This is a genomic window from Paenibacillus sp. CB74, from assembly GCF_055687625.1.
Map to the genome: position 1 here is coordinate 3,113,001 of NZ_CM146009.1, position 115,343 is coordinate 3,228,343.

94 protein-coding genes and 1 tRNA gene (2 of these 95 cut by a window edge) are annotated in these 115,343 nt (G+C 45.9%); 26 read left to right on the forward strand and 69 right to left on the reverse strand.

The window, feature by feature from the left end; translation table 11 throughout:
• Nucleotides 1–146, forward strand: partial view of a G1 family glutamic endopeptidase gene (locus ACX9NY_RS13750; protein ID WP_472478906.1) — the 3' portion only. Its footprint begins 538 nt before the window's first position; only the last 146 of its 684 coding nucleotides appear in the window; its start codon lies off the left edge, out of view; it ends in the stop codon at nucleotides 144–146.
• 119 nt (nucleotides 147–265) lie between these two features.
• Here the strand turns inward: ACX9NY_RS13750 and ACX9NY_RS13755 are convergent, their stop codons facing one another.
• The 9 genes from ACX9NY_RS13755 to ACX9NY_RS13795 form a co-directional block, all read right to left on the reverse strand.
• Nucleotides 266–757, reverse strand: a complete 492-nt coding sequence (locus tag ACX9NY_RS13755; RefSeq protein ID WP_339241055.1) for a hypothetical protein — start codon at nucleotides 755–757, stop codon at nucleotides 266–268.
• Between the two features lie 135 nt (nucleotides 758–892).
• Nucleotides 893–2,323, reverse strand: coding sequence for an NAD(P)-binding domain-containing protein (locus tag ACX9NY_RS13760; protein ID WP_472478909.1), 1,431 nt, complete (start codon nucleotides 2,321–2,323; stop codon nucleotides 893–895).
• A gap of 334 nt (nucleotides 2,324–2,657) precedes the next feature.
• The gene (locus ACX9NY_RS13765) at nucleotides 2,658–2,894 is read right to left on the reverse strand and encodes a DUF896 domain-containing protein (protein WP_339241052.1); all 237 of its coding nucleotides are present in this window, start codon (nucleotides 2,892–2,894) and stop codon (nucleotides 2,658–2,660) included.
• A gap of 111 nt (nucleotides 2,895–3,005) precedes the next feature.
• Nucleotides 3,006–8,111, reverse strand: coding sequence for a beta strand repeat-containing protein (locus ACX9NY_RS13770; protein ID WP_472478911.1), 5,106 nt, complete (start codon nucleotides 8,109–8,111; stop codon nucleotides 3,006–3,008).
• 348 nt (nucleotides 8,112–8,459) lie between these two features.
• Complete coding sequence (locus tag ACX9NY_RS13775; protein ID WP_339242993.1) at nucleotides 8,460–9,413, reverse strand: SDR family NAD(P)-dependent oxidoreductase; 954 nt, start codon at nucleotides 9,411–9,413, stop codon at nucleotides 8,460–8,462.
• Nucleotides 9,414–9,530: 117 nt separating this feature from the next.
• The gene (locus ACX9NY_RS13780) at nucleotides 9,531–10,052 is read right to left on the reverse strand and encodes a TetR/AcrR family transcriptional regulator (RefSeq protein ID WP_339261365.1); all 522 of its coding nucleotides are present in this window, start codon (nucleotides 10,050–10,052) and stop codon (nucleotides 9,531–9,533) included.
• A 336-nt stretch (nucleotides 10,053–10,388) separates the two neighbouring features.
• Entirely contained in the window at nucleotides 10,389–11,168 is a 780-nt protein-coding gene (locus ACX9NY_RS13785) for a hypothetical protein (RefSeq protein ID WP_339260206.1), read from the reverse strand.
• A 33-nt stretch (nucleotides 11,169–11,201) separates the two neighbouring features.
• Complete coding sequence (locus tag ACX9NY_RS13790; protein ID WP_339260204.1) at nucleotides 11,202–12,182, reverse strand: ABC transporter substrate-binding protein; 981 nt, start codon at nucleotides 12,180–12,182, stop codon at nucleotides 11,202–11,204.
• A 108-nt stretch (nucleotides 12,183–12,290) separates the two neighbouring features.
• Nucleotides 12,291–13,892 (reverse strand): AraC family transcriptional regulator, encoded by a 1,602-nt coding sequence (locus tag ACX9NY_RS13795; protein ID WP_472478913.1) that lies wholly within the window; start codon nucleotides 13,890–13,892, stop codon nucleotides 12,291–12,293.
• A 549-nt stretch (nucleotides 13,893–14,441) separates the two neighbouring features.
• On the opposite strand from ACX9NY_RS13795, the gene ACX9NY_RS13800 reads away from it, so the two are divergent.
• The 3 genes from ACX9NY_RS13800 to ACX9NY_RS13810 all read left to right on the forward strand — a co-directional run bounded on the left by ACX9NY_RS13800 (nucleotide 14,442) and on the right by ACX9NY_RS13810 (nucleotide 15,930).
• Nucleotides 14,442–14,861 (forward strand): MarR family winged helix-turn-helix transcriptional regulator, encoded by a 420-nt coding sequence (locus tag ACX9NY_RS13800; RefSeq protein WP_253433129.1) that lies wholly within the window; start codon nucleotides 14,442–14,444, stop codon nucleotides 14,859–14,861.
• 26 nt (nucleotides 14,862–14,887) lie between these two features.
• Complete coding sequence (locus tag ACX9NY_RS13805) at nucleotides 14,888–15,538, forward strand: nitroreductase family protein (RefSeq protein ID WP_339241043.1); 651 nt, start codon at nucleotides 14,888–14,890, stop codon at nucleotides 15,536–15,538.
• Between the two features lie 95 nt (nucleotides 15,539–15,633).
• On the forward strand, nucleotides 15,634–15,930 hold the full coding sequence (locus ACX9NY_RS13810) for a putative quinol monooxygenase (RefSeq protein ID WP_339241040.1): 297 nt from the start codon (nucleotides 15,634–15,636) through the stop codon (nucleotides 15,928–15,930).
• Between the two features lie 279 nt (nucleotides 15,931–16,209).
• Here the strand turns inward: ACX9NY_RS13810 and ACX9NY_RS13815 are convergent, their stop codons facing one another.
• The 4 genes from ACX9NY_RS13815 to ACX9NY_RS13830 form a co-directional block, all read right to left on the reverse strand.
• Nucleotides 16,210–17,559 (reverse strand): FAD-binding oxidoreductase, encoded by a 1,350-nt coding sequence (locus tag ACX9NY_RS13815; RefSeq protein ID WP_472478916.1) that lies wholly within the window; start codon nucleotides 17,557–17,559, stop codon nucleotides 16,210–16,212.
• Between the two features lie 189 nt (nucleotides 17,560–17,748).
• Entirely contained in the window at nucleotides 17,749–18,276 is a 528-nt protein-coding gene (locus ACX9NY_RS13820; RefSeq protein WP_472478918.1) for a MarR family winged helix-turn-helix transcriptional regulator, read from the reverse strand.
• A 47-nt stretch (nucleotides 18,277–18,323) separates the two neighbouring features.
• Nucleotides 18,324–19,136, reverse strand: a complete 813-nt coding sequence (locus ACX9NY_RS13825) for an alpha/beta hydrolase (RefSeq protein WP_472478920.1) — start codon at nucleotides 19,134–19,136, stop codon at nucleotides 18,324–18,326.
• Between the two features lie 349 nt (nucleotides 19,137–19,485).
• Entirely contained in the window at nucleotides 19,486–27,528 is an 8,043-nt protein-coding gene (locus ACX9NY_RS13830; protein WP_472478922.1) for an immunoglobulin-like domain-containing protein, read from the reverse strand.
• Between the two features lie 449 nt (nucleotides 27,529–27,977).
• On the opposite strand from ACX9NY_RS13830, the gene ACX9NY_RS13835 reads away from it, so the two are divergent.
• The gene (locus ACX9NY_RS13835; RefSeq protein WP_472478924.1) at nucleotides 27,978–31,604 is read left to right on the forward strand and encodes an S-layer homology domain-containing protein; all 3,627 of its coding nucleotides are present in this window, start codon (nucleotides 27,978–27,980) and stop codon (nucleotides 31,602–31,604) included.
• A 230-nt stretch (nucleotides 31,605–31,834) separates the two neighbouring features.
• Here ACX9NY_RS13835 and ACX9NY_RS13840 read toward each other — a convergent pair.
• Both ACX9NY_RS13840 and nrdR read right to left on the reverse strand, forming a co-directional pair.
• Nucleotides 31,835–31,907 (reverse strand) — tRNA-Ala (locus ACX9NY_RS13840).
• Between the two features lie 185 nt (nucleotides 31,908–32,092).
• Nucleotides 32,093–32,560: a transcriptional regulator NrdR gene (gene nrdR / locus ACX9NY_RS13845; RefSeq protein WP_036609807.1), complete on the reverse strand. Its 468-nt coding sequence runs from the start codon at nucleotides 32,558–32,560 to the stop codon at nucleotides 32,093–32,095.
• A 116-nt stretch (nucleotides 32,561–32,676) separates the two neighbouring features.
• On the opposite strand from nrdR, the gene ACX9NY_RS13850 reads away from it, so the two are divergent.
• Nucleotides 32,677–32,898 carry an alpha/beta-type small acid-soluble spore protein gene (locus ACX9NY_RS13850; protein WP_017689472.1) on the forward strand — a complete coding sequence of 74 codons (222 nt, stop codon included), beginning with the start codon at nucleotides 32,677–32,679 and terminating at the stop codon, nucleotides 32,896–32,898.
• A gap of 82 nt (nucleotides 32,899–32,980) precedes the next feature.
• On the opposite strand, the gene ACX9NY_RS13855 is transcribed toward ACX9NY_RS13850, so the two are convergent.
• From ACX9NY_RS13855 to ACX9NY_RS13910, 12 genes are all read right to left on the reverse strand, one after another.
• A complete protein-coding gene (locus ACX9NY_RS13855) occupies nucleotides 32,981–33,544 on the reverse strand; it encodes a lytic transglycosylase domain-containing protein (RefSeq protein WP_315936545.1) in 564 nt (187 codons plus the stop codon).
• On the reverse strand, nucleotides 33,541–34,137 hold the full coding sequence (gene coaE / locus ACX9NY_RS13860) for a dephospho-CoA kinase (protein ID WP_472478926.1): 597 nt from the start codon (nucleotides 34,135–34,137) through the stop codon (nucleotides 33,541–33,543). The genes ACX9NY_RS13855 and coaE overlap by 4 nt, the downstream gene beginning before the upstream one ends.
• Before the next feature lie 9 nt (nucleotides 34,138–34,146).
• On the reverse strand, nucleotides 34,147–34,923 hold the full coding sequence (locus ACX9NY_RS13865) for a manganese efflux pump (protein ID WP_472478928.1): 777 nt from the start codon (nucleotides 34,921–34,923) through the stop codon (nucleotides 34,147–34,149).
• A gap of 132 nt (nucleotides 34,924–35,055) precedes the next feature.
• On the reverse strand, nucleotides 35,056–35,892 hold the full coding sequence (mutM, locus tag ACX9NY_RS13870) for a DNA-formamidopyrimidine glycosylase (protein ID WP_339303171.1): 837 nt from the start codon (nucleotides 35,890–35,892) through the stop codon (nucleotides 35,056–35,058).
• 117 nt (nucleotides 35,893–36,009) lie between these two features.
• Entirely contained in the window at nucleotides 36,010–38,664 is a 2,655-nt protein-coding gene (gene polA / locus ACX9NY_RS13875) for a DNA polymerase I (protein WP_472478930.1), read from the reverse strand.
• Nucleotides 38,665–38,902: 238 nt separating this feature from the next.
• Complete coding sequence (gene phoU / locus ACX9NY_RS13880) at nucleotides 38,903–39,562, reverse strand: phosphate signaling complex protein PhoU (RefSeq protein WP_017689478.1); 660 nt, start codon at nucleotides 39,560–39,562, stop codon at nucleotides 38,903–38,905.
• 63 nt (nucleotides 39,563–39,625) lie between these two features.
• On the reverse strand, nucleotides 39,626–40,381 hold the full coding sequence (gene pstB / locus ACX9NY_RS13885) for a phosphate ABC transporter ATP-binding protein PstB (RefSeq protein WP_339260134.1): 756 nt from the start codon (nucleotides 40,379–40,381) through the stop codon (nucleotides 39,626–39,628).
• A gap of 234 nt (nucleotides 40,382–40,615) precedes the next feature.
• The gene (locus ACX9NY_RS13890; protein ID WP_472478933.1) at nucleotides 40,616–41,797 is read right to left on the reverse strand and encodes a methyl-accepting chemotaxis protein; all 1,182 of its coding nucleotides are present in this window, start codon (nucleotides 41,795–41,797) and stop codon (nucleotides 40,616–40,618) included.
• Nucleotides 41,798–41,949: 152 nt separating this feature from the next.
• Complete coding sequence (locus ACX9NY_RS13895) at nucleotides 41,950–42,678, reverse strand: response regulator transcription factor (RefSeq protein WP_339241021.1); 729 nt, start codon at nucleotides 42,676–42,678, stop codon at nucleotides 41,950–41,952.
• Nucleotides 42,679–42,794: 116 nt separating this feature from the next.
• The gene (gene pnpS / locus ACX9NY_RS13900) at nucleotides 42,795–44,615 is read right to left on the reverse strand and encodes a two-component system histidine kinase PnpS (RefSeq protein WP_339260130.1); all 1,821 of its coding nucleotides are present in this window, start codon (nucleotides 44,613–44,615) and stop codon (nucleotides 42,795–42,797) included.
• A gap of 43 nt (nucleotides 44,616–44,658) precedes the next feature.
• Nucleotides 44,659–45,006 (reverse strand): cupin domain-containing protein, encoded by a 348-nt coding sequence (locus tag ACX9NY_RS13905; protein ID WP_339241017.1) that lies wholly within the window; start codon nucleotides 45,004–45,006, stop codon nucleotides 44,659–44,661.
• A gap of 254 nt (nucleotides 45,007–45,260) precedes the next feature.
• A complete protein-coding gene (locus ACX9NY_RS13910; RefSeq protein WP_339241014.1) occupies nucleotides 45,261–46,130 on the reverse strand; it encodes an SDR family oxidoreductase in 870 nt (289 codons plus the stop codon).
• 406 nt (nucleotides 46,131–46,536) lie between these two features.
• On the opposite strand from ACX9NY_RS13910, the gene ACX9NY_RS13915 reads away from it, so the two are divergent.
• Nucleotides 46,537–48,096 carry a histidine kinase N-terminal 7TM domain-containing diguanylate cyclase gene (locus tag ACX9NY_RS13915; protein WP_472478936.1) on the forward strand — a complete coding sequence of 520 codons (1,560 nt, stop codon included), beginning with the start codon at nucleotides 46,537–46,539 and terminating at the stop codon, nucleotides 48,094–48,096.
• Nucleotides 48,097–48,356: 260 nt separating this feature from the next.
• Here the strand turns inward: ACX9NY_RS13915 and ACX9NY_RS13920 are convergent, their stop codons facing one another.
• From ACX9NY_RS13920 to citZ, 4 genes are all read right to left on the reverse strand, one after another.
• On the reverse strand, nucleotides 48,357–48,782 hold the full coding sequence (locus ACX9NY_RS13920) for a hypothetical protein (RefSeq protein ID WP_124113831.1): 426 nt from the start codon (nucleotides 48,780–48,782) through the stop codon (nucleotides 48,357–48,359).
• Nucleotides 48,783–48,916: 134 nt separating this feature from the next.
• Entirely contained in the window at nucleotides 48,917–49,858 is a 942-nt protein-coding gene (gene mdh / locus ACX9NY_RS13925; RefSeq protein WP_472478939.1) for a malate dehydrogenase, read from the reverse strand.
• A gap of 15 nt (nucleotides 49,859–49,873) precedes the next feature.
• Entirely contained in the window at nucleotides 49,874–51,166 is a 1,293-nt protein-coding gene (gene icd / locus ACX9NY_RS13930) for an NADP-dependent isocitrate dehydrogenase (protein ID WP_076330335.1), read from the reverse strand.
• A 147-nt stretch (nucleotides 51,167–51,313) separates the two neighbouring features.
• A complete protein-coding gene (citZ, locus tag ACX9NY_RS13935) occupies nucleotides 51,314–52,426 on the reverse strand; it encodes a citrate synthase (protein WP_339241009.1) in 1,113 nt (370 codons plus the stop codon).
• 531 nt (nucleotides 52,427–52,957) lie between these two features.
• On the opposite strand from citZ, the gene ytvI reads away from it, so the two are divergent.
• A complete protein-coding gene (ytvI, locus tag ACX9NY_RS13940; protein WP_339303181.1) occupies nucleotides 52,958–54,076 on the forward strand; it encodes a sporulation integral membrane protein YtvI in 1,119 nt (372 codons plus the stop codon).
• Between the two features lie 106 nt (nucleotides 54,077–54,182).
• Here ytvI and ACX9NY_RS13945 read toward each other — a convergent pair whose 3' ends face one another.
• The 8 genes from ACX9NY_RS13945 to ACX9NY_RS13980 form a co-directional block, all read right to left on the reverse strand.
• Nucleotides 54,183–54,581: an FxsA family protein gene (locus ACX9NY_RS13945; RefSeq protein ID WP_076209101.1), complete on the reverse strand. Its 399-nt coding sequence runs from the start codon at nucleotides 54,579–54,581 to the stop codon at nucleotides 54,183–54,185.
• Between the two features lie 7 nt (nucleotides 54,582–54,588).
• Complete coding sequence (locus tag ACX9NY_RS13950; protein WP_339241003.1) at nucleotides 54,589–55,095, reverse strand: acyl-CoA thioesterase; 507 nt, start codon at nucleotides 55,093–55,095, stop codon at nucleotides 54,589–54,591.
• Between the two features lie 132 nt (nucleotides 55,096–55,227).
• Nucleotides 55,228–56,655 carry a pyruvate kinase gene (gene pyk, locus ACX9NY_RS13955; protein ID WP_062833547.1) on the reverse strand — a complete coding sequence of 476 codons (1,428 nt, stop codon included), beginning with the start codon at nucleotides 56,653–56,655 and terminating at the stop codon, nucleotides 55,228–55,230.
• A gap of 105 nt (nucleotides 56,656–56,760) precedes the next feature.
• Nucleotides 56,761–57,792 (reverse strand): acetyl-CoA carboxylase carboxyltransferase subunit alpha, encoded by a 1,032-nt coding sequence (locus ACX9NY_RS13960; RefSeq protein WP_339241000.1) that lies wholly within the window; start codon nucleotides 57,790–57,792, stop codon nucleotides 56,761–56,763.
• Nucleotides 57,793–58,686 (reverse strand): acetyl-CoA carboxylase, carboxyltransferase subunit beta, encoded by an 894-nt coding sequence (accD, locus tag ACX9NY_RS13965; protein WP_339240998.1) that lies wholly within the window; start codon nucleotides 58,684–58,686, stop codon nucleotides 57,793–57,795.
• Nucleotides 58,687–59,092: 406 nt separating this feature from the next.
• Nucleotides 59,093–59,281, reverse strand: a complete 189-nt coding sequence (locus tag ACX9NY_RS13970) for a glutamate decarboxylase (RefSeq protein WP_339240996.1) — start codon at nucleotides 59,279–59,281, stop codon at nucleotides 59,093–59,095.
• A gap of 284 nt (nucleotides 59,282–59,565) precedes the next feature.
• Nucleotides 59,566–60,057: a phosphatidylglycerophosphatase A family protein gene (locus ACX9NY_RS13975; RefSeq protein ID WP_339240994.1), complete on the reverse strand. Its 492-nt coding sequence runs from the start codon at nucleotides 60,055–60,057 to the stop codon at nucleotides 59,566–59,568.
• Nucleotides 60,058–60,262: 205 nt separating this feature from the next.
• A complete protein-coding gene (locus ACX9NY_RS13980; protein ID WP_472478944.1) occupies nucleotides 60,263–64,282 on the reverse strand; it encodes a DNA polymerase III subunit alpha in 4,020 nt (1,339 codons plus the stop codon).
• Between the two features lie 265 nt (nucleotides 64,283–64,547).
• On the opposite strand from ACX9NY_RS13980, the gene ACX9NY_RS13985 reads away from it, so the two are divergent.
• The 3 genes from ACX9NY_RS13985 to ACX9NY_RS13995 all read left to right on the forward strand — a co-directional run bounded on the left by ACX9NY_RS13985 (nucleotide 64,548) and on the right by ACX9NY_RS13995 (nucleotide 65,811).
• Nucleotides 64,548–64,877, forward strand: coding sequence for a YtrH family sporulation protein (locus ACX9NY_RS13985; protein ID WP_026081169.1), 330 nt, complete (start codon nucleotides 64,548–64,550; stop codon nucleotides 64,875–64,877).
• A 21-nt stretch (nucleotides 64,878–64,898) separates the two neighbouring features.
• Entirely contained in the window at nucleotides 64,899–65,387 is a 489-nt protein-coding gene (locus tag ACX9NY_RS13990; RefSeq protein WP_036609856.1) for a sporulation membrane protein YtrI, read from the forward strand.
• A gap of 82 nt (nucleotides 65,388–65,469) precedes the next feature.
• Complete coding sequence (locus ACX9NY_RS13995; RefSeq protein WP_342572449.1) at nucleotides 65,470–65,811, forward strand: YtpI family protein; 342 nt, start codon at nucleotides 65,470–65,472, stop codon at nucleotides 65,809–65,811.
• Between the two features lie 144 nt (nucleotides 65,812–65,955).
• Here ACX9NY_RS13995 and ACX9NY_RS14000 read toward each other — a convergent pair whose 3' ends face one another.
• The 3 genes from ACX9NY_RS14000 to ACX9NY_RS14010 form a co-directional block, all read right to left on the reverse strand.
• Nucleotides 65,956–67,290: a DRTGG domain-containing protein gene (locus ACX9NY_RS14000; protein ID WP_253433039.1), complete on the reverse strand. Its 1,335-nt coding sequence runs from the start codon at nucleotides 67,288–67,290 to the stop codon at nucleotides 65,956–65,958.
• 212 nt (nucleotides 67,291–67,502) lie between these two features.
• Complete coding sequence (locus ACX9NY_RS14005) at nucleotides 67,503–67,787, reverse strand: hypothetical protein (RefSeq protein WP_085981456.1); 285 nt, start codon at nucleotides 67,785–67,787, stop codon at nucleotides 67,503–67,505.
• A 150-nt stretch (nucleotides 67,788–67,937) separates the two neighbouring features.
• Nucleotides 67,938–68,285, reverse strand: coding sequence for a YlbF/YmcA family competence regulator (locus tag ACX9NY_RS14010; RefSeq protein ID WP_036609862.1), 348 nt, complete (start codon nucleotides 68,283–68,285; stop codon nucleotides 67,938–67,940).
• 237 nt (nucleotides 68,286–68,522) lie between these two features.
• Here ACX9NY_RS14010 and ACX9NY_RS14015 point away from each other — a divergent pair, with 237 nt between their 5' ends.
• From ACX9NY_RS14015 to ACX9NY_RS14035, 5 genes are read left to right on the forward strand one after another with little or no spacing between them, the layout of a single operon-like run.
• Nucleotides 68,523–69,890, forward strand: a complete 1,368-nt coding sequence (locus tag ACX9NY_RS14015) for a YheC/YheD family endospore coat-associated protein (protein ID WP_472478947.1) — start codon at nucleotides 68,523–68,525, stop codon at nucleotides 69,888–69,890.
• Nucleotides 69,891–69,923: 33 nt separating this feature from the next.
• A complete protein-coding gene (locus ACX9NY_RS14020; RefSeq protein ID WP_472478949.1) occupies nucleotides 69,924–71,114 on the forward strand; it encodes a YheC/YheD family endospore coat-associated protein in 1,191 nt (396 codons plus the stop codon).
• Between the two features lie 60 nt (nucleotides 71,115–71,174).
• Nucleotides 71,175–72,548: a YheC/YheD family endospore coat-associated protein gene (locus ACX9NY_RS14025; RefSeq protein ID WP_339240983.1), complete on the forward strand. Its 1,374-nt coding sequence runs from the start codon at nucleotides 71,175–71,177 to the stop codon at nucleotides 72,546–72,548.
• The gene (locus ACX9NY_RS14030; RefSeq protein ID WP_339240982.1) at nucleotides 72,548–73,654 is read left to right on the forward strand and encodes a YheC/YheD family endospore coat-associated protein; all 1,107 of its coding nucleotides are present in this window, start codon (nucleotides 72,548–72,550) and stop codon (nucleotides 73,652–73,654) included. Before ACX9NY_RS14025 ends, ACX9NY_RS14030 begins: the two co-directional genes overlap by 1 nt.
• A 35-nt stretch (nucleotides 73,655–73,689) precedes the next feature.
• Entirely contained in the window at nucleotides 73,690–74,868 is a 1,179-nt protein-coding gene (locus tag ACX9NY_RS14035; RefSeq protein WP_339240980.1) for a YheC/YheD family endospore coat-associated protein, read from the forward strand.
• Between the two features lie 92 nt (nucleotides 74,869–74,960).
• On the opposite strand, the gene ACX9NY_RS14040 is transcribed toward ACX9NY_RS14035, so the two are convergent.
• On the reverse strand, nucleotides 74,961–75,647 hold the full coding sequence (locus tag ACX9NY_RS14040) for an HAD family hydrolase (RefSeq protein WP_339260119.1): 687 nt from the start codon (nucleotides 75,645–75,647) through the stop codon (nucleotides 74,961–74,963).
• Nucleotides 75,648–75,941: 294 nt separating this feature from the next.
• Here ACX9NY_RS14040 and ACX9NY_RS14045 point away from each other — a divergent pair, with 294 nt between their 5' ends.
• Nucleotides 75,942–77,660 carry a methyl-accepting chemotaxis protein gene (locus tag ACX9NY_RS14045; protein ID WP_472478953.1) on the forward strand — a complete coding sequence of 573 codons (1,719 nt, stop codon included), beginning with the start codon at nucleotides 75,942–75,944 and terminating at the stop codon, nucleotides 77,658–77,660.
• A gap of 165 nt (nucleotides 77,661–77,825) precedes the next feature.
• Here the strand turns inward: ACX9NY_RS14045 and ACX9NY_RS14050 are convergent, their stop codons facing one another.
• A complete protein-coding gene (locus tag ACX9NY_RS14050) occupies nucleotides 77,826–78,794 on the reverse strand; it encodes a Gfo/Idh/MocA family protein (protein ID WP_472478955.1) in 969 nt (322 codons plus the stop codon).
• Between the two features lie 413 nt (nucleotides 78,795–79,207).
• On the opposite strand from ACX9NY_RS14050, the gene ACX9NY_RS14055 reads away from it, so the two are divergent.
• From ACX9NY_RS14055 to ACX9NY_RS14075, 5 genes are all read left to right on the forward strand, one after another.
• Entirely contained in the window at nucleotides 79,208–80,839 is a 1,632-nt protein-coding gene (locus tag ACX9NY_RS14055) for a thiamine pyrophosphate-binding protein (protein ID WP_472478957.1), read from the forward strand.
• A 12-nt stretch (nucleotides 80,840–80,851) separates the two neighbouring features.
• Entirely contained in the window at nucleotides 80,852–81,220 is a 369-nt protein-coding gene (locus ACX9NY_RS14060; protein WP_342572441.1) for a carboxymuconolactone decarboxylase family protein, read from the forward strand.
• A 187-nt stretch (nucleotides 81,221–81,407) separates the two neighbouring features.
• Entirely contained in the window at nucleotides 81,408–81,758 is a 351-nt protein-coding gene (locus ACX9NY_RS14065) for a hypothetical protein (protein ID WP_339240969.1), read from the forward strand.
• Nucleotides 81,759–81,812: 54 nt separating this feature from the next.
• The gene (locus ACX9NY_RS14070; RefSeq protein WP_339240968.1) at nucleotides 81,813–82,805 is read left to right on the forward strand and encodes a 3-oxoacyl-[acyl-carrier-protein] synthase III C-terminal domain-containing protein; all 993 of its coding nucleotides are present in this window, start codon (nucleotides 81,813–81,815) and stop codon (nucleotides 82,803–82,805) included.
• A gap of 303 nt (nucleotides 82,806–83,108) precedes the next feature.
• The gene (locus ACX9NY_RS14075; protein ID WP_472478960.1) at nucleotides 83,109–84,170 is read left to right on the forward strand and encodes a hypothetical protein; all 1,062 of its coding nucleotides are present in this window, start codon (nucleotides 83,109–83,111) and stop codon (nucleotides 84,168–84,170) included.
• A gap of 139 nt (nucleotides 84,171–84,309) precedes the next feature.
• On the opposite strand, the gene ACX9NY_RS14080 is transcribed toward ACX9NY_RS14075, so the two are convergent.
• The 8 genes from ACX9NY_RS14080 to ACX9NY_RS14115 form a co-directional block, all read right to left on the reverse strand.
• Nucleotides 84,310–84,618, reverse strand: coding sequence for a hypothetical protein (locus tag ACX9NY_RS14080; RefSeq protein ID WP_339240964.1), 309 nt, complete (start codon nucleotides 84,616–84,618; stop codon nucleotides 84,310–84,312).
• Between the two features lie 194 nt (nucleotides 84,619–84,812).
• Nucleotides 84,813–85,382: a manganese catalase family protein gene (locus ACX9NY_RS14085; protein WP_472478962.1), complete on the reverse strand. Its 570-nt coding sequence runs from the start codon at nucleotides 85,380–85,382 to the stop codon at nucleotides 84,813–84,815.
• 94 nt (nucleotides 85,383–85,476) lie between these two features.
• Nucleotides 85,477–85,752 (reverse strand): spore coat protein CotJB, encoded by a 276-nt coding sequence (locus ACX9NY_RS14090; RefSeq protein ID WP_091014607.1) that lies wholly within the window; start codon nucleotides 85,750–85,752, stop codon nucleotides 85,477–85,479.
• Nucleotides 85,742–85,981, reverse strand: coding sequence for a spore coat associated protein CotJA (locus ACX9NY_RS14095; RefSeq protein WP_091014608.1), 240 nt, complete (start codon nucleotides 85,979–85,981; stop codon nucleotides 85,742–85,744). Before ACX9NY_RS14095 ends, ACX9NY_RS14090 begins: the two co-directional genes overlap by 11 nt.
• A gap of 167 nt (nucleotides 85,982–86,148) precedes the next feature.
• Complete coding sequence (locus tag ACX9NY_RS14100; protein WP_339240960.1) at nucleotides 86,149–87,504, reverse strand: hemolysin family protein; 1,356 nt, start codon at nucleotides 87,502–87,504, stop codon at nucleotides 86,149–86,151.
• A 46-nt stretch (nucleotides 87,505–87,550) separates the two neighbouring features.
• Nucleotides 87,551–88,687 (reverse strand): radical SAM/CxCxxxxC motif protein YfkAB, encoded by a 1,137-nt coding sequence (yfkAB, locus tag ACX9NY_RS14105; RefSeq protein WP_091014610.1) that lies wholly within the window; start codon nucleotides 88,685–88,687, stop codon nucleotides 87,551–87,553.
• 219 nt (nucleotides 88,688–88,906) lie between these two features.
• The gene (locus tag ACX9NY_RS14110; RefSeq protein ID WP_339240959.1) at nucleotides 88,907–90,028 is read right to left on the reverse strand and encodes an HD-GYP domain-containing protein; all 1,122 of its coding nucleotides are present in this window, start codon (nucleotides 90,026–90,028) and stop codon (nucleotides 88,907–88,909) included.
• Nucleotides 90,029–90,100: 72 nt separating this feature from the next.
• The gene (locus tag ACX9NY_RS14115) at nucleotides 90,101–91,531 is read right to left on the reverse strand and encodes a bifunctional metallophosphatase/5'-nucleotidase (RefSeq protein WP_339240958.1); all 1,431 of its coding nucleotides are present in this window, start codon (nucleotides 91,529–91,531) and stop codon (nucleotides 90,101–90,103) included.
• Nucleotides 91,532–91,651: 120 nt separating this feature from the next.
• Here ACX9NY_RS14115 and ACX9NY_RS14120 point away from each other — a divergent pair, with 120 nt between their 5' ends.
• Together ACX9NY_RS14120 and ACX9NY_RS14125 are read left to right on the forward strand one after the other, a co-directional pair.
• A complete protein-coding gene (locus tag ACX9NY_RS14120) occupies nucleotides 91,652–92,395 on the forward strand; it encodes a molybdenum cofactor biosynthesis protein (protein ID WP_339240957.1) in 744 nt (247 codons plus the stop codon).
• Nucleotides 92,396–92,520: 125 nt separating this feature from the next.
• Nucleotides 92,521–93,570, forward strand: coding sequence for an HD-GYP domain-containing protein (locus ACX9NY_RS14125; RefSeq protein WP_339240956.1), 1,050 nt, complete (start codon nucleotides 92,521–92,523; stop codon nucleotides 93,568–93,570).
• Nucleotides 93,571–93,706: 136 nt separating this feature from the next.
• On the opposite strand, the gene ACX9NY_RS14130 is transcribed toward ACX9NY_RS14125, so the two are convergent.
• The 9 genes from ACX9NY_RS14130 to ACX9NY_RS14170 all read right to left on the reverse strand — a co-directional run bounded on the left by ACX9NY_RS14130 (nucleotide 93,707) and on the right by ACX9NY_RS14170 (nucleotide 101,740).
• Nucleotides 93,707–93,847 carry a hypothetical protein gene (locus ACX9NY_RS14130; protein ID WP_017689533.1) on the reverse strand — a complete coding sequence of 47 codons (141 nt, stop codon included), beginning with the start codon at nucleotides 93,845–93,847 and terminating at the stop codon, nucleotides 93,707–93,709.
• Between the two features lie 166 nt (nucleotides 93,848–94,013).
• Nucleotides 94,014–94,724, reverse strand: a complete 711-nt coding sequence (locus ACX9NY_RS14135) for a M23 family metallopeptidase (RefSeq protein ID WP_472478967.1) — start codon at nucleotides 94,722–94,724, stop codon at nucleotides 94,014–94,016.
• Nucleotides 94,725–95,039: 315 nt separating this feature from the next.
• Entirely contained in the window at nucleotides 95,040–96,437 is a 1,398-nt protein-coding gene (sufB, locus tag ACX9NY_RS14140; RefSeq protein ID WP_339240954.1) for a Fe-S cluster assembly protein SufB, read from the reverse strand.
• Nucleotides 96,438–96,457: 20 nt separating this feature from the next.
• Complete coding sequence (gene sufU / locus ACX9NY_RS14145) at nucleotides 96,458–96,889, reverse strand: Fe-S cluster assembly sulfur transfer protein SufU (RefSeq protein WP_017689537.1); 432 nt, start codon at nucleotides 96,887–96,889, stop codon at nucleotides 96,458–96,460.
• A complete protein-coding gene (locus ACX9NY_RS14150; RefSeq protein ID WP_472478970.1) occupies nucleotides 96,879–98,099 on the reverse strand; it encodes a cysteine desulfurase in 1,221 nt (406 codons plus the stop codon). The genes sufU and ACX9NY_RS14150 overlap by 11 nt, the downstream gene beginning before the upstream one ends.
• A complete protein-coding gene (sufD, locus tag ACX9NY_RS14155) occupies nucleotides 98,096–99,400 on the reverse strand; it encodes a Fe-S cluster assembly protein SufD (RefSeq protein ID WP_339260096.1) in 1,305 nt (434 codons plus the stop codon). Before sufD ends, ACX9NY_RS14150 begins: the two co-directional genes overlap by 4 nt.
• A 25-nt stretch (nucleotides 99,401–99,425) precedes the next feature.
• Nucleotides 99,426–100,208 (reverse strand): Fe-S cluster assembly ATPase SufC, encoded by a 783-nt coding sequence (gene sufC / locus ACX9NY_RS14160; protein ID WP_062833524.1) that lies wholly within the window; start codon nucleotides 100,206–100,208, stop codon nucleotides 99,426–99,428.
• Nucleotides 100,209–100,578: 370 nt separating this feature from the next.
• A complete protein-coding gene (locus tag ACX9NY_RS14165; protein WP_339240951.1) occupies nucleotides 100,579–101,154 on the reverse strand; it encodes a DUF1802 family protein in 576 nt (191 codons plus the stop codon).
• Between the two features lie 124 nt (nucleotides 101,155–101,278).
• The gene (locus ACX9NY_RS14170; RefSeq protein ID WP_095359041.1) at nucleotides 101,279–101,740 is read right to left on the reverse strand and encodes a Dps family protein; all 462 of its coding nucleotides are present in this window, start codon (nucleotides 101,738–101,740) and stop codon (nucleotides 101,279–101,281) included.
• A 298-nt stretch (nucleotides 101,741–102,038) separates the two neighbouring features.
• Here ACX9NY_RS14170 and mtnK point away from each other — a divergent pair, with 298 nt between their 5' ends.
• Both mtnK and mtnA read left to right on the forward strand, forming a co-directional pair.
• Nucleotides 102,039–103,256 carry an S-methyl-5-thioribose kinase gene (gene mtnK, locus ACX9NY_RS14175; protein ID WP_472478973.1) on the forward strand — a complete coding sequence of 406 codons (1,218 nt, stop codon included), beginning with the start codon at nucleotides 102,039–102,041 and terminating at the stop codon, nucleotides 103,254–103,256.
• Nucleotides 103,257–103,279: 23 nt separating this feature from the next.
• Nucleotides 103,280–104,353: an S-methyl-5-thioribose-1-phosphate isomerase gene (gene mtnA / locus ACX9NY_RS14180; protein ID WP_339240946.1), complete on the forward strand. Its 1,074-nt coding sequence runs from the start codon at nucleotides 103,280–103,282 to the stop codon at nucleotides 104,351–104,353.
• 118 nt (nucleotides 104,354–104,471) lie between these two features.
• On the opposite strand, the gene ACX9NY_RS14185 is transcribed toward mtnA, so the two are convergent.
• The 8 genes from ACX9NY_RS14185 to ACX9NY_RS14220 form a co-directional block, all read right to left on the reverse strand.
• Nucleotides 104,472–104,774, reverse strand: coding sequence for a YunC family protein (locus tag ACX9NY_RS14185; RefSeq protein ID WP_017689545.1), 303 nt, complete (start codon nucleotides 104,772–104,774; stop codon nucleotides 104,472–104,474).
• 317 nt (nucleotides 104,775–105,091) lie between these two features.
• On the reverse strand, nucleotides 105,092–105,352 hold the full coding sequence (locus tag ACX9NY_RS14190; protein WP_339260091.1) for a hypothetical protein: 261 nt from the start codon (nucleotides 105,350–105,352) through the stop codon (nucleotides 105,092–105,094).
• 146 nt (nucleotides 105,353–105,498) lie between these two features.
• Nucleotides 105,499–107,445, reverse strand: coding sequence for a CBM96 family carbohydrate-binding protein (locus ACX9NY_RS14195; RefSeq protein ID WP_472478976.1), 1,947 nt, complete (start codon nucleotides 107,443–107,445; stop codon nucleotides 105,499–105,501).
• 23 nt (nucleotides 107,446–107,468) lie between these two features.
• Nucleotides 107,469–109,556 carry a hypothetical protein gene (locus ACX9NY_RS14200; protein WP_472478978.1) on the reverse strand — a complete coding sequence of 696 codons (2,088 nt, stop codon included), beginning with the start codon at nucleotides 109,554–109,556 and terminating at the stop codon, nucleotides 107,469–107,471.
• Between the two features lie 49 nt (nucleotides 109,557–109,605).
• On the reverse strand, nucleotides 109,606–110,844 hold the full coding sequence (locus ACX9NY_RS14205; RefSeq protein ID WP_472478980.1) for an SPRY domain-containing protein: 1,239 nt from the start codon (nucleotides 110,842–110,844) through the stop codon (nucleotides 109,606–109,608).
• 61 nt (nucleotides 110,845–110,905) lie between these two features.
• Nucleotides 110,906–112,129, reverse strand: a complete 1,224-nt coding sequence (locus ACX9NY_RS14210) for a discoidin domain-containing protein (RefSeq protein WP_472478982.1) — start codon at nucleotides 112,127–112,129, stop codon at nucleotides 110,906–110,908.
• Nucleotides 112,130–112,188: 59 nt separating this feature from the next.
• Complete coding sequence (locus ACX9NY_RS14215) at nucleotides 112,189–113,430, reverse strand: SPRY domain-containing protein (RefSeq protein WP_472478984.1); 1,242 nt, start codon at nucleotides 113,428–113,430, stop codon at nucleotides 112,189–112,191.
• Between the two features lie 54 nt (nucleotides 113,431–113,484).
• Nucleotides 113,485–115,343, reverse strand: the 3' portion of a protein-coding gene (locus tag ACX9NY_RS14220; RefSeq protein WP_472478986.1) for a discoidin domain-containing protein. 778 nt of this gene lie beyond the right edge of the window; the window shows 1,859 of its 2,637 coding nt (coding positions 779–2,637); the start codon falls outside the window, past its right edge — the gene reads right to left on this strand; it ends in the stop codon at nucleotides 113,485–113,487.

Below are 115,343 nucleotides of genomic sequence, written 5' to 3' on the forward strand. Positions count from 1 at the left end.
CCTTCAACAAATGTCGCCTGAACGGAAAGTCTCCTGCTTTTCGTACCTGTCAAAAGGGAATTATGATTCAAGGGCGGAGGATGGTCTCCATCCCTGGCAATCCTAATCGTTGCAAAGACGGATTCACGGTACGTCGCGACACTTGAGTATCTAATTCTAATGATCGAACGATGTTTTTTCGTATCTCCATCAAAAATCCTGCAGCCTCCAGCGCTTTATGCGCGGCGTTTGCAGGATTTTGCTGTGCATGGGAATCTCATGATGTTCAAGACTCTACAAGCATGGCATCCGGTTTGGGTTTAAGCCATTTGCCATCCTCATTAATAAACGCCCCCTTGAAGCGTCCCATCTCTAATTGTTCAATCAGCTTCTCCTCGTCCATGACCAGAATCTCAGCAAGCTGTCCCGAGGTGTAATAATCAGCGGGATTGTAATCGAGCAGCACAGGAACAGACGTATCATATAGTTCTTTGATCAGATTCTCAAAGGAATGCCGACCCAGGTTCTTCATATCTCTATAGAACTGCAAATGTTGGGACACCATATTACGGAAAGATTTATTCTCCAGATGCAACCACAACGTATTGCAGGCCTGAACACTCATATGATTTTGTTCCACATCGTAAAATTGCACTTCTTCAATCTTCATGTATTTCTCTTGAAATGCAACTATTTTAATCAAAGGTACATTCCGTTTGCGCGACGCTTTTTTCAAATGGGCTCTAAACTGTTCATAGTTCATTTTTATTTCATTCATCTATTATCCCTGCCTTTAACATGTTCCAACCGACATTTTACAACAATTTAAAGGCAAGTGTAACCTTCATCATGTGAAAAACCAAAAAACGTGCAGCATCAGATGCCACACGTTCGCTATCTTATGGAGGTGCGTTTACTCAGCGAGTGCACCCGTTTTCACCCATGTAGCCGTAAATTCCTGTTCTTCATAAGCATAGAATTGTTGCAAAATAACCTCCCGATCATCGAGGAACAATTGATCCGCTATGGCAGAGACCAGTTTCGGCACGGCACTCTTGGTCCCCGATATGGCCGATGCCGACAGACCACAGCTGGCAAGTGCAGAGTAATTGAATACAAACAGTCCATGTAACTGCTTCTCACCTTGTTCACTCCTGCTAGTCATCGCAAACCCCGAACTCAAGTAAGGATGTGCATCCAGTAATTCATTGCGATGCTCTGACGGAGCCTCATAACGGTCTTTCCAGCGCGCAATGTATGGCTCCACGAGCCTCAGTTCAGGACGAAGTGCCGGATCACTTAGCAGACCTGTGCTAATAATTAGAAAATCAAACGTATATGCTCCTTGTGCCGTATGCACAACCGCCCCCTGCTCCGTCGCTTCGACATTCAGCCAAGGCGAGTTCAAATGCAGTTCGAATCCAGGCCAGGCTGCCGCGCGATTAAACGTATCGTTGGTGGGTGGTTGATTGAATTTGAAGAAATGAGAGATCACTTCATATTTATCGGCAACCGGAAGAGCATGGTATCGCTCGATCATCCCGGATTGCTCCATCTGACGAATGGGATTAACACTAGGCAGCTTTTCCCGTCGTACAAATACATGAGCTTCCGCCACACCCGTGGCAAGAGCATAGCTCGCATTATCAAAAGCAGAAGCGCCGCCACCAAGCACAGCAACCCTTTTACCTTTTAACCGATCAAAATTAATCGCTTCAGACGTATGGGCATACAGCTCCCGAGGTAATCTATCCGCAATCATGGATGGCACATGCCACTCTCCGCCACCTTGTATCCCCGTAGCAAACACGACTTTACGAGCAAGTATGACATCCATCTGAGTTCCTGCTTTATTCACATGAAGTCGATGTATTCCGTTCTCTATCGGCTCAACAAGTGTCAATTTCACCTCATTAAGCACAGGCAGATTCAGCACTTCCCGATACCAGCGCAAATAATTCATCCATTCTCCACGCGGGATCTTGTCTACCTCTTCCCAACCTTCGCGTCCAACCTGTGCTTCCCACCATGAACGAAAGGTTAACGAGGGGATACCCAGATCGATGGAAGTCAGATGCTTGGGAGTACGCAAAGTTACCATACGCGCATAAGTCTCCCAAGGTCCTTCAAGCCCTGATGGATTCTCATCAATGATGACAATATTGGAGATCCGTTCTCGAAGAAGTCCAAATGCCGCCCCTAATCCACTCTGACCCCCGCCTACAATGACAACATCATAGACATGACCCTCTGCATGTTCTCTTGGACGCACCCAATTCGTACCGCCAAATGACAAATAATCCAGATCATTTTTCACACGCTCATTCAAAGCTTCCAGGCTCATGATTCATCAACCCTTTCGAGATCCATATATGAAATAGTCTTTTTCAATCTTTTTGATGTCAGTTTGTTGTTAGTTAATACACGAAAAATGATTCTTTTCCCTTGTATTCTTGAAATATATTAGCGTTATTATAGGGGTTATCGAAGATGAATTGAAGTTGACGGAAGCTTTATTGTCATCAAAACTAAAAATAACTAACATGCTTGTAAATCCGCACGAATTACCTAACAGGACGGTACCTTCCTCTTTGGTGTGCTTCCTTTAGACTCAAGGTTCGCAAAAAACAAAAAAAGACAGACCAAGATGTACCTTGGTCTGTCTTATTAAAAGAATGCTATTGGCCGGCCTGTTCACGGCGCTGCAATTTTTCATTGGTTAATTTCTCAGGGGTCACATCATGACCCAGTGGGTCCACAACGGATACTGCCAGCATGGTTGTCAGTACCTGACCTCGAATAGCCTGCAAATATTGTTTTCTAAGCTCGTGCTGCTCGCTTTGTTCTTCTTTGGTCAAACCAACGCTGCGTTGTTTTCGACTTAATTCGTTAATTCGTCCCAGAATAGGAATCATGAAATCCACCTCACTTCTTAGTCCACTTTCCAAAAGATATTTCGAATATCTTCAAACTAACTTATTACAAGTTTACGAATTTGTCCATAGGCACAATCCGTTGGAAAGTTATTAGGTGATCTCATGTACAGACCAAAAAATACCATTTGTTGCGCCGCTACCCAGGTTCAACGTAATCGTTAGCCCGTTAGCGGCATAGAACAATCCAATTACATCTCCAGCATTCAATGCCACTTCTACCGCCAAAGTAACAGAACTGCTCCCCAAGACTGCCCGTAGAGTAAGCAATGTAACGGCTACGTTTAAGATGGGCAACAAACCACTAACAAGCGTAGTTACCGTAGGTGATGTTCTCTGGACAAGAAAGGCTGGGTTAACCCCAGCGCCCAGTGATAAGGCGATCGCTGCGGTCGTTGCATAATTGATCGTGGCCACAATGGAATATCTGCCTGTCACTGGTACCGTATAATTTCCTGTCGTTGCGTTGAAGTTGGCGTTACCATAATAAGGACTTGTTGTCGTCCAGTTGGTTAATTGTGTGCTCGTTGCTGTAGAAAGTGTAGCCAAGAAGGCTGAAAACCCTTCTGTAGCAAAGTTAGGCCCGGTTGGCCCAGTGGCTCCTGTAGCCCCTGTGATTCCTGTTGCTCCTGTAGTGCCAGTTATTCCCGTAGCTCCGGTCGCACCTGTTGCACTCGTCACGCCAGTTGCCCCCGTAATTCCGTTAGCCCCAGTTGGTCCTGTCGGGCCGGTTGGACCTGTAATTCCTGCTGTTCCCGTTACCCCCGTTGAACCAGTTGCACCCGTGTCTCCTGTGACGCCTGCAACTCCTGTTGTTCCCGTGGTGCCTGTTGTTCCTGTTGCTCCTGTAGTGCCAGTTATTCCCGTAGCTCCGGTCGCACCTGTTGCACCCGTAACACCAGTTAATCCAGTCGTGCCGGTTATGCCAGTTGCTCCAGTAGATCCGGTGGGTCCGGTAGCTCCTGTGATACCTGTGACTCCAGTCTCACCTGTGATACCCGTGGCACCAGTTATGCCTGTTGTGCCAGTCAATCCCGTCGCACCCGTGATGCCAGTAGATCCGGTTGACCCAGTCGATCCCGTTTCTCCAGTAGATCCAGTGGGTCCGGTAGCTCCTGTGATACCTGTGACTCCCGTAGATCCCGTCTCTCCAGTAATACCAGTTACCCCAGTCTCACCTGTGATACCCGTGGCACCAGTTATGCCTGTTGTGCCAGTCAATCCCGTCGCACCCGTGATGCCAGTAGATCCGGTTGACCCAGTCGATCCCGTTTCTCCAGTAGATCCAGTGGGTCCGGTAGCTCCTGTGATACCTGTGACTCCCGTAGATCCCGTCTCTCCAGTAATACCAGTTACCCCAGTCTCACCTGTGATACCCGTGGCACCAGTTATGCCTGTTGTGCCAGTCAATCCCGTCGCACCCGTGATGCCAGTAGATCCGGTTGACCCAGTCGATCCCGTTTCTCCAGTAGATCCAGTGGGTCCGGTAGCTCCTGTGATACCTGTGACTCCCGTAGATCCCGTCTCTCCAGTAATACCAGTTACCCCAGTCTCACCTGTGATACCCGTGGCACCAGTTATGCCTGTTGTGCCAGTCAATCCCGTCGCACCCGTGATGCCAGTAGATCCGGTTGACCCAGTCGATCCCGTTTCTCCAGTAGATCCAGTGGGTCCGGTAGCTCCTGTGATACCTGTGACTCCCGTAGATCCCGTCTCTCCAGTAATACCAGTTACCCCAGTCTCACCTGTGATACCCGTGGCACCAGTTATGCCTGTTGTGCCAGTCAATCCCGTCGCACCCGTGATGCCAGTAGATCCGGTTGACCCAGTCGATCCCGTTTCTCCAGTAGATCCAGTGGGTCCTGTAACACCAATTGGACCTGTGACCCCAGTTATGCCTGTAGTTCCTGTTTCGCCGGTAACTCCCGTGGTACCTGTGATACCTGTGACACCTGTAAATCCTGTTTCGCCAGTTGCACCTGTTGGCCCCGTCACACCCGTCGTGCCTGTGACCCCAGTTATCCCTGTCTCTCCTGTAATACCTGTGGCACCAGTTGACCCGGTCACACCTGTCGCACCCGTGATGCCGGTAGATCCGGTAACTCCTGTGATTCCTGTTACGCCAGTGACACCCGTAAATCCAGTAATTCCTGTTTCGCCGGTCGCACCTGTTGGCCCCGTCACACCCGTCGTGCCTGTGACCCCAGTTATCCCTGTCTCTCCTGTAATACCTGTGGCACCAGTTGACCCGGTCACACCTGTCGCACCCGTGATGCCGGTAGATCCGGTAACTCCTGTGATTCCTGTTACGCCAGTGACACCCGTAAATCCAGTAATTCCTGTTTCGCCGGTCGCACCTGTCGGCCCCGTCACACCCGTCGTACCTGTGACACCGGTTATCCCTGTCTCTCCTGTAATACCCGTGGCACCAGTTATGCCTGTCGTGCCCTGTTCGCCTGTCGTGCCAGTGGCACCTGTTGCTCCCGTAAATCCCGTCTCTCCAGTGATACCAGTTACCCCAGTCACACCCGTCGCACCCGTGATGCCGGTGACGCCCGTGCTACCTGTTTCTCCAGTAAATCCAGTTTCTCCAGTAGTTCCTGTCTCGCCAGTAACTCCCGTGCCACCTGTTGCTCCCGTTGCTCCTGTGATTCCCGTTAAGCCTGTGACACCCGTAAATCCAGTAATTCCTGTTTCGCCAGTTGCACCTGTTGGCCCCGTCACACCCGTTGTACCTGTGACCCCGGTTATCCCTGTCTCTCCGGTAATACCCGTGGCACCGGTTATGCCTGTCGTGCCCTGTTCGCCAGTCGTGCCAGTGGCACCTGTTGCTCCCGTAAACCCCGTCTCTCCAGTGATACCAGTTACCCCGGTCTCACCTGTCGCTCCCGTGATGCCGGTGACGCCCGTGCTACCTGTTTCTCCAGTAAATCCAGTTGCTCCAGTAGTTCCTGTCGCACCTGTAACTCCTGTAGTTCCCGTAACCCCAGTTATCCCTGTAGTTCCTGTCTCGCCAGTAACTCCCGTGCCACCTGTTGCTCCCGTTGCTCCTGTGATTCCCGTTAAGCCTGTGACACCCGTAAATCCAGTAATTCCTGTTTCGCCGGTCGCACCTGTTGGCCCCGTCACACCCGTTGTACCTGTGACCCCGGTTATCCCTGTTTCTCCGGTAATACCCGTGGCACCGGTTATGCCTGTCGTGCCCTGTTCGCCAGTCGTGCCAGTGGCACCTGTTGCTCCCGTGATACCAGTCGTGCCGGTAGATCCCGTTTCTCCAGTAGATCCAGTGGGTCCGGTCACACCAGTTGGACCTGTGACTCCGGTTATCCCTGTCTCTCCTGTAATACCCGCTGCACCGGTTATGCCGGTCGTGCCCTGTTCGCCAGTCGTGCCAGTGGCACCTGTTGCTCCCGTGATACCGGTCGTGCCGGTAGATCCCGTTTCTCCAGTAGATCCAGTGGGTCCGGTCACACCAGTTACCCCTGTGACTCCCGTAAATCCCGTCTCTCCAGTGGTACCAGTTACCCCAGTCGAACCTGTGATACCCGTTGCACCTGTTGCACCTGTAACACCTATCGCACCCGTGATGCCAGTGCTACCTGTTTCTCCAGTAATTCCAGTTTCTCCAGTGGTTCCTGTCGCACCTGTAGTTCCCGTAACGCCAGTTATGCCTGTAGTTCCTGTCTCGCCAGTAACTCCCATGCTACCCGTTGCTCCTGTGATTCCTGTGACACCTGTTAATCCCGAAATTCCTGTTTCGCCAGTTGCCCCTGTTGGCCCTGTCACACCCGTCGTGCCTGTTTCGCCGGTTATACCCGTAGTCCCGGTGAATCCTGTCGTACCAGTTATGCCAGTACTTCCAGTTAATCCGGTTACCCCAGTCGGACCTGTAACACCTGTTACACCCGTCTCCCCTGTGATGCCCGTGGTTCCTGTTTCTCCAGTTAATCCGGTTGCACCGGTCACACCAGTTATACCCGTAACGCCAGTTAAGCCAGTCGCACCGGTGACTCCCGTTAGACCGGTCATACCTGTTATGCCCGTAACTCCGGTAATCCCCGTGATACCAGTAAGTCCAGTTGCACCTGTCATTCCTATGGTTCCTGTATCTCCCGTAGATCCAGTTACTCCAGTAGCACCAGTGGGACCCGTGACACCAGTTGAACCTATGTCCCCTGTTATGCCCGTTTCTCCAGTGGCACCAGTAATTCCAGTAATACCTGTCGTGCCGGTTGAACCTGTCATTCCATTTATCCCAGCAGGTCCCGTTTCCCCAGTCGCTCCAATGGCTCCGGTCACACCCGTGAGACCGGTTAGACCTGTCGCTCCAGTCGTCCCTGTTACGCCAGTAACTCCTATTACACCTGTTGGACCCGTCGTTCCTGTATCTCCTGTTGAGCCGGTAGGACCAGTAATCCCAGTAACTCCTATGAGTCCCGTCACACCAGTCGTTCCGGTGGCCCCAGTTAACCCCGTTTCTCCAGTAACACCTGTTGTTCCTGTTGTCCCTGTTTCACCGGTTACTCCAGTTGTCCCCATAAATCCAGTCATTCCGGTTATCCCAGTAGCCCCCGTGGGTCCCGTGGCACCATCCGTACCTGCAACCCCGGTCACCCCCGTCTCTCCAGTAGCTCCGGTCACACCTACGCTACCTGTCGTTCCGGCTGCGCCAGTTACTCCTGTGTTACCCGTGACTCCTGTTATCCCAGTTAGACCCGTTTCTCCGGTAACGCCAGTAATTCCAGTTGCACCAGTCGGACCCGTGACTCCTGTTTCACCGGTTGAGCCCGTAAAACCAGTTAGTCCCATCACACCAATTCCAGTTGGACCAGTTGCTCCTGTAAATCCGGTGCTGCCCGTAAAGCCAGTTATACCAGTATTTCCTGTAGCACCAGTCACGCCTGTATTACCAAATCCGGTTATTCCAGTTGCGCCGGTTGTTCCTGAGACTCCAGTCGATCCGATGCCAGTTGCTCCCGCCTCACCCGTTGGTCCGGTCGTACCTTTAAATCCTGTAGCTCCAGTCACACCTGTGGTCCCCATTAGTCCAGTAGCTCCTGTGGCTCCAGTTACTCCGGTACTTCCCGTAATTCCAGTTACTCCAGTTCGTCCTGTTAGACCGATTGCTCCCCTTTTGCCAGGAGATCCAGGGTCTCCGATTAACCCTGTAACTCCAGTTGCTCCAGTGTATCCTCTCATCCCCCGATAACCCCGTGGGCCTCGAAGGAAAGGGCTTCTGTGGCTTTTCTTTTTTTTGCATTTACGTCTGCCTTTTTTACAAGACTTGCTCTTCCTAAGGCTAGCGTGCTTTTTTTGTTTTTTTACTTTCCGTTTAACTTTACTAATTGAGGAAATCTTGCGTTTCTTTTTGGACATAACGCTCACTAGAAAATCCCCCCCTCCTTGTACACCCACGTCAAATCTCCGCTTTTTACAATAGTACACTCTATGCCCAGGACTAGCTTTGTGCGCCCCCATTCAGGATACCTCTGAAACTCCCATAGTTAGTGATCAATCAATTACTTGTCCCGAAAGATATATTCCCTTCTACTCCCCCTGCAACTCCTTAATCGTTAACGCAATTCCTTCTTCAAAAGATGTTGCCACAACCGGGCCAATCCGTTCCTCATACTTTTGTCTACTCAAGATCAACGGGTCCACCGTCAGATATAACATCTCTACAATTTCTTTCATAACGGGTACACCCAGTCCAATCAATGACAGTCCCACTTTTCCTAACGCGATCACAGGTTTTCTTCTCCCCGCAGCCTTCTGTGCCATATGCACAATCTCATGACCCGAGATGATCCCCGATCCAGGAATGTTCCAGTTCTGCCCATATGTCGTCTCCCTGCTTGCCAATTCCACCACCATGACCGCAGCATCCGGCAAATAGATATACTCTCTGGCTACCTTCATATTCCCGATAAAAAAAGCCATCTTGCCTTTCGCTATCGCTTCAAGCGTGGAACCCAGATAGGAAGCCTGATTGGCCGTTGGGCCATAATAGTCTGGCAAGCGAACAATCATCACCTGAGCTCTGCTCCATCTTCTGCTGAATAACATTTGTTCATAGGCAAGTCGTGTCTTGCCTTTGCGGGTATGTGGCTGCTTCGGATGTTCTTCCGTTACCTCTTTCATTTGTCTTTTGCCATAAGGGTAGATTCCGTCTATTACAACCACGTTCAGCCCCAAGTGATCTGCCGCCGTCATAACGGATTCACCCAGCGGAATCAGTCTGCTCTCCATTTCGTTATACGGAACGTTCGCACAATGGAACATGATATCAATTTCCTGGGAAGCAGCAATAATATCATCCGACTGAAATGCATCTCCCACTGCGATTTGTAGGTGACTCGGAGATCCCAGCTTTACCGCAAGTTGCTCCAGTTTTTGACGAGAGCGCCCAAATGCAATCGTAGAAATTCCCCGTCTAATCAATTCCTCCGTAATCGCTGCACCTGTTCCACCTGTGGCTCCAATAACAATAGCTTTTTTCATCATATACCGACCTCTTTCATTAATTTAGTGATTGATCAATTACTTCCTGAGAACAATATAAACCATATTTAGTGATTGATCAATAACTAAATTTAAAAAAGGGACTTCACTCCCTCTCTATCGATCCTTTAGCTCCGGCATATCCAATGCTGTAGATACATTACACAACATCCCGATCGCCAGGAAAATCATGGTTCTTTTGAGTGGTTCCGCAATTCCTGCAACTGTGAAAGCTTCCAGTACCATGCTTCGTACATCACCAATGCCTTTTTGCATGGCCTGACGAATGACTTCTTCCCGGATGGTTTGCGCCTGCATTTGTAGCAAGATCTCACTCTTGTGAGATTCCAGAATCTTATCGTAGGCTTCAATTAAGTCATTTTCCAACTGATCTGGCGTCGCCGTCTCCACAACGATTCGGAACGCTTCAATCACTCGTGTCCATGAGACTTCAATTGCAGTTAATAATAAAGCTTCTTTTGTTTTAAAAAAACGAAAGATATACGGCTGTGAAATCTCTGCCCGTTCAGCCACTTGAGCTGTAGTCGCACGGTAATAACCAATTTCCGCGAAGACGTCAATCGCTGCAGAGATAATATCATTTCGCCGATTAACCGATGCTGCTGTATCTTTAGCCATCATTTTTCCCCTTCCAACGCACAGTTATGAATTGATCAATAACTTGAAGTATATCCGATCCAGGTAATCAACGCAAAATCCAAAAACGTGAAAAGTCATTCATTTTTGAGCTTACTCGGATTTTATCCCTACGTTTGCCTGAACTTTCTCGTCCAAAACCAACAAACCCGCAGACGCTGGCTTAAGCGGCTGCAGGTTATGGAACATGTCGATGTCCAGACCGATTCTTTATAAAGAGGATTTGGGGACATGGTCTCGCCCAAGCCTCTGGCGTCAGTTTCGAAGAGAACAAGGATCGTCGAAGCAGATACGACGATGCGGTACGAAAATGTCAGTTCACTCCTGTAGAAGATTATGCAATCGGGATTCCGAATCCAGCTTCGGACAACTGTCGCAATAACCATGTGTATGACTGCCGTCTCCAACTTGATAAGCCAAACAACAATATCGACGTATCAAGAACGGCGATCCTTGCCACTCGGGGTGATCAAAGCGATTCAGCTCCATGGCAAATGTAAATGCATTTTCATTTTGTTCGTCAAGCCATATGCTCTGATCTTCCTTGATCTGTGCAAGCCGTTGATCCGTCTTCCATATTCTTTGATCATTAATCATGCGTTCATACAATTGTTGCACATTATGCGCAACCAGAGACCACATGACCTTATCACTCGCTCCTGTACTAATGGCTACTGCTCGCAGAACAGGTACCAGATGTAACAGCATTCTCTTCTTGAGCAAGGTACTCTCTGACCTGCGCTGGACAGGATCGGGACCTTCCAGAAAGATTTTCTCTAGCAGAGTCTCATATCGCATGCCGCCTGATCCATTCAATGCGAACCGTATATCATCATCTGCCATACTAAGTGTAGTGTCGTATAGACTGAATGCAGAAATTACGGCCATTACCAACACCGAATAACGCTTGGCAAAAAGTGTACCGACAGCTACACTCCCTTTTCCATCCAATTGAAGCCCTTGTTGCATAGCCTGTTCACGCAATATTAAGTCTCGTTTCTCTTCATCCAGCAAATCCTTCACTCGGAAAGGAAACTTGGAATCATTGCAGTCTGCTCGGATCGTCGTCACAAAAAATTGCTGTAATACTTCCGACATCTCTGAATGGTTATGTCCTGGATAATGTCCCATCTATGGAATCATATCTTCAACTTCGTTAATAATCTCGCTGCGACCGATTGCTCCCCAGCCCTTAAATAACCAGAACGAGTCTGTCGTATAGACCTGATCTTCACCAACAGCCGGCACTTTCTTCCAGAGTGAGCTTGCATGGATGTTGTTTAGATAGTCCTCGGCATTCGGATCAACCTCAAGAACGACGAAATTGGCATCAATATCCGCGATTTTCTCTATGGACAGGTCCTCACGCTGTTCGCCAGGCGTCACAGCAGTGGGCACAAATCCAAGATCATGATACAACAGCGTGTTGGTTGGATGCCCTTTTTCCGCATAAATTTGCAAAGTCTTCTCTCTGACACGCAAGTAAGCCAGCTTTTTCTGATCCAATTGTTCGATCTTCGCTTTTAGTTGTTCCGCCTGTTGCTCCACCTCTGCGATTTTCTCCTTGGCCAGATCGACCTTGTTGAACAACCCGGCTATGGTCAACAGATCCTGTGTCCAATACGTTGTGTCATCTTCATAATCCAGCCATTCATTACCAAGTACAATCGTCGGAGCAATTTTCTCCAACTGCTCATATGTACTCTCAGCAGTTCGACTCTCAACAACGATGACATCCGGATTGATCTGAAGAATAGCCTCCAGATTAGGACTATCTGCCGACCCTACTGTTGGCACATCAGCAAGCTGATCTGCAAGATAAGGCAGATAATCTCCGCCATAACGAACTTCTACATTAACGCCTGCTGGTTTCTCACCAATCGTTAACATGTGATCGATGTAAGCGGCAGACAACACAACCATACGCTCTATTTTTTGCGGTACAACCGCTGTTCCTTTAAGATGCTCGATCGTTTGTGTACCACTCTCTTCCAAAGGTGTATCCTGTTGCTCAGGCATTGCTTCATTTACTTCCGATGTCTTGCCACATGCGGCCAGTACGAATATAAGCAAGGCCAATAGTACCATCGTTGCTACTCTCTGTCTTACCATTTGTAGTGAATCTCCTCTACTATTTAATAATAATAATCATTATCATTATAGTAGGGAAAAGCAAACAAGCTTGCCATGGATTATTCCACGCTCTTCACTTGCACAATATCACCGTACAGTAATACCAAGCTGCTCTGCTACATATCGCATAGCCCACGTCCGTCCGGTTGGCCCCAGCGTCTTGAAGAAAATATCTCCTGCATTATAGACATGGCCTTCTTGAACAGCCTTTAATGCCAACCATTCACTAGATTGCTGCAATTGCCGTAGTTGAGCGTGCGCCTCTTCCGTGGGATCGACCATTACAAACACATGATCCGCGTCATATAACTGCAAATCGCTAACTTGCGTCTCCACAGCCCACTGATTTTCCGGGAAATGGCTAGGCAAATGGAAACCTAAATCATCATACAACAGGGCTCCTGTCTGGTTATTTAATCCATACATTCGGTAGAAATGAGAAGTCACCCGGATGAACATGGCACTCTGTTTCCCCCATCTCGATTGAATTCGTCTTCGAAGCACCTGACTCAGGTTCGCATGTTGTTCAATCCACTGCACAGCCTGTTCGGTACGTCCCATAATGTCCGCTATATACAGAAGTCTTTCACCACAATGGTTGGTATGTTCCAGCATAGCGGTGGGGGCGATATGATGCAGGGATGCATTCGGCTCTAGACGATCACTCGTAATGATAAGATCCGGTTGGACTCGTCTCAACTCGTCATAGTTCTGATTGAAGCTGTCCAGGATAAGTCCCTGATGACTGTGTACTTGAAGCTCAGGAACAGCAACATGGCGAGCCACTCTCTGACCATAAGATAGTGCGGACACTGGCGTCATACCAAGCGTTATTACATAGTCATCCAACCCGTAATACAATGTGGCAATGCGACTCACTTTATTTTTCATATATAGCGTCGGTGCGACGCCTTCGTTTTTCTTGAAGACTCTGCTGAAATAGTGCTCATCCCTATAGCCTACCTGCTCCGCAATTTCCTTGATTTTATCTGAAGAAAACAACAGCTGCTTGGCCTTCGCCATACGTTGTTTCAGGATGTATTCGATCGGAGTCATATTTAATTGCCGTTTGAACGTTCTTATAAAATGATTCACACTAAGCCCTGCCATGCCGGCCATCTGATCGACTCGAATGTCTTTCATATACTGATGCGTCATGTATTCAAGTGCCCGATCCATCCCCGCTAAAGACGGAGCTGCTTCATTCACGTGTATCATTAGCTGAATCAATAACTGATGCAAAAGATGTTTCCTGCGCGTCTTTTCCAGACTCGTGAAAGAGTCTTTTCCATGTACCAAGGTATCCATGCTCTCCCGAATATCAGACGCATTGGAAGAAATGTTAAGCTTGCCTGTAACAGGAAAATCAACTGTATCGCTATGCCAAGCATTTCGACTCCGGGTAAGTGTCACACAGGAAAATAAAATGATCTGATATCGGACCAGGGCTTCCATATCTGTCTGAAATTCCACATGCATTCCTGGCTTCAACAAAAACCAATCGTCTTGGGACACCGTATGTATAACGTTATTCATAGTCAAAGATCCCTTGCCAGCAATAATCCTGCAAATGGCGTACCTCTTCCAGACCCTGCGGCTGAGAGTCCCCGGATTGCTAGAGTACTGGCAGACGTGGACAGCAGAGAAATGTAGTTGCTCCATTTGTTTGATCCAATCATTTTCGTTCATGCTGACGTCCCTTCCCTTGTCGGATCGAAGCCTATACTCGCCTGACTAAGCTCTATTATTTTGCTTTCCGTAATATGTTTGTGATCGTATCCAGCGATTCCACAGCTTGATGTGATCATTCAAATTCATATCTTCTGTACTTACCCTCCGATCCATATCCACCTTCATGCCTGCTCAGCTGTTGTATGAACTGCTGCCTGTTGCGTTCGCTCGATATGCCATGTCTTCTTATTATAGATCAATTGATAATAATTCTCAATAACATGGCCCATAGATATAAACTCATGCAGATGGACATCCTATACAGAAGACATGCTTCTGGACCGGGATAATCCAGGTATAATCATCTTTTCTTCATAACCTGTTGCAAAATCATAAAAGGCATGATATATTAATTGAGCCATCAATGATTGAGGCATCAACTATTGATACATCAATGATCGAGAGCATACAAATAATCATTAGGCAATGGCATTGTATACTGTAACATCATTTATTGGTTAACATACGCCGTTGTTCATGATTCAGATTCACCCGGGAGGTCTAGTCATGACACGTATTGTTTCCAAAGAAGAACAGATCATCAACCTGCTGAACGTGTTGGGCAACAAAATCAGTCCCAAGTTCGAACGTTGCACAGGTATCAGTTCCTCACGCTTTGAGATTCTCCATGAACTGGATCAGGTCGATGAGATCAACCAGTCCATGCTGCAGAAAATCATTAACATTGATAGTGCTGCGATTACACGCCACTTGAAGCAGCTTGAGGCAGACCTGATGGTCACAAGACGTAAAAACCCTGAAGATAATCGGGTAACTTTTGTTCGTCTCACGGACCACGGTCGAAAGCAGATTGAAGGTTATAAAGCCGAGAAGACGAATTTCATCAATCAGATTTTGCAGGATTTCAGTGAAGACGAGGTTCAAGCGCTCGCTGATTTCCTCGAACGTATGCAGAACAATTTTTAACCCATATATAGAGGAGAGATCCATTCATGAGTACGATTCAAAGCAAATTCCAAAAAACAAATGATTTTAACGAGATTACCTACGGTCGTCGTTCTGTTAAACTGTATGATCCTGAAGTGAAAATCAGCCGTGAAGAAATGACAGAAATTCTGTCAGAAGCTTCCCGTGCACCATCTTCGATCAATTTGCAACCTTGGCGTTTTCTGGTTGTAGATACAGCTGAAGGCAAAGAAAAGCTTGCTCCTCTTGCAAGATTCAATCAAAATCAGGTTTTGACTTCTGCCGCTGTTATTGGCGTATTCATTGACATGAACAACGTTGAATATATGGATGAGATTTTTGGTAAAGCTGTAGAACTTGGTTACATGCCACAAGACATTAAGGATATGCAGCTCAAAACTGTAATGCCTTATTACGAAAAGATGGCTGCTTCCGATCTTCGTGACGTTAACCTAATCGATGCTGGCCTTGCTTCCATGCAATTGATGCTTGCAGCACGTGCTCATGGTTATGACACCAACCCAATTGGTGGTTATGAGAAAGATCAAATTGCAGAAGTATTCGGTATGGACAAAGAGCGTTATCAACCCGTTATGTTGATCTCTATTGGTAAATCAGCGAAAGAAGGTCATCCTTCCTATCGTCTGCCAGTAGAAACCATCACAACTTGGGCATAATATCAGGGGCTGTTTCCCTGTAAGTCATGATTATTTGCTTTTAATAGGTTTATATCACTAACAAATCTCAAACACACTCTGGAGGGTTAACTATTATGATTATCATTCACGCACATCTGCAAATTCAAGCGGCTCAAGAACAAGCATTTCTGGCTGCAGCTAAAGAACTGATCACGGCTACACGTCAAGAAGAAGGTAACATCAGCTACGATCTGACAAAAAGCACAGAACACGAACAACAATACACGATGATTGAACTGTGGAAAGATGAAGCTGCTACAGCTTCCCACAACACAAGCTCACATTTCCAGGCTTTTGTTCAACAAGCAGCAGCTTTTATGGCCGCACCAATGAACGTGGAAGTATTTGCTGGAGAAAAAGTTAACGTTTAATTGCTCCAACAACTGACATGCCTAGTTGGCATGTGAAGAAACTGCTCTTGGTCATATGACCGAGGGCGGTTTTTTCGTTGTTCGGTGAAAAAAGTATTCACGGTCGTGATATCCTGAGTGTGCGTCGTATATCTTTCCACTGTCGTTCACGCTTGTTCATGCTTGTTCACAGGTTAATTTCATTCCTTGTTCTGGCATTTATATTTTACATACCAAAAACACGCCCAATAAGGCGTGTTTCTTCACTCATTAATTAGACAGTGAACAAGTGAATATGGATTACACTCTCCGAGCAGGCGTGATGCTTTGCGGATTGTTAAACACATTTTTCGGATCATACTTGGCTTTGACTCTCCGCAGTCGGGCATAGTTGGCTCCATAGTACACTGGACCGGAATTTTTGATTCCTTGGTCTGGAACGTTGATATAGGAACCGACAATGTATGGTTGCAATTTCTTGCGAGTATTACGAGCGAGTGCAATATTTTTAGCGGCATGGGAAGGTTTGATCCACGTACTGGTCCATTCCACATAGAACTTCTCTTTCCGCCAGAAAAATGCGGTTGATCGAGGTGATTTGCGACTTACCGCTCCACCCCAGTTCAGGAAATAGAACCCGCCTGGCCCCTCTTCTATATTCTCCAAAAATGCCCGCATCGTTTTGATGGCCTTATCAGGAAATGGTTTTCTTCCGAAACCGGAGGAGAACTGGTTACTGAACCTTTGCGTTTGAATCGGGTCAGGCTGCAATAAGAACTTCACAACTTCCGGGTAAGGCAACAAACGAACCGTGGAGCTCGTCGGTGTGCCGACACTAGTCATTGGCTGCAATAATCGGAGGGCCTCTGTTTTAGAGCCTAAGAACAGTCCCTCCATCATAACGTTACCACCTTTTTTCGGTCCGATGGACAACTCGCTGCCCAATCTCGTATCAACAGAGGGAGCCCACCGCTGCCATACTTTGAGCACCTTTTCGAATTGAGCCCATGGCCAGGTGATTTTAAATACTGTCGCTTTCGCTGGAGCCCGGCGCACTTTGAACTTGTAGCGGGTGTACACTCCGAAGTTACCACCACCCCCACCACGTGAGGCCCAAAAGAGATCTGCATTAAGCTTTTTATTCGCCCGAATGACTTTTCCGTTGGCATCCACCATCTCCACTTCAAGCAGGTTATCACTGATGAGACCTATGGTACGTTGGAGAGGCCCAATTCCCCCGCCTAACGTAATCCCACCGATTCCAACGGTAGGGCTGTCACCAAACGGAGCGATGAATCCTTGCTTGGCGAGGGTATTCGCAATTCTTCCTACCCGGTTGCCTGTTCCTACAACGACGGTTCCATTTTTTTTATCAAGCTTGATCGAATTCAGATCACTCACGTCAATCACGATACCGCCATTCACCTGTGAAAGGTTCACTTCAAGCGCGTGTCTGCCACTTCGCGGCCGGATCGGCACATCATTCTCACGAGCCCATCGGATGGCATTGGAGACATCTTTTGTTTTCTGAGCAAAAACAAATACTTTAGGAAATCTGTCCGTATGCGGGTCCCAGTTTTTTCGCGCGGCCTCATATCCTGGATCACCTCTGAAGATCACTCGTCCGGTCAGTTTCGTTTTTGATTTCAATCTATCCATCTCCCTATTCAACATTTGTCATACAGCAGTTCACGAGAGCACCTTATACTGTATGACGGACATTCGCGGAGGGAATGGGCTAGTGCCTTAATTTCAAGATTCGTGTTTCAGAGCAAGCAAAAAGGAATTTTCCTTTCCGGCCACAGAACAGCCTTGAGGAAAATCCCTTTTATCTCGAAACTAGTCGATGCCCGAATCCGAATCAATTCTGATTAATTTACGCGCTTCCTGTTCCTTTTCACCATACCAGACGAGTACATCGGCGAACATATCCATAATGCGAATAAAGTTTTGTTTGTCGGCATCTGAAATCTGATCGGCATACTTGAAAATCTCATCAAAGCAAAGCTCTCGCACAAATTCGGTATACTTGCCATATACCTCGCGCCCTTTTGCCGAAGGTTTGACGTAAATATCTTTGCGGTTACCGCTTAGATGGAATTTCTCGAGCAGTCCTTTTTCGGTCAAATTCTTCACATTCTTGGAAAATGTACTGCGGCTTACGCCCAGGCGCGCAGCCATTTCCGTCATCTTCTCTTCCTTGTCCTCGGCTTCCAGAATGTATTCCAGCGTCTGAATCTGTGAAGCCGAGAACATCATATCCGTACCATAACTTCGCTGCAACTTATAGGTGTTCGAGTACGCATTGCCGTACTTGATAATTTTTTCAATCAGTTCCCGATGGTCGCCCATCCAATCTAATTTCATGGATAATCCCTTTCATCATTCAGATTCTCTCTCTTACTCTACTGAAATCAGATCCGTTTTTCAATCCATGTGATTGCTTCTTCAATAACGTCATCACGGGTTGGTTCATTAAATATCTCATGCATCAGATGAGCATAAATTTTGAGTGTTTTATCGGTTGAAGCGATATCTCCGTAAAAATCACGAGAATCCTTTTCGCTGACCAGCCCGTCATTCGCCCCATGCAGAACAAGTACGGGATCTATAAACTTCTCAGCGTTCTCCTTCAGCCATGTTATGCCATTTCCCAGACTGTTAAACAAATCTACAGAGATTTGCTTTTCAACTAGTGGATCATTCGCGTAAGCGGATACAACTGCGGGATCACTACATACGCCGCTGCCCAGCTCATTCGGGAAATACGTGCCTGTAGGCAGATCCATCGGCAGTTCTCCGGCAACTTTTGTATTGTAACGAGTGAGCGCTCCGGATAACACGATACCTTTAACCTTGCCTGGATATTTCGTTCCAAAAGACGATGTTGCGAAGCCGCCCATACTATGTCCGATAACAAACAGCGGAAGATTTCCGCTTTCTTGCAAAGCAGTCTCCACCACAACGTTGACATCCTCTATGATCTGGTGGAAATCACTGTAGAACGTACGTGGTCCTTCGGATCTGGCATGACCGCGATGATCGAATCGATATACGTTAAACCCGCGCTGACTCAGCTTCTCTGTCACATAATCATAGCGACCGGTATGTTCCGCTAATCCGTGCACAATAACGACAGCGGCTTTGGCATTTTCCACTGTATCCTTGCTGAAATAAAGCTGTGTACCATCAAAGGATTGAATTGTTGTCTCGATTTTAGTCATCATTTCCCCATCCTTTTTGTAGTGTCCAAGCTTAAGCTCCGAGAGATCATTTCTTCCGCCCTTAACAAGGACACGTATAATATAGTTCTCAACAAAAATAATATTGTTTCTTATAGAAACAATATATCATCTGGTATGTTCTCTTGTCTACATTAATTTAAAAGCGCTTTCAAAAAGGATAAGTATCACTGCTATGAATCATAAAAAAACCACTTACACTCAAGAGTCCTTGTGTTAGTAGCCAAGTTTTAGGTATTGAACATGAGGGAATCGAAATGGTACGCCAAAAACGCTACCACAAGAAGTGGTAACGTTTTTAGCTTTGTTATTCCTTAATGCACGGAGCCCGTGCCTACATCAAACCCAACACATTATAAATCATCACTGCTGCTTCTGCACGGCTGGCATTCTTCTTCGGTGCAAACTCATCGTTACCTACACCGTTTATGATGCCTGCTCCCTGTATTGCCTCTACCGCTTGCTTCGCGTAGTTTGCGATGCTTGCTTCATCCTTGAAAGCAGTAGCTTCACCACCTGCTAACGCTAGTTGCTTTATTTGGATCGCCTTGTATACCATAACCACCATATCTTCTCGCGTAATGTTCTCACGAACTCCAAATCTTCCATTTGGTTTTCCGTTCACAATCCCCAGCTTCTGCGCAGTTGCGATGTTTCCATGGTACCATTCTCCTGACTTCACATCACTAAAACTTGTCGTTGCGCTCTCATCCGATAACTCCAACATATTCATCAGCATGGTGATGAATTCTGCTCTTGTCACTTGACCCTTCGGATTAAACTCGCCGTCGCCTACACCATTCACAATGCCTCTTGCTCCCAATGCTGAGATGGCATCCTTCGCCCAGTCTTGGGTCACATCCTTAAAGCTCGTTGCAACATACGCTACCGTATACTTGCTTAGATACGTTGGCTTGAACTCTACTTTTCCTGTCGCTGCATTGTATTTACCATTCGTCACCACTCTTAGCTCACCGTTGTCCTTCACATCGTATACGATGACATTGTTTGGATTTTCGGCAGCTTTTAGGGTGTATGGCAATGCAATCACGAGATCATCTCTGCCATCAAACGCTGTAAGCTTCTTACCATCAATCGTTAACTCGATATCATATACGACCTCACCAGTTAGCCCCGCTTGTGCACTAGCTGACAATTGATTAGCTGTTATTTTCTTAATCGACAATCCTAACGTTTTCCCCGCACTTGTTCCTGTTCCGAGCAGTTCGGTTGCCACGCTTACGACTGCAGAGCCTGTATTGATCTCGATGCGATCTACCGTAGAAGATCCACTTGTTAAGCGCGCATCTACTGCTAACTCAATCGTTAGCCCGTTCCAGCTTTGATCACCTTCAACTCGTATCTGTAGCTCACCGCTTGTCGTTTGATCAAGCGCACGCTTCACTGTATCCGCACTTAACTTCACGTTAAAAGCACCGTTCTCACTTGCGACTGGCTTAATGTTTATTTGGCCGTTGTCCATTACCACTGGCTCATTTCCACCTGTAGCTGGTGGTGCTGTAGGTGCAGGGATATTACCGCTACCATTTCCATCCCCACTGCTTGGTGCTTCTGGAGTCCCATCAACCAATGGTGTTACTGTTACTGTAGCGCTGGATGAAAACCCACCATCTTCTGTAGTTACTGTAATGTTTGCTGTTCCTGCTGCCACCGCTGTTACTCGCCCCGTCGCACTTACAGTGGCTACAGCTGGATTACTGGAGCGCCATGTTACTGCTTTTTTCGTTGCATTAGCTGGTAATACGGTAGCTGTCAATTGCCCTGATTTACCTTCTACGATGGACAACGTCGTTTGGTCCAGGCTAATTCCACTAACGGGTACGTTCTTCCCACTAAGTGCATCATACTCACGTTGTGTAATGGGAATTACCGTTCCGTGACGCGGACTCGCGGGTAAATTGTAGTTAGAAGATAATGTCCAGACACCTGATGCAAGATTGGTTGTCTCGAATGGAATATAACCTCTTCCACCAAACTCATCTACGAATAAATACCATTTTTCTTCTGTATTTGATTTGAAGATCGTTGGACCCTCAACCCATTTCATGTTACCCACACCTTGATTAATCATCTTGAAGGCTGGATCTAAGATCGAGTTACCAACCTCTTGGAAGACCATCTTGCCAAATGGAGCAGCAGCTCCGTTGTCCTGCTCATCCTTCGTAAAGCGATACACTTTTCCATCATGCTCAATCATCGTTGTGTCAATGATGGAATATCCATAATCCAAATATACTTTCGGTTCAGTGAACGTATAGAAATCTCTTGTCTTGCTATACATCATTTTTTGATATGCACTGCCTGTATGGGATGCATCGACAAACATTCTTGAAGCCCAGAATACGATATATTCACCAGTTGTTTTGTCGTACATGATTTCTGGTGCCCAGGTATTACCCGCTTCTTCCGGTGCAACCTCTACCATGCGTTGATCTGTCCAGTTGACCAGATCATTCGATTCCCACACCATAATGGAACGACTGCCCCATGTCTGTGCTCTGCCCCAGTTACCATTGCCGTTAATTTTCAGATCGGTAGCGATCATATAGAACTTGTCACCTTCAGGCGAACGAATAATGAATGGATCTCGTACTCCCTTCTCCCCTAAGGTAGAGGTCAATACAGGTTTACCATTATTCAATTCTCGCCAGTTCAATGGATCATTACCGTTACTTAGTGCAAAGTGAACTTGCTCGCCTGTTGAGCTACCTTCTCCAGTGAAATATGCGAAGAAGTATCCCGCATATTTTTCATCAGCAGGCCGTTCCTTCACCTTCGCCATAAATTCCTTTGTAGCGGATGCTGCATTTAATGTAATCGTAGCTGTAAGCTTCACGTCTATATCTCCACTACCGTACGCCGGACGTTGTACTTCACCCGTCACTGAAATGACATTGGGCTGAACAGAAGCCCAAGTAATGGTTGTTCCATATAGTCCAGATTTCGGTAATGAGAGATGACCTCTAACATCACCAATGTTATGAACGACTAGCGCTGCTTTTGCTTCATCTACAGAAGCGGCATCGCTTGGCAATGCCTTAACCATCAACGTAAAGGTTTTGAGAGCTGTCTCTGTACCATCTGAAAATACTGCTGTTAACGTTACAACTTGATCACCCGTTGCATTAGCTGGTCTGGTTACGGCACCTGTAGTTGAGATGACATTCCCCTTATCTGAAGTCCAGCTTATTGTTGTGCCATAAGCACCTGATGTTGGCAAAGTTACATTGCTTATAATCGCATCTTTGGATGTATTCGAGGCAAGAAGATCATGAATGGTTAATTTCTCTTTCGCAGCCGATACAAACATGCCCTTCATCGAAGCAATCTTCTGATCTGCACGAGCCTTCAGTGATGCAATATCTGCTGCTGTCATCGCACCATCATAGATTTGGAAGTCTGCAATCAACCCGCCGAAGTATGGATCAGCCGGATAAAATGACTTCCCAATGGTTCCACTACTGCCTGAGATATTTTTTATTTGTTCTAACGTCATACCATTCGTTGATCCTGATGCAACAGCAACACCATCAATATATAGCGCTAGTGTACCATCTGTACCTGAAACAACAGTTGTAACGATTTTCCATTCATTATTCTTTAAGCCCGTGGTCGAAGTTGAAGACTCATTATTCCAGGCATTCGTCGCGATACCTAAGCGAGCCAGACCGTTAGCGTTATAACGTGGTGTGAAATACGTATAGTGCGTATTACTGTTTGGTCTTCCTAATGCATATAACCACTCCGCAGCATTTTTACCGCTCCAGTTCACAATGGACGAAACGGTGATATCCGTTAATCCATCGAGAACTCCTTGTGGCAGCTCTACATAGGAGTTAGTCGTGCCACCAGTAAAGCTTAGTACACCCGCATCTTGTGTACTAATCCATTCTGCTTTAGACGGATTCATCCATTTTCCGTTAAAGTTTCCTGTTTGGTCAACAACTGTCGCACCATCGATATCATTCATATCGTAGTGGAGAATGAGTTCTGCCCCAGATGGCTGCTCTACTGGAGGAGTAACGTCTTCATTAGCCAAAGTTGCAATCTCTTCAACGGATAATGCACGATTATAGATACGGAAATCATCCAATTTACCATCAAATAGACTATGAGAGCTGTTTCTCGATTTACCAATATAATTCATCGTTGTTTCCAGTAACATTCTCGGCTCCACGTTAAATGTCGAGCTGCGTTTAACCTCTTGACCATTCACGTACAATACGGCATCAAATTCATCCATTGTAATGGCAACATGCTGCCAAGTCTTCGTTGGTAAAAGTCCAGCATTTCTCACTGCATATTTATAATCTGATCCTAGTTTCGTGCTGTCATTGCTAAATTTCTCTGTAAAAGGGGTTACGACAGCGAACTCCAGACTACCTGTATCCCCTTGTGTACTCAAGTACATGGTGTTGCGGTTAACCTGTCTGCCTGTTTCGGAAGCAAAATCAAATATTCTTTGATTGGCTTGATTTTTATCCATTTGAACCCATGTAGAGAACGTAGCCTTCTCCAGATTCAAGGATTGAATCAAGTGATCTGGCAGCTTCACATATCCTGTTGATCCATTAAGCTCTAGTGCACCACCACTTTTACCGATCCGATCCTCTTCATTAATCGTTGCTCCACCTACGAGTGTTGCGTGATAGCCATTACCAGAAATGTCATTCAACGTTGTACCATTCACTGTATCTGCATCGAATGAGTAATGTACAACCGGATCTGTTGATGGCGCTGGACCTTTCCATGCATACTTCTCTTGCAAAGCATTATACTCTGCACGTGAGATTGGAATTACCGTCCCGTGTCGTGGTCCTGGCGGAAGTGCATATTGATCACTACTTAACACATTGTTTATATATTGCGTGCTACTGTCCAAGTCTGTTGTATATCGTACATGATATGGCCATGAATCAAGGAACAGATACCATTTGTCTTTATGAATATCTTTAAAAATCGTTTGTCCTTCGTTATTGCCATTTTTTCCGATCAAGCCAAGTTTGTTATCACGTGTACCCGGAACTGCGTCGTATTGAAGGCCATTTGCTGCAATACCGTCTTTGTCATAATAGAACGTTGGGGCCTTCTCCACATACACTTTCGTATTTACTTCTGATTTGGTGAATCGGTACAACATATCATTATGCTCAATAAACGTCGTATCAATGGTCGGAAGTGACTCATCAATCATGACCTTTGGCTCTGAAAAAGTGTAAAAGTCTCTTGTTGTTGCGTAGTACATCACATTGTACTGACCTTCTGGTCTTCCGTTATAATCACCATATGTCTCTGTGTTTTTCATTGATGATGCCCAAAATACGATATACTCACCAGTTACCGGATCATAGATCGCTTCTGGCGCCCACGTATTTCCTCCCGTCTTGGGAGCAACCTTGATCTTTCGCTGCTCGCTCCAGTTCACGAGATCCTCTGACTCCCAAACCATCATGTAATGACTGCCTGTCATTTGAGCTTGATCAAAATTTGTACTTTCACCCATTTTCAAATCGGTTGCCAGCATATAGAACTTATCGCCTTCTGCTGACCGAATAACGAATGGATCACGAAGCCCCTTTTCCCCCATATTCGATTGCAGGATCGACTTTCCATTATTCAGTGCTTTCCAGAACAATGGATCTTCCGCTGTAGCGAAGGAGATCTCTTCACCGCCCTCATATTCACCTGTAAAGTATGCAAAGAAGTACGCATCAGGCTGTACTGGTGCAGCTGCTTTTCTAATCGTAACGTTAAACGTTAGCTCTTTCGAAGCTGTACCATTCGTAATCGTAGCGATTAGCGTAACGGGTATATCCGTAGTTTGACGGCTCACCCAGCCTAATTGTGTAGCGTTACCAGCCGCTTCAGCCGTTCCTTTAACGACCGCCGGCCTGCTGGATGTCCATGTAATGGTGGAGCCTTGTTCACCTGTAGTGACAAGACGTAAGTTCCCTTTAACATTGTCCGCGTTGTAGATCTCTAATTGTTCAGCGTCCAGATCAACCTTCTGCTGATCATCGAATTGCTTCAAGATCGTAACCGGGAATACAGCCGCTCTAGATACGCCTTGATACGTTAAAGTAGCGGTAAGCTCTGCTTGAACATTACCTGCTTCAACAGCAGGACGTTGTACAGTACCACTGTTAGAAATGACCGTAGGATGACTGGAACTCCACGTGATGTTTACGCCGTTTTTACCACTCGTCGGTAAGGTAAGGTCTTTCGTTATCTGCTCAGCACTCTGATCTGCTTCGTCTAAGTAACGATCTATGCGAATTTGATTCGCTGCATCATCAACAGTAAGCTGACGTATTTTGGAGATGTGAGTTGCTGCTTCTTGTTGATATAACTCGCCCATTTCCTGCTCTGTCAACGCACGATCATATACTTGGAAATCAGCCACGCTACCTTGAAGGTATGGATCGTTCGCGAAGATGGACTTACCGATAAAGCCAGAAAACGTAGCATCCGGATTAATAATGTCTGACAACTTTAGTCCCTTCGTATTACCTGAAGCAACCTTAACTCCATCAACGAATAATGTGATCCTGTTGCTAGCTTCAGAGAAGGACACCGTTACATGCTTCCACTGTCCACTGATCAGGTTGGAGTTTGCGCCACCTGTAACTAAGGCTTCGTTCGGCCAGCCATTTTTGGAGATGCCTGTAGCAATCATATTGCCTGATCCACTACCGTGACGTGGGGTTACGAAGAAATATTTGTTCGTTTCCGGCGTTAACACCGTACCCAAACCGAAAATCCAGCGATTCGTACCGTCATTCGTCCAGTTTACGATGGAAGACACGGTAATCTCATTCAGACCTTGTAATAGATCCAGTCCATTAGAGCCCTTCGGAATCTCAACATATCCACTGTTCGATGTAGAGCTTCCACCATTAAATGAAATAAAACCAACTTCACTATTTGAAATGAACTGTCCATTGTTTGGATTTTTAAATATTCCATCAAACGTAACTGCCTTGTTGGCAACATCCTTTAATACAAGTTGACCGTCTACTTCTTCGGTCATTTTCATGTTGTAATGAAGAATAAGATCATCTTTAAGTGATTTTCCCTTAACGGTAACGGCTGATGTAGCTGTAAACTCTCCATCTTCAGTCTGTACCGTAATTGTGGCATTACCCTCACTAACCGCTGTAACATTACCCGTTGAATTGACAAGCGCTACACTGGAGTCACTAGATGTCCAGACGACTCTTTTATTGGTTGCATTTGAAGGTGAGATTGTAGCCACTAATGTCTCGCTGTCCCCCATGGATAAACGAAGTGCAGCTTCATTAAGCGAAACCTCCTTAACGGCAATCTGCTCCACAGTAGCACCTTTAGGTAGTAAGGTAACCACGAACTCCTTCGTTGCCTGGCTTCCACCTAAAGAAATGGTTGCAGTTAACGTCACTTGTTGCTCCATTTCTCGTAAGGTCACTTCCCCAGTTGTACTAACCGCACTCTCATCACTGGAAGTCCACAATATCCATGCGCCATACTTATTGGTAGAAGGAAGTTCAAGAGATTCTGTCACGGCAGATATATCACCTAACGTTAGCTCTATTTTTCCTTGTTGTACTTGCTTTTCATTAAATGATTGTTCATATACTGCCGCGATATCTTCATTATTTAGTGCCTCTCCGTAAATTCTCAAATCTTGAAAGCTGCCCGCAAAAGTAGCATCCCCTGAATAATTGGAGCGACCGATGTATGCTTGCAAATCCGTACCAAAGCTGGCTGTTGTTTTCTCTTTGGCGGCCGTGCCTATACTTACACCGTTAATGTAACCTGTAATAGAGCGTTCTGTGATGACCGTCGTATAGTGAACCCATTGACCTTGATATTGTGAGGTAGAAGCGCCTGATACTCCTATCTCAGTTGTCCAAGGCTGGTCCACATTATTGCGATCCGTAAATACGGACTTGAAATCACCACTTGGGTTCGATGGATTAAACAGCCAATAGTTCGTTGGTAATTTATTTTCAGCTGCTGGCGTACCGTAGAATAATGCGGAGTAATTCCCGCTCCCCGTGTTATTTTTGATCCATACAGAAATCGTTGTATTTTCTTGATGATCAAACAATCCAGTAGGAAGCTGCACGTAGTTCGTAGTACTATCTGTTCCTCCAGGTAAAGTAAGACCATCGGCATACGTAATGTTGCCTACAGCCGTTCCATGTTTGCCATTACCGGATGTATCCTGTACATCCTCAAGCAGTGGATAATGTGCCAACATCGTTGGTGTTACGGGGTCCGCTGAAGCTTGATTGTTAAATGGCAGAACAAAACTCAAACAGTTATTGAAGGTCAAAAATAAAACTAACGTTATGATTGAAATCCGCTTTCGCATAGCATTCTTCCCCTCGTTTAATATTTAAAAGCACACAATCCTTATTTCACCTTTAAAAGAAGACCACCTCGCTCAAGGAGTTAAAAAAACACCCTGATATGAATGCGCTTACATTTCTCCTCATATTACGTCTTCCACCTTTCCAATTCAATGTAGTTTCTTGTTCATAAGGTGGATTTTTTTATTGCAATTTGAAATGAATGCAAACTGCGACACCATTCATATGAAGCAATCTACTTGTACAGATGCGTACAAGATTATCAAAACAATAAAACGGCATCTCTGCCGTTCTGGATGTATACGTATGGTTTATGTGTAAATTAAAGGATTTAACTCCTGATAGACTTAATATATATAGTTGGACGCTTGTCATATTGACAACGTGTCCGAATAAGATGTCGGTAAGCCGTGGGCGAACCGGATCAAAAAAATAAGGAGGATTTTCATTTATGCCAAAACGATTTAGCAGAATGCTCGCATTCCTCTGTTGCTTGGTCATGGTAGCGTCGCTAATGCCTACCAGCTATGCTGCCGCCACTGACAACATCGAGAACGCAGAAGCGAATGAAACACCCACCGCCATTTTTGGAACTCCCGAACTCGGGTCAAATGATCCCCTCTGGGACCAAACCATGGAGCATCACATCAACAAAAGCACGGTACCCACCGACCCGAGACCCCATGCCATGGGTACAGCAAGAATCCTTTGGGATCATGACTACCTGTATGCCCGCGTAGATGTGAATGACAGTAATCTATATCAGGGAGCTGGCGCAGATCACCGGTATGACAGCCTGGAGTTTTATGTTGGTACCGGAACCAGCGGCTCAAATCAATGGCGAGTCAGCTCGACGGGTGTGTTTTCAGGGCAGGCCGCTCCAGGCAGGGCTGCATGGACCCAGATCACGGAAACCGGATACATCGTGGAAATGAGAATACCCAAAAGAAATTTGACCTTTGAGGAGGGACAGCTTACCTTTGAGGTCTATATTAATAACTCGACAGAAAACGGCGGTGACCGCTATGAAGTCGTTTCCTCTTTTGGAGTTCCAGACGCAGCTTACACCAGCTCTGATTCATTTACAGACAGCCTGCAGCTCATCCCAGCCAATGAATTAGACACCAGATTATCAATTACCGCCACTGCGGGACCGGGCGGCTCAATCATGTCGAACCCACCCGGGGATGTTCTGAGAGTAGATCGGGGCTCTAACAAAGAAATTACGTTTGCCCCCGATTACGGCAAAATTGTGGATACCGTAACAGTAGACGGCCAGACCGTGACTCTATCTGCTGGCACTTATACCTTTACGAATATTGAGGCTGATCATGCCATTCATGTGACATTCAAAAACGATCCGGACGCGGGGATACTTCCCTTTATCGTATGGAATGACAACTTCGCCAGTGGCGAGTACACAACGGCTGTTATCATTGATTTAGGCGAGGGGAAGTCGGCGTTAGGCTCCGCGCTTAATCCGGATTTATTTGCCTTATCGGCTAGGAACACGACCCTGAACGGCGAAGCAGTGACCTTTGAAGGACCACGCAAAATCACAAGGGTATACGCTAATGACGAGCCAAAGGTACGCGGCTATGTCGGGCCGATTAGCCATTCACCAGATTATCAGGACGGACTGACGAGCGGTCGTTACATCGTTGTTGAGTCTGAGTTTTATTCAGAGAGCGGCGGCAGTACAACGCTGGATGGCAGCAGTAACTCGACTAGGCAGGTCTACACCCTTGTTCAAAAGGGCGAAATCGTACTGACAGAAGGGAATTCGCTTCACAATGTGGTTTTTGAACAGGAAAAAGTGGTGAATCCAATCCTCGATAAATTTACAACATTCACGGACAATTCGGTCAATCGTTCGCTCTACCTTCACAAGGATGAAGACGGTAACGTGATGAAAGGATTGCCGCTGTATGTATATACCCACGGCATGTCACGCGGCGGCACAAACGCTGCGACAGACCAAAAAGCGGCCATGAAATCCGCCAACGGCTCCGTCGCTTTAATGAAAAAGATGGAGCAAAATCCCGATAAGTACGCCAGCCATGTACTGAATCTTTCCTATAATGGCGTATCTGTTCCCTCCACAGAAAATGTTAAGAAGGTCATAGACGCCCTGATTGCCAGCGGTGAAGTAGATCCTAACCGTATTTACGCAGCAGGCTTCTCATGGGGCGGCCAGTATACGAATAACTTAGTTAACAGCTATCCCGGCTTCTTCGCTGCCGCCGCACCTATGGCCCCGGTAAGCGGTTCACCGAACGCTAAAGACAATGACGCTCACAACACCCTGGCCTATTGGATGTTTTTAAATGCTCATAATGTTGGTGGCTACCAGACAAACCTCAATAACTTCATCAATAACAATATGCCAAAAATGGTCAACGCGAGGGCTTCGCGCTTTGAGAGTAATGAGGCTCTTACGTGGCCCTACAATCAATTTGATCAGCCGAATCTGAGGCCGAATCCGGCCAACACACCTGTTCTGGCTGATTATATAGCGCATGAAGTTGAAGCGGCGGTGCTTTATAACCAGATCACTATGGGGAATTGGAGCATAGCTCCCACGGCGCAGTCCTCTAACTTGCCGGCTTGGAACAACGATTACACAGACGTCTTTGATTGGATGTTCGCGCAGAGAAAACCGTCCGTGCCTGATGCACCGAGTGGCTTCAAAGCGACAGCGGGTGACGGACAGGTCACATTGAGCTGGAATGCTCCTGCTGACGATGGTGGCAGCGCGATATTGGGCTATAAGGTATGGTATGGAAATGTAACACCGGTTGCATTGGAAGCGGCGGAGACCAAATATACCTTCAACAATCTGACAAACGGCCAAGGCTACAACTTCACCATCATCGCGGTGAACGCGAAGGGAGACGGCGCGGAGATCAGTGCTACGGCGACACCGATGAAGACGACGACTCCCACTGTACCTGATTCTGGCGGCAATACGGGCAACACCGGTAATACAAGCAACGTTGATAATTCAAGCAACACCGACAATACAGGCATCGGGACAGACCCTGGAACCGGAACCTCGAAGTCGACCTACACAGTGAATACACCGAAGGATAAGCCCGCAATCACAGACAAAAACGGCAACACCACCCTGCCAGGCGGCGGCGAGATAACGACCAAAGGCGGGACGAAGATTAAGGTACCCGAAGGCACATCGATAGACGCAAACGGTGAGGTAACCATTCCGAAAGACAAAAGCGCCGAAGTGACACTACCTGGAGGCATCAGCACAGTGATCATTTCGGGTGGCTCAACGATCGCGAGCGACGGTACAGTCATAGTAGGCGGTAAAGACGCGCATGTGAACCTGTCAAACGGCAACCAGGTGCATCTCCACGGTGGATCGAAGATACGGAGCAGCGGAGCGGTTGTGGTAGGACCGGACGGAGCAAGAGTCGGTTTAAACAACGGCATGTCGCTGAACATCCGTGAGGGTACGGAGCTGGTGTTCGATGATGCCACCCCACTGGGCTTCCTCGTGATATCGGGCAACCCTTTCAGGGATGCCAACATGGGAGACTGGTTCTACAACGATATAAATTTCGCCTACACATACGATCTTTTCAACGGCACGACGTCCACAATGTTCTCACCGGGCAGCGCAATGACGCGTGCAATGTTCGTGCAGGTACTCGCCAATCTTGAGAACGTAAACCTCTCCAGCTACACGAGTTCCCGCTTTAATGACGTGACGGACGGACAATGGTACACCGCGGCAGCCGAGTGGGCGGCCGAAAAAGGCATAGTCAACGGTACAAACGCAGACCTGTTTGACCCCAATTCGCCGTTAACGCGCGAGCAGCTGCTAGTGATACTTTACAACTACATGAACTACAAGGGCTATGAGATACCTGAAAGCTACTCTAAACCCTTCACGGATCAGAGTGAGATCAGCTCCTGGGCGTTGGAGGCCGTTCAAGCGCTACAAGGCAACGGCATTGTATTAGGCAAACCGGGCAACTTTTTTGCTCCCAAAGCCACCGCCTCCCGCGCCGAAGTAGCCACGATCTTTGTAAGGTTCGTCGAATATCCGGCTAAGTGAAAGCGTATACAGGATTAAGGAGACCCCTCCCGGTTGGACAATATCCAGCCGGAGGGGTCTCTTGTTTTCAAACTGCATTTTTTTGACAACTCCCCGGTCAGGACTTTAAACCCTCGATTTTTGGTATTTAGAATATACGTCCCCAATTCCTTCTACTTCATTAATCATGTTCTGATTTATTTCACCACATAAAAAACGCCATCACACTAATGTGATGGCGTTCTTCGTTATGGAGCCTAGGGGGATCGAACCCCTGACCTCATCGCTGCCAGCGATGCGCTCTCCCAGCTGAGCTAAGGCCCCAGGATATGAAATAGATAACTTGTCCAACACTGCTAACGTTCCACAGGCGACTCCTATATCATATAAAATCCAGCTTTCGCTGTCAATCAATTTTTCAAGATCCAAAATGATTGGAGAAGAACAACCGATTTCACTGGTACACATGGACTGGAACTCCAGACTGCTCTTCTCCCTTTCCCACTTCACTAATCCTCCAGATCGTCTTTGGACAACAGGGATTTCAGTTCTTTCATGAACATATTGATATCTTTGAACTGACGATATACCGACGCGAAACGGACATACGCCACTTCATCGACTGGAAACAACTGTTCCATCAATAGCTCACCAATCTGACGACTCTCCACTTCAGCATCAGCTGTATTACGCAGGGATTTCTCGACTTCAGATACCATCATCTCCAACGTCTCAACGGAGACTGGACGTTTCTCACAGGCACGAATAAGCCCGCGAAGAATCTTGTCCCGGCTAAACTCTTCCCGGCTGCCATCTTTCTTGATAACAATTAATGGAGTTTCTTCAATCATCTCAAACGTTGTGAATCTTCGGGCACACTGCTCACACTCCCGGCGACGGCGAATGGATTTCGCTTCGTTGGCCGGACGCGAATCAAGCACTTTGGTACCCATATAACCGCAATAAGGACACTTCAAATCAGATCACTTCCCACGTTTTACTTTTTACCACATATTCCCTGTCTTGATTTTGTAATGAAAAATGCATTGCCGAGACATAATACTTTTACCAACTCACGAGGAGGTGAACAGCAATGGCACAAAGCAACGGTAACTCCAACAACCTGGTGGTAACTAAAGCTTCCGCAGCACTCGAGCAAATGAAATATGAAGTTGCTCAAGAACTCGGAATCAGCATCCCACAAGACGGATACCAAGGTAACATGACTTCTTACGAGAACGGTTCGATCGGTGGATACATCACGAAGCGTCTGGTAACAATTGCAGAACAGCAATTGGCAGGTCAATACCAATAATATCTGCATCGTAATACGCTACACAGAGGAGCATGGAGCGGCCGGTGAACAACCGGCCTGCTCTGTGCTTCTACTTATATACTTAGAACGTATTATAGATCTTAACATACTGATTATAATAATAAATGACCCTTTGTACATAGTGACGCGTCTCACCAAATGGAATATCCTTTACCGTATCGAATGAACCATCCCATACACCATCTCTGAGCCAACTATTCACTTTGCCTGGACCCGCATTATAAGCAGCGATCATAACCGCTTCATTGCCACCAAATTGATCGGACAGATTGCGCAGATACCATGTGCCTAACTGAATATTTCGTTCAGGCTCGTGCTTCAATTCCTCCAGTGAAGTGTCGGGAATTTTGGCTTGTTCCAATATCCAGTTGGCCGTGTCCGGCATCAGCTGCATGAGTCCAATGGCACCTCGTTTGGATTCCTTGCTTGTCTTGAAATTGGTCTCCACTTTGATAATGGAAGCAATCAGAAACGGATCAACCTCATAGCTCTGAGATTGGGCACGAATCTCTTCCTTATAATGAATCGGATAGAACCATGCCATCCAGTTTGTATTCAGAAATAGCACCAATACAAAGGACACAAACATCAACAGCAGTACTCGTTTCTTGCGCAATATTCTCATAACAAACCCTTACGCTGTAGATATGAGTCAATTTGCTGCTCCGTCTCAGTCCATAAACCGCTGTTATCGATGACAATGTCAGCCAACTGCTTTTTGCGCTCAATATCCATCTGTACATCCATCCGTGCCTCAGCCTGCGCTGCAGTCATTCCATCCCGACTCATCAAGCGATCTCGTTGAACCGCTCTCGGTACATAGACAACCATGACTTCCTCAAAGCCGTCTTCCAGACCCGATTCGTAGAGCAATGGAATATCAGATACCACAAGTTTATCCGGATGTTGCAACGCATATGCAGCAGCCCGTTCACGCATCTCTTTACGGATCGCCGGATGTGTGATAGCCTCCAATGCCTTTCGTTCCTCTGGTTGTTGGAAAACAATACTTCCAAGCTTTTTCCGATCCAGTGTTCCATCTTCGTTCAGTATGGCTTGTCCAAACCGCTTAACAGCGGCGGCCAACACGGGATGCCCGGGCATCATAACTTCCCGGGCAATAACGTCTGCATCGATGAGCAACGCTCCCTTACTGGCGAGATAGGCGGAAACACTGCTTTTGCCTGTCGCGATCCCGCCGGTTAAGCCTATATTCATCGTTTCACCTCATAACAGCTTCATTATTCCCATAATCATTAACAATAGTGCCGGCAATACAGAGAGTCTTCGCATCCAGCGCAGGGCTGAGAATCGTAGTCCAACCTTCATGCCGAGTGACAGAAACGCCCCACTAAACAGGGCAATAATGAGTGCCGTCCAGAGCGTGGGGAATCCCAAAAGAGCCGCTCCCAGGCCTGCTCCAAACGCATCCAGAGACAGGGCAATCCCCAGCCACATCGCTTCCTGAGCAGATATACTTCCCGAGTTATCCATATCCGCCTTGGAAGGGCTGCGAAGGATCTGAATGACGACCCCCAGCTTACGGAGCTCCAAAGTAAATACCATTCGTTCGAGAGAACCACCCGAAGCCGATTGCTCCAGATCCAGTGCAAGCACCTGATTCCTGCCTTTGGAATCCGGCAGCGTCACTTGTACGTTTCCCATCGCATTAACGTTTGTTTCTTCTGTTCCCTCATCCGTTCCGTTGCCTGTTTCCAGCTGTTCTTTTCCTTGCTTTCGAATAAGTTGCAACAGTGACCATGCACCAATACCTATCAATATAACGGCGCCCACAATGGAAGCGATATTCGGTGACACGACATGGGACAACAGCACACCAACTTGCATCGACAAGGCAATAACCAATCCCGAACAGATCGAAATAACAGCGATAGATAACAGGGGAATCTTCGTCCTCCGTAACCCATATGTAATCCCGACTCCAAAACCATCTAAACTAAGCGCCAAAGCAAGCGCCAGCAATGAAATAAAATGATGCAGCACCCCGGACTCCTCCTCTGTGCGGTACTCGTGCCAACTGAAGATGCCAGTATGGGTATACGCCCGCTTATTTCTGCCATATCAGTATATGGAGGGAGGAATCCAAGGGTGCTATGATTTCATCATTTCGTTCATTCAGTTCAAGTTCAGCGGCTGACAGTTCGGACAAAAATGCGTACCACGGCCACCAACCACCGTTTTTTCAATTAACGTACCACATGTTGCACAAGGCTCCGATTTGCGTCCATAGATTTTCAGTTGATGCTGGAACATGCCCATCTCACCCTGTCCGTTCACATAGGATTTGATGGATGAACCCCCTGCATTCACTGCATCTTGCAACGTAGCCACAATCGCTTCATGAAGCACCGTTAACTGCGCCTCGGTCAGAGTTTTGGCGATGGTCTCAGGATGGATGCCGGCGCGAAATAGAGCCTCGTCCACATAAATATTCCCGATACCCACCACATATGCCTGATTTAACAACACAGCTTTAATTTTGGTTGTTCGCTTGCCCACCGCCTCACGGAATGCGGTTACCGTAAAGGCCGGATCAAGCGGCTCCAATCCCAGCTTCAGCAAAGGTTTCGATATCAGTTCCTCACCTGTATTAAACAGATGCATCGTACCGAACTGGCGTACATCCTTATAACGCAATTCCGTACCATCATTAAAATGGAAGATTACATGTGTATGCTTCTCCACATCTTCATGCTGCTCGTACACGCCGTACCTTCCTTCCATCCGCAGATGGGAGACAAGCACCAGCCCGTCCAGCAAAATACGCAAAAACTTGCCGCGTCTCTCCACGCCAATTACGGTATGTCCCGCGAGTTCCATTGCAAATGCATCTATGTCGTCCGGCCGCTGAATAATTCGCGGCAAGCTAACGGTCACATGATCAATCGTTTTGCCCACAATAAGTTGATTCAATGTTCTTCTGACTGTTTCGACTTCCGGTAATTCCGGCATGATGTTCTCACCTCCCCTATATTATAACGGAAGATGGCGCTCAGCGGGACCCTTTTCTTATATCTCTAACATGGAAGGTCCGATTGTAAAATACCGGAAAAACCGCGCGCTGCTTGATTATTTTGCTTCGTACCAGTTATCCCCAAAGCTGACTTCAGCTTTCAGCGGAACTGACAGTTCCAATGCTTTTTCCATGACCGAAGGCACGAGTTCTTTCATCAGCTCCAATTCATCGGCAGGCACTTCGAACACAAGTTCATCGTGCACCTGAAGCAACATACGGCTCTTCAACTTGCGTTCCCGCAGTGCTTCATCCATCTGTACCATGGCCAGCTTGATGATATCTGCCGCAGTTCCCTGAATAGGTGTGTTCATCGCCGTACGCTCTGCGAAGGAGCGCAGATTGAAGTTGCTGGCATTAATCTCTGGCAGGTAACGACGTCGCTCAAGCAGCGTTTTAACGTAACCATCCTGGCGAGCTTCTTTCACAATGTCATCCATATATCGGCGCACACCCTGGAATACTTCAAAATACTGATCAATAAACTGCGCTGCCTCTTTACGAGTAATGTGCAGATTCTGTGATAAGCCATAATCACTTATTCCATATACGATACCAAAGTTAACTGCCTTGGCGGAACGACGCATATCCCCATCCACATCCTCAGGCTTCACGCCAAATACATCCGAAGCAGTCTTCGTATGAATATCCATATCATTGACAAATGCTTCCTTCAAGCGCTCATCGTCCGAAATATGTGCCAGAACACGCAGTTCAATCTGGGAATAGTCTGCTGCCAAAATGGACCAACCGGGTTCGGAAGGAACAAATACCTTCCGGATTTTGCGACCTTCTTCCATCCGAATCGGAATGTTCTGCAAGTTCGGGAATTGACTGCTAAGTCGTCCCGTTGCAGCAATGGTCTGACGATAATACGTATGCACCTTGCCATCTCGATCGGAGATCTCTTTGAGCAGTCCTTCCACATAAGTAGATTGCAGCTTGGCAAGCTGACGATATTGCAGGATATGCTTAACCACATCATTATAAGGCGCTAATTTCTCCAATACTTCAGCATCTGTGGAGTAGCCTGTTTTTGTTTTCTTCACGACCGGCAAGCCCAGTCTGTCGAACAAAATCTCCCCCAGTTGCTTCGGCGAATTCAGATTGAATTCCGTCCCTGACAACTTGTAAATCTCAGCCATAAGTCTGCTGATATGCTCTTCGAACTCGCTTCCCAGCGCCTGCAAATCGGCTGTATTAGCCTTAATACCCTGCTTCTCCATATCTGCCAGAATACGCGACAACGGCATCTCCAGCTCATGGAAAAGTGAGTTCATCTCATCGCCCTCCAGCGCCTGTTCCTGGAGAGGTATAATCGCTGCCACAGCAGCAGCTTTCCGGCAAAGGAAATCGCCCAGGATCTCTGCTTCCGGCACCTTATACTTGGCCCCTTTGCCCATAACCGTGTCATCCTCCACGAGTGATGGCAGACCATACTTGGTTGTGAGTCCACTAATTGTCTGGTTGGATTCCGTTGGATCAAGCAAATAAGCAGCCAGCTGTACATCGAATGATGCGCCAGCGAATTCAATTCCATGTGCATGTAGAGCCAGGTCTACACGATGAAGATCATACCCGCGCTTTGGTTGTTCTGAATTACCAAGCCATTCCCGCACTGAAGCAGCAGCATCGGAATGAAGCAATTCGGGAGATATGAACGTATAGGTTCCAGCGGAACCTACAGCAAGTCCAATCAATTTTGCTTGGTGCGGGTTATCCCCATGTGTCTCCACGTGGAGGACATCAATGGAACCCAGGGAACTGAACAGCTCGCCTATGTTGTCCTCTGTTGCAATGGAGGACTCTACCTCGGCAGCAGGGACCGCTTCCTGTTCAGAAGCCAGGCTGCCGCTGAACGACAGACGTTCGAGCAAGGATTTGAATTCCAGCTTGGCCAGTGCAGGGCCAGCGTGTTCTTCTTTTAAACCGCCGAATTGCATATCCTCCCACGTCTGCTCAAGCGGAACTTCCCGGTGAATTGTCGCGAGTTGCTTGCTCATCCGGGCATCTTCGGCATGGGCCTCGATCTTTTCCTTCATCTTGCCTTTCAGTTCACTTGTACCATTCAGCACATCCTCCACCGATCCGAACTGGTGCAAAAGCTTCAGTGCTGTTTTCTCTCCGACTCCGGGAATACCCGGAATATTATCAGACGCATCGCCCATCAGACCTTTGAGATCAATGATTTGCAGCGGCGTCAGACCATAACGCTCCTTAATCTGAGCAGGATCATACAGTTCAATATCGGTTACCCCTTTACGTGTCAGTCCGATATGTACATGTTCAGAGGCAAGCTGCAGCATATCTTTGTCACCCGATACAACAAGCACCTGTCTGCCCGCTTCATCTGCGCGTTTGGTTAACGTCCCGATAATGTCATCCGCTTCAAATCCTGCCAGCTCAAACTGGGCAATGCCAAGTCCTTTCAGCAGTTCTTTGAGCAATGGGAATTGCTCTGACAACTCTGGTGGTGTTTTCTCCCGACCACCCTTGTATTCCTGATATCCTTCGTGTCGGAACGTAACTTTGCCTGCATCAAATGCGACCATCACATGTGTAGGCTTATGCTCTTCAAGCAGTCTCAGCAGCATCGTGGTGAAGCCATATACGGCATTGGTATGCAGACCTTTCGAGTTGGTCAAAGGCGGCATTGCAAAAAACGCCCTGTAAATAATGCTATTTCCATCTATGAGAATAAACTTGTCCATTCCAGCACCTCGCGTATTATATGGTCAACCTCTTCAAATTACATCTATTCTCATGATACCATACCCACCTGTCACATCAAAAAGAATAGCCTCTTTTCACTTCATTTAATCGCAAAAAAGAACCTCCTCCACAGGCAGCTGTACACAGCCTACCTGAGAGAAAGTCCTTTTCCATTCATATGATTGCATTACTTAATCAGCACTGATTCCCCAATTCCAAAGCCAAAGCAATACTCTTCTATTGATTCAGATCCGGACGTTTACCTGTGACCAGGTATACCGTGCTCTCACCAATGTTGGTTGCATGGTCGCCAATACGTTCAATGTAACGTCCAACCATCATTAACAGCATAGCCTGAGAAGCCTGATTCGGATGCTCTGTCATTAACGTGTAGAGATCACTGATCATGTGGCTGTACAGTTGATCGACCTGATCATCCGTCTGAGCCATTTTGTAGGCCAGATCTGTGTTTTCTTTCAGGAAAGATTCGATGGATTCATCAATCATGGATTTCACGATTTCTGCCATCTGCGGGATATCCACCAGAGGTTTAATCAGCTTCTGTCCATCCATCCGGAGTGTCACCTTCGCCACGTCGAGAGCAAGATCTCCCATACGCTCCAGATCACTGGAGATTTTGAAAGCCACGATAATACGTCTGAGGTCCTTCGCCACCGGCTGTTGTGTAATGATCAGTTTGGAGCCAAGCTCCATAATTTTGTCTTCAAGGGCATTCAGATTCGCATCATTCTTGATGATGACCTGAGCTTTCTCCGCGTTCATCGTTTGTAAACTCTCAATAGCCCCATCCAGTGCTGCTCCTACATGTTCACCCATTTGCTTGAGCAAGGTACGCAGCTCTTCAAGCTCCTGATCAAATTCTTTTCTGCGAATCATAGATTTCATGTCCTCCTTATCCATCGTCTCCGGTTATGCCGGGATCATTCCAACTCAGCTCGCTTAACCGAACCTTCCAGAGATATAATCCTCGGTTCGGGAATCTTGCGGTGTGGAGAATAACGTCTCCGTATCAGCTGCCTCCACCACTTCACCATTCAGGAAAAATACCGTGCGTCCAGATACCCGTGCCGCCTGGTGCATATTGTGGGTAACCATAACGATGGTGTACTTGTGATGCAATTCCTTCACCAGCTCCTCAATTTTCAACGTGGAGATCGGGTCGAGTGCCGACGTTGCTTCATCCATCAGCAGAACGTCAGGCTGTACAGCCAGCGCCCGTGCAATACAGAGACGCTGCTGTTGTCCGCCAGACAGACTCAGTGCCGACTTTTTCAATACATCCTTCACTTCATCCCACAGTGCCGCATGGACAAGACTCTGTTCCACCAACCGATCCAGTTCAGCCTTCTGGGTTACCCCATGCAAGCGTGGTCCATAAGCGACGTTATCATAAATGGATTTGGGGAACGGATTCGGTTGTTGAAACACCATGCCGACCCGTTTGCGCAGTGTCTCCACTTCAATCTCATTACTGTAGATATCGGAGCCATTCAACATAACCTGTCCTTCCACACGAACACCCGGAATCATGTCATTCATCCGGTTCAATGTGCGAAGCAATGTCGATTTACCACAACCTGACGGCCCGATGAACGCAGTAACCGTTTTTTCCGGCAGATCCATCGATATATTTTTAAGCGCGTGATGCGTATCATAGTATAAATTAAGTTTATCAATGTGAATGAGGTCCTTCATGGATGTTCACTTCTCCTTCGCTGCAGGGACACGAAAACTCCCTTTACGTTGAGACCGATGCTGGTAATCGTTCATCGCTGCTCGGCCATCTTTAATATCCTACCCTCTCATTGTAAAAACCGTATCACTTTCATGTTAACGGAATGTAAAAAGACATCCTTAACCTTCATGATCTGCGTAATGGATCAATCTGATTCCTGATGTCTACCTTAGCCTTATGGATTGCCTTATATTTTACTCACTATTCAAAACCATCTCATCCAGCTTTGTACGAATATGCTCTGCGACTTCTCCAGCTTTTCCGCCTTCCATGGCAATTTCCTCTGCTATACGGGACAGATCTCTCACCGCACTGTTCAGTTGCCGGAACGTGGCTCCCCCTGCAGTGACATGTACCGAACTGTCATCAATCTCCGCTCCGCTTGCCTTAACCAGTTCTACGGTCTGAAGGGTCAGTCCACCAATATTCTCCAGCAATGAAGACATGCTGCCTGCAACTTCACGGGTCTGTTTCGCCAACGCTCGAATCTCGCCTGCAACAATCTGAAAACCTCGTCCATATTCACCGGCATGTGCTGCTTCGATGGAAGCATTCAGGGCAAGGAGCCCACTCTGATCTGCCAGAGATCGGATCGAATGTGCCATGCCTGAGCCTGTTTTGATCGAATTCAACATGTGATCCGCATGTTGTCCTTGACTCTCCATATGCTGATGTACCCGGTTATAGGAAGCATCGACATGCTTCAAACTCTCTTCGCCCCGCTTGGACAATGCCATGATCTCCCGGGCCTCATGAACGGTCTGATTCGCTGCATGCACCAGCTTGGTAACTGCTTCATTAATTCTCGTTATCTCCTGCCTGCTCTCCGATACCGTACGAACACGTTCTTCCGAAGACGCTTGTTGCAATCTGCGGGAAAGCGACATCACATCACGCATCGTCAGCACACCGAGCAGTCGATCCTGATCCGTAACGAGTAGACAATCGTAGAAATGTTGTTCATTCCGTCCAAGTGCGATATCGATAATTGTGGTCGCTTCCATATGAATATCTGCAATAACCGGCGATGTGTTCACGACTTGTATGACCGGCTTACGGTAGAATAGATCTGCGGCAAAACGGCCGTTTAACATCCGATATAACGTCTCTCGCATTAACAATCCAGTAGGTTTCATCTGCTCATCACATAATACAATGCAAGGGTGCTCCTGACCCTGATTCATCATCGTCGCTGCTTCTCCACAGGTCGTGTGGACTCCGGCGACAGGAACCTGGCGGTAATAGTCTTGCAGATGGATTACAGGTTCTTCAGCAACCACCGTTACTTCATGATGCTGTTGTTCGGGTGTCGTTAATTCTTCGTTATGTAAAACAACATGAGGCTGGTCAGGTTTCACTTCGAGCAACATGGGCATAAATGCGCAATCTCCTTTACGTATTAGCTCCGTCTTGAGATAGATTATGTAGGTATAAAGTATCACCCAGATAAGTCCATGCTACTCCCTCTACGTAAAGGAACATCCTCCTTTATGTTAAACGAATGTAAAATAAAACTCCCCGATCATTGCTAACTTGAATGATGGGGAGTTTTTCTTTTCACAACCAATTTATAACCTACACCACGAATGGAATCAATGTGAACCGATTCTGGGTCCAGCTCCAGCTTTTTGCGTAATGAGCTGACGTGTACGTCCACTGTTCGTTGACCTCCGATATAATCGAAGCCCCACACCGCGTTCATCAGATCATCCCTTGTCAGTACCACACCCGGCTTTTTGGCCAAATATAAGAGAACTTCGAATTCTTTCGGACGCAGACTGATGGATTGTCCACCCAGTGTCACTTCATATTTCAGAGGATAAATCTCAAGCTCTCCCAGAATAATTCGTGAACCATCCTTGTCATCAGGCTGTGGTAAGTCTTCACCATTGGAATAACGTCTTAATACGGCATCCACTCGGGCTAATAACTCAGATACACCAAATGGTTTGGTAATATAATCATCGGCACCCGATTTCAGTCCCTGTACTACCTCGGCTTCACCGTTCTTGGCGGTCAGAATGATAACAGGTGTACTGACACCCTGTATTCTTAACTTATTCAGAATGTCCAGACCATTCATGCCCGGAAGCATCAGATCAAGCAAAATGAGATCAAATTCCTGAGACAAGGCCCGATCATATCCTGCAGATCCGTGATCCTCTGCCGTAACGTCATAACCTTCCTGTGTCAGGTTATACGTGAGTAATCTCGATAATGTAGGTTCATCCTCAATAACTAGCAAACGCTGTGCCATGATACCCCTTCTCTCTTCATAGGTTGTCTGTTGCCACAACACTTTTTCTATCATAGCACTAAATTGTTAACGCGGTGTAAAACAAAACAACCTTTTTACATTTTCCTACTTCATGTCTAGATCTCTTCATCCTGAATGAATGGAAGGATCACACGGAACGTTGTCCCCATGCCCAGCTCACTCTCAACAGACAATTTGCCATGATGCAATTCCACCAGATGTTTCACTATGGAAAGTCCAAGGCCCGTGCCCCCTGAATTACGGGATCTGCCTTTATCAACGCGATAGAACCGTTCGAAGATCCGCGGCAGATCTTTTTTCGGTATGCCAATTCCTGTATCCGACACCGCAAAGACCACTTCATCGTCGTTATCCATTGTCACCTGTAACTTCACTCGTCCGCCATCCGGGGTATAGTTGATTCCGTTGGATAACAGATTGATGAAGATCTGCTTCATCTTGTCCTCATCCGCTTCAATGTACAGTTCCTCCGGAACATGCATTTCCAGACGAATCTGCTTTTTCTCCGCCACCTTGGACAGGGTGCCCAGCACCATTTCGAAGAAAGAGTGTACATGAACAGGTGAACATTGCAAAGGCGCGCGTTTGGATTCAATTTTGGATAACTCCAGAATATCCCCAATCAATCGGTTAAGTCGATCTCCTTCATCATAGATGATTTTCAGGAATGAACGCTCCGTCTCCTTATCCTGTACCCCGCCACTGAGCAACGTTTCGGCAAAGCCCTTGACCGCAGCAACAGGTGTCTTAAGCTCATGTGAGACATTCGCAACAAACTCACTGCGCATTGACTCCAAGCGGCGAATCGCCGTCACGTCCTGCAACAGGAACAACATGCCTCGATACCCGCCATCATCTTCCGACATGGGTACGCCATCAATACGGATCAGTTTTTCCTCCGGGTTGAACACACTCACTTCTTCGTGCATCCGATCTTTCAGTGCAACACTCTCTTCAATGGTACGTGTTAATTCGTAGTGTCTTTTCAATTCAGTATAAGGCTTACCCGTAACTTTTCCTGCCTGAATACCGAGCATACGCTCTGCTTCCCGATTAACCAATGCAATGGATTGCCCTGCATCGATCATGACAATGCCTCCGGTCATGTTCGCGAGGACGCTCTGTAGCAAGGCTTCATTGTCACGAATCGTCTTCAGCTGGGACTGCAAGCTGTCTGCCATTCCGTTGATCGCAAGCCCCAACTGTCCGATCTCATCTCTACGCGTTACATCAACTCTCGCATCGTATTCCAGCTTGGTGATTCGATGAGCCACTTTTGTAATATGCTCAATCGGGGAGGTTAGTCCGCGTGCAACCCGATAACTGACAAATGCGACAATTAAGAACAGCAGTCCAAGTGCAGCAAACATAATCATCCAACCACGCTGAAGACCCTGATCAACCGCATGCAGACTCATTGAAAGGCGGATGTAGCCATCAAATTTGCCGCTGGGCATTTCAATCATGTCACTTTGATCCGAATTGACAGGTAGTGCTACATACAGCATGTCCTGTCCCAGTGTTTCACTGTACCGTATAGACTGCCCGTATCCATCCCCAACCGCACCCAGAATTTCTTCCCGGTTCAAGTGATTATCCATCGCTGCCGGATTACTCTCGGAATCTCCAATGACGGTGCCGTCTTTATTGATGAAGGTCACCCGGGAATCCGTGAGGCGATCCAGTTCCAGCGCCCGATCTGAATAGTACTTTCGTGTGGCTTCCGAGGTTGGATCACTTGCATCATGGAAGGGAAACGTGGCTTTGAGCAAATTAATCTCCCGCACCATGGTTTGCTCCAATGCGGTTATGTGCGTAGTTTTAAACACTCTGCCCATTGTATATCCAGCTACAATGACGGATACACCGATCAGCACCATCATAATGATGGCAAGGCGAATTCGGAACGGTCTCATCTATCTCTTCCTTTATGATCAGATTAACATCTAATAATTGGCTCTATATTGAATCCAGTTCAATTCGGTCACCACGGGTGCCGGGATTGGAAATAACGAGAAACTCCACTTCTTCGTTGCTGCGATTCATCATCTGATGCGGCATTCCGGGTGCAATCTCTATTCCTTCATGGGTTTCCAGCACGAACATTTCTCCGTTTAGTTCCATATATGCTTCACCACTAAGGATGAAAAAAAACTGACGGCTTACCGAATGAACATGTCGTGTTTCAGTCGTTCCTGCAGGCATTCGCTCATGAATGATGCTCAATTTATCGTTTTGAACAAGGTGCCAGCCATCGCACTGTGCACCCCATATATAATGCGCTGCATTCTGTTTGCTCATTTTCATATGACTTGTCCCTCCGCGTATAATTTGCTCGATCTATCATATCACAGATTAGGGAACTTCCAATCAGCCAAGCTATTCGTACCATATCATATATGTATCAACGCAGATGCAGACTTTTGTAAACAGCTGCTAAACCGCATCTTAGACTTGCACAATTCCCTGATATAAAAAAGACGCACCGCTCAGCCATGCTGAATGCGATACGTCTCTCTATATAATCAATCCTATACGGATTCCGAATCATCTTAAAAGCATTACCCGTTTACCACTTCACCGCCATTTACATGCATTACCTGTCCACTCACATACGATGAATCATCCGAAGCCAGATACACATATGCGGGAGCCAGTTCATCCGGTTGCCCTGGACGTTTCATCGGCTGGGTTGCGCCAAACTCACTTACTTTTTTCTCGTCAAAGGTGGATGGAATGAGCGGTGTCCAGATCGGCCCTGGTGCAACGGCATTGACACGAATTCCCTTCTCAATCACATTCATCGACAGAGAACGAGTGAACGAAGTGATGGCACCTTTGGTAGATGAATAATCAAGCAAGGTCGGGCTACCGCGATAAGCTGTTATGGATGTGGTGTTAATAATCGTACTGCCTTTCTTCAGATGTGGCAGAGCTGCCTGCGTCACATAGAACATGCCGAAGATATTGGTACGGAATGTTCGCTCCAGTTGCTCTGGTGTAATATCCTCCAGATTCTGCTGTGGGTGCTGTTCCGCAGCGTTATTCACGACAATGTCCAGTTTGCCCAATTCATCCACCGTCTGCTGAACCGACTTCTTCGCAAAGGCATCATCACCAATATCTCCAGCTATCAAGATACACTTCCGTCCTTCTTGTTCCACTTGGCGCTTCGTTTCCTTGGCATCTTCGTGCTCGCTCAGATATACAATGGCGACATCTGCGCCTTCCTTGGCGTATGTAACAGCTACAGCCCGTCCGATCCCACTGTCACCCCCTGTAATGAGCGCTACCTTTCCCGTCAGTTTACCTGCTGCCTTGTATTCAGGCTTTTCAAATTCGGGTCTAGGATGCATCTCCGACTCGATTCCAGGTCGTTGATCCTGATGCTGTGCTGGCATTGTTTTTTCGTTTTGTGGTGTGGTTGACATCTAACATTCTCCTCTCAAAATGTGAACATGTTTGGATTACAGAAGACACGGACTTAGCTGTAACCTTCCTTGTCTTTCGTTCTCTGAAAAAGTCTCATTCTGTAGGATGGCATGAACAGTCCAGATTATTCTTCTGTGATGAAAAGCAACTCAAGGCTCGGCGTGCTGTCTCTATCAGCGTCCTACCTTCTATTCGTTATTTACCACGCTCTTTGGATATCAAACAATCGATTTGCTTCAAAGCCTGTATTGCCAGAATTCGAAATTTATTCGAAATTAGACTGTTTCATGATACAAAGTGTATTCCTATGCTGCTTGGGCTGAGGTACAATGTACAGTATACAGATATGCTTTAGCTATCATTTTTACTGGTTTAATCATCCTAATCTAACATGGAGACCTGACAATGGAATCGCATATTAATTCATATATAACACTCGTAGCCACTTCAGCCGTGCTGAATGTCTTTTTGTGTTTATATACCTATTTCAGAAGATCCGAGATCCCCAGCTCCAAAATATTCATCCTCTACACAGCAGCACTCTCCATATACACGTTTGGATATGCAATTGAGCTGGCCAGCAACACGCTCGAGCAGATGAAGTTTTGGACCACCGTGGAGTATATAGGCATGCCCTTCTCCGCATCTCTTGGCCTCATGTTGATGATAAAATATACAGGAAAAGCGTTATCCAAAAAGGTAACTGCCGCATTGTTTGTAATCCCTTCCATTACACTATGTATGGTAGCAACCAATGATTTTCATCATCTTTTTTATAAGAAAGTATGGCTTAGAGAAGATAGTCCCGTACCTCTGATGGATATCGCAGTAGGTCAATGGTATGTTGTACACGGCGCATTCACGTTCTCATGTCTGTTGTGTGCCTGCCTCATTCTGATCGGTCAATGGAAACACACCAAGAAGATGTACCGTCGACAATTACTTACACTGATTACTTCACAGATTATTCCTATGGTCGCAGCTTTTCTGTATTTGCTTGGCTTGACACCTGGTGGGATGGACCCCGTGCCGGTTCTCATGTGTATTACATCTGCGATGTATATCTGGGCCATTCTATCCTCTCGTCTCCTGACCATCGTGCCGATTGCTAAAGACAGTATTTTCGAGAGCATGCGCGAAGGAGTTATTGTACTGGATAGTTCCAATCGTCTGGTAGATTATAATCGATCACTTCGTGACATGTTGCCAGAGCTTAACCTCACCATGATTGGACAACCCTTGGATGAGATATGGCTTACTCTTGCCGGTGAGACTTTTCCCGTTCAATACGAGAAGGAAGGATTGCAAACGGATCTGTACTGGCAGTTAGCAGGTGAAACCGTCTGTTATCAGGTCAGAACATCTTATGTGTATAACAAGGATGCACAGATCGTGGGTAGCCTCATTATGCTCATTGATATAACAGAACAACGTTTCTTGCAAGAACAGCTAAAACAACTGGCTTATTTCGATGGTCTGACCAAAATCTATAATCGCACTCATTTTTTGCATAAAGGACGGGAGATGTTAAGCGAGGCTCGTCTTAATCAGCAGCCTGTTTCATTTATATTATTTGATATCGATTATTTTAAACGCATCAATGATACCTATGGACATGATGTAGGTGATCAGGCCATTATCCATGTAGTCTCTGTATGTAATCGATATTTGAGCCCTGAGATGTTGTTCGCCCGTTATGGAGGAGAAGAATTCGTTATCGCCCTTCCGGATACCTCTCTTCAAGAAGCCAAAGAACTTGCAGAGCAACTGAGAGTTGCCTTGTTGAATTCCCCCCTAGATGTTAAGGGAAATCCTATTACGCTGACCTCAAGCTTTGGTATCTCCCAATACAATGGAGGCATTGATTCGTTGGAATCCTTGTTACGTGATGCTGATACTGCGCTGTATGAGTCCAAGCGGATTGGTCGAAATGCAGTGTGTGCATATGCTGTGAGTGCAACCTAACCCATGTAGACCGTGTCTGATGGCAATGGACGATGATATGTATGGTAAAGACTGCTGTAGTACCAACTCAAATATAACAAGAAATGCTGATTCATCTTGGTAATAACAAAAATAGACAGCCGATGTGGCTGTCTATTTTTCATTTGTTTCCCGTAATGCTATCTTACATCCCATTCAGCTTGTCCTAATTACGTTTGCAAACGCTTAAGCAATGGAGACTAATACATCGTTGTAGGATGGATTAACCGTCCGCTACGCACTTAGATGACCTGATTATTCACCATCAGATACACCATGATAAGCAAGAATACAGCCAGAAGTGTACTGAACATACGGATCTTGCTTTGCTCAGGACCTACATCACGCTTGTTTTTCACACCTTCTGCAGCGAGTCGTAGCGGTTTGCCCATAATTCCTCCAATAGCGGCAATGGCCAAGAGAAGGACAACAACAACAGCCATCCAGACATGAGAATACTCACCTTTTGTCATCAGGTAACCGCCTGTTAGAAGTTGGATTACAAGTCCATACTGCGCGACTTTGTTCAAAGAACGTAGCGATGCAAATGCTCCCTCTTGTGCTGCAGCATTCAAAGTACGGATTTTACCGACCACGAATGGCAGAATCAAATAAAATCCCATCGCCAGTGCTCCAATAATATGGAGCAGATACATAATCATTGTCAAAATTTTCATCCTCCTCAACATTTTCGGTGTGCTATACATCACATCCCATTATACTGGGGATCTTATCCAAAGAAAAGAAAACCTCCGGGTTACCGGAGGTTTTCTTTTAGCTTCTGTTCAAAAAGTTCTCAAACTTACAGCTTTACTACTGAAATGACGTTACGAACCGAATCAGCAGATTTATCCAAGCCTGCTTTTTCTTCCGTTGTCAGGTCAAGCTCGAATATTTTCTCAATGCCGTTACCACCCAGAATGGTTGGTACACCGAGGAACAGATCATGATAGCCATATTCACCTTCAAGATAAGCGATGACTGGAATGATACGTTTCTTGTCCTTCAAAATCGCTTCGGTCATCTGAACAAGTGAAGCCGCCGGTGCGTAATACGCACTGCCGTTACCAAGCAGATTCACAATCTCACCACCGCCAACACGGGTGCGCTGCACGATGGATTCGATCCGGTCAGCCGGAATCAGGGTATCGATTGGAATGCCTCCCACGCTCGAATAACGAACGAGAGGCACCATATCGTCTCCGTGACCACCAAGAACGAATCCACGAACATCTTCAACAGATACGTTCAGCTCTTGCGCAATGAAGGTACAATAACGTGCTGTATCCAGAACACCTGACTGACCAATAACACGGTTTTTAGGAAAACCAAGGGTCTGATAAGCTGCATAAGTCATCGCATCTACCGGGTTGCTTAGAATAATGACGATGGAATCAGGGCAATATTTTTTCACATTTTCACAAACGGACTTCACGATACCCGCATTCGTATTGACCAGATCGTCACGGCTCATACCCGGTTTACGGGCGATACCAGCGGTGATGATTACAATCTCAGAACCTGCAGTATCTTCGTAGTTGGAAGTACCGACGATATGACTGTCAAATCCTTGAACAGGACTTGCCTCCATCATATCGAGTGCTTTCCCCTTCGTCGGGTTCTCCAGCTGAGGAATATCAACCAGCACAACATCCCCGAGTTCTTTTTGGGCAAGCATTAATGCGGTCGTGGCACCGGTAAAACCGGCGCCGACTACTGTGATTTTTTTGCGCTGAATAGTCAAGATTCACATCTCCCCTTACAGGTTTTTAATGATTTGATCCGCGAATTCAGAACATTTCACTTCAGTAGCGCCATCCATCAGACGTGCAAAGTCATACGTTACTGTTTTATTGTTAATGGATGTTTCCATACCTTTGTAGATCAGGTTAGCTGCTTCTTGCCATCCCAAGTGCTCAAGCAACATTACTCCGGACAGAATAACGGAACCAGGGTTCACAACATCTTTGTCCGCGTATTTAGGTGCAGTACCGTGAGTTGCTTCGAAGATAGCATGTCCTGTTACGTAGTTGATGTTCGCTCCAGGAGCGATACCAATTCCGCCAACTTGCGCTGCAAGTGCATCGGACAGATAGTCACCGTTCAGGTTCAAGGTTGCGATCACATCGAATTCGCCTGGACGAGTCAGTACTTGTTGCAGAGCGATATCGGCAATCGCATCTTTTACGATGATTTTACCAGCATCTTCAGCGGCTTTTTGTGCTGCATTCGCTGCATCTGTACCTTCGTTATCTTTGATGATGTCATATTGTGCCCAAGTGAATACTTTGTCAGCGAACTCTTCTTCAGCCACTTCGTATCCCCAGTTTTTGAAGGCACCTTCGGTAAATTTCATGATATTACCTTTGTGTACCAAGGTAACACTCTTACGGTTATGATCAATTGCGTATTGAATTGCTGCACGCACCAAACGTTTTGAACCTTCGGAAGAAACTGGCTTGATACCAATACCGGAAGTTTCAGGGAAACGAATTTTGTTAGCACCCATCTCCTGTTGCAGGAACTGGATCACTTTTTTCACTTCTTCAGAACCTTCAGCATACTCGATTCCTGCATAGATATCTTCCGTATTCTCACGGAAAATAACCATGTCTACCAGCTCAGGACGTTTAACCGGAGAAGGTACACCGTCGAAATAACGAACAGGACGCAAGCAAGTGTAGAGGTCAAGCTCTTGACGCAGGGCTACGTTCAGGGAACGGATACCGCCACCGATTGGTGTAGTCAATGGTCCTTTGATCGCTACGATATACTCACGAATGGCTTCCAATGTATCATTCGGCAACCACTCACCGTATGTATCGAATGCTTTTTGTCCAGCAAACACTTCATACCATGCGATTTTTTTGTTGCCATCATAGGCTTTTTCAACAGCTGCATCCAATACACGTTTGGAAGCTTTCCAGATATCACGGCCTGTACCGTCACCTTCGATAAATGGAATGATTGGGTTGCTAGGTACTTGAAGTGTACCGTTATCAATTTGAATTTTTTCGCCTTCAGTTGGGTGAGCAAATTTTTCTAATTTCATAGTTAAAATTCCTCCTAGGTTTCATATATGCAGTATTCATCATACCACTAGTCTTGTGGAGAGAAGGGTCCTGAGAGCTTAAGCTAGTAACGCCTCTACTTTCCAACCCTTCACCTCGTCCATATTATTATACTGTTTTTGTGGCTATTAGCGAAGTTCAATAGAAACGTATTTCTGTTCTGTAGGGCCAGTGTACTCCGCACGTGGACGAATGATGCGATTGTCCGCAAGCTGTTCCAAAATATGCGCAGTCCATCCAGACACCCGGCTGATGGCAAAGATCGGAGTGAACAATTCCTGTTCGATCTCCAGTTGGGTATATACAGAAGCAGAATAGAAGTCTACGTTAGGCTTCAGTCCTTTTTGTCCTGTAACCAGTTCCTCGATCTTCACTGACATATCATAAAGGCGCGTATCATTGTTCATCTCGCCAAGTTCTCTGGACATCTTCTGTAGATGCTTGGCACGTGGATCACCGTTTTTGTACACCCGATGTCCAAAGCCCATGATCTTTTCACGATTATTCAATTTTTCCTGAATTGCCGCTTCAAGACGATCAGGCGTACCGATCTCATTCAACATTTTCATAACGGCTTCGTTAGCACCACCATGCAGTGGTCCCTTCAGTGCGCCAATGGCGGAAGTTACACCGGAATAGATATCCGACAGCGTAGCAACCGTTACACGAGCTGCAAATGTCGAAGCATTCAACTCGTGATCCGCATGCAGGACAAGGGCTTGGTCCAATGCTTTCACTGCGGTCTCGGATGGTTCTTCACCAGTCATCATATATAAAAAGTTCTCTGCGATGGAAGCGCCTTCTTTTGGAGCCACAGGTTCTTTTCCCTGACGGATACGGGCGATGGCTGCCACAATCGTTGGCAACTGTGCTTGCAACTTAACCGCTTTGTTCTCATTCGCTTCTGTTGTCATCTCATCAGCTTGCTCGTCGTACAGTGCAAGTGCAGAGACAGCGGAACGAAGTGCTGCCATGGTACTGACGTTTTTCGGATACAATTGGATTTGTGCAATCAACTCGCTCGGAATCGGCGCGTAATCGCTCAGGCTTTTACGAAGGGATTTCAGTTCATCCGTTGTTGGCAATTTACCAAACCACAACAAATAGGCAACTTCTTCAAAGCTGGCATGTTCAGCCAAATCGTCGATATCGTAACCACGGTATGTGAGCACACCGTCTACAATAGAACTGATCGAAGAGGTTGTTGCAACGATGCCTTCCAGACCTTTGGTAGCTGTCATATTACATCTCTCCTTTAATAAGCGAAATCAGGAACCATTCCAGAGTGCATATAAGTGCCAAAGTGCACCTATCCTCTTTTTGTAAACATTTTCATTTTAAAATTAACAAATATTTCAAAATGCGGTTTTCCTATCTGTCAATCGGTATTTACTTATAACATCATACTGGATTTTGTCGTTTATGTGAACATGATGAGAGTTCATTCGCACATCAAACTTCTTTATCGGACCGATAAAGCATTTTTGAAAGCCTTTACAAAAACAAGGTTGACATTTAATGTTTTTTAAACAATTCTGTCGTATGAAGAACTTTATATTGCTATATTCTGTAATACTAAGGCATACTCTAGGCAAAAGAAAGAATCCAGGCGGAGCTTGCTCAAAATGTTAGCTCTTAAACAAGCTCTGGTAACCTTCCGGCGTTTCAAAACGTGGTAAATGCTCTATATTAATTAAGATAGCCATCTATTCTTAATACTGTTTTATAGATCATACATAGGTCGGCTTAATTGAAATAAGGAGAGTTGATGCTTGGATAAAATTATACTGAAACGTCTGCTCCGCGGCTTATGGGTTATCATTGCGACCATTCTGATCGCTGTTGCCATATACTTGCTGTTCCCGCTTCTGTATCCTTTTGCGATTGCCTGGATTATCGCTTATGCCATGAATCCATTAGTGAAACTGCTTCAGCATCGAGCACGGTTCCCCCGCTGGCTGGCTGTGACTCTTTCATTGATCGTTTATTTTGGTGCCATTGCGGTGGTGCTATCAGCGGCGATTACCCGCATGGTAAAAGAAGTCATTTCACTTACGACAAGCTTTGATCTTCATGTGGATGAAATCAAGGACACATTTGTGCGCTGGACCCAGAATGACACCATTCAGAGTTTGATTGGGCAGATCAATGAATTTTACAAAGAGAATCCCAACTACCAGGAAACCATTAACAGCAATATCAGCAAAACGACCGAAACGGTAGGTACAGCCGTGACGGATCTGGTCACCGGATTTTTCAATATGGTTCTGAGTCTCCTGACTTCCCTGCCCAACATGGGCGCGGTGTTAATTGTTGTTCTGCTGTCTACATTCTTCATCAGCAAAAGTTGGACCCGGCATAGTATCACCGTCTCGGGCTGGGTGCCCTCTTCCATTCGCAAGCCCATATCAGATATATGGACTGACCTGAAAAAGGCCTTGTTTGGGTATGTAAGAGCACAATTGATCATGATCTCAATTACAGCACTATTTGTCATGATTGGACTGCTTATATTGCAAGTGAAGTCAGCATTTACCATCGCTCTGTTTATTGGTCTGGTCGATCTGCTTCCTTACCTGGGTGTTGGTCTGGTCATGGTACCTTGGGCTGCATACCTGTTTATGAACGGGGATCTGTATCTGGGCATTGGCATTAGTATTATCTATCTGATTTTACTGATTGCCCGTCAGATTATTGAGCCGAAGGTACTTGCAAGTAGTGTAGGGCTCGACCCACTCGCCACATTGGTTGGCATGTTCGTGGGTTTGAAGTTGTTCGGTGTTCTGGGCTTAATTATTGGCCCTGTCAGTCTCGTGATTCTCGATGCGTTCAATCGGGCTAACGTATTACGCGACCTCCGAACGTATATCATCAACGGACGTGTCCGATGAGGCATCATCCTATGCGATGAGTACACAGGAAAAGCGGAAAAGGCTTCGTTCAACAGAAATCATCTGCTGAGCGGAGCCTTTTCCATTATGCAAAACAACTGGTGTTTCATTTCGGACGACGATAAAACGTAATTTTGCCACTTTTCATTTTTTTCTCCAGCCATCCCAGGAAGAACAGACGATAAACCGGACGTGTTAATGGAAATATCAGTGTAAACCCGATCAGATCCGTTACAAAACCTGGAATCAAGAGCAAGAAACCACCGACAAAAATAAAAAGTCCATCGACCATTTTTCTTCCAGGTACCTTGCCACGCTCCATCTCGGATTTGGCGTCTACAAGTACTTTTCGCCCTTCAAACTGCAACATTGCTATACCAATCAAGGACGTGAGAATCATGAGAAGCAATGTCTTTCCGGCTCCGATCCAGTCACTCATCAGAATAAAACCAAATAATTCAATCACCGGAATGATTAAGAGTAAAGCCCACATCCATTTTCGCATTGACGTATTACCCCTTTCCCGAAAGCCACACCTTTTCAAGCGCGCTGTATAGCTCAGAGGCTGCCTTATCCAGCCGAACTGGCTTCCAGTCTCCATTTACCCACACATGCTGGGTAGAACCTGTAACCAGCCGTTCTCCGGGGAGTGATTCATCAGCTGACCATACCCGTTCTCCAATCGCCATATGCTCATCAGGTTCTTCAGACATGCGTCTTATGTCGTACTCATAGTTCAGTCGCAGACCACTAAATGCAGCAATACGGGTGAAAATGATAATCTCATCATCATATCGGGCAGGCTTGTGATACTTCACATCCAGTCCGGTTACGGGAAGCAGTAACCCCTGTTCCTCCATTTTACGATATGTATACCCCATTTGGCGAATCATCTCAGTTCGACCGATTTCAAACCAATTTAAATAGTTCGCGTGGTAGACCACGCCCATCTGGTCACTTTCTTGATAGCGTACACGAAGACGTGCCGCATACCAGCTACCATTGATCTGTTCTCGCACGTGATCGGCCTCCTTCGTTCTAACATTCATACGTGTTACCTCGCTGCAAAGTGTCAATAAGATGGAAAAAAAAGCAACGGGACAATAACGCCCCATTGCTTCTTTCCTGTTGCTTCTCCATCCAATACGCTATTAAGCGTTGTTTGGAATTTGGCTTACTTTAATCAGGTTGGTAGAACCGGAACGACCCAAAGGTACACCTGCTGTAATCACAACCAGGTCTCCTTCTTTAACCAGTCCGGATTTTACGCCGCCTTCAATTGCATTTTCGAACAAAGCATCCGTGGAATCAACCAGTCTTCCTTTGACAGGAGTTACACCCCAAGCCAGAGCCAAACGACGGGAAGTTCTGTCTTCCGTAGTTACAGCGATGATTGGAGATTCTGGACGATACTTGGAAATCATGCGTGCAGTGTGTCCTGATTCAGTTGAAGTGATGATCGCTTTTGCGTTCAAATCTTGAGCTGAAAGGGCAACTGATTGACTGATTGCTTCCGTAACAGTTGTTTGTTGAGCAACACGTTGCTTCAGATACAGCTCTTGGTAAGGCAGAGCAGATTCTGCTTTTTCAGCAATACGGGACATGGTCAGAACGGATTCAACCGGGTATTTACCCGCAGCTGTCTCACCAGACAACATGATTGCGTCCGTGCCATCGAAGATCGCATTCGCCACGTCACTCGCTTCAGCACGTGTTGGACGTGGGTTACGCTGCATGGAATCCAACATTTGTGTAGCTGTGATTACCGGTTTACCTGCAACATTACATTTTTCGATCATGCGTTTTTGTACCAATGGTACTTCTTCCGCAGGAATCTCAACACCCAGGTCTCCACGAGCAACCATCAGGCCGTCAGATACTTCAAGGATCTCATCGAGGTTATCGACACCTTGTTGGTTTTCAATTTTGGAGATGATTTGGATATGTCCAGCATTGTGTTTTTCAAGCAATTCACGAATCTCAAGTACGTCACTCGCTTTACGTACAAAAGAAGCCGCGATGAAATCAACACCTTGCTCAATACCAAATACGATATCGTTAGCGTCTTTTTCGGTGATACCCGGCAGAGAAATGGCAACGCCCGGAACGTTAACACCTTTTTTGCTTTTGATCGATCCGCCGTTAACGATACGGCATTTGATCTCGGTGCCTTGCACTTCCACCACAGTCAGTCCGATCAGACCGTCGTCGATCAGAATTGTAGATCCCGGTTCAACATCATTCGGAAGATCTGTATACGTAATGGAAAGACGTTCTTTGGTTCCAAGAATTTCTTCTGTTGTCAAAGTGATGTACTCGTCTTGAACCAATTCGATCGGTTCTACTTCGAGTTTACCTGTCCGAATTTCCGGTCCTTTGGTGTCCAGCAAGATCGCTACTGTTTTGTTCAACTCTTCGCATGCTTGGCGAATCGCAATGATCCGTCCGCCGTGCTCATCGAAATCACCGTGGGAGAAGTTCAGACGGGCCACATTCATACCGGCCATAATCAATTTTTTGGTGTTCTCCAGAGATTCACTGGATGGACCAATGGTACATACAATTTTCGTTTTACGCATTTTGGGTTTCCTCCGATTTTAAAGGTATTACTCTTTATCTATTTTTCTTTTTCCAACTATTAAATTTACTATACTTTTGCTCATTTGTATAGGAAATTCGTCACACTATTCAACATTTCCCGACAAATTACTCGCAGCATCTACTTCTACAAGCTCTTGAGGAGCTTCAATGGATGCTTGAGGTTCAAACGTGACCGATCCAATTTTACGGAATTTCTCATACCGATCCTGTTTCAGCTGATCCCCGCTCCAACCCTTCATCTCGTCGAGATGACGGATCAAAGCTTCACTGATGAAAGCAGCAGACGCTTCATAATCCCGATGAGCACCGCCGCGTGGCTCAGGCACGATCTCTTCAATAACTTCCATCTCCAGAAGGTCCTTGGCTGTTATTTTCATCGCTTCAGCCGCTTGATCTGCCTTGGATGCATCCTTCCAGAGAATCGAAGCAGCCCCGTTCGGAGAGATCGCAGAATAGATTGCATGTTCCAGCATCAACACACGATTACCCACAGCCATAGCGAGAGCACCGCCGCTTCCACCTTCGCCGATGACCACAACTATAACAGGAACCGAAAGCTTCGCCATTTCCATCAGGTTGCGAGCAATAGCTTCCGATTGACCTCTCTCTTCTGCAGTATTACCCGGATACGCACCTTTAGTATCAATAAACGTAATAATAGGACGGCCAAATTTGTTCGCTTGTTTCATCAGACGAAGTCCTTTTCGGAAACCTTCCGGATGAGCGCTGCCGAAAAAGCGGGCGATGTTATCCTTCGTATCTTTCCCCCGCTGTTGTCCGATTACCGTTACTGTCTTTCCATTCAACTTGGCAAGCCCGCCAACAACCGCAAGATCGTCTCCGAACATGCGATCACCGTGCAGCTCAATGAAGTCCGTAAATATCAATTGAATCAGATCTAGCGCCGTTGGGCGTTGCTGGTGCCGGGCCAGATGCATTTTCTGTGCTGCCGTTATGCCAGTGTAAATCTCTTCTTCAAGTCTATGGTAACGTTCTTCCAGGCGGGCAATCTCGTCCGTAAAGTCAATCCCTTTTTCCTGTCCAAACTGTACGAGTTCATCAATCTTTTTGCGCATCTCAACCAGAGGCGCTTCATATGGCAACTCACCCGCCATTTAGACCCCTCCTTTTTCACTATGCATATCCAGAAGCTTGCCAAGAGTGGCCCGAAGTTCTTTCCGGTGCACAACCATGTCCAGCTGACCGTGCTGCATATTAAATTCAGCCGTCTGGAAATCATCAGGTAACTTCTGACGGATGGTCTGTTCAATAACGATTCTGCCGGCAAAACCAAACACAGCGCCAGGTTCGGCAATATTAATATCGCCCAGACTCGCAAAACTTGCCGAGACTCCACCTGTCGTCGGGTCCGTGATGACCGAAATGTACAGCCCACCCTGTTCATCCAAACGGGATAAAGCTGCGCTTGTTTTGGCCATTTGCATGAGGCTGAGAATACTCTCCTGCATCCGGGCACCACCTGATGTGGAGAAAATGATCATTGGCAAGCGCTTCTCTGTTGCATGCTCAATGGCACGGGTAATTTTCTCCCCTACAACCGAACCCATGCTGCCTGTGAAGAAATCAAAGCTCATGACAGCCACAACTACAGGCAGGCCCTCAATGGTACCTTCCCCTGTAATTACCGCTTCCTTCAGGCCCGATTTCAGACGTTGTTGTTCCAATTTGTTGCTATATCCAGGAAAGCCAAGCGGATCAACTGATATCATATCAGCGTCAAACTCAACAAACCCTTGATCATCAAGTACCATAGCAATGCGCTCCATAGCGTTAAGACGCATATGGTAACCACAGGCAGGACATACTTTCAGATTTTTCTCCAATTCCTTGCTATATTGAATGGTGCCGCATTTGCTGCACTTGTTCATAAGCCCTTCAGGTATTTCACGTTTTGGGCGTTCTAGGACTTCCTGGCCTTCGCCGGGAAGTGCACGCTCGGAAGGTATGGTAGCGTACTTCCGTTTCTTCTGGAATATATCTTTGAACACAACTACACCTCTCCAGCCGTTGATTTGATGGCCGCAACCTGCAGTGCGCTGCTTGTGACAGCTTCATCCGCGTGCTACGGTAAACCGCTTACGACCCACACGCTGCCATGGGCCTTGTCCAGCATTCACAACAAAAAAATCCGCCGGTACAGGGCAAGGATCAGCGGCTTCTGTCAGCACGATTGATATTACCTGCAATAACCGAAAGATTGTTGCGCCGATGTTTTGAATCTATCTAGGTAGGGTCTCCGGGAGCAACCAGGTCGGTCCTAGTCCTAACAAAAAAAGAAGGAAGGACAGCAGCATACAATACATGCAAGTCGATTCCTCTCTCCGCTTACGCGGTTAGTCCCTTATGTACCGATGGTACTTCTTCCTCTGCCAAGGCACGTCGATGTCGAACGAATCAGGAATGCAGAATGGAATTCAACACTTCCTGGACCTCTTCCAATTCCCCAGAAGGGACGCGAATCTCAAATTGCTGCTTGGATAAACTGATGGGACGGGTCTGTACCAGAAAACCTTCTTCCGAAAGCCTGGTCTTAATCTTGTCCGCAACCTTTGCTGTCGGCGCAATGTAAATCACCGTCCACATGCCTTGTCCGCCCCCTAAGCTAATGTTCAGAGCCCGTATATTGGACTAATGATAACATACCTCACTTTTTTTCTGCAAGAAAGGGTTCGGGACCTTGGGGGAGAATTTGGGATCATGAGGGACATTAGTCCCCCACAAATAACTCATATGGTTGACGAAATCTTCTTATTGATACTTCTTCCATAAGCAGCTCTAAACGTATCAGGGCAGCGTCAGCCGCCCTTGGAGACCTTCATATGAGTCATAAGATTGATCACGGCATGCAGGCATGGAAATACAGGGGGTTAAAGGTCTGAGGGGTATTTTTTGGCTTTAATATTTTTGTGTGCAATCCGGGCAGAAGCTGCAGCGGCCACCCCTGCAACCAGGTCATCCAAAAAGACATGAATGGCTGTTGCATGTTCATTCAAATCATGAATGACACCTATTTTTTCTTTATCCAGATAACCAAAGCTGGTTAAACCAATCATACCATACACATGAGTAATGCCGAGGGCCAGAGTCTCGTCCACTCCATACAGGGATTCATCCGCTTCCATAATAGCTTGTAACGGTTGGGGCAAGAGTCGCTTCTCCGCAAGTTCGTCGAGAGCAATACCTGTATAAAGTGTATATTGCACCTCTCGTTTCTGCAGAACGGATTTCACGCTGGTAACACAGTCGTCCAAGGTCAGTTCGGGGTGGTACCCTTTTTGCAGACGGTATACAATTGCGGCGATTGCATCAATCTGTACCCCGCGCCGGGCCAGCATGGCTTCTACGATTTCATATGACATATCTCGACCTCCCGCATCAATACCCCGAGGACCACTCGGTCCTTCGGTGTTCTCAAGTGTATGCAGTAACCTGTTAAAATGTTCATAAAATGTGCGGATGGTGAAATCAGGACCGCGATACAACGATCACAAAAAACCTGTTCAGCATTTAGCTAAACAGGTTTCATATTGTTGGAATAAAAACGATCACTAACGAGATAACCGCTTATTTAATTTTGACCGTCCCTTCACCCAGCATCTTCTCCATGTCGGAGAACAGGGCTGGTGATGGTTTAATTCGGTAGGCATCACTCAGTGCAAGCAGCTTCTGTTGCTGCTCATAGAAGAGCACCGTCGCAACAGGTCCAGGGTGCTCCTGAAGCAGCTGCTTCAGACGTGCCAGAAGCTCAGGCTTCTCCGCATGCGGGCCAATCTTCACGAACACCCGCTGCTCCACCGCCCGCGGTTCGCGGCTCTGCGCCTGGCTGCCGGACGCTTCAGCGGCACCGCCAGGCCGGGAAGCCGCAGCCGTGGCTGCGCCCATACCCGCCGCATCGCTGCGCGTCGCTGCCGAGCCTTGGCTCCCGCTGCTACGCGCAGCGGAAGCATCCCCGCCTGCGCTGCTGCGCTGCGCTTCGGCTCCTGCGCCCGCTGGCCGCCGCGGCGAAGCCGACGGCGCCGGGCGCGAAGAGCTGCCGCTGCCGGGCTTGCCGCGCCGGTCACGGCTGCGCAGCTGCTGCTCCAGTGCCGCCTGTGACAACGGCACCACTTCCTCAGCCAGCAGCTTGAACCCTTCGTCCTGCTGCTGCACTTTGGCACGCACGACGAGCAATTCACCTTTCCCGACATGCTGCTGGCTACGCCGCCATACCTCGGGAAAGAGAACCACTTCGCAGCGTTCGATCTGGTCTTCCAGCTCCATGAACGCCATGGCCTTGCCCTGTTTCGTCGTAATTGACTTCACAGACACTACCATACCCGCGACGACGGCCATTGTGTCGTCTGCCGCCTCGGTCAGCTCCATGATCCGGTCAGCCCCACTCGATTCAAGCACATCTTCATAGTCATCCAGCGGATGCCCGGAGAGATACAAGCCTAACAACTCACGCTCTAGCTCCAGTTGCTGCCCAGAGGAATAAGGAGGAATTTCCGGGTATTCAATCTCCCAGTTTGGCGTCTCCACAAAGTCGAACAATTGAATCTGCAGATCCTCACGTTCTTTGCGCCATTTCAACGCGGCTTCAACGGTCTCATCTAGCATCGCCAGCAATTGGGCCCGGTGTCCGGGTAATGTGTCAAAAGCTCCGGCCTGGATCAGCGATTCAATCACACGTTTGTTACATACACGCAGATCCACACGACGACAAAAATCGAGCAGACTGTCGAACGGTCTCTCCTGCCTTACGATCATAATGCTTTCCATGGCTTGGGTACCGACATTTTTCACAGCAGCCAGACCGAAGCGAATTGCACCCTTTGAGGTAGCCTTCACCAATTCCGGTTCCTTCTGGTTGTAGGTTGCTTCAGGCATGGCTGTCGATGCCTGCCACTCATATCCACCACTGTCCTCTTCGGAGCCAGGACCCGGATCATCCGGCAAAGGTGCTTCACCATATTCAGCTTGTCCCGAATGCTCCTCATGCTCACGAACATGTTCTTCTCTGAAGGAACTTCCGTTACCGTTCGTGGTATGTTCTTCGGCCACGCTTCCGGTGTCACTCTCTGCATCGGCTCCCGCAGTCTGCTGCGATACAATGCTCTGATCCCCGGTGCCTGCGCTACCGGATGGTATAAATACAGGCGTAAACAAAATACCGCTCTCATTCACATCCGGCGGAAGCACCTCCATATCCATACGCCGACATTCCACCACGTACTCTGCCACTTTCCGATGACTGCCCATCACGGCTGTCAGCATGGATGCCATAAAATGCACAGGATAATGCGCCTTTAGATAAGCCGTCTGGAATGCAAGCACACCATAAGCTGCGGCGTGAGCACGCGGGAAGCCATAGTTCGCAAACTTAACGATCATGTCATAAACAAGGTCAGCTTCTTCTTCGCTATACCCTTGCTTCAGACTACCTTGTACAAAGTGACCACGCTCCAGATCCAGCACTTCCCGTTTCTTCTTGGAGACCGCTCTGCGAAGCAAATCTGCTTCACCCAGCGAGAAACCCGCCATCCGGGAGGCAATCTGCATGATCTGCTCCTGATACACGATGATGCCGTACGTATCTTTCAGAATAGGCTCCAGATCCACGTGCGGGTAATCCACTTCGATCTGTCCATGCTTACCCTGAATGTATTTGGATATGAACTCCATCGGACCCGGACGATACAAGGCAAGTACCGAGATCACATCTTCAAAACTACTTGGCTTCAGATCTTTCAGCACACGGCGTACACCGGCAGATTCCAGTTGGAATATGCCCATCGTGTCACCACGGCCGAGCATCTCGTAGGTCAAAGCATCATCATCGGGAATAAGACGGAAGTCCGGAATTTCTCCATGTTCCCCAATCCAGCGTACACACCGCTCAATGATTGAAAGGGTACGCAGACCGAGAAAGTCCATCTTAAGCAACCCAATTGACTCCAGGTTTTCCATGGAATACTGGGTCAACGCGGTCCCTTCACTGCCCTCCTGAAGCGGCACCGCATCGGTCAGCGGATCACGGGAGATGACCACCCCCGCTGCATGCGTGGAAGCATGACGTGGCATACCTTCGACCTTCATCGCCATATCCAGCAGTTCACGGGTTTTCGGCTTGGTTTCATACAGCGCCTTCAGCTCAGGTGTCGCTTCCATGGCCCGCTCGATGTTAATGCCGAGTTGCGCCGGAATCAACTTCGCAGCCTTGTCTACTTCGCCATAAGGCACATTCAGTGCTCGTCCCACATCACGTACAGCAGCACGGGCAGCCATCGTTCCAAAGGTAATAATCTGGGCGACATGGGCTTTGCCATATTTATGCGCGACATAATCAATGACCTCATCCCGCCGTTCATCGCTGAAGTCAATATCAATATCCGGCATGGAGATCCGCTCGGGATTCAAAAAACGTTCGAAGAGCAGGTTGTATTTCATCGGATCAACATCCGTGATGTGCAACGTGTAGGCTACCAGACTTCCTGCCGAGGAGCCCCGGCCTGGGCCAGTAACAATGCCTTGTTTATGCGCATAGGCGATAAAGTCCCAGACAATCAAAAAATAATCCGAGAACCCCATACTGTCGATCACACCAAGTTCATAGGCCAGCCGTTGTTCAAGTTCGGATCGAAGCTCCTCGTCTGTCCAGCGTGTGGACTGCGCGTAACGCTCCTCCATGCCTTCTTCGCACAATTGACGCAGATACGCCGAAGGGCTGAGTCCATCGGGAAGTGGTCTGTATTCCGGCAAAATCGATTTGCCGAACTCCAGCTTCAACTCACAGGATTCCGCAATGCGGACGGTATTCGCCAGAGCTTCCGGTACATGAGGAAACAACCGGGCCATCTCTTCTTCACTTTTCAGATAGAGCTGATTCGTTCCAATGCGGAGCCGATTCTCATCATCCACGGTCTTGCCCGTTCCGATACAGATCAGTACATCCTGAAGCTCCGCATCTTCTTCCGAAAGATAGTGGGCATCATTCGTCGCTACAAGCGGAATTTCCAGTTCAGCCGCCAGTTTGATCAACTGGGGATTCACCCTTTTTTGCTCGGAAAGCCCATGATCCTGAAGCTCCAGATAGAAGTCTTCACCAAAGATATTTTTATAACGCAACGCCGCACGCCGCGCTTCTTCCTCTCGACCATGCAATAAGTGCTGAGGAACCTCGCCCCCCAGACAAGCGCTAAGACAGATAATTCCCTCATGATGGGCAGCCAGACTTTCCATATCGATACGTGGTTTGTAATGAAAACCTTCGAGATGTCCAATCGAGCACAATTTCATGAGATTACGGTATCCCGTCATGTTTTTGGCCAGCAAAATCAAATGATGAATCGGCTGATCCTTACGGCTTCCCCGCTCTTTGCGGGACCCAGCTGTCATGTATGCCTCGCAACCGATAATCGGCTTGATCCCCCGTTCAATACATGCTTTATAAAAAGGAATTGCACCATACATTACGCCATGGTCGGTTAGCGCCAGTGTTGTCATTCCGAGATCTGCAGCCTTATTCACGAGATCCGGAATACGCGCAGCGCCGTCCAGCAAACTGTATTCGCTGTGAACGTGCAAATGCACAAAAGAACTCATGTTTTTTTCTTCCTTTCGCCGCAGATAGTCACAGCATCGGATCTTCTGATCCGTTTGCCGCTCTATCTTTCTCATATATATGAATTAAATAAATAAAAAATGGAATCACCTTAAAAAATCGTGACTACCTCTTAAAAGGAGACTTTATTATTCTATTTTATCATAACGTTCGGGGGCACGCCCATACAATAGAAGTACAAGCCGCTCCCCCTGTGACAGACCGAAGACAGGAGGTGTGCTGCTAGGTCTGAAAGGGGTGTTGCCAGTGAGCACATTTTTGTCCAAAGCCATTCTTGATTTCTTTATTGCGTTTGGAATCGTGCTGGGTGGCGCGATGATCGGAGGTATTGGAGCGGTGATTTCTCTCCAGCCTCCAACACAGACGATGCTCGATATTTCTGGGAAAATAAAGATATGGGCACTCGCAGCTGCTGTGGGTGGCACCATTGATCCCATGCGTGTCATCGAGAGCAATTTCCTGGATGGTAACCTGTCTCCAGCGGTCAAACAAATTCTGTATCTGATCTCTGCTTTTATGGGCGCACATATGGGAACAGAACTGGTAAAGTGGGTGTGCGGCGGAGGCCGGAGCTAATATGAGACAGGAACAGCGTTCATGAGAGTTCCGCCATTCTCCCGTTACCGCCCGCTGATGCGAATGACTGCTGTATTTGTTCTGGGAATGATCGCTGGATGCGTCGTCTACAATGGGGTATTTCACCTGAGTTACAATGCGTTGTGGCTGAACAATCAGGAGCTGCAGCTTCAGCTGCATCAGAATGAGGAGGATATCAAAACGCTGAAAAAATACAGTAAACGCCAAACCGTGATCAAGGAAATCAAGGTCCGTGCAGAAGAGTCCGATAAGGGGCCAGACGAGGCTTCTCTGAAAGTGATGTTACAGAAGCTCGGAGACGAACTTGAGGTGCTCCGCGGAAGAGATGTATTCAACATCGACGAGTATAGCAAAATGACGCGAATCATGCTAAATCAGAAAGTGTACTCGGTCAGGGAAAAGGAATACACCGTTCAGGTCAAAACGATGCTGGTTATGGAAGGCGTACTGCAAGTTTGGGTACAGATTCGCATGCATGTTCCTGCGTAACAGCAAAAAACTGCCCTTGTCTGCATCTCTCCATGGTACAATAAGGGCAGTAAATGCTTTCCAGAAAAGGAGCTGCGTCTTTGTGTTCATTGATGTACTCAAATATGTACTAATCGCTATCTTTACTGTTGCCATGGTTTTGGCAGCGTTGAACAGCATTCGTTCACACAGAAGCTCGGATGCTACCAGCGCCGGTCTGTACCGTTCGTGGATGAATATCTGGATGGGTGGTATGCTTGTTGTTCTTGCGCTGATCCTGATGTTTGTCTTCACGGGTTCCACCTTATCTGTGGTTGTGGAAGCGCTATTTCTAATTATGGGTGCGTATAATGTATTTGCCGGAATACGTAACCGCAGTTATTATGCGCGGATTCAACAACGGTCCAGTAACGGATCAGGTACAACTTCCGGACAATCTGCATGATTTGTTGAAGTGCTATGATTGTGTCTGCAAAAAAGAGAGTACTTCCCTTCATTAAGCGAAGCCAGAATGCGCTACAACGCAACCCGGCAAAGCTTCTCCATGAGGGAGTACTCTCTTTGTCTATACCTGAGGCAATACAACGTGCTAGGCGTGGTCAATGGACTGCAATGTCATTACAGCTTTGCATACCACACTGCCTTCACGTGTAACCACAATGTCCATTTTGCACGTTCGACGACTGGTTTCCAGAATTACAGGTCGAACCAGAATCTGATCCTCAATCTGTACCGGTCGAACAAAATAAGTCGTGACATTATCCACCACATGGTCGTTCCCTGTAACATCCCACGCTGCCCGCCGGCCAGCCTGTGTCATCACATTCAACAGAACGCCTTCGGAGATCGTACCCAGATCGGTTGCCATCTGAGGAATGATGAATCCGTGAAATAACAGTTCATTCTGATCACCGCGTTCCTCGGCAAACCCGTTCCAGATCAGATGATCAAACGTCTCTCCCAGTTGTGGCTGCTTCTGTGCATCCCGCATGGCCTGAAGCACTTCCTTGCGTGTGACGGATGCAATCAGTTTGCGGTTGCGATCCACGATTGGCAGAAAATCGATGCCCTCCCAGGTCATAATTTGCGCAGCGGAAGCAAGAGAGGTTTGCAGCGACGCCGTAATCGGGCGGCGAACGACACATTTCTCAATACTTTGATCCGCCGTCAGCTCACTGACATCCTTCAGACTGACAATGCCAATGACCCGGTTCCATTCATCCACGACTGGAAAGCGATGTTCACCCGTCTCCGAGACCAGCATATGAAAATCTGCGGCTGAGCTCGTGACTTTCAATACCTGCAAGCGAGGTTTCTGACCAATGATATCCTCAACAAGCATGATTTTTTTCTTAATCAGCCGGTCAAAGATCGCACGGTTAATCATGGAAGCCACCGTGAATGTATCATGCCGGGATGAAATAATCGGTAGCCCAAGCTCGTCAGCCATAATTCTTACTTCACGGCTTGTCCCAAAACCACCCGTAATCAACACGCCCGCTCCCTGTTCGAGGGCAAGCGAGTGAGCATCCTCACGGTTACCCACAATTAACAGACTCCCAGCGTCAATATAACGCGCCATCGCCTGTTCTTTCATCGCACCTATCACATACTTGTGCAGCGGTTTGGCTAGACCTTCGTTACCACCCAGCACATGGCCCTCTACAATGGTCACAACATCAGCAAAGGTCAACTGTTCCGACATGCCCCGAGGTCTCTTCTCAATCCGAACGGTTCCAATTCGTTCCTTGGTCACGACCAGTCCGAAGTTCTCCGCCTCTTTTACGGCACGGTAAGCTGTCCCTTCACTTACACCGAGTTCCCGTGCAAGTCCACGCACTGATATTTTGCTGCCAACCTTCAGTTGTTCAATATGTTGAAGTAACTGTTCATGCTTCGTGACGTTCTCTTCCTGTCCGTCCAACTGTACCACCCCCGAAGATGCATCTGTACTATTCTGTACCTATTATAACACGCCTTCAGGAAAATAACCCCACTCCCATCTCATTCTCATAGGCAAGGTTCCCCCTCAGAGTTTAATCGCTTAATTATCCTCTAATCCTGTATGTAGCAAAAAAGACCGGACCCCTTGAGTCAAGGGATTCCGGTCTCTCATGTTGTATCTACTACTGTACCTTATACAGACTCGCTCCGCTCCTGCTTGTCCAGCAGTTTCATCTCCCACTGCCGCAGCTTCGCCCGGCGAACGGCTTCCAGTGCACGTTTCTTCTCTTCATCTACACCGAGAATAAAATGTAGGTGTGCACCAACGATTAATAAGGAGAATAGCACCCATACGATGCCAAAAATATTAACCCAGTCCATTCCTCCAGCAAAGGAAATCCGCGGCAGTGCAATGACCAGCATCGACAACGCGATAAGCAGATAGATTACATGTTTTGCTTTTTTCAACCTCTTCACCATTCACAGCTCCTTCGTTCGTGATCGACTCTATATTCTAGTCTATGAACGGTAAGGGGCTAATATGAAAGGTTCAGGTAAAAAAACAAGACAACCTTTTGGTACGCGTTCATCCTTCGTAATCAAAAGTGGACTTTTTGAACTACCTTTTTACGCTTCAGCGCCACCGTACAGATGACCCAGGCTGTCTGCAATAATTTTGTTCACGTCTTCAATAATGACACTGAGACGACGCTCCGCATCAAACAAACGACGGATGTTCAGATTCAGACTCAGTACTTCAAACAGTTTCTCCATTTTCTCCATCTCATCCGGAGCTGGCATATCCCCGCTCATCATACGTTGTTGCAATTCCATTTGTTGATCACGAAAGTTATCCAGCATTGCTTTTGCATCCGGATCAGCTTCAATCAGCTTCATCGCGGAAGTAATCTCTTCCACCTCGCTGCTTTCTCTCAGTGCTTTGGCCAAATCATTGGCTTTGTCATAAATGTTCACTATTATTCCTCCTCAGATTGGTTTGTTCTTCCGTGTTAATACACGCTTTTCTCCGCGGTCAAACAAAGGCGGTCTGAAACAGGCCGTCGATATCCTGCCTCGAAATCAAATGCATTTAATCCATATGGGTCAATCACCAAGGGTTATATGTCCTCATATGATGAAGCACATGCCATGTTCAGATGCCGTTCAACTTCGAGATCAGACATCAAGTTGCCGCCCGGAAGGAGATCCGTGATGTCCACTAAAAAAGTAACGATTCAGGTTACCGGCTCGGGCATCCTGCAGGACGACGTCATCATGCTGGGCGAAGGGGTGCTCAAGGCGCTTAAAATCCCTTCAGGAAGGCCGCTTCAGCTGCAATTTGGCTCTTTCCGTCGCGAAGTCACTGTCATTCCGGTTCCAAGGTATGATGGACTGCGCATCAATCAGACAGTTGCCAGCAAGACCGGTCTCGTTCCACGTTCGGTCCTGAGGGTATCCTATCGTTCAGCCAGCCGTACCCTTCGCCTTGGGCCCTACATCAGTGTACTGGTTAGCCAGGATTATCCCGATCAGCCCGATCGGCCCTTTGGCTCCATCACGATGTTCTGTCAAGAACTGGTGAACGCCTGCCGTAAGCAAGGCGCCTATGTATCCTTTTTCACACCGGAGGATATTGGAGCGGTAACGGGTTATATGAAAGGCTGGGTGTATGATGACGGCTGGAAAAAGACTGTTCTGCCTGTAGCAGACGTCGTCAATAACCGGCTAACGTCCCGCAAGCTTGAGAACAAACCTAGCGTACAGCATTTTATGAAAGAAGTAAAATCGCTCTACGGCACGCAAACCTTCAATGAAAAGTTTCTGGACAAAAACGAAGTATTTGACGCACTCAAGTCCATTTCAACGCTTAAACGAGTTCTTCCCGAGTCCCATTTGCTCAAAACATCCACCATGCTCAAGACAATGTGCAACCGGCATCCGGTTGTATTTCTGAAGCCCGTACGCGGTTCTTTGGGCAAAGGCATCATTCGGGTCTCACGTCAGACGGACGGAAGTTTCCTGACTCTGGCGACTGGCGTTGGGGGTACCCGGAAACAAACGTATGCTTCTCTGGATAAACTGTATGCCAGTATGGCTGGGAAAATGAAAACAACGCGTTATCAGATCCAACAAGGGCTGACTCTCATTGACCACAGTGGCAGGCCCGTGGATTTCCGTGCGCTCGTGCAAAAGAACCGTACAGGTAAATGGAGTGTAACCTCCATCGTTGCACGAATTGCGGGCGGGAGTCACTATGTATCCAATCTGGCAAGAGGTGGGAGCCTCAGCACCGTCAAAGAGGCGGTTGCCAAAACGCAGTTGTCCGGATCAGCCAAAGCTTCCGCATATGCAGGATTGCACACCGCAGCACTGGATATCGCCAAAGGGATCGAGAGTGCCATCCCTGCTCATTTTGGTGAACTCGGTATTGATCTGGCCCTTGATACCACTGGACGCGTATGGCTGCTCGAAGTCAACTCCAAACCATCCAAGAATGATAATACACCACTGAGTGAGAGCAAGATCCGCCCATCCGTCAAAGCCATGCTCGAATATTCCACGTATCTGGCGGGTTTTTGAAAAAGTCATTCTACAAAGGAGAGGTGCAGCGAAATGTTTCCATCATCTGAGATCAAAACAATGGCCATTCTGGTGCGTGCAACTGAAGGCTCACCTCCCTTCACGGATGAACTTTTCTGCCGTCGTCTCAGCTTGGGGAGTGTGCGATACGCCCTTCAGATTATTGTGATTCCAATATCGGTTGATGCAGCCCATCTCCCTCTTCAATGGGGATATGTCTATCATCAAGGGAAGTGGAATTCGGTACCTGTCCCTGCGGTTGATCTTATTATGGATCGTTGCCTTCGCCCTCTCCCAAGGAACGTTAGACAGAAGCTTAAGGAACAGATACGAACGAAGGACTCAGGTCAATATCGTTATTGGTCGGCTTCTCTTCCAGGAAAATGGGAGGTACATCGTCTGTTGTCCCGAAATCCTGAGTTGCGGTCGCAACTTGCCCCCACCACCCGGATCGGATCGCATATTCCTTGGGAATCGTGGCTGGACCGTTGGCCCAAAGGATTATTCTTCAAACCGATATCCGGGACTCATGGCAAAAATACCTTTCGCCTGTCTCGGGGATTAACTCCATCCACATGGATCGCGGAGGGGCGTAACGAACACAATGAACCCTTTTTCCTTACATTCAACCATACTCAGGCTGTATCTTCCTGGCTGGCATTACAACAGGCTGAGCGCAAGATGATCGTACAGCCATATCTGGAGTTTAGCCATCAAGGAAGAGCATTCGACATACGGGCACTAATGCAAAAGAATGGGCACGGTCGCTGGACACTTACCGGATGTATGGTACGAGAAGGACCCGAAGGTTCACTCACATCCAATCTTCACGGTGGGGGCAGAGCCTTTCCGGCCCATGCATATCTGCTCCAGCGATATGGAACGACCCGTACAGAAACTCTGCTAAAGAACATCCGGCAGACTGCTACGCTAATCCCCACCCTGCTGGAGAGCCGTTTCGGCAGGTTAGCCGAATTGGGGCTTGATTTCGGAGCAGATGCAGAGGGCCAACTCTGGCTAATTGAAGTCAACTCCAAACCAGGCCGCACCTCATTCGCAGACGCGGGCGACCGACGCATGCATATCCTGACTTATACCCGGCCGCTTGCCTATGCCCGTTATCTGTTGCAACAACATGTTCTCACGGACGTCATTCGTCCAATGAAATTGTCGAATACATCCAGCAAAGCTGGCCTGAAACCCATCCCGATTCACGGCGGCTGAGGCCCGCAGTGCCTGCTTGCCATGGAGCCCAAGGATCTTTTCAGGATAGGAGGATAAATCATGAGTTTGACCTTTTGCAATCTGCATTTCACCAAGCAACCGGATAAAGTGGTTTATGTATCCAACGCTTTAATGAAGAGCCTCAATCTGTCCGGCAAAAAAACGGTGAACCTTCGCTTCGGGCGTGACCGGGTACCTGCAACGATCAAACCAATCAAAAAAGCAGGTAAACATCTGTATCTCGCTTCAGGTATCCGTAATATGATGAACGTTCCCAAACGGGGTAGTATTTATCTCCGGAATTTGCAAAATGATGAGGTTCAGTTAGGTCCGCTGATCGGCGTACTCTCTGATGGGCCTGCGACGAGCACTAATCCATTCGGTTCCCGTACGGGTTTCATCAAACAGTTACTCCGTGAAGGCAGCCGAAAATCCTATATTTATGCCTTTACTCCCCGGGATATCAATTGGCAGAATGAGACGGTATCCGGTTTTTTTCTGAATGAAAACGGGAGCTTTACCCGTAAAACGGTACCTCTGCCCGATGTTGTCTACAATCGGTTACCAAGCCGTCGTTCCGATTTTTCACCTGCCATTAACCAACTACGGGAACGATTTGTTCGTCGGAAAATCCCGTTCTTCAACTGGAGCTTTTTCAACAAGTCGGATATCTATACATTGCTCGAGAATGAACCGGTGGCAGGTCGTTATATTCCCGAATCCATTACGAATCCGTCCGTTGAACAGATGAAGGAAATGTTGGAACGCCATCAGTTCGTCTATTATAAGCCCACCGCGGGAAGTCTGGGGAACGGGATCTATCGCCTGACTTATTCGCCCAAACGTGGTTACTTCGCTCGTTATCGCAAAAAAGGCGGTAATGCACTCCTTCGGTTTGGGTCCTTCAACAGCCTGATGCGCATGCTTCAGGGAAGACATGGCAAACAACTTCGCGGATATGTTGTTCAGCAGGGAATACGTCTAATTGAGATTGATGAATGTCCAATTGATTTCCGTTTTCACATGCACAAAAACGGTAACAATCAATGGGTCGTTGTCGGGATTGGAGCCAAAAAGGCAGGACGTGGCAGTGTTACAACACACATCAAGAATGGCGGCTCCCTAATGACTCCTGAGCAGGCGCTCAGTCGCAACTTCGGCGATCGTGCGGGAGAAGTACTTCAGCATGCCAAATCCGTCGCTATTACACTGGCCCAGGCGATTGAAACCCAGCACCAGCATCTGATTGGTGAGATTGGCTTTGATCTGGGCATTGATCAGGAGGAACATGTATGGATGTTCGAAGCGAACGCCAAACCCGGGCGCTCCATTTTCCGTCACCCTTCACTCCGAGTGGAGGGAAAATCATCGGTGGAGCACATTCTGGAACACTGCCTGTATTTGAGCAAGTTCCGGAAGAAGGAAGAAATTTGATGAGCCTTCATGATGATTTCAAACCTGTCATTGCTGTTTTGACCATGCATGATAATCAGCGTATGTTCAGGGGGAACCATCAAAATTTTCAGGATATCCTGCAGACAGGCGAGAGCATGGGATACGTGGTGTACATTGTGACTGTGCGGGATCTGAACGTGGGTGGTCCCACCGTGAAAGGATATACGTACAACAAGGGAAGCGGAAAGTGGGTGTCACAACCCTTCCCCCTTCCCCATGTTCTGTACAATCGTATTCCCAACCGGGAAGACGAAGGAAAACCTTCCGTTCAGCGCAAAATTGACGAATGCATGCAATCAGGAATCGAACTGTATAACCCGTTCTTTTTCAACAAATGGGATCTGTTCGAATGGCTTAAGAAGTCTAAATCAACTCAGCAACTGATCCCTTATACCCGTCGGATGCGAAGTGCTTCTTCTCTGGGTGCCGTTCTACGGAGCTATCCCTATCTATACCTTAAGCCTGAGAGCGGCAAAGCGGGCAAAGGGATCATGATGCTTAAATTTCAGGAAAAAGAACGGCTTCCCTATCGACTCAAAATACAAACCACACGTAAAAGCATGACCTATAAAGCAGCTACACTCGCCAAGTTGTGGGCACGGATTCGCAAAGAAACCGGACATACGCCTTATATCATGCAACAAGGCATAGAACTGGCCTCCTCTCGTAAACGCCCCTTTGATCTGCGTGTTCTGGTACAAAAGAACAGCAAGGGTCAGTGGAGTGTGACCGGTGTAGGTGCGAGACTTGCTGGCTCCCGCAGTATTACAACGCATGTGCCACGCGGCGGGACCGTAGAAGACCCTGAGAAGCTCCTGACCGAGCTTTTTGGGGAAGAACTGACAACAACCCTGATGAAACGTGTGAAATCCACTTCATTAATGATCGCAAGGCAGGTAGAACGGGGATCGGGTTACACACTCGGAGAAATGTCCATGGATCTGGGCATTGATGACCTGGGGGAACTCTGGTTCTTTGAAGCCAATGCCAAACCCATGAAGTTCGATGAACCACAGATCAGACGGAGGTCATTGGAACGTATATTTCACTACAGCGCTTATCTTGCCCGTCAGTCCACACGATGATCGACAGGAATACTGCAAAAAGAAGGTGATTGCTTGTGTCCTCACCTGTTCTGGGCATTATGACGTTGTACTTAAATGAACATCGCGCTCTTGAAGAACGAAGCATCTATCGCAGAATGATTCTTGAAGGGCGCAAGCGGGGACTCGATATCTATGTGTTCACACCAGCCGACGTGCACCCTGGCGGCAAACAAATTGAAGCCATGGTTTATCATGAGGGAAAAGGCTGGTCCAGGGAATGGCGATCATTCCCGGACCTGATCTTCGATCGATGCCGGATACAGCGTAACCGCAGGTTTCAGCAACTGCTTGCTTTTCGTGAGAAGTATGGCCATCTGCTCTTTCTCAACAGACCTCTACGCAATAAATGGACCATCCACCAGACCCTGTTGCAAAAGTCCAACTTTCGAGAGCACCTGCCGGAAACCGCTCTATTTCAGGATATGTCCGATGTAAATCGGATGCTCAAAGTTTCTTCTCTGGTCTACCTCAAACCTATTAATGGAACAGGCGGACGTGGTATTCTGCGCATTGAACGCGGCAGTAGCGAGGCCAATACAGTGCTTGTTCAGGGGCGGGATCAGAAACGTCGTATCATCACTCCACGTAAAGTTCATTTATCACGATTAGGCTCGTTGCTCCAGCACTGGAATATGAAAGACAAGTATCTTGTACAAAAAGGCATTCAGCTTCAGCTTCCGAATGGACGTGTGCATGATTACCGCATGCTCGTTCAGAAGAACGGTGAAGGGCAATGGGAGCTTACGGGATGTGCCGGACGCATGGGTGCAGAAAAAAGTGTAACCTCCAATCTGCATGGCGGCGGTCAGGCAATCGCGATGAACCGACTCATGAAGCAATGGATCGATGATGACGACCTCCGAGCAGAGATTAACACAACTGCAGAGAAGTTTGGCATTGAAGTTGCTTCATTTCTGGAAGATACGTATGGGGACCTCTGTGAGTTGGCATTGGATTTGGCGATCGACAGGAGTGGACGCATCTACTTGCTTGAAGTGAATCCCAAACCGGCACGTGAAGTATTCGCTCGTATCGGTGAGCGGGATATCTATTATAAAGCCATCACTCAACCGCTGGAGTACGCCTTGTGGGTGTATCGCAATCAGCCCAGTCGCCCAGCCAAACCGATAAGAACCACCCGGCTTGCAAGCAACAGACCATCTGCATTGAAGAAAGCACGCAAAAAGAGATGATCCGTAGCAAAAATACAAGAGCGCCCAACCCGTGATTCATCTCGGGTTGGGCGCTCTCATATGATGACTGACATTTTCAATTGAGGATTAGCTTATTCTGCTTCATCATACAGGCGCAACAATTCTGTAAAATCAGAGATGAGCACATCTGAGCCCGCAAGCTCCTCATCACGGCCGAAACCGGCGTAGGCACAACCGATGACCGCCTGACCGTTCATTTTACCAGCCTCCACATCAGAAGAACGATCCCCTACCATCCAGGCGTCCTGAATACGATGTTTCTCAAGCAGGATCTGCACCAGATTAATTTTGGAGGGAGTCTTGTACTGGCCAGCACTATATACCCCTTCGAATAAAGGCATAATCTCGTGTGCAAATGCCACACCCTTCACATAGTCCTCCAGCCCATTACTTGCGACAAAAAGACGCACACCTTGTTGTTTCAGTGCTTGCAGCGTTTCTTTTACACCCGGATACAATTGGGAACTTCCTTGATCAAGCCCCTCAATTTCCAGTTGGAGCAGCAGTTCGTCTGCACGGCGATGTGCCGCTTCCGATGCCTCAGGCATAACCACTTTCCATATATCTTCGAGCAACATGCCCAAGCTTCCCAGCATGCGTTCCTCTGGTGGAGTTTCTCCTTCAAAATGCCCTTCGGCACGCAATGTATCAAATAGTTGCTGGTAAGCCGGCAACAACAGGGTCTCCGTCTGGAATAGCGTACCATCCATGTCAAAAATCATCGCTTCCGGTTTGAGCAATACCTTCTCTTTAGTCATGTCCAATGTTCCTTTCGGATTGGGATATGTATATGTAATTGGAATCGTTCCCTTCCCATGATAAACATAACGTTTGCACGTGTAAACCAACGATTGTAAAACATCGTCACCCTCAAACCTTATACACAAATAACCAAACCTTATATTGTAGTTAAACAAACTATATACAAAAGAACTTTCTTTACGTATAATACTAAAAAATAGTGCTTTAGACACCTAATCTAAAGACCCATAATCATCACATTTCCAGTTTTTTCGACAACTACATATACCCCATAGAGAGGAATAACAAACATGAAAAAGCGTAAGACCTTCAAGATTTTTTATAAGATTGGATTAGGATATTTACTCGTGCTTGCTGTACTGGCTGGTTGCATCCTGCTGATTCAGAACAGCACAAGTCAGCTTCAACGGGAACTGGATTTTCTGGTCGATCACGATATGAGAGTACACGCGCTAACCTATGAGCTCGAAAGAAACATGGTGGATATGGAAACAGGCCAACGTGGTTACATCATCACCGGTCAGGACAATTACCTCGATCCCTACCTCCGAGGAAAAGAGCAGCTCATTACACTCCGAGACGAACTTGCTGCTTTGATTTCGGACAATCCGGATCAACTTGCACTTTTGGAAGACATACATACCAATATGGAGAACTGGGTCCAAGTCGCTGGAGAACCCGTGATTGCCCTTCGCCAAGCCAATAATACGCAAGCCATTCGAGATTTCTTCGCAGATGATCCAGGTAAAAGAGACATGGACCAGATTCGGACTGCCCTCGATACGTTTCGAACCAATGAACATACGTTAACCGAAAACCGTACAGAAGCGCTGAAGCAAAAAAATGCACTCCTGAACCTGGAACTATATGGGGCACTTGTCGTTGTGGCCATCATCTCGTTCATCACTGCATTGGTCCTCTCACGCGCCATTGTTAAGAACATCCGTACCGTGAAGCAGGCATTGAATGACATCGGTTCTTCCAATGGTGACCTCACACTGAGAATCGCTACGCCAATGAAAGACGAAACTCGTGAACTTGCAGAGGCAGCTAATACAATGCTCGCTGGTTTGCAGCAAATGATGTTGGATGTTCAGAGCAATGCCATGATTCTGAGTACAGCTTCGGATCGATTGGATAAAGGGGTTGCCGATAGCCATCTTGCTGGAAAAGAGGTTGCCACTGCGATGGAACGTGTCGCGGAAGGGGCTGATGAACAGGTTGCTCTTACGCAAACCATGGTAGCCGCGATGCAGCAATCCCTCACCGGGCTTAATCGTGTCGCCTCCTCGGCAAGTGACGTTGCAGAACGTGCTGTGCGTACCGAATCCATTGCCATGGATGGGCAACAGCGCATTGATAATGCAGTAGGCAAAATGAGTTCCATTGAACAATCCTTCCTCTCTGTACAGGAAGCCATTAATGAAATTTCGATGATGTCTGATCAGGTGATCAACATCGCAGACTCCATGTCGGGTATTGCGAGACAAACGAATCTGCTTGCACTTAACGCCGGAATCGAAGCAGCCCGTGCTGGGGAAAATGGACGTGGCTTCGCTGTCGTTGCCTCGGAAATCCGTAATCTTGCAGATCAAAGTGCAACATCCGCGAAAGAGATTACAAGTATATTGGAAACCGTGGTAGCAGGTGTTCAAAGTACGGCTCAGGTCGTTGATGAGAGTACTCTACATGTGAATGATGGGTTGCGAACCATTGAGGATGCAGGTAATGCCTTTTCAACGATTACTCAGCATATTCATAACCTTAGTGGTGAAGTTCTGGAGGTATCTGCGGTTGTCGAGGAGTTAACTTCCGGAAGTGAGGACGTGATGAAGTCCATTAATGAAGTAGCAGCTGTTGTGGAAGATACGGCTTCAGCCACGGAAGAAGTATCTGCAATGACGGAGGAACAACTTGCTTCTCTGCAGGAGATGTCTGACACGTCCAAGCAGTTGAATGAAATGTCTGATGCACTTAATCAGCTGGTTAAGCGATTCAAGCTTGCGTGATCCAAAACAACATACGGATTGATTGTCTATACAGCTATATCTTGTCTCAACTCAACGGAAAGAAGCATCGCAGACAGGCACACTTGGGCCACTGCGATGCTTCTTTATTCTAGGAAGAATGGTGCAAGAGGAATTACAATGAATACCTCTATGTCCAAACTCTTGTCACTTTATTTCCGTGTTCCGTAACGCCTCAAGTACCAACTGCGCCTGATACCCATCGTTAAAATCATATATCTTGGCTGGTTGTCCTTGTATACGGGCAATGACATGTTTAAGTACAGGCAATTCACTCGCGGATTCAAGCACTTCCACTGGAGAAAGTGGCTGGCCCACTATGCCCGTCTTCAAATCTTCCCAATTTTCCAAGGCAATCGTGCCCTTCGTACCATACACCACCATGGATACTCGTTCTTCTCCCGCAAATTGAGACATGCCGTTTAGCTGAATTCGAGTCCCGTCTTCCAGTTCCAGTGCAGCCTGCACTTCAAGTTCACATTCTCCATTCTCAGGATATTGAACCTGAGTACTCACTACCCGGATGGCTCCGAACACCTTTTGAATCATATGAATCCAGTGAATCCCCACTTCAAGAATAAATCCACCCTGTTCCCGGCTCGTAATCCATGCATTCTGTTGCCATGATCGTGGCCACTGCGGGAATTGCAGAATGAGATCTATTTTGCGAATCGCCCCTACCGTACGCTGCTCGATCATCTCTTGCAACTTCAGCACGGAAGGTTCATGCGGCATTGAGAAATGGATGGCATGAATAACGCCTGCTAGCTCCGCTGCATCTAACATCACTTTGGCTTCTTCCACACTATTGGCAAGCGGTTTCTCACAGAACACATGAATTTTTCGCTCCAGTGCTTCCATGACAACCGGATAATGAAATTTCGGTGGAACTGCAATATACAACAGGTCAATCTGATGTTCATTCATCAATTGCTTGTAATCCGTATACGTTCGAACCCCGGGATGAGAAGCTGCAAAAGACGCCAGACCTTCCTCATTCGCATCACATACCGCAACAATTTCAATCGTGGTATCCATCTTCGTATTCTCGATTAGATGAACCATATGTAATCCCATTTTACCTAGACCAATCAGAGCCATCTTGATGACTGCCATTTTATCCCCTCCAAATTCCTTTCCAGTATAGCAGAAAGCAAAGAATTGCGAATGCGATGCGTTGATACGAAAAAGAATTAAAACGCTAGCTTACAAGTCGCTGGTTGTACCTGAAATTCATCATGGTTAGTCATCTTTTTACATTATTTGTAACTAAACATAGATTGGGTAATTCGTTGCAGGGATATATAACCAGTTAATTTTACTTTATCCAGCAACACTTAAAGCGTTACCAACTTAAGAATCAGGAATTTAGACTCATAAAAACAAGTTGACAAAAAACAACAAAAAAAAGATACTCTTCCTAATAACAATGAATATTTCCTCTTACAACCTTAGACATTGACTTGCATTCAACAAATGGAATATGCGTATGGTTCTATTAACCTATTTCATGAAGCGAGGTGTCCCGCGTGAGAACAGTTGCGGACTATTTGGCAGAAACTCTGCGTAATCTAGGCGTTACTCATGTCTTTGGTATTATTGGTAAGTCCATCTGTCCTGCTGTCCTGAAGATGGTGGATTACGGATTAGAATTCATTCCAGGCCGTCATGAATCCAGCTCAGGTTTTGCCGCATCCGGTTATGCATTACAGACGGGTAAACTCGGGGTTGCCTTTGCCACATCCGGTCCAGGCGGAACCAATCTGCTTACTGCTGCAGCCCATGCAAAGGCCAACAATTTGCCCGTACTGTTTATTACGGGTCATCAATCCATTCAGGAACTGGGACTCCCCCAGTGTCAGGACTCCTCTTCCTATTTAGCTGATCTGGCCGAGATGTTCAAACCTGCTACACTTTTCAGCAAACTGGTTGAGCGTGGTGATCACTTCGGCACACTGCTGAATCATGCCCTTTCCATTGCACTCGGCCCTAATAAAGGCCCTGTTCATCTCTGCCTTCCTTTTGACGTACAGACCGAGCTGTTACCTCAATGCCGGATTGTCATTCCCGAACCGGAACCTCTGCTTAGTGTATCTAATCTGAATCGTATTCTTCCTCTCATTCAACAATCTGACCGTCCCTTAATTATTGCTGGTAAAGGTGTAAGTCGCGCCAGAGCCCATGATGAATTGCTTCATCTGGCAGAATCGTTCAACATTCCCGTTATTACTACTCCTGGTGGAAAAGGAGCGATTGCGTGGGACCATCCCCTGTACCACGGACCTTGTGGTGTCGGTGGTTTCCCACATGCAGACGACATGCTGAACCAAAGTGACCTTTATATCGTACTTGGTTCACGTCTGAGTGACATGACCATCTGCAATCTGAAGCCTGATAACCACCCGGCACACCTCATACAATTTGACGCTGATCCTACATTTGTAGGCAAGATTCTGAGCGCTCAAACCTTACATATCACCGGTGATTTGAAGGACAATCTGCAATATTTACTGGGTACACTAGAAGACCTCCCTACTCCTGTGAGAACTACGCCACCCATGGATTACACTATCCCTTTACCAGATCTCCCCCAACTGTCTCTGGCTTCTGTGCTGGACGGGATGAGCGATCTGCTGCCGTACGATCATACACTGTTTGTCGATGATGGCAGCCATGGATTTCATGCGGTCCAGCGATATAAAGTCAAGAAACCAGGCAGCTTTGTGTTTGACGCATACTTTGCATGCATGGGTAACGCCATTGGTATGGCGATAGGCGCAAAGGCCGCCTCCCCTGAAGAGACTATCGTATGTATCACCGGAGATGGATGTTTCATGATGCTGGGGACAGAGATCAATACCGCGGTATGCAACAATCTGAATGTCATTTTCATTGTTGTTAATAACAAACAACTGGACATGGCACTCAAAGGAATGGAAAAAACAACGGGCAGAATTGATGGCACAGTATATGAAGTTCCTATGGATGCAGCCAAATTTGCCGAATCTCTAGGTGCGGTTGCGTTTCGAGCAGAGACCCTTGCTGAGTTCTCATCTGCATTAAACACAGCCCAGACGTTGAATCGGGTAACTGTTATAGAACTTTTGACCGATCGGGATGAAATTCCACCCACGGCTCACCGCACCGTAACTTTGAATTAGGAGGAGCATATCATGAGTGAACATGTTGCTCAGGGACTCGACCGTTTTGCTAAACTTTCTGGGGAGTACGGTGCAAAAGCCCTTGCCCCCATCAAAGAACATTTTCCCGAGTTGTCTGAATTTATTATGGGGACGGCATACGGAGATATTTTTCAGCGCACCACGATTACGGATCAATGGAAGGAAGTTGCTATTATCTCTTCATTGATTACCCAAGGGCAGTATGAGCAATTGGGAGTACACTACACAATGGCTCTTAGTGTGGGAATGACGGTAGATCAGATCAAGGGAATATTGCTACATCTGGCACCATGTGTGGGGGCCCCGCGCATTATTAGCGCATTTAATATTTTGCTTGCTACCTTGGACGAAATACAGTAATTCACTTTTCTACATTTTTATACATGATTCGACTTTTTTATTGATCTTTTTACATTCCTACCTTTATAATATGGTTAAATTATCCTTCAAATCAGCTCTCATCTTAGAAGCTTTCAGCAGGGTCCAATTGGAGCTGTATATCCATTAGCAGGATAGCCTTAACTCATTTAAAGGAGAGAGATCAAGCATGGGAAATTTCATTCTTAAGACTGACGTTCCGAACAAGGTGTTAAACATTGAACTGGAGGGTTCTTTCTCTCAAGAAGACGGTTTGCGTTCCATCTCGGCCTATCAGGATACGATCGCTCCTATTAACACCAAGGAGTTCGACCTGAACATCGATTGCAAAAAGTTGAATGTTACTGCTCCGGAGATTGTTCCTCTTTTGGAAGGCTGCCTTCAAATGTTCAAAAAAGATGGATATAAAAAAGTCGTGTTGACCCTCGAGAACAACGCGATTCTAAAAATGCAATTGTCCCGACTTGGTCGGTCTGTTGGCCTGGACAATCTCGAAATCATATCTACCGTTACCACTTAATAAACCAGGCGGACAAGCTGTGAATTCACCCTTCCGCTCAAGAGGAGAATGAAGATGGCCGGAATTCGTATTGTAGATATCGATATCTATCACCCAACAACCAAGGTGCACAATGATTTTTATATTGAACATTTTGATGCAAGAGGTGTAGATATTCGTGGATTGTTAAAGGCACTTGGTCGTGATACACGTTATAAAATTGACAACGATGACGAAAATTCGCTAAGCATGGCCTTCGAGGCAGCCAGTAATCTACTGGAAAAAACCGGACTCACCGGTGCAGATATTGATCTGATTGCTTATGCAAGCCAAACGCCAGAATACATCTTTCCTACGAATTCCCTGATGATTCATCGCCTGATTAACGGAGCTTCTCACACGATCTGTATCGACAGTAACGCGAACTGTGCAGGCATGACTGCTGCTTTCGAACAGGTTAGCCGGCAGATGCTGGGCAATCCTCGGATTCGCCGGGCTTTAATCATTGGCTCGGATTACGTAGCTCCTCACGCCAGTCCCGATGATCCCGTGTACTTTGCCAATTTCGGTGATGCAGCAGCGGCGGTAATTATAGAGCGGGATGAACATGCTGTCGGTTTCATTGATTCCATCTATCAGACGGATACCTGTGTGTATGGCAATTCTCTTTTTCCTGCAGAGGGCTTGGCGAAGCTGGGCAAAACAGGTGTAGATGCGGGTGCCTTTCATGTGAAATTTATCCCTTTTGATGATTCCATCTGTGTGGATGCCGCTTCAGAGTCCATTCGTACCTTGCTGGCACGCAACGAGATTGGACCTGACGAGATCAGAGCCGCCTGCTTCTCTCAGCTATCCATTAGCAACATTCGCGCTGTATCCGAGAACGTTGGCATCGGTGATGATATTGCTGTCTATATCGGAGATGAGTTCGGATATACATCAACCAGCAGTCCGTTCATTGCATTGCATCGAGCGGTTACAACCGGGCAGATTCAGCGTGGTGACAAAGTGTTGTTCTGGACCGTTGGAGCCGGGTGGCAAAATGTTGCCATGGTGGTTGAATACTAGGTATACACTTCAAAATTTAATAAAACCATCTCTGGTACCACTACTAGAGATGGTTTTTTTGTTTCTCCATTTTCTTACCTATAACGTTCATTTGAGATTTATTACCTTTTACTGTGAAAATAGTCACTTACATATTATTACATAAAAACTATCATATAGAAGTAATTAAAATCCATAAAAGGAGATGTTTATGTTCAAGCACGATCTATATCTACCATTATCCTGAGTTGCTGCATTAAACGTAGTCAAAATTCATTGGTAATTATTCTACACACATTCCATTTGAGAGAGGGAGTTTTGAGTTTGAAGATAAGAAAATCGCTAACTTCATTATTATCCTTAGCTTTGTTATTAACTCCATTCAATCTTGTATTCGCAGATGGTAATATGGACACGATCACCATGAACAACGAGCTTAAAAAAAGGATCGAAGTCAACATCGATTCATCAATCACAGGAAATGAGCGAGAAGTGATTGCTGACGTGATGGCCCGGCTCGACGAAGAAGATCGAGAAAATGTCATCTATGTCGCAGAAGACGGTGCCATTTACTCTAACAAGATGGAACTCAAAGAAACGACAGAAGTATATGATCTGGTTGAGAACAATGTCTATCAAAGTGCATCCGGAAAAGAACTTGTTGGTCCCGGAGTGTCCACGAATGATTTTTCAGCATCTGCTATTAAAGATGATACCCAAATTTCGCCCGCTGCCGAAGTACCTAATCCAAGCGGAGGTTCCGGTCCTTATCGAAGAGTTTTCTCAAATAATGGATACAACTGGTTAAGTACTTATGTTACCATCCCAGGTGCCCCATACGTAAAAGGAAATGTTTCAACGGATGTTCCTTATGTATATCTGGGAGGTTGGGGATCTAACGGAAATGGGATCGATGCAGGTTTACAATACAGCACAGCCTTTGATAATTGGTCCCCCACGACGCTAGCAAATGGAGCGATGGTTCCCAGTACTACTCGCTATCGTTCAAATCAAGACATTTATATGAAATTTTATGTGACCAATCCCAATGAATGTACGTTGGCAGTATCAGGAATCACAACGACTGGCGAACAATTGACAACAACGATTGTAAGAAGCGGGGTAAGTGGCTGGGATAAAAGCGGTATAGGGATGAGAGTAAAACGAATGACCACCATTGGTCAAAAACCTGAGAACATGAACACAGGTTCATCGATTAAAAATGTGCGCTGGCATGATATAACTGTAGGCTACTATTCTGGTAGCAATCTGATATATAACAGTTGGGGCAGTGGACAAACCGGAGGATATCACTCTGTGCCATCCGATAAAGTAAGTGTCAATTATGTAAGCCCTGGTGAAGAAACCGTCAGCATACAACTGTAGTATCTATTAAACTGAAAAAGATGCTCTAAATGAAAGTAGCAGTTCCAAGATTATTCAATCTTGAGAACTGCTACTTTTAATTTTTTACAAAAGCGTTGTTATAGGAATCTTAAAACGAAGTTTAATCTACCATTTCTGATTATCTGTAAACGGTCCCTTCGAATCTTGCAGCAACAATTCCATCCACCGTATGATAACTAACCAACACCAAGGTGCCTACATAACCGTCTGGCGTTTTATAGTCCGTAAGATATTTTGGTACTCCAAAACCTACAGGATAATAATGCACTACAGAAAAAGTTTTACTTTCAAGCATAGGAGATACTACGTCTGATACACTTGTACTGGTAATCGGTTGAACATTTGCCGCAGACACGCCTCCACTTGAAATGGAAGTGGTCAAAATAAAGGAACATGCAGTCAACATAAGAACTTTACTAAGTCTCAAAATGATCATCTCCTTAATAGAATTTTCAACTTCAATTTCATTGTATAATATGCGAGTGTATTTTACAACAATATTTGTAAATTATATAATTATATGTAATTTAATTTTAAAAATTATTTATTTAATTTTATTATCTTTTCATACAAAAAAGCAGCCCTACTGGACTGCCAGACTTCTGCCTCGATATTAAATATTCAGAAAATTTTCTTTGTGTCCCGATCCTCTTTCAAAATCTCCACGGCTTCCCGGAACCTTAACGAATGCACGATTTCCCGTTCCCGAAGAAACTTCAGACTATCCTGCAGATCCACGTCATCGGTCAGATCGATTAACCATTGATATGTAGCCCGGGCTTTCTCTTCTGCTGCAATATCCTCATACAAATCCGCGATCGGATCTCCCTTCGAAGCAATGTATGCTGCAGTAAAAGGTACACCTGAGGAATTCGTGTAAAATAAAGCAGAATCACGCTGAGCATAATTAGGTGCAAGTCCCGCTTCTTCCAGTTGCTCCACTGACGCGTCCTTTGTTAACTTGTAAATCATGGTGGCAATCATCTCAAGGTGAGCAAATTCCTCTGTGCCTATGTCGTTCAGCAGCCCGATTATTTTGTCCGGAATGGTATACCGCTGGTTCAAGTACCGCAGAGCTGCTGCCAGCTCACCGTCCGCTCCTCCATATTGTTCAGCCAGCAATTTTGCCATATGAGGATCACATTTGCTAACCCGAACAGGATACTGCAATTTTTTCTCATACACCCACATGCAGAGCCCTCCTTTTTGAATAAAATCGAAATTGCTGGCATGTTCCCCGAGTCCCCGGCTTTACAACTTTGCACGGAAACCCGAGGGGATTATTTCACACCTGCCATGGCCACGGTGTCTGAGACCACTCCCAAGGATATTTGGAGAATGCATGACCAAAGTTCATCAGCGGTCCATACAATTGTTGAAATTCATGTGCAACTCTCATGCGCTCCTGACTGAATTTGTTGTACTGTTCAATACTCTGAAAATCACCCGGATGGGTGTCCAGATACAGATTCAGCTCAACTAATACAAAGTCCAGTGCCTGGAGCTCCTCTAACAGCTCGTAGTACCTTGCATCACAGGCTTTGGGTACTTCAGGCTCCATCCGACTCCACCTTCCTCCCTTTCGATCTCGCTGGTGTATAAGGGCTGTATAATGCAGGCCACAACGTTCCGATTCTTAAGGCTTCTGCCGGGCTGTACTGAGGCCAGCCCATAGGTTGAAATGGAATGAATAATTGCGGAGGAACCAGATACGTTCGAATCTTTACGGGTGGACAAGGATCAAACGGTCCCACAAATGGGACATAGGCTCGAAGCTGTGGATCTTTCACAGAATAACTCTCCTTTCTGCATGTTTATATGCACTCAACGTACCTTTAAAACAATTGCTTCCGTCTCTATATCCATATGTTTCAGGTCGGCAAGTTAATCCCCTTTTAACTGACACATCAAAAAAACCTCTGAAAGTCCACCATAAGGCGTTCCTTCAGAGGTCAATTTAGTGTGTTGACTGATCTTCTTCCGTATTCATGTCTTGTGGGACAGATTGCTTATACACTCGAACCCGGGTGATTCGTAAGCGAGTGGCTTCTTCCACTTCAAAAACGTACCCATTAAGCTCCTGCATTTTCCCCTTGGCCGGACTGCCTCCAAGCTCTTTAAACAGCCATCCACCAATCGTATCTACTTCCTCATCCTCAATGATGGCCCCAGTCCACTTATGAACTTCTTCAATAAGCGATCGACCATCAATGGAGAATGAATCGCCGGTGCGTTCCATATGCGGACGCTCATCCTCAAACTCGTCATACAAGTCTCCAACGATCTCTTCCAGAATCTCTTCCGCGGTCAGCAATCCAGCTGTGCCCCCATACTCATCCACGACCAGGGTCATCTGAGAATGTTTCTTCTGCATCATCCGCAATACCTGGCTAATCTCCATGGATTCGGGAACGTTCAAGATGGGACGGACAAGCGAAGCCAGATCACGTTGCTGCTCCGGGTCAGCCAGCAGCAGGTCTGTGATATGGATAAACCCTATAATCTCATCCTTGTCTTCTACTGCCACAGGATACCGGGAATGTTTGGTTGCATTAATAATCTCCAGATTTTCCTCCAAAGACATGTGGGTATACAAACAATCCATATCCGTACGAGGCAGCATGACTTCACGTGCCAGCATATCGGAGAAGTCAAAGATGTTATCCATCAGTTTGATCTCATCCTTATCAATGACCCCACTTTTGGCACTCTGCTTCATCAGTATACGAAGCTCATCTTCTGAGTGAGCTTCTCCTTCACTGGCAGGTTCGATACCTGCCAGACGCAGCAATGCATTGGCCGATACATTCAGTACCCAGATGAACGGAAAGAAAATTTTGTAGAACAACAGCAAAGGTGCAGATAAGAACAATGCCACACCGTCTGTTTTTTGAATCGCAAGTGATTTAGGGGCGAGCTCACCCAGAACAATATGCAGAAATGTAATGATACAAAAACCAATAATGACCGACACGGTCGAAATAAGTCCTGCATCTCCTACACCAAGTTTAAACATGAGTGGCTCAACGAGCAATTCCGAAATGGCCGGTTCTCCCAGCCACCCAAGTCCGAGCGATGTCAGCGTAATCCCGAACTGAGTTGCCGATAGATAGGAATCCAGTTTACTATTCACCTTCAATGCGTAACCAGCCATACGGTTTCCTTCACTCTGTAATTGAGTTAAGCGTGTCTGCCTTACTTTCACAAGCGAAAATTCTGCTGCAACAAATACGCCATTCAAAAATACGAGCAAAAAGACACAGACCAGATTAAATACTAGCTGCCCAAGATGAAACTCGGTATGAATATCCAAGTTGAAACTCCCCTTTTCTATCTATTTCAGGAATACACCTGGAATATCAACGTGTGATGGCCTTTCTGGATTTGAAATCCACACCTTTGTAATACATATCCGCTACGAGCAGGTTTGGCCCGCAACAGGATGCGATATCACAATGGCAGTTAACCGTCTGATTGAGCGGATGTTCCGCTGACCACTCATGGAACACCTCATCCAGCTTACGATCACGAATGTTGCCAAACGCCGGGATATCCGCAAAATCCGTCACATACACATTGCCTGTAAACATGTTGACGTTCACACGGTTGCGTCCGTCCGGATCGTTACGTACCGTCACATTTGGCTCGCTGTACAGTCGGTTAATCAATTCCCGATCCTGCTCAGCTGCACTGCATGCGAAGAATGGCAATGTCCCGAAGAGCATCCACATATCCTTGTCACGCACATCAAGCAAACGATGAATCGCCGCTCTCATATGATCCAGTGATAACACGGGCAGCGACGAAGCAAAGTTCGAGTTATACATCGGATGCACTTCATGGCGAACACAGCCCATCTCACGAATCAATTGATGAATACCATCCAGCTTGTCATGCGTACGGAAGTTGATCATTGACTCCGCAGAGATAAACATGCCTGCTTCACTCAGTTTGCGGGAATTCTCAATCATTTTCTCATACATCTTCACCGCTACTTCACGTTTTACAGGTCTGCCACTATTTGCAAATCCGACTTGATGGAAATCGTCAGCATTCAGGTAGTTGAATGAGATATGCATAACGTCCAGATACGGTAAAAGCTGCTCATACCGGCTGATATCCAATGTCAAATTCGAATTAATCTGGGAACGAATTCCACGTTCCTTGGCATATTTGAGCAGTGGGATGATCATTTCATCCACTGTTTTCTGGCTAAAGCTTGGCTCGCCACCCGTCAGACTAATCGTCTGCAGATGCTCCACTTCATCCAATCGTTTCAGCATCAGAGGAAGTGGTAGAGCCGGTGCTTCGCGCATCGTAAGCATATCTCCCACGGCACAATGCTCACACCTCATATTGCACAGATGTGTCACAGTCATTTCTACACTGGTCAGCACATGGCGTCCATATGTACGCAGAGAGCCGATCGGATCCCACGGATCATTGGTCGGCGATAAAGGCATCGGTTGTACCGATCCTGAGTTTAGCATGGTCATTGTTCTTCACCTTATTCCTTTTATTAACCTAAAAAGTTTTATTTACATCATACCTTGTGTTTCTCTTTTGGAGTTATCTTTTATCATAGCACAATTTTGAATGCTCCGGCATACGTAGACCCTGTCCATTACATGACAAAAAACGCTCAGGCAACTCTGAACCGAATCACGAAACGGCCCCGATATTACGACATGAGCGCTAATCATCTTTCTAGTTGTTCAGCTTTGCACCTGTTCACTTTGGGCCGCAGATGGTATATCCTCCACACCCTCTACACCTGTGATCATCACAGACAGAGCTGTCAGCAGGTTAATTTCGTAAGGCGAAGATAAAGTCTGGCCGTCCGCATCTTTTAGAACACGGATCAGCGGACGTTGGGGAACACGTGAATGAATGGATGCAACTACCCCAACCTCTCCCGTACTGAGCTTAACTGAAAGACCTACTGGGTATATGGCTACACAATCCCTGAACTTCTCCAGCATCCGTTGTTCGTACAGGGTCCCTGAACCAGTGTACAGAACCTCGACAGCCTGATGCGGCAATAAGGCTTGCTTGTACACCCGATTCGTCGTCATGGCATCATAGGAATCAGCAAGCGCAATCCACTTGGCATATTCGTGAATTTCTTTGTCTTTCAACCCAAATGGATATCCGCTACCATCAATTCGTTCATGGTGCTGCAATGCACAATGCGCAGATAGAAGCGGTATGCCTGGTTCATCTTTGAGAATACGGTGTCCATATGTAGTGTGCTGCTGAATGATTTTAAATTCCTCGTCACTCAATCTGGAGGGTTTGTGCAGGATCTCAGGTGCAATCTGTGTCTTGCCGATATCATGCAACAAGGCGCCCAGACCAATCTCCATTAATTGCTGGCGTGTGTAACCCGAAGCGACACCAAGAACCAATGTGTACACACATACATTCAGAGAATGGTTATACAGGTCAAAATCACTGGAATTCATGTCCATCAGCATAATCATGGCTTCCTTCTGACTGCCGATGTCTTCCAGAATGGCATTCATCACACCACTAAGCGCTTTACCGAAATGAGGAATCTGATTTTTGGTTTTTAGTCCTGACATACTCTGAAATTGCTGCTTGATCTCTACCAATGCCTTCCTCTTGGTCTCTTCCTGCAACATATCAGGAACGATGATATCCTCAGTCGCAGCATCTTTGATATACACATAACCAACCCCGAGATCTTTGAGCCGCCCAATCAATCGACTGGTTAGCTCTACATCCTCACTAAGTAATACCAGGCCTTCTTCACTATAAATTCGTTTCCCCAGCTTCATGCCAGGCTGCAATAGGTTTATATGTACTAAACGCACAGCCTATCCTCTCCCGCTCCGTAGATGTAATTACCACTAGCCGCCGCTTCAGCAGAAGGCAAGTCCTTTAATTTAGCTTTGATGCCAGCGGGCTCGCAGGCTGTCGTCCAGAGCCCCTGGTCGTTTAATTTCCGTTTCCAGCAGATCGCGTATGAATTCGGGAAGATGATAGAGCGTACGGGTTCCATGAGCCAGAGGAGGATACCCGACATTGAACGTAAACATGTCCAGTGTTCCAACGATATACTCACACTGTTCGTCCATAGGCTCCCCATTAATGGATATGGTCTGGATCTTCTCATAGGCAGGCGCATGCGGATTGTATTGAACTTCCATTCCATCCATACATAACGTACCTAGAATTTGACCACGAAAACCAAAGCCGACAATAGGCTTACCTGAAAATTCGTCCAGCAAGGACTGTTCAAGTGCTTCACGAATATGACTTCCACTCAAGCATATTGTACAAGCATTTATAGGAGATGGACATAGGGAATGCAACATTCCTTTTGTAATATTACCTTGTGGAAGATCTCCGAGAAGCTGACCTGCATTCACCAACGATAGCTGTGCCCCCGTGAAATGACGAACAGCTTGTGCAAGCAATGTTGCTAGCGGCGATTCCCGGTCATACGCGATGGGCAGTACCCGGTCTGTTATCACTGCCGTCTGATTAAGTGCCCTTTCGGCTTCCGCACGATCCGTAGCGATTGCCAGCGCGACCTGATCATCCAGTAATATACTCTTGGCAGCCATACAACCGCTACTTACCAGTTGAAGAGGTTCTCCCCCGCTTGTTCGTTCCAGAACCACTTTCCCAAGCCATTGTCCAAATTTCCCAGCTGCGCCCAGCACGGTCTGGCCTATGACTAATGGTTCTTCTAGAACATGATGGGTATGTCCACCGAGAATAACATCAATTCCAGTGATCTGCTCCGCCAGTCTCCGATCTGTGGAAAGTCCCAGATGTGAAAGAATAACCACCACATCCACTTCATCACGTAACGATTCTACTTGAGCACTTAGTGACTCCAGAGGGTCCAGAACATCCCACCCAAGAAGTTCGTAAAACGTGGTGAAAGGCGCAGTTGCCCCCAGCAGACCAATGCGAAATGGACCTTTCTCCACAATCAGAGAAGGCTTCATCCAGACTGGCGGAAGGCCAGTGTCTTGCTCCACAACATTACCGCATACCACAGGACACAGAAGGCCAGCGTAGGACTGCGCGAGCTGATCTGGCGTAAACGTGAGTCCTTCGTTGTTACCGATTGTAATGGCATCGTAGCCCGTCAGGTTAATAACATCAACATTAGCCGTACCCAGTGTTCCCTCTGTTTCAACGGCCATCCGGTCCATATGATCACCGATATCCAATACAAGAAGGTTGCCACCTTGGTCCCGTTCCTCATTGATCATAGCGGCGATGGTGCTCATGGAGCCAAAGTGGCTATGAATGTCATTGGTGTGTAGAATCGTTAACGTTTGCTTCTCCCTGGTGCTCATCACACCGCCTCCCCTGCTCTTGAATAAACGTTCATTCTTCTAATGGATAAGCATAACATTTTCCACGTCGTTATGATATATTTAAAGGGTTTAAAGACCAAAAAGAGGTGGACCATATCCATGAAATTGACAATTCAACTATTTGCAGGCATTGCTGAACGCTTAAATACATCCCTTCTGGAGTTTGAATATATTGAAGGCATTCCAACCGCTGCCGAGATAAAAGAAAAACTGAGTCTGGCTTACCCTGAGGCAGCTTCTCAGATAAGGTCATCCTTTTTGGCCGTTAACCAACAGTACGCTCCTGCCGATACTATAATTAGATCAGAAGACGAACTTGCCTTAATACCTCCAGTCTCGGGAGGCGATGGTACGGATATATCCAATGAGCATCAATCTACTTTTCCTGAGCATCGGACGGAAGATGGCTTATTCCTGATTACAGAGTCCACCTTGTCTGTAGAAGCAACAACGGCGCTAGTGATTACCCCGAATCACGGGGCAGCTCTTACTTTTGTAGGTACGACTCGTGAAATGACTGGTGAACAGCGCACCGTCCATCTGGAGTATGAGGCCTATGTGCCAATGGCCCTTTCTCAGATGGCGGCTATTGGTGTGGAAATCTCCGATCGATGGCCTGGTGTGTTGTGTGCAATCAGTCACCGCATTGGCAAAGTGGATGTGGCAGAGATTAGTGTAGTCATTGCCGTATCCTCACCTCATCGCAACGATTGCTATGATGCAAGCCGCTACGCCATAGAGAGACTCAAACAGACCGTTCCGATCTGGAAAAAGGAAATCTGGGAAGATGGATCAGAATGGAAGGGTCATCAATTAGGACCATGGAACCCCATGGAGAACTAAACAATGAGCCTTTACACCTTTTTAGACAGAGTGGGTTAATAGTAAATAAGTCGTTGTCAACCCATTTTTTTCTTGTTATTATAATGATATATGTCGATATTAGTCGAGGAAAAGGTGGTTTATACGTGAGAGTGCATGTTACTGATCTCAAACCTGGCGACCTGTTAAAAAATGATGTATACAACAGTTCGGGTCTCCACATCCTGATGAAAGGTTCCACCCTCAGTGAAGATGACCTGTCCAAGCTGCTGCAACATGGAATCGATTACGCAGATGTAGAACATACAACATCCGACCTACACTCTGATGCACAAACCTTACCTTCCGATCAAACCCGTCTGTTAACTAATCTGTTTAACGATACGATCAAAGGTACTGAGTCTCTATTTCAACAAGCGATGGAGAAGGGTTTTATTGATGAGACACAAGTCGATGAGATTTTGATTACCCTAACGGGACAGTTGGAAAAACAGAAAGATGTTGTCTCCTTGTTGCTTATGCTGGACGGGGATAGCGATTATACGTATAACCATTCATTGCAAGTCGGAATGCTCGCTTTTTATATCGCCGGCTGGATGGGTTATAACCCCGAGGAATGTCTAACGGTAGCCAAAGCAGGATATCTTCATGATATTGGCAAGTCCAAGATTCCTTCTGAAATGTTACATAAACCTGGTAAATTGACCACGGAAGAATTTGACGAAATGAAGAAACACACATTCTATGGGTACGATATCATTAAAGAATCCACGCAGGATGAAATTCTGGCAACGGTTGCTCTTCAGCATCATGAGCGCGAGGATGGAAGTGGTTATCCCCATGGACTGCGAGGGGACGAGATCCACCCATATTCCCGTATAACGGCTGTAGCGGACGTTTACAGCGCCATGACGACCAATCGGGTGTATCAAACCAAACAGGAACTCATCTCTGTTCTGTGTGAACTGTACAGTCTCAGTTTCGGTCAGTTAAATGGTGAAGCCACGCAGGAACTGATCAAGCACATGTTGCCTAATTTTATCGGTAAACGGGTTCTGCTCTCCACGGGTCAGACGGGACTAATTGTGATGAATAATCCTGCAGATTACTTCCGCCCACTCGTTCAGACCTCTACGGCCTTTATTGATTTAGCGAAAGAAAGAGATATTGCTATCGTTGAGATCTATGTACAGTAACTGTTCATTGTACAAACATGCATACGGAGAACCAAAAAGTAGCTTAGATAGGCATAGCAAACTTAATAAGTTGATTATGACCAAAGGGAAGCCTTAATCGGCTTCCCTTTGTGTATTTCTATTCGATCATATTGGATTACACGCAGAATGCTTTTGTGATGATAACCAACAGAATGAACAGTACCAGGATTGCACCCGTGTTAGTGAACATATTGTATCCACCAACGCCACCTACTCCGCCTACGTTGCCTCCACAGCCATATCCTACTTCGCTCATGTGATTGCCTCCTCTTCATCAGGTATACCCTAACATATGACGTTTATCGACCTAATGAACCGGGCGAAGTGGCAACATTCCACAATTGGTTGTCTGCCTGGTTCTGCCCCGAGGATTCGAACTATTCATAAAAATAAATCCTGTTGTTCCGAATGATCTATATATTCTAATCCGAATGAATCTGGATGCCTTTTTCCTTACGGTGCATGATAACAAGTAATCTCCAAAATTCATAACTGCCTTTGTCGTTCATAATGAACGGACGATAATAATCATAAGCTTGTTGCGCCCATGTGGGACAATCCATATTGGAAAGTTGCTTTTGTTGCTGAATCCATTCCCCTTGAATCTCCAGCGTCTTCTGCATGTCTTCAAATATTCTCTTCTGCTCAGCGGTCATCGGCGGAGCCTCCTGTTCCTGAGTCGCAGTTCCGTATTCGGCCGCCAGATATGCAGCGGGTTCCGTCACACCATCTTCACTGGCTGTATACCCGTAAGAAGGTGCACTTGTTTTACGAATCTCATAATGTACATGCGGACCAGTACTCTGACCCGTGCTTCCCTGATTACCGATCAGCTGGCCTCGCTTTACCAACTGTCCAACTGTTACGGCAATGCGAGAAAGGTGACCATAACAATGCAAGTAGCCTCGATGATCTTGAAGGGCAACTGTAAGCCCATAACCGCCGAATCCGGAGCCTGTAACTCCTTCGGAAGCAAAACGTACCCTGCCTTCCATAAAGGCATAGACAGGGCCATTCCACGGCTCTGTTACGAGATCAATTCCGCGGTGAAATGTTTGTCCACCATGAATGGGATGAATGCGATAGCCGAATGAACTTGTAATCCGATATCCCTCGAAAGGGTTAACGCTCATACACTCACATCCTTTTCTATCATTACATGCTTAAATCTATGAAATGGCTTGTGCTATTGGTCTTATTTTATTACAAAAAAGCGCCGCTCAGACTAGGGTTAAGTATAGCAGTATGCTTTTTTAGTCAAATTCTTTTCCCTTATACTTCGTTCTATACTAGAATCTGATCATTAATATGTACAATAAACGAACAACACAGTATAAAAAAAAGACCGAGGAATTCACCTCGATCTTTTTTAGTATTACATGATTTAAGTTAGGTCGGATTCAGGACGTGAACGTCCCGATCTGCTGAATAATCCTTTTTGAAAAGAATTAACCAATAGAGCCTTCCATTTCGAATTTGATCAATCTATTCATCTCAACAGCATATTCCATTGGCAATTCCTTCGTGAATGGCTCAATGAAGCCCATGATGATCATTTGTGTAGCTTCTGCATCCGTCAGACCGCGGCTCATCAGGTAGAAGAGCTGATCCTCGGACACTTTGGATACCGTAGCTTCATGCTCCAGCATGATGTTATCATTCATGATTTCATTGTAAGGAATTGTATCTGATGTGGACTCATTATCGAGAATGAGTGTATCACACTTGATGTTGGATTTCGCGCCCTCAGCTTGACGTCCAAAGGAAGCCAAACCACGGTACGTTACTTTACCACCATGTTTACTGATGGACTTGGATACGATCGTAGAAGTTGTATCCGGAGCCAAGTGGATCATTTTCGCACCTGCATCCTGATGCTGGTTTTTACCAGCTACAGCGATGGAGAGTACGGAACCTTTAGCTCCACGACCTTTCAGTACAACCGCTGGATATTTCATCGTCAGTTTGGAACCGATGTTACCATCGACCCATTCCATCGTTGCATTTTCTTCTGCAACCGCACGTTTCGTAACGAGGTTGTAGATGTTTGGTGCCCAGTTTTGAATCGTTGTGTAACGAACACGAGCATTTTTCTTACAGATGATCTCAACGACCGCACTGTGCAGTGAGTTTGTGCTGTAGATCGGAGCTGTACAGCCCTCTACATAGTGAACAAAGCTGTCTTCGTCCGCAATGATAAGTGTACGCTCGAATTGCCCCATATTCTCGGAGTTGATCCGGAAGTAGGCTTGCAGAGGCACTTCACATTTAACGCCTTTAGGCACGTAGATGAAGCTTCCTCCAGACCATACCGCACTGTTCAATGCAGCAAATTTGTTATCTGCTGGCGGAATAACTGTTGCAAAATATTCACGCAGGATTTCCGGATGCTCTCTGAGAGCCGTATCCGTATCCATGAAGATTACCCCTTGGTCTTCCAATTCCTTTTGCATGTTGTGATATACAACCTCAGATTCATACTGAGCCGATACCCCTGCAAGGAATTTTTGCTCTGCTTCAGGGATACCCAATTTATCAAAGGTTTCCTTGATTTCAGAAGGGACCTCTTCCCATGTTTTCCCTTGTTTTTCAGAAGCACGAACGTAGTACTGAATATCGTTGAAATCCAATCCGTCGAGATCTCCGCCCCATTTCGGCATCGGCATCTTTTCGAATTGCTTCAAGGATTTCAGACGGAATTCCAACATCCATTCCGGTTCGTTCTTAATCCGGGAAATCTCGGTAACTACTTCTGCAGTCAGACCTTTACCGGTTTGAAAGATGGATTTGTGCTCGTCGCGGAAACCATATTTATACTCTTCCATTTCTGGTGCTTTTTTAGCCATCTTGCTCTACCTCCCTATCGTTATTGTACTTTGTTCTCTTCGTCAATCCCTTTGCGTAATGCATTCCAGGCCAGAGTGGCACATTTGATGCGTGCAGGGAACTTGTTCACACCGGATAGGGCTTCGAGATCTTCATAATCGTCGAAATCGACTTCTTCACCTTTCATCAGTGAGGAAAAACGGTTAGCGATATCGAGTGCCTGTTCCATCGTTTTGCCTTTGACGGCCTCCGTCATCATTGATGCAGAGGACATGCTGATGGAGCAGCCTTCACCCGTATATTTGGCTTCCTGAACGATTCCGTCTTTCAGCAAAATTTGCAGTGAAATCCGGTCGCCGCACGTTGGATTGTTCAAATTCACCGTGACAGCGTCATTATCAAATGTTCCGCGGTTACGCGGGTTTTTGTAGTGGTCCATTATAACACGTCTGTACAGATCATCAAGTTGCATCGCCAAAGTACTCCTTTGTCTGGATTAAGGCGCTGACAAGCCGATCTACATCTTGTTCGTTATTGTATAGATAGAAGCTGGCACGAGCTGTTGAGCTAACTTCAAGCCAGCGCATTAGCGGTTGACAGCAATGGTGTCCGGCACGAATGGCTACGCCACTCGCATCCAGTACGGTTGCCACATCATGCGGATGAACATCCCCCAGATTAAAGGTAACAACACCCACATGCCGCTTCGCTGGGCCATAGATGGTTAACCCATCGATCTCGGCCAGACGTTCTGTTGCATAAGCTGCCAACACACTCTCATGATGTGCAATCTCATCCATACCAATCTGTTCCAGGAAATCAATGGCAGCTCCCAATCCTACCGCACCTGCGATAATCGGGGTTCCACCTTCGAACTTCCAGGGAAGCTCTTTCCAGTTGGAATCGTATAGACCCACATCATCGATCATTTCACCGCCGAACTCAATAGGCTCCATGGACTCCAGCAGCGCCTTTTTGCCGTAGAGTGCACCGATTCCGGTTGGTCCGCACATTTTATGACCGGATAATGCATAGAAATCACAGTCCAGATCCTGCACGTCCACCTTCATATGAGGTGTGCTTTGTGCGCCATCAACAACGATGACAGCACCATTGCGGTGTGCAATTTCAGCAATTTGTTTCACAGGATGAATCAGACCCATAACATTGGATACATAAGCGATTGCTACAATTTTAGTATTGTTCGTAATCGTCTTCTCGACATCTGCCAGTTCAATATGACCGTCAGGCTGAAGCGGGATGTATTTCAATGTTGCACCTGTCTCCTTGGCAACCTGCTGCCAAGGAATCAGATTACTATGGTGCTCCATTTGCGTGATAACAATTTCATCGCCTTCTTTGCAATTGGCGCGGGCGTATGATGAAGCCACCAGATTCAGGGCTGTCGTTGTCCCGCGGGTAAAGATAATCTCCTGCGTACTACGTGCATTGATAAACTTGGCTACCTTCTCACGTGCGCCTTCGTAAGCGTCCGTTGCACGGCTTCCAAGGGTATGAACACCACGATGCACGTTGGAGTTCTCATACTCATAATAATGTTTGACCGCTTCAATCACAGCACGAGGCTTTTGTGAAGTTGCAGCACTATCTAAATATACGAGCGGGTGTCCGTTGATTTCCTGGTGGAGGATCGGGAACTGCTCGCGAATGGACGGGTTCATTGTCCCAGCTTCTTCTCAATCAGGGACTGCAATTGGGTACGCAGTGCTTCCAGAGGAATATCCGCCACCACCGGAGCCAGGAAGCCATAGATGATCAGGCGTTCGGCATCCGTACGGTTAATTCCGCGCGACATCAAGTAATGAATCTGCTCGGCATTGACTTGACCAACAGAAGCCGCGTGACCTGCTGTTACATCATCCTCATCAATCAGAAGGATTGGGTTAGCGTCTCCACGTGCTTTAGGGCTCAGCATCAATACTTTCTCTGTCTGCTGTCCATCAGCTTTGGTAGCGCCTTTCTCAATCTTCGTGATGCCGTTGATGATTGCAGAAGCTTCTTCACGCATAACTGCACGTGTAATCATCTGACTTGGCGTATTCTTGCCGAAGTGACGAGCTTCTGTGGTGTAGTTAATTTTCTGGGAACCGGAACCTACAGCGATAACTTTGGAGTCGGAACTTGATCCATTGCCTTTAAGCACAGTCATCGTGTTACTTGCTGTATCGCCATTGTTCATTTCACCAACGATCCACTCGATCGAAGCATCATTCTCCAAGACTGCACGACGGAATGAAACATCAGTTACATTCACACTCAGTTGATGAACCGATGCATAGCGTACTTTAGCACCAGATTTTGCGAATACTTCCACAACACCATTATGGAATACAGGTGCGGACAGTTCGCCGGATACATAGTTATCCACATAAGTTACTGAGCTGTTTGCTTCTGCAACCACGAGTACGTGAGGTGCAAACGTTGCAGATGCATCATCCGTAAGCAGCACTGCTTGCAGTGGTACTTCAATTTCAACATTCTTCGGAACATACAGGAACACCCCGCCGTTCCAAAGTGCCGCATGAAGTGCAGCAAGGGAATGCTCATCTGCTTTCACTGCTGTGTTCAGATATGGTTTTACCAAATCACTGTGTTCGCGAACCGCAGTAGCCAGATCCGTGAAGATAACTCCTTTTGCCGCCAGTTCAGCAGACACTTTAGAATATACCGCACCGGAATTGCGCTGGATAACCAGACTGCCTTCAGCTTGATCCTGAACCAGATCTTTGATAGAAGCAGGTACTTCTGTCAAAGAAGAAATAGCTTCACTTGCTTTATATGTTCCGTACTCGCTGACATTCCAGCGTTCGATTTTTTGTTTTTCCAGTTTAGGAAGCGCAAGCCCACTCGCAAGCTTCAAAGCTTCGAGTCGCTGTTCGGTCAACCAGCCGGGTTCATTGTTGCTTTCCGACAAGGCGCGAAGCGCTTCAGATTCAACCGGAAGAATTGTTTGTGTAGTCATTAATTAATCCTCCTCCGTTTTGTCTTTACGCTTCTTGACCTACAGTTTCGTCTGTAATTCCCAGCTCTTCCTTAACCCAGTCATATCCTTCAGCTTCCAGACGGTGTGCCAGTTCAGGTCCGCCGGATTTCACGATACGACCTTGCATCATAACGTGTACATAGTCAGGAGTAATGTAGTTAAGCAGGCGTTGATAGTGAGTGATGATCAAGAAACCACGATCTTCGCTCTTCATTGCATTTACGCCGTTTGCCACGATTTTCAGAGCATCGATGTCCAGACCGGAGTCAATTTCATCAAGTACTACGATTTTCGGATCAAGCAGCATCATCTGCAGAATCTCGTTACGTTTTTTCTCACCACCGGAGAAACCTTCATTCAGGTAACGGTGAGCGAACTCAGGGTTCATGTCGAGTTCTTTCATTTTACCTTCCATTTGACGAATGAACTTGATCAGGGAGATCTCGTTACCTTCGCCACGACGTGCGTTAATTGCACTACGCAAGAAGTCGGAGTTAGTAACACCAGCAATCTCACTTGGATATTGCATAGCCAGGAAGAGACCTGCACGTGCACGCTCATCTACTGCCATATCCAATACATCTTCACCATCAAGTGTAATTGTACCGTCAGTTACTTCATATTTCGGATGGCCCATCAATGCAGAAGCCAAAGTTGATTTACCTGTTCCGTTCGGACCCATGATTGCGTGGATTTCTCCACCTTTCATTTCCAGGTTGATGCCTTTCAGGATTTCCTTACCTTCGATCGTCGCTTTCAGACCTTCAATGACGAAATTCGTAGCCATGTGTATTGTTTCCCTCCATTGATTAAATTGATGTTTGCTGTCGAAAACGAAAAAGCGCCTATTATATCTGAACAGGGCTTCCCCTGAATTTCTCTTGTACTCGAATCTTCAAAGCAAGAACACTTTAGAATAATTCTAAACTGATTCTCAATGATAATCAAGCTATTTCCTAAGAGTGTATATTCCTTGAAGGAAACATTATTCTTTCTGATTCTATAATAAATACCAGATTGAATCAAATGAGAAAACATCTTCTGCCGAGATGGACAGTGAGAAAAATCACAGAAAATCAAGCTTTCATCATATCTGCTGCACACTAATCCAAAAAAGGACTTATCCATATTATGGACAAGCCCCTTCATTAATAATATTACAATTTGAGCATCTCGTTAATCTTCTGTACCTGTTCGTCAAAATCCGCAACGTCCACCACTGGCGTCATTTCGCGCGGCACCGGACCATTCGGAATAGAAATCCATGAGCGACAGCCATTATATTCAGGCAATACGGGGATTTCCATCGGTTCTTTCAAAAGGTACACACGTAAAATCAATACATGGAGCGGATCTTTCCGTTTCCATTTCAAACGGTCTTCGGCAAAATCCGCTGTCCACATATGAAAGTCAAGAAGTCGATCCAGCATCTCCTGATCTCGTATCTCCAGATCCTGCGTTACTTCGGCATAAGCAGTAATGCGGATTGTCGAAGCTTCGGGCACCCATTCGGCCAATGATTCTTCAACAAAGGATTGATCCGAGGACTTAATCAGTTCTTTACGCTGATGTTCATAAGTCGGATACAGGTAAAACGCCGGACTTTTCAGCTCAAAATGTCGGGTTTCCTCTACAATCCCACCTTTGCGCATCACCATAATTTGGCGACCCGTTTCCAGTGCTTTGATTGCTGAGGCCCATTCTTTTAAAGCCGGTATCGTTGGTTCTAACATAAGCTGTTCCTCCCCCATCGTTCTTGTCAGCAGTATAGACGCTCAGGGCGTTTCTGACAACATGATCGGGGATCAGAAAGCTTACGAAAGAATCATACTTGTATTAGATTAAATCTTGCTTGTATTAACCCAGGAAAGAGCGAAGCATCCACATGTGTTTCTCAAGGTCAGCCTTGAAGCCTGTCAGCATATCGGATGTCGGTTGATCTTCGGCTGCTTCTGCAACTTCAATACCTTCCTGATATTCGTTCGAAAGTGTAGCAAAGTCCTCGATCAGGTTTTGCACCATTGTCTTCGCGTCTTCGCCACCAGCTGCCTCCTGGATAGAGGAAAGCTCCAGATACTCTTTCATTGTAGCCGCCGGGCTACCTTTGAGCGTAAGAATACGCTCCGCAATTTCATCCATTTGCACGGTAACTTCGTTGTAGAACTCTTCGAATTTCACATGCAATGTGAAGAAGTTAGGTCCTTTAACGTACCAGTGATAGTTATGAATTTTGACATACAATACGTTCAGGTTGGCTACCTGACGATTAAGTACTTGTTCCACCGATTTCGCTTGATCTGTTTTGTTTTTTGTAGCCATATTAATCCCATCCTTTTATTTAAAATTAGCCTGTCATGCCGTGATAAGCAGGTTGTCCCGCAATGCATAACAGAGAGTTAATAATGTGTCACCGCTTGGTAGCGGAGAGGCTCATGATCAGCGTTTCTCACAACTGTCCGGCCTATTTGTTTTTACCCTTGAACAGGAAGTTCGAATCAGAATTAACTTGGGTTATCTCAAAAAAAAGTTCAAAAACCGCGCTATTTCCGATATACTGACATATACCAAGCAAAGAAGTGGGTTTTCCTGTTTCTTCATATATATGGAGGTGGCACCTTTGTCCCAATATCGCCCTTTAACCCCCCAGGATGCAATTGAACTGGCCAAAACATTACCGGGTCCATTTGCGGCAGATGCAAATCTGGATTGTCACGAGATCGGCGACGGCAATCTGAATTTGGTATTCCACATCACGGATCAGAACTCCGATAAAAGTATCATTATCAAACAGGCGCTTCCTTATGCGAAAGTGGTTGGAGAATCATGGCCACTCTCTCTTGTACGTGCCCGAATTGAACGTGAGATTCTTCAAGAAGAGTACCGTCTGTGTCCAGGGATGGTACCGGAAGTGTATCATTACGATGATGACCTCGCATTAACCGTTATGGAAGATCTGAGTGATCATGTGATCATGCGCAAGGGTCTGATTGAAGGTGTTTCCTATCCTCTTTTTGCACAGCATATTGGGGAATTCATGGCGAGAACGCTGTTCTTCACATCCGACTTGGGTATGGATCAGCAATTGAAGAAGGAACAACAGGGCAGATTCATTAACCCGGACCAATGCAAAATAACGGAAGATCTGATCTTTGATGAACCCTACCGGATCGCTGAAAAAAATAATTATGATGCTTCCATTGAAGATGAAGCTGACGCCCTTCGCACGGATGGGGAGCTCCACCTTGAAGTGGCCCTGCTGCGGGAAAAATTCCTGACACATGGACAGGCATTGCTTCATGGAGATCTGCATACAGGCAGTATTTTTGTTACACCTGAATCGACCAAAGTCATCGATCCCGAATTTGCATTTTACGGCCCCATGGGATTCGATGTCGGTGCAGTCCTTGCAAACCTGCTCTTAAATTACGCATCCCTGCCAGGATGGATTCAGGATGAGACTGCTTTACGTGAGCGTGAAACGCTTTTGCTGAATATGGTTCGTGATGTATGGACTGAATTCGAATCCCGTTTCCGTGCCCTCTGGGCTAACGACCTGGTGGATCCGATGGCAAAAACGCCTGGGTACCAGGAGCTGTATGTGCAGCAATTGTTCAGAGATTCGATCGGCTTCGCAGGTGCCAAAATGGTTCGTCGTATCGTGGGACTCGCTCACGTGGCGGATATAGATACCATTCCGAATGCAACTGAACGTGAACGTGCTCAGCGTAAATCATTGGCCATTGGTAAAGCGTTAATCAAAAACAATCGCCGTTTGAATACCATCGGTGAAGTACTGGATATTGTATCTACAGCGGTTACTACGACTAAGGCTTAACACAAGGAACGGAGGAACCACCCATGACAACCCCTGAATATCAGCCTCTGTCCTCTCTGATCTGGAAAAAGGACAAACTTGAAATGCTTGACCAGCGTCTATTGCCCGAAACCATTCTTATGCTGAAACTCTATACACCCGAGGAAGTATGGGAATCGATCCACTCCATGAAAGTACGCGGTGCTCCAGCGATAGGTATTGCTGCTGCATTTGGTGTTGTATTAGGTGCCAAATCATACGATGGAACAACCATTCAAGGCTGGCTGGATCATGTAAAATCCATCTGTGCTCATCTGGCGACTTCCCGTCCAACAGCAGTGAACCTGTTCTGGGCGCTGGATCGCATGATGCAAAGAGCAAATGTGGTCGTTGAATCCGGCTTGAGCCTGGAAGAGGGCAATGATGCCCTTGAAGTTGAAGCTCTGTTGATCCAGAAGGAAGATGAAGAAGTATGCCGCATGATCGGCGAGAATGCCCTACCTTTGTTCGAGGATGGTATGGGTGTGCTCACTCACTGTAATGCAGGCGGACTGGCTACAGCGAAATACGGTACGGCAACCGCTCCAATGTATCTCGCACAGGAACGCGGTATCCATTTGAAAGTATTTGCAGACGAGACTCGTCCTGTACTTCAGGGTGCACGACTGACTGCATTTGAGCTTCAGCAAGCCGGTATTGACGTTACGTTGCTCTGTGATAATATGGCAGGCATGGTGATGTCCAAAGGTTGGATTCAAGCCGTTATCGTCGGAACAGACCGGGTTGCAGCGAACGGTGACGTAGCTAACAAAATCGGAACCTACAGTGTGGCCGTTCTTGCCAAGGCTCACAACATTCCGTTCTATGTAGCCAGCCCATTGTCGACGATCGACTTGTCTACTCCATCCGGAGATCTTATTCCGATTGAGGAACGAGCAGCGGAAGAAGTCACTGAAGGATTTGGCAAACGTACCGCACCGCAAGGTGTTAAAGTATTCAATCCAGCATTTGACGTAACGCCTAACGAATATGTAACAGCTATCATCACGGAAAAAGGCGTTGTTCGCGCACCTTTCAAGGAAAATTTGGCTGCTTTGTTCGCAAAGGAAGAAGCTTAACTTAATAAGAGTATTCAAGAAGAGAGTGTCGTGTATAGCGTTGGTGCCTACGATGTGCCAGGCCAATATTACGATGCTAAAGAAGGGCTTCCCTTATGGGTAGCCCTTTTGTTAGTGATTAAATCATTTTCAACAAAGCCTCTACACCCGTCATGCCAACCGTAATGCCCATGGCCTCGGCCTCTGTTGTCACCGACTCCATAGGTGCATGCAATAACTGCTCCAGTGTACGCACACCAACCGCCCGAGCCGCAATAATTTTGCGATCCCCGAGCTTCTCATTAAGTAATCCCACATCGAGTGCTCCACACATGATATATCCTTTGGATGTATTAATCGTCAACAACGTTGTTTTGGGCAGCTTGACTTCTACCCCAACCAATACATGCTCTCCAACTACAATGGGCTCCATCGTCACCATAATTTCCCGATCCACCTCCTCTTCCACAGGTCACGATAATTGTATGCCTCATTCGGGATTGTCGTGTGGACACCTGCCGTGTTTGAGAAAATGTAGGTACTTATCTTTCGAATATTTTGTTGGTAATTCTTCTCGCAGACTTAGATGTAAAAGTATGTTTTCTTTAAAATATAAAAAAAGCCACCTCGGAAATGAGGCAGCTCTCATAATAATCATTTTTAAGTGTCTAAAAGTTTATCTCGGAGTGTTTGATAACATCTAATCAGCTTCTCGAGTTAAGAAGACGAGTTAATTTAACTGGTCAAAGTGGACCTACCTTAAAACGTATGCTCATCATTCTTTAATTTCCTTATCTCCGTTAACTCTCTTCTAATTCCCAGTACACGTCTATGAAGTACACTGCGGTCTACTGATTCAGCTACCGAATTTTTGAACTTAATATCCAATGCATTTAATTGCTCCTGAGCTAGTTTCTTTTTATGTATTGGCTCTACTTGAAGATTATCAGTTCCAGACTTGATCGTCCTCAATCTCTTCTGCTTCATAATTTGTTCAAATACACTGTCCTCTTGACGCATGGTCTTCATTCCTTAATATGTGATAAACACATTGTATCATAACGAGAAGAGGACTGTTACATAATAAAGTACAGATGCTTAGAGTTGGACATGATCCTAAACGCAAAAAAAAAGAGGGCCAATGCCCTCTTTGATAGTTAACTCATTTATAAAATGTAAAAATACGCTTGATTCCCTGGACTCTTCACAATCACTGTGGTCACTAAATCACTGGCATCCCGTTTACGGATACTTGTGATCGAACCTAACTCCTCATTCGCAATAACTCTAGGTAGGACATAAGCGGCCAGATCAGGCTTGGAAATTGTCATTTCAGTAGCCATATCCACAATCTGTCTCACATCTACCGTAGACTGCATATCCTTCCACTCTCGCACCTGAAGATAACCATCCAAGTATTCTCTTTCTTTGATACTAATGTGGCCATCCATTACATCCATATACTTGACCTCAATGCTCGAAAGTACATCAGGTCTGGAGATATATAATTGCCCAGGCTGTTCTTCCAAATAAGGAATCTCAAGACTCGCTGCCCTCTCATCATGATCTAATGCTCTGACTTGAAGAACACTATTCAGATCAGGTTTATTAACCTTAATCTCCGAAATGACAGTCGAATCACCGTCGTACATGACCGTTAGCAAAGCCCCCAACGTTGAAGTTGCTTTTGTATAATTGGAGACATCCAATGAAGCATGTAGATCAGGTATGGATACAATTAAACTCGTATCCCGTCCATCATCGAACAACTGTGATATCGTTAACGTGCTGACCAGAGACATTTGTCTATCTACTGTAATAACTGAAGGTAAGTCAGGATGAGAAACTGCGATTTCTACAATTTTTGCGTCGTCCAGACCTGTTCTAACCGCAAGATTACCGTCTGTATCCTTAGTTGTTCGTATAGCAGTAATGAATTGCGAATGAAGCTCGGGTTTAGAAACAGCAATCCATGTTTCCTTCTCTTCTGTTCTACTTTCAACAATAGAAATGTTCGAATCCAGTTCTGCATCTATACGTTTAGCTATAGTCAGGTCTGCATCCAGTTCCGGACGGCTGACCGCGATGACTTGAGGTATATCATGATGCATGTGATCCTCATAGCGGTGGATGTACAACTGAGATTTGAGCCAATCCAGCCCAATATCACTGTTTACAACTAACGATGAAGCTATATCTTTGCGACCTGCACCATAAATAAAAATTTCACTTCTGATTTCGGTTCGACCGATGGAATAGATCTGAGAAGTGATATATTTAATTTGCAAAACAGGTGGTTTGGAAGACTCGCGAGTGTTGAAATATATCGGCGTGTTACCTCTAGACTGAATAATCATTCCAACATTCGAAAGCATGCCTTCTCTCCACATGTGAAGTAAAGCCATCATATCAAACTCAACATAACGTTCAGTCGTATTAATAACATAACTGGACGATAAGAGCTGAATGGAATGAGGTCTGTTTGCATACGTAATTCCGTACTCCCGCCACAATGTATCCGGCTGATGCAGCTCAATATGTGCTCCAGGTGCCAGGGTTCCTGTATAATACAACCTCAATTTAGCTTTTTCCAAATATAACAGATCAGGTATTCTGGTATCCAAATCACCGAAGTGTATGAATGATTCGAATTGTTCCATCTCGTCGCTGCCGATCATCATGCGCTGTGTATCACCAAAGTTGATTGTCTGCAGGTGAGTTTGACTTCGTGTGGTTGCATCAGCAACAGGCTTTAGGTCAACAGTCACACGAGGTGCTTCCAATAATTCGTATTTGCCGTGCGCACGGTTATGTGGCCGAACGTATAGCATGCCTTCAAGATCAACTTTGGATGCCGCTTGAATGGTTGCGTTCAGATCTCCTTGCGACTTGTACATCACATATAGTGAATTGGTTAATTCCTGTGAACGTCTGACACGTACGGATACAGTAGAGACAACCTCGCTTACTTTTCTTGTAGCAGCTATTAGGGTCGAAGACAGTTCTTCATCGACTTGATTGTATAGGATATACTTTGCTGCAAAACGATTTTCCGGACTTTTAATATGTATAACACTATCTAATAGAGTCTCCTCGTTATTAATTCCACTCACTTCCTGTCTCATTGTATTGAGAGCTATACACGGTCTGCTGTGACCTTCATTTCAAAATTACCATTTGGGTTCGGCTTGGCATGAATATCCGTTGCGATGCGAATATAAAAATCGATGCTATCCTCCGGTTGGATCAGGCCATAGGTCAGATAATCGATCGGAAGAAACGGATCGGCCTGTCTGGATAATTGGACATCAACCCCATCCGTTTCGAATTTTTTATCCATCTCCAGGTATACATGATCCACAGCGTATCCAAGCAAGTTTTTGATTCTGACTTTCTTCGTTAACGTCGTCTGTCCGGCAATAATCACCCCATAATCGAGTTGTTTCAAAATTCCGCCAAAGGTATCTGACAGAAAGTCTCCAGACTCATCCATAAACATTAATCCTGAATATGATCCGATAAACTTGGTTTCCCAGGAGTCTACGGCACCCCAATAATCCTGAAATTCAACCTTCAGCGTATTCTCTACGCCAAAATGTACATTTCTCTCGTCGATATTGAGTTCGATATTGAATGGAGAAGTTGCTAGTCGTGTAAAATTGCCATCCGCCGGATAATACGTTTTACCGTTCAACAACACGCGGTACTTAACCTTGCCTTGATCTGCATCATCCAGCAGACCTGTAAGTTTGTTACCAGAGAAGGTCAGGTCAATTGTGGCTGTGGTGTTTAACAGTTGCAGTGACATATCTCTAAACTCCACTGCATGTCGCGGTGCATCAACGACCATCTTCACTTCATCAAGCAAATAGCTGTTTTCATAATGCTTGCTGCTATCGAAGTAATAGGCGATTCTTGTTAAACCGATTAGATCCTTTTCAGGAATCGCGTTGAGCGTGTCCAGATTCATTCCTTTTCTTTTGAATAAGGTTGTATCCTTGATATCCATATCGAACCATTTGTTGAAACGGTATGTCTTCCATGTGAGCCCCGAATCGAACGAAGCAGCCATTCTTAATATACCTTCCGGAATGTTCTCCGTTACTTTCATAGCTACAACCTTTTTCACGTCTCCATATAACGCTATGTCTGTTGGTTGCACAATTAACTGTTCAAACGGTAGTGCGTCATACGTTAGCATCATGTCCCGATTACCGGCAATAACCTCTTCATCATTCGTCCACGTAACCACGTCAAAATCTCCCTCAAGTTCATCCAATGGGGAGTAGTTAGCCATGATATTTAGTTCAGCTGACGTTTTAGAGAGATCGTCTGTGTAGTATAGAACATCCACACTATCACCCAATTCGTCATAGATGGTAAAAGGTTCAGTTTCAATTGTAATCGTTGATTCGGTTTGATTCGGGTCATCGGTGTATTCGATGATTTTGATCTCTTTGTCTTCCCATTCTTCGGCTAGGGTGAAGGGTTCCGTTTCGATTGTTACCACCGATTCTGTTGCATTGGTGTCGTCTGTGTAATAAAGCACTTCAATATCCTTGTCTGCCCACTCCTCTTCGAGAGTAAAAGGTTCGGTTTCGATGTTAAAGGAGGCTTCTGTTTTGGTTGAGTCGTCTGTGTAGTAACACAGTTCCACTTCACCTTGAAGTTGCGACCATGCTGATTCTGGTATAGTTGAGATGTCGTCCATACCATAGTCAATGTAATCTTGCTCAGTTGGTGTATTGTTAGATAGCTTGTTCCATGAATTTGAATAATAGTAATATGAACCACTAAAATGAAAAAGTGTATTATAGTATTTCTTATCATAAATGTCTATTGCATCAAAAAGAACGTAATAAGCGTCATTTGTTGTTATTTTAACTGTGTGAATACCTCTGCTTAATGTTTTTTCGTATAACAATACTTGCTGGAGGACCGATTTTTGGTTATACTGGCTGTAAATTTCAGTAACTCCATCAATCATAATAGAGATATTAGATGATCCCATATTATGACTGTTACCAATTAATCTAATTTTAGTACCTTCAAATTGGAACTCTACGGTTGAATTTATTGACGATGAAAGTCTAGAAGTTCCGTTGTAATATACAGCATTTGGAGAGGAAACGAATCCACTAGAATACTTGAAAATATCGCTCGTATCATCGTACCTTTTCCAACTCTCTTCTGGAGCTATCAATGACTGTCCTATTGTTGCCATTCTCGCACCACTCCTTTCTAAATATAAATCAAACAATCATTTCACATACTTATGTGATCGATGCTTTCTTAATTTGTACTTTGGTTGTATCAATTTTTTGCTTGAAGACTTTGCCTGATCCTATTTGTGTACTAGTATTCACTGAGAATCTTCTATCAGAAAATTCATCATCTATGTTAATAGTCTCCCCATGGCTCATTCCATTTCTAATGAAATCAATCTCTTTGTTTTCGAAATTCAAGTAAAATTTTTCGCGTTCATACATACCTAAATCACCAATAGCTAAAAAGTCTCCTGCTCCCTGATTTGCGGTTACATTGATCCTGTATTTTTTATAAAAATCTTTATTCTCAAATGTATAGAATCTTTGCTCCGATCCATTGAATACTGGCTGATTGTCTCTTCTGTCTAACACTATCCAATCTGATCCTGTCCATCCTTCGAAAGCCCAAGTCTTAGGTGATCTTCCTACTGGCGTAGTTCCTGCTTGAACAGAATAAGCGGCAATGATTTTAGGGGAGTCGAATTCATAACTCAACCATCCTGTTAGTACACTGATATTTGTAACCCAACCATTTGGATCAACAACTCGATCAAATGCTTTCCACGGATAGAATGTGGTGTATGTAGAACTTGCTTCGACTATGCCTGATGGAGAGTTGTTTGAAGTCATGGCAGGGATAGCATTATCTCGTAGCCTATCTACCAAGCTGTAGTATTTGTCCTCTGATGAAATCAAGAACTTATAAGAGTACACCAGGTTGTATGCTTTATATCCACTAGGAACACTATATATAAAAGGAGTCGCACCAAAATTGATTGTTATAGTTTTACTACTCGAACTAAATGATCCTAAAGTGGGATAAACTTCTCCTAACTCCTTAACATTACTGTGACTAACACCAATACTAACTCCATTCTTAATAAACTCTAATGTTCCATTGTCAAGATCAAGTGCAACACCCACAACTGTCCCGACATCCCATACTGTACTGTATGCTGTATTTTCCGGATATTTATTCCCGCTGTTACCATAATAAGTTCTCCACATTGAGCTATCTGCAGCAATATTCCCTGTTAAAGAGAATGATTTGTTGGATACTCCAATATGGACGTTTTTTACTCCAGCATCATATTTAACTTCCCAATACCATTTTCCAGTTGTCTTGCCGTGTGTAGCACGAATAGCACGATAATCAGTTGAGGTGACTATGGTTAGATCTCCATTAGATAACGTGAACCCTGAACCCATATCGTTCGGGTTTAATGTAACTGGGATTACTTCCATAAATCAAACATCTCCTTTCAAATCAAAATAAATAGAACACACTATTTAAGAGCATTCTGTTTTAACCTAATCTAATTTTGTGTACTTTATGGACATCTCTATCTATTTTTTGCTTGAATGCTTTTCCTGAATCCAGTTGTTCATATTCATGTTCAATGAACTCTTTGATTTCGAATTTAACGTTAAGGTCAATCGATTGACCTTTAATCATACCTCGATTGATAAAATTCTCCTCTTCAGATAATACGATCACTTTTCCAATGATTCTTTCGTACATATATATTTCATTTATGCACACATAGTTTGTCGCCTGATTAGATGCGTTGGACGATCCTCCTCCATAACAATTAATTCTATAGTATAAATAAGCATCTTCATTATTTGAGTCAAAATCTACTTGCATAGAGTATTTTGTCCAAGTGTTCGATACCGTTTGGTTTTCCACTCGATGAAGTACTCTCCAATTAACACCATCATTACTGCCTTCAAATGTCCAGTTCCTAGGTTCATATCCATTCATCGATGCCCCACTACTTGAGTTTCGAATGGAATACTTAGATATGATAATTGGAACAGGGAATTTATATCCCACCCAGCCTGATCCTGAATTATCGTTTGGAGATATCCAACCTCGAACATCATTAATCTGATTAAAAGCATAAAAAGGAGAGTACCCTGTAAATTCTCCACCAGATATTGCTTCTCCTGAAGGAATAGTATTTGTAGTCATTTTAGGCGTTGCCACAGAGAGGCTATCTTCTAAGTTGATAATTGAACAAGTCTCATCTCCCGATGAAATCAAAAATTTATGATCATAAAAATATTCAAACATCTCAAACATACTCACACATATTCGTGCATAACCATTAGTCGAAGTGATATTTATTCGATAAACTTTATAATTTACGGGAATAGCAATTGTAAACTCTTTTGCTACGTAAGATACCCAGTCTGTAACGTTGGTTCGTGTATCTAATACTGCCCAAGTTAAACCATCATTGCTACCCTCAAATGTCCAATCTTTAGGCATTGCAGTTACTCCTACAGAAGAAGAGGTTAATGAATATTTCCCAATCAAAATATTAGTAGTGAACTCATAAGAAAGCCACCCTAAATTGGTGGTTGTTGCCCAATAGGTTGTTGTGTTTCTATTTAATGCTCTATAGGCATGAGTTCCACTTGAGTTATTAGAAGAGCTATACTCACTACTAGCACTTGCTACACCCGATGGAGCTGTATTACTTGTCATTATTGGGATTGCATTGTCAGTTGAATTGTATCCCATCCATATTTCCCCTTTCAAAATAAAATAGAACACATCATATAGATGTGTTCCTCGTGAATTTAACCAAGTGTAATTTTATCTACTCGGCGTTTATACATATCAACTGTGTGTTCAAAGGTTTTGCCTGATTCGTGAATTTTAGAAATTGATCCAATGGATTTCACCTCTCTAAGATGATTAATATTGATCGGTGACTCCATACCATGATGAATAAATGCTTGTTCAGATTGGTTAGAAAGGACTATTAATTGAGGTATGGACATCGCTTCAAACATTTTGAACTCTATAATTCTAACGTCTGTATATCCATTATTGGCTGTCCAATTTAGGCGATACATTTTATAGTAATTGATATTATTCACATCGATAGTATATTCCTTATATTCTAGATATTCTTTTCCCGTTTGATTTAATTGTTTATCTACAACAACCCAATTCTCACCATCATTAGATCCTTCAAAAGTCCAATCTTTGGGCATCGCACTCAAAGTCCCAGATATATTTATGGCATATTTCCCGATTTGAATAGGGTTAACAAATTCGTACCCTAAATGCCCGATAATTCCGGCCCCGCTGACGTATTCACTAGAAGGCAATACCGAATCGAACGCCTTCCATGCATCAGAAGACGTACTATTTCTACTGCTTGTAAAAGCTCTACCACTAGGTACAGTATTACTAGTCATTTTTGGTATAGATGTTTCTGTTGAATAACTTAGTGGTGTTAACGAATAGGTTCTTTCACCAGATGAAAGTAAAATTTTACTTACATCTAAGCCATTATAAGGTTGGAACCCACTCGGAATAGCATAAAGGAATGGTAAAGCACCGAAATTAAATGTCAGTGTTTTGGTATTAGTGATATACGAGCTGAAAGTTGCAAACACTTCACCTAATTGTTTTAGGTTAGTATGCGATATTCCCATGATGACACCATTTTTGTAAAAAGCCAGTGTACCATTGTCAAGATCGAGAGCTAAACCTATCACATCACCAGCTACAGATAACAATCCATATGTTACATATTCAGGAAATTTATATCCATTAGCTCCATAATATGCTCTCCAATTCGCGTTGTTTGGCGCTAATGAATCAATAGAGTATAATTTATTTGAAACACCTAGCATATAGTTATTATTGCCAACATCAAACTTAACTTCCCAGTACCATTTTCCAGATGTTTTTCCATGTGTTGCACGTATACTTGTTGTCTGAGTATTAGTGACTGTTAAATTACCATTTGTCAAAACGTTACCTGCGCCCATATCATTGGTGTTCAATGTAGTTATAATTTTTGGCAATTAAATCATCTCCTTAATAAGCAAAATCATTAAAAGAAGTAGAGTATTTATACTCTACTTCACACTTATACTTGTTATTTCAAAATACTTCTTCAGATCAATACTCCCTTTAAATAACTCACCTGATCCTAACGATCCATTGGAAGTCATAGTCTGAACGAAATCTTTATTTTTTCTATCTAAAACAGACAGATCATTCATTCCGTCATTAATAAAAGTGTCTTCTGATGGTAAAGTTGCTGATATTGTATTCCATCCAACTACTTCGCCTTTCAGTGTTTTCTCAAACATTTTCAACTCTGCAATTACTGTTATTGTTGCATTCCCCTGATTGGCGCTCACGTTTACTCTATAATATGTAAATGCATCTGAGTTATTGATTCTATACTCTTCTATCGACCCTCTGGATAATGTCGTATTGTTTGTTTGGGTGTCCAGAATTACCCAATTAACACCATCATTACTGCCTTCAAATGTCCATGATTTCGGTGGCTCACCAGTAGCATAATAGGAGCCATTAGTCCTCATAGCAAGAGAATACTTGTAGATAATCTTTTTAGCTGGGAATTGATATTGCAACCAACTTACAGGTGTTAAAGAAGCCCATCCATATCGTTCATCCTGTATTCCATTGAATGCTTGGTATGCATCAAAGCTTGCACTGTTAATGCTACTTGCACTCGCTATACCTGTTGGAGTAGTGTTAGAAGTCATTACTGGAATCGCGTTATCATTGGATTCGATAAAAACTTTAGGCACATATTTTTTATACGATCCTTCGTGATTAATGAACGATCTATCCATTGGCAATGTTTTTAGTTCTACTAATGGTCTGTAGGCATGTGTTGTATTTGCAATAGAAGATCCAACTGATCCATAACCACCTACCGAAGTACTCCCCCTACGAACTCTATTAGCAGAGGTTGTGGCGATAGTTGTTGATGCCCAACTAAATTCCGTTGTACTCCAATTCCAGTCACGATTATTTCCTGCTATTAGCGAACCATTTAAGGTAGAGTTTACAATGTATTTATCCCACTCATTATCTTTATCTGAAGTGTTTATGCCGCCAGTGAGTAATCGAAAGGTGAAACTGTAGCCTTCACGATTCATGTCTAACGGAACACCAAAAACTAAACCATTACTATTCAAAGTATCCCACGATATGGTATTTTGAATATTTCTATCTGCGATTAAAATCTTCTTTCCGTTATAATCATCTGCCATAATAAAGTAGAAATCACCCTTTTGAACAGCAGGTAAAGTAGCGTTTGTTGGAATTAGAGGATCAGTCTCTTCACCTATATTCTTAAAAACTCCAAATGCACCAGAAGTAGTTACAACATAGTTACATCTGATACGCTTTCCTATCTCAAGTTCAGTAACACTTGTTACTTCGTCTGGATGAAACAATCGACCATCAGAATCAGTGTCTATAGCATCAAGAGCCATAAATTTATTTGTTGACGAAGTTGATTTATTCACCATTTCTATTCGATGTTTTGCTTTCGGTAATCCTACTATTTCAACTAGAAGTACTTGTGCAAGTTCTGACCCTAGTTGTGAATGAGTCCCATGCAATTTCCCATCAACGTAAACCTCAATTAGATCACTTCGATTGGTATATCGTGCTCCAATTAATCTTAGTTTTGTTCCCTCGAAATCGAACACAATTTTGTCACCTATCGTTGAAGTGTAATTAGAGTACCCATTATAAGCACCAGCGCCAACCCCGTTAGTAAAGCTTCCAATGCATTTAATTGAAGATACACTATCATCATATCTCTTCCATCCTTCATCTGGTGCTGTCAATTGATTACCGATTGTCCCTACTAAACGTCCATCAGAATCAATATCGATTGCATCAAGACCGAAAGCGGCGGCGGTAGTTCCAATCAAGACACCCTGAAAGT

What these genes read in the sequence shown, in the direction of transcription:
- ACX9NY_RS13755 (WP_339241055.1), bottom strand. Translation starts at nt 757, where the DNA reads ATGAATGAAATAAAAATGAACTATGAACAGTTTAGAGCCCATTTGAAA.
- ACX9NY_RS13760 (WP_472478909.1), bottom strand. Translation starts at nt 2,323, where the DNA reads ATGAGCCTGGAAGCTTTGAATGAGCGTGTGAAAAATGATCTGGATTAT.
- ACX9NY_RS13765 (WP_339241052.1), bottom strand. Translation starts at nt 2,894, where the DNA reads ATGATTCCTATTCTGGGACGAATTAACGAATTAAGTCGAAAACAACGC.
- ACX9NY_RS13770 (WP_472478911.1), bottom strand. Translation starts at nt 8,111, where the DNA reads ATGAGAGGATACACTGGAGCAACTGGAGTTACAGGGTTAATCGGAGAC.
- ACX9NY_RS13775 (WP_339242993.1), bottom strand. Translation starts at nt 9,413, where the DNA reads ATGAAAAAAGCTATTGTTATTGGAGCCACAGGTGGAACAGGTGCAGCG.
- ACX9NY_RS13780 (WP_339261365.1), bottom strand. Translation starts at nt 10,052, where the DNA reads ATGGCTAAAGATACAGCAGCATCGGTTAATCGGCGAAATGATATTATC.
- ACX9NY_RS13785 (WP_339260206.1), bottom strand. Translation starts at nt 11,168, where the DNA reads ATGTCGGAAGTATTACAGCAATTTTTTGTGACGACGATCCGAGCAGAC.
- ACX9NY_RS13790 (WP_339260204.1), bottom strand. Translation starts at nt 12,182, where the DNA reads ATGGTAAGACAGAGAGTAGCAACGATGGTACTATTGGCCTTGCTTATA.
- ACX9NY_RS13795 (WP_472478913.1), bottom strand. Translation starts at nt 13,892, where the DNA reads ATGAACGAAAATGATTGGATCAAACAAATGGAGCAACTACATTTCTCT.
- ACX9NY_RS13800 (WP_253433129.1), top strand. Translation starts at nt 14,442, where the DNA reads ATGACACGTATTGTTTCCAAAGAAGAACAGATCATCAACCTGCTGAAC.
- ACX9NY_RS13805 (WP_339241043.1), top strand. Translation starts at nt 14,888, where the DNA reads ATGAGTACGATTCAAAGCAAATTCCAAAAAACAAATGATTTTAACGAG.
- ACX9NY_RS13810 (WP_339241040.1), top strand. Translation starts at nt 15,634, where the DNA reads ATGATTATCATTCACGCACATCTGCAAATTCAAGCGGCTCAAGAACAA.
- ACX9NY_RS13820 (WP_472478918.1), bottom strand. Translation starts at nt 18,276, where the DNA reads ATGAAATTAGATTGGATGGGCGACCATCGGGAACTGATTGAAAAAATT.
- ACX9NY_RS13825 (WP_472478920.1), bottom strand. Translation starts at nt 19,136, where the DNA reads ATGATGACTAAAATCGAGACAACAATTCAATCCTTTGATGGTACACAG.
- ACX9NY_RS13830 (WP_472478922.1), bottom strand. Translation starts at nt 27,528, where the DNA reads ATGCGAAAGCGGATTTCAATCATAACGTTAGTTTTATTTTTGACCTTC.
- ACX9NY_RS13835 (WP_472478924.1), top strand. Translation starts at nt 27,978, where the DNA reads ATGCCAAAACGATTTAGCAGAATGCTCGCATTCCTCTGTTGCTTGGTC.
- ACX9NY_RS13850 (WP_017689472.1), top strand. Translation starts at nt 32,677, where the DNA reads ATGGCACAAAGCAACGGTAACTCCAACAACCTGGTGGTAACTAAAGCT.
- ACX9NY_RS13855 (WP_315936545.1), bottom strand. Translation starts at nt 33,544, where the DNA reads ATGAGAATATTGCGCAAGAAACGAGTACTGCTGTTGATGTTTGTGTCC.
- coaE (WP_472478926.1), bottom strand. Translation starts at nt 34,137, where the DNA reads ATGAATATAGGCTTAACCGGCGGGATCGCGACAGGCAAAAGCAGTGTT.
- mutM (WP_339303171.1), bottom strand. Translation starts at nt 35,892, where the DNA reads ATGCCGGAATTACCGGAAGTCGAAACAGTCAGAAGAACATTGAATCAA.
- polA (WP_472478930.1), bottom strand. Translation starts at nt 38,664, where the DNA reads ATGGACAAGTTTATTCTCATAGATGGAAATAGCATTATTTACAGGGCG.
- phoU (WP_017689478.1), bottom strand. Translation starts at nt 39,562, where the DNA reads ATGATTCGCAGAAAAGAATTTGATCAGGAGCTTGAAGAGCTGCGTACC.
- pstB (WP_339260134.1), bottom strand. Translation starts at nt 40,381, where the DNA reads ATGAAGGACCTCATTCACATTGATAAACTTAATTTATACTATGATACG.
- ACX9NY_RS13890 (WP_472478933.1), bottom strand. Translation starts at nt 41,797, where the DNA reads ATGCCCATGTTGCTCGAAGTGAAACCTGACCAGCCTCATGTTGTTTTA.
- ACX9NY_RS13895 (WP_339241021.1), bottom strand. Translation starts at nt 42,678, where the DNA reads ATGGCACAGCGTTTGCTAGTTATTGAGGATGAACCTACATTATCGAGA.
- pnpS (WP_339260130.1), bottom strand. Translation starts at nt 44,615, where the DNA reads ATGAGACCGTTCCGAATTCGCCTTGCCATCATTATGATGGTGCTGATC.
- ACX9NY_RS13905 (WP_339241017.1), bottom strand. Translation starts at nt 45,006, where the DNA reads ATGAAAATGAGCAAACAGAATGCAGCGCATTATATATGGGGTGCACAG.
- ACX9NY_RS13910 (WP_339241014.1), bottom strand. Translation starts at nt 46,130, where the DNA reads ATGTCAACCACACCACAAAACGAAAAAACAATGCCAGCACAGCATCAG.
- ACX9NY_RS13915 (WP_472478936.1), top strand. Translation starts at nt 46,537, where the DNA reads ATGGAATCGCATATTAATTCATATATAACACTCGTAGCCACTTCAGCC.
- icd (WP_076330335.1), bottom strand. Translation starts at nt 51,166, where the DNA reads ATGAAATTAGAAAAATTTGCTCACCCAACTGAAGGCGAAAAAATTCAA.
- citZ (WP_339241009.1), bottom strand. Translation starts at nt 52,426, where the DNA reads ATGACAGCTACCAAAGGTCTGGAAGGCATCGTTGCAACAACCTCTTCG.
- ACX9NY_RS13945 (WP_076209101.1), bottom strand. Translation starts at nt 54,581, where the DNA reads ATGCGAAAATGGATGTGGGCTTTACTCTTAATCATTCCGGTGATTGAA.
- pyk (WP_062833547.1), bottom strand. Translation starts at nt 56,655, where the DNA reads ATGCGTAAAACGAAAATTGTATGTACCATTGGTCCATCCAGTGAATCT.
- ACX9NY_RS13960 (WP_339241000.1), bottom strand. Translation starts at nt 57,792, where the DNA reads ATGGCGGGTGAGTTGCCATATGAAGCGCCTCTGGTTGAGATGCGCAAA.
- ACX9NY_RS13970 (WP_339240996.1), bottom strand. Translation starts at nt 59,281, where the DNA reads ATGTGGACGGTGATTTACATTGCGCCGACAGCAAAGGTTGCGGACAAG.
- ACX9NY_RS13975 (WP_339240994.1), bottom strand. Translation starts at nt 60,057, where the DNA reads ATGTCATATGAAATCGTAGAAGCCATGCTGGCCCGGCGCGGGGTACAG.
- ACX9NY_RS13980 (WP_472478944.1), bottom strand. Translation starts at nt 64,282, where the DNA reads ATGAGTTCTTTTGTGCATTTGCACGTTCACAGCGAATACAGTTTGCTG.
- ACX9NY_RS13990 (WP_036609856.1), top strand. Translation starts at nt 64,899, where the DNA reads ATGAGAGTTCCGCCATTCTCCCGTTACCGCCCGCTGATGCGAATGACT.
- ACX9NY_RS14015 (WP_472478947.1), top strand. Translation starts at nt 68,523, where the DNA reads ATGTCCACTAAAAAAGTAACGATTCAGGTTACCGGCTCGGGCATCCTG.
- ACX9NY_RS14020 (WP_472478949.1), top strand. Translation starts at nt 69,924, where the DNA reads ATGTTTCCATCATCTGAGATCAAAACAATGGCCATTCTGGTGCGTGCA.
- ACX9NY_RS14025 (WP_339240983.1), top strand. Translation starts at nt 71,175, where the DNA reads ATGAGTTTGACCTTTTGCAATCTGCATTTCACCAAGCAACCGGATAAA.
- ACX9NY_RS14030 (WP_339240982.1), top strand. Translation starts at nt 72,548, where the DNA reads ATGAGCCTTCATGATGATTTCAAACCTGTCATTGCTGTTTTGACCATG.
- ACX9NY_RS14040 (WP_339260119.1), bottom strand. Translation starts at nt 75,647, where the DNA reads ATGACTAAAGAGAAGGTATTGCTCAAACCGGAAGCGATGATTTTTGAC.
- ACX9NY_RS14045 (WP_472478953.1), top strand. Translation starts at nt 75,942, where the DNA reads ATGAAAAAGCGTAAGACCTTCAAGATTTTTTATAAGATTGGATTAGGA.
- ACX9NY_RS14050 (WP_472478955.1), bottom strand. Translation starts at nt 78,794, where the DNA reads ATGGCAGTCATCAAGATGGCTCTGATTGGTCTAGGTAAAATGGGATTA.
- ACX9NY_RS14060 (WP_342572441.1), top strand. Translation starts at nt 80,852, where the DNA reads ATGAGTGAACATGTTGCTCAGGGACTCGACCGTTTTGCTAAACTTTCT.
- ACX9NY_RS14065 (WP_339240969.1), top strand. Translation starts at nt 81,408, where the DNA reads ATGGGAAATTTCATTCTTAAGACTGACGTTCCGAACAAGGTGTTAAAC.
- ACX9NY_RS14070 (WP_339240968.1), top strand. Translation starts at nt 81,813, where the DNA reads ATGGCCGGAATTCGTATTGTAGATATCGATATCTATCACCCAACAACC.
- ACX9NY_RS14085 (WP_472478962.1), bottom strand. Translation starts at nt 85,382, where the DNA reads ATGTGGGTGTATGAGAAAAAATTGCAGTATCCTGTTCGGGTTAGCAAA.
- ACX9NY_RS14090 (WP_091014607.1), bottom strand. Translation starts at nt 85,752, where the DNA reads ATGGAGCCTGAAGTACCCAAAGCCTGTGATGCAAGGTACTACGAGCTG.
- yfkAB (WP_091014610.1), bottom strand. Translation starts at nt 88,687, where the DNA reads ATGACCATGCTAAACTCAGGATCGGTACAACCGATGCCTTTATCGCCG.
- ACX9NY_RS14115 (WP_339240958.1), bottom strand. Translation starts at nt 91,531, where the DNA reads ATGAGCACCAGGGAGAAGCAAACGTTAACGATTCTACACACCAATGAC.
- ACX9NY_RS14120 (WP_339240957.1), top strand. Translation starts at nt 91,652, where the DNA reads ATGAAATTGACAATTCAACTATTTGCAGGCATTGCTGAACGCTTAAAT.
- ACX9NY_RS14130 (WP_017689533.1), bottom strand. Translation starts at nt 93,847, where the DNA reads ATGAGCGAAGTAGGATATGGCTGTGGAGGCAACGTAGGCGGAGTAGGT.
- ACX9NY_RS14135 (WP_472478967.1), bottom strand. Translation starts at nt 94,724, where the DNA reads ATGAGCGTTAACCCTTTCGAGGGATATCGGATTACAAGTTCATTCGGC.
- sufB (WP_339240954.1), bottom strand. Translation starts at nt 96,437, where the DNA reads ATGGCTAAAAAAGCACCAGAAATGGAAGAGTATAAATATGGTTTCCGC.
- sufU (WP_017689537.1), bottom strand. Translation starts at nt 96,889, where the DNA reads ATGCAACTTGATGATCTGTACAGACGTGTTATAATGGACCACTACAAA.
- ACX9NY_RS14150 (WP_472478970.1), bottom strand. Translation starts at nt 98,099, where the DNA reads ATGAACCCGTCCATTCGCGAGCAGTTCCCGATCCTCCACCAGGAAATC.
- sufD (WP_339260096.1), bottom strand. Translation starts at nt 99,400, where the DNA reads ATGACTACACAAACAATTCTTCCGGTTGAATCTGAAGCGCTTCGCGCC.
- sufC (WP_062833524.1), bottom strand. Translation starts at nt 100,208, where the DNA reads ATGGCTACGAATTTCGTCATTGAAGGTCTGAAAGCGACGATCGAAGGT.
- ACX9NY_RS14165 (WP_339240951.1), bottom strand. Translation starts at nt 101,154, where the DNA reads ATGTTAGAACCAACGATACCGGCTTTAAAAGAATGGGCCTCAGCAATC.
- ACX9NY_RS14170 (WP_095359041.1), bottom strand. Translation starts at nt 101,740, where the DNA reads ATGGCTACAAAAAACAAAACAGATCAAGCGAAATCGGTGGAACAAGTA.
- mtnA (WP_339240946.1), top strand. Translation starts at nt 103,280, where the DNA reads ATGACAACCCCTGAATATCAGCCTCTGTCCTCTCTGATCTGGAAAAAG.
- ACX9NY_RS14185 (WP_017689545.1), bottom strand. Translation starts at nt 104,774, where the DNA reads ATGGTGACGATGGAGCCCATTGTAGTTGGAGAGCATGTATTGGTTGGG.
- ACX9NY_RS14190 (WP_339260091.1), bottom strand. Translation starts at nt 105,352, where the DNA reads ATGCGTCAAGAGGACAGTGTATTTGAACAAATTATGAAGCAGAAGAGA.
- ACX9NY_RS14200 (WP_472478978.1), bottom strand. Translation starts at nt 109,556, where the DNA reads ATGGCAACAATAGGACAGTCATTGATAGCTCCAGAAGAGAGTTGGAAA.
- ACX9NY_RS14205 (WP_472478980.1), bottom strand. Translation starts at nt 110,844, where the DNA reads ATGGAAGTAATCCCAGTTACATTAAACCCGAACGATATGGGTTCAGGG.
- ACX9NY_RS14210 (WP_472478982.1), bottom strand. Translation starts at nt 112,129, where the DNA reads ATGGGATACAATTCAACTGACAATGCAATCCCAATAATGACAAGTAAT.